88 protein-coding genes and 1 pseudogene are annotated in these 92483 nt (G+C 68.9%); 34 read left to right on the plus strand and 55 right to left on the minus strand.

Going from position 1 to position 92483, the window contains the following annotated elements; genetic code table 11:
* Positions 1 to 47: 47 nt before the first annotated feature.
* On the minus strand, positions 48 to 1793 hold the full coding sequence (locus LCL61_RS05530; RefSeq protein ID WP_340685833.1) for a BCCT family transporter: 1746 nt from the start codon (positions 1791 to 1793) through the stop codon (positions 48 to 50).
* 219 nt (positions 1794 to 2012) lie between these two features.
* Positions 2013 to 2156: a hypothetical protein gene (locus tag LCL61_RS05535; protein WP_340685834.1), complete on the minus strand. Its 144-nt coding sequence runs from the start codon at positions 2154 to 2156 to the stop codon at positions 2013 to 2015.
* Positions 2157 to 2243: 87 nt separating this feature from the next.
* On the opposite strand from LCL61_RS05535, the gene LCL61_RS05540 reads away from it, so the two are divergent.
* On the plus strand, positions 2244 to 3200 hold the full coding sequence (locus tag LCL61_RS05540; RefSeq protein ID WP_340685835.1) for a GlxA family transcriptional regulator: 957 nt from the start codon (positions 2244 to 2246) through the stop codon (positions 3198 to 3200).
* Positions 3201 to 3207: 7 nt separating this feature from the next.
* Here the strand turns inward: LCL61_RS05540 and LCL61_RS05545 are convergent, their stop codons facing one another.
* The 3 genes from LCL61_RS05545 to LCL61_RS05555 all read right to left on the minus strand — a co-directional run bounded on the left by LCL61_RS05545 (position 3208) and on the right by LCL61_RS05555 (position 4720).
* Positions 3208 to 3507, minus strand: a complete 300-nt coding sequence (locus LCL61_RS05545) for a hypothetical protein (protein WP_340685836.1) — start codon at positions 3505 to 3507, stop codon at positions 3208 to 3210.
* A gap of 36 nt (positions 3508 to 3543) precedes the next feature.
* Positions 3544 to 3732, minus strand: coding sequence for a hypothetical protein (locus tag LCL61_RS05550; RefSeq protein WP_340685837.1), 189 nt, complete (start codon positions 3730 to 3732; stop codon positions 3544 to 3546).
* 85 nt (positions 3733 to 3817) lie between these two features.
* Positions 3818 to 4720: a LysR family transcriptional regulator gene (locus LCL61_RS05555; RefSeq protein ID WP_340685838.1), complete on the minus strand. Its 903-nt coding sequence runs from the start codon at positions 4718 to 4720 to the stop codon at positions 3818 to 3820.
* Between the two features lie 121 nt (positions 4721 to 4841).
* Between LCL61_RS05555 and LCL61_RS05560 the strand changes: the two genes are divergently transcribed.
* The 3 genes from LCL61_RS05560 to LCL61_RS05570 all read left to right on the plus strand — a co-directional run bounded on the left by LCL61_RS05560 (position 4842) and on the right by LCL61_RS05570 (position 7410).
* A complete protein-coding gene (locus LCL61_RS05560; RefSeq protein WP_340685839.1) occupies positions 4842 to 5540 on the plus strand; it encodes a type 1 glutamine amidotransferase domain-containing protein in 699 nt (232 codons plus the stop codon).
* 93 nt (positions 5541 to 5633) lie between these two features.
* A complete protein-coding gene (locus LCL61_RS05565; RefSeq protein WP_340685840.1) occupies positions 5634 to 6194 on the plus strand; it encodes a TetR/AcrR family transcriptional regulator in 561 nt (186 codons plus the stop codon).
* A 19-nt stretch (positions 6195 to 6213) separates the two neighbouring features.
* Positions 6214 to 7410 carry an FAD-dependent monooxygenase gene (locus LCL61_RS05570; protein WP_340685841.1) on the plus strand — a complete coding sequence of 399 codons (1197 nt, stop codon included), beginning with the start codon at positions 6214 to 6216 and terminating at the stop codon, positions 7408 to 7410.
* 525 nt (positions 7411 to 7935) lie between these two features.
* Here the strand turns inward: LCL61_RS05570 and LCL61_RS05575 are convergent.
* The 3 genes from LCL61_RS05575 to LCL61_RS05585 form a co-directional block, all read right to left on the minus strand.
* Positions 7936 to 9192 carry an HNH endonuclease signature motif containing protein gene (locus LCL61_RS05575; RefSeq protein ID WP_340688500.1) on the minus strand — a complete coding sequence of 419 codons (1257 nt, stop codon included), beginning with the start codon at positions 9190 to 9192 and terminating at the stop codon, positions 7936 to 7938.
* Positions 9193 to 9451: 259 nt separating this feature from the next.
* Positions 9452 to 10201 carry an SDR family NAD(P)-dependent oxidoreductase gene (locus LCL61_RS05580; RefSeq protein WP_340685842.1) on the minus strand — a complete coding sequence of 250 codons (750 nt, stop codon included), beginning with the start codon at positions 10199 to 10201 and terminating at the stop codon, positions 9452 to 9454.
* Complete coding sequence (locus LCL61_RS05585) at positions 10189 to 11367, minus strand: glycosyltransferase 87 family protein (RefSeq protein ID WP_340685843.1); 1179 nt, start codon at positions 11365 to 11367, stop codon at positions 10189 to 10191. Before LCL61_RS05585 ends, LCL61_RS05580 begins: the two co-directional genes overlap by 13 nt.
* 134 nt (positions 11368 to 11501) lie before the next feature.
* On the opposite strand from LCL61_RS05585, the gene LCL61_RS05590 reads away from it, so the two are divergent.
* From LCL61_RS05590 to LCL61_RS05605, 4 genes are all read left to right on the plus strand, one after another.
* Positions 11502 to 12407: an AraC family transcriptional regulator gene (locus LCL61_RS05590; RefSeq protein ID WP_340685844.1), complete on the plus strand. Its 906-nt coding sequence runs from the start codon at positions 11502 to 11504 to the stop codon at positions 12405 to 12407.
* Between the two features lie 78 nt (positions 12408 to 12485).
* Positions 12486 to 13328: a carbohydrate-binding protein gene (locus LCL61_RS05595; RefSeq protein WP_340685845.1), complete on the plus strand. Its 843-nt coding sequence runs from the start codon at positions 12486 to 12488 to the stop codon at positions 13326 to 13328.
* 232 nt (positions 13329 to 13560) lie between these two features.
* Positions 13561 to 14865, plus strand: a complete 1305-nt coding sequence (locus LCL61_RS05600) for an erythromycin esterase family protein (protein WP_340685846.1) — start codon at positions 13561 to 13563, stop codon at positions 14863 to 14865.
* Between the two features lie 122 nt (positions 14866 to 14987).
* A complete protein-coding gene (locus tag LCL61_RS05605; protein ID WP_340685847.1) occupies positions 14988 to 15953 on the plus strand; it encodes a sporulation protein in 966 nt (321 codons plus the stop codon).
* A 39-nt stretch (positions 15954 to 15992) separates the two neighbouring features.
* Here LCL61_RS05605 and LCL61_RS05610 read toward each other — a convergent pair whose 3' ends face one another.
* Entirely contained in the window at positions 15993 to 16580 is a 588-nt protein-coding gene (locus tag LCL61_RS05610; protein WP_340685848.1) for a TetR/AcrR family transcriptional regulator, read from the minus strand.
* Between the two features lie 56 nt (positions 16581 to 16636).
* On the opposite strand from LCL61_RS05610, the gene LCL61_RS05615 reads away from it, so the two are divergent.
* Positions 16637 to 17173 (plus strand): dihydrofolate reductase family protein, encoded by a 537-nt coding sequence (locus LCL61_RS05615; RefSeq protein WP_340685849.1) that lies wholly within the window; start codon positions 16637 to 16639, stop codon positions 17171 to 17173.
* Between the two features lie 15 nt (positions 17174 to 17188).
* Here the strand turns inward: LCL61_RS05615 and LCL61_RS05620 are convergent.
* Positions 17189 to 18394, minus strand: a pseudogene (locus LCL61_RS05620) (acyl-CoA dehydrogenase family protein).
* 188 nt (positions 18395 to 18582) lie between these two features.
* Between LCL61_RS05620 and LCL61_RS05625 the strand changes: the two are divergent.
* A complete protein-coding gene (locus LCL61_RS05625) occupies positions 18583 to 19077 on the plus strand; it encodes a MarR family transcriptional regulator (protein ID WP_340685850.1) in 495 nt (164 codons plus the stop codon).
* Between the two features lie 179 nt (positions 19078 to 19256).
* The gene (locus LCL61_RS05630; protein WP_340685851.1) at positions 19257 to 20429 is read left to right on the plus strand and encodes an MFS transporter; all 1173 of its coding nucleotides are present in this window, start codon (positions 19257 to 19259) and stop codon (positions 20427 to 20429) included.
* Here LCL61_RS05630 and LCL61_RS05635 read toward each other — a convergent pair whose 3' ends face one another.
* The 4 genes from LCL61_RS05635 to LCL61_RS05650 are packed head-to-tail and all read right to left on the minus strand — an operon-like array spanning position 20430 to position 25984.
* On the minus strand, positions 20430 to 21614 hold the full coding sequence (locus LCL61_RS05635) for a GNAT family N-acetyltransferase (protein ID WP_340685852.1): 1185 nt from the start codon (positions 21612 to 21614) through the stop codon (positions 20430 to 20432).
* A 31-nt stretch (positions 21615 to 21645) separates the two neighbouring features.
* The gene (locus LCL61_RS05640) at positions 21646 to 23346 is read right to left on the minus strand and encodes an ABC transporter ATP-binding protein (protein ID WP_340685853.1); all 1701 of its coding nucleotides are present in this window, start codon (positions 23344 to 23346) and stop codon (positions 21646 to 21648) included.
* A complete protein-coding gene (locus tag LCL61_RS05645) occupies positions 23343 to 25085 on the minus strand; it encodes an ABC transporter ATP-binding protein (RefSeq protein ID WP_340685854.1) in 1743 nt (580 codons plus the stop codon). The genes LCL61_RS05640 and LCL61_RS05645 overlap by 4 nt, the downstream gene beginning before the upstream one ends.
* Positions 25082 to 25984 carry an alpha/beta hydrolase gene (locus LCL61_RS05650; protein ID WP_340685855.1) on the minus strand — a complete coding sequence of 301 codons (903 nt, stop codon included), beginning with the start codon at positions 25982 to 25984 and terminating at the stop codon, positions 25082 to 25084. Before LCL61_RS05650 ends, LCL61_RS05645 begins: the two co-directional genes overlap by 4 nt.
* A gap of 96 nt (positions 25985 to 26080) precedes the next feature.
* Between LCL61_RS05650 and LCL61_RS05655 the strand changes: the two genes are divergently transcribed.
* Together LCL61_RS05655 and LCL61_RS05660 are read left to right on the plus strand one after the other, a co-directional pair.
* Complete coding sequence (locus tag LCL61_RS05655; protein WP_340685856.1) at positions 26081 to 27115, plus strand: helix-turn-helix domain-containing protein; 1035 nt, start codon at positions 26081 to 26083, stop codon at positions 27113 to 27115.
* A gap of 171 nt (positions 27116 to 27286) precedes the next feature.
* Entirely contained in the window at positions 27287 to 28003 is a 717-nt protein-coding gene (locus tag LCL61_RS05660) for a S1 family peptidase (protein ID WP_340685857.1), read from the plus strand.
* Positions 28004 to 28065: 62 nt separating this feature from the next.
* Here LCL61_RS05660 and LCL61_RS05665 read toward each other — a convergent pair whose 3' ends face one another.
* On the minus strand, positions 28066 to 29607 hold the full coding sequence (locus tag LCL61_RS05665) for a M28 family peptidase (protein ID WP_340685858.1): 1542 nt from the start codon (positions 29605 to 29607) through the stop codon (positions 28066 to 28068).
* An 80-nt stretch (positions 29608 to 29687) separates the two neighbouring features.
* Here LCL61_RS05665 and LCL61_RS05670 point away from each other — a divergent pair, with 80 nt between their 5' ends.
* A complete protein-coding gene (locus LCL61_RS05670; RefSeq protein ID WP_340685859.1) occupies positions 29688 to 30665 on the plus strand; it encodes an NAD(P)H-quinone oxidoreductase in 978 nt (325 codons plus the stop codon).
* On the opposite strand, the gene LCL61_RS05675 is transcribed toward LCL61_RS05670, so the two are convergent.
* Positions 30662 to 31861, minus strand: a complete 1200-nt coding sequence (locus tag LCL61_RS05675; RefSeq protein ID WP_340685860.1) for a cysteine desulfurase-like protein — start codon at positions 31859 to 31861, stop codon at positions 30662 to 30664. The two genes, LCL61_RS05670 and LCL61_RS05675, sit on opposite strands and share 4 nt — an antisense overlap.
* 134 nt (positions 31862 to 31995) lie before the next feature.
* Between LCL61_RS05675 and LCL61_RS05680 the strand changes: the two genes are divergently transcribed.
* A complete protein-coding gene (locus LCL61_RS05680) occupies positions 31996 to 32601 on the plus strand; it encodes a bacterial proteasome activator family protein (RefSeq protein WP_340685861.1) in 606 nt (201 codons plus the stop codon).
* A gap of 13 nt (positions 32602 to 32614) precedes the next feature.
* Here the strand turns inward: LCL61_RS05680 and LCL61_RS05685 are convergent, their stop codons facing one another.
* From LCL61_RS05685 to LCL61_RS05695, 3 genes are all read right to left on the minus strand, one after another.
* Positions 32615 to 33775, minus strand: coding sequence for an epoxide hydrolase family protein (locus LCL61_RS05685; RefSeq protein WP_340685862.1), 1161 nt, complete (start codon positions 33773 to 33775; stop codon positions 32615 to 32617).
* Positions 33776 to 34015: 240 nt separating this feature from the next.
* On the minus strand, positions 34016 to 34984 hold the full coding sequence (locus LCL61_RS05690) for a spore coat protein (RefSeq protein WP_340685863.1): 969 nt from the start codon (positions 34982 to 34984) through the stop codon (positions 34016 to 34018).
* Complete coding sequence (locus tag LCL61_RS05695; RefSeq protein WP_340685864.1) at positions 34981 to 35727, minus strand: glycosyltransferase family protein; 747 nt, start codon at positions 35725 to 35727, stop codon at positions 34981 to 34983. Before LCL61_RS05695 ends, LCL61_RS05690 begins: the two co-directional genes overlap by 4 nt.
* 49 nt (positions 35728 to 35776) lie before the next feature.
* Between LCL61_RS05695 and LCL61_RS05700 the strand changes: the two genes are divergently transcribed.
* Positions 35777 to 36826 carry a polysaccharide biosynthesis protein gene (locus LCL61_RS05700; RefSeq protein ID WP_340685865.1) on the plus strand — a complete coding sequence of 350 codons (1050 nt, stop codon included), beginning with the start codon at positions 35777 to 35779 and terminating at the stop codon, positions 36824 to 36826.
* Positions 36819 to 37991, plus strand: a complete 1173-nt coding sequence (locus LCL61_RS05705) for a DegT/DnrJ/EryC1/StrS family aminotransferase (RefSeq protein WP_340685866.1) — start codon at positions 36819 to 36821, stop codon at positions 37989 to 37991. Before LCL61_RS05700 ends, LCL61_RS05705 begins: the two co-directional genes overlap by 8 nt.
* On the opposite strand, the gene pseI is transcribed toward LCL61_RS05705, so the two are convergent.
* Genes pseI through LCL61_RS05725 form a run of 4 tightly spaced genes read right to left on the minus strand, consistent with a single transcriptional unit; the run spans position 37988 to position 40661 of the window.
* A complete protein-coding gene (pseI, locus tag LCL61_RS05710; protein ID WP_340685867.1) occupies positions 37988 to 39043 on the minus strand; it encodes a pseudaminic acid synthase in 1056 nt (351 codons plus the stop codon). The two genes, LCL61_RS05705 and pseI, sit on opposite strands and share 4 nt — an antisense overlap.
* Before the next feature lie 10 nt (positions 39044 to 39053).
* Positions 39054 to 39566: a GNAT family N-acetyltransferase gene (locus LCL61_RS05715; protein WP_340685868.1), complete on the minus strand. Its 513-nt coding sequence runs from the start codon at positions 39564 to 39566 to the stop codon at positions 39054 to 39056.
* On the minus strand, positions 39563 to 39997 hold the full coding sequence (locus tag LCL61_RS05720; RefSeq protein ID WP_340685869.1) for a hypothetical protein: 435 nt from the start codon (positions 39995 to 39997) through the stop codon (positions 39563 to 39565). The genes LCL61_RS05715 and LCL61_RS05720 overlap by 4 nt, the downstream gene beginning before the upstream one ends.
* 34 nt (positions 39998 to 40031) lie before the next feature.
* Positions 40032 to 40661, minus strand: coding sequence for a hypothetical protein (locus tag LCL61_RS05725; protein WP_192747999.1), 630 nt, complete (start codon positions 40659 to 40661; stop codon positions 40032 to 40034).
* Between the two features lie 145 nt (positions 40662 to 40806).
* Between LCL61_RS05725 and LCL61_RS05730 the strand changes: the two genes are divergently transcribed.
* From LCL61_RS05730 to LCL61_RS05740, 3 genes are read left to right on the plus strand one after another with little or no spacing between them, the layout of a single operon-like run.
* Positions 40807 to 41760: an ABC transporter permease gene (locus LCL61_RS05730; RefSeq protein ID WP_340685870.1), complete on the plus strand. Its 954-nt coding sequence runs from the start codon at positions 40807 to 40809 to the stop codon at positions 41758 to 41760.
* Positions 41761 to 41763: 3 nt separating this feature from the next.
* Positions 41764 to 42588, plus strand: coding sequence for an ABC transporter ATP-binding protein (locus LCL61_RS05735; RefSeq protein WP_340685871.1), 825 nt, complete (start codon positions 41764 to 41766; stop codon positions 42586 to 42588).
* The gene (locus tag LCL61_RS05740; protein WP_340685872.1) at positions 42585 to 43493 is read left to right on the plus strand and encodes a glycosyltransferase family 2 protein; all 909 of its coding nucleotides are present in this window, start codon (positions 42585 to 42587) and stop codon (positions 43491 to 43493) included. The genes LCL61_RS05735 and LCL61_RS05740 overlap by 4 nt, the downstream gene beginning before the upstream one ends.
* Here the strand turns inward: LCL61_RS05740 and LCL61_RS05745 are convergent.
* From LCL61_RS05745 to LCL61_RS05765, 5 genes are all read right to left on the minus strand, one after another.
* Positions 43447 to 44655 (minus strand): hypothetical protein, encoded by a 1209-nt coding sequence (locus tag LCL61_RS05745; RefSeq protein WP_340685873.1) that lies wholly within the window; start codon positions 44653 to 44655, stop codon positions 43447 to 43449. The two genes, LCL61_RS05740 and LCL61_RS05745, sit on opposite strands and share 47 nt — an antisense overlap.
* Before the next feature lie 606 nt (positions 44656 to 45261).
* Positions 45262 to 46725 (minus strand): hypothetical protein, encoded by a 1464-nt coding sequence (locus LCL61_RS05750; protein ID WP_340685874.1) that lies wholly within the window; start codon positions 46723 to 46725, stop codon positions 45262 to 45264.
* A 12-nt stretch (positions 46726 to 46737) separates the two neighbouring features.
* The gene (locus LCL61_RS05755) at positions 46738 to 47289 is read right to left on the minus strand and encodes a DUF3558 family protein (protein WP_340685875.1); all 552 of its coding nucleotides are present in this window, start codon (positions 47287 to 47289) and stop codon (positions 46738 to 46740) included.
* 6 nt (positions 47290 to 47295) lie between these two features.
* Positions 47296 to 47772: a hypothetical protein gene (locus LCL61_RS05760; protein WP_340685876.1), complete on the minus strand. Its 477-nt coding sequence runs from the start codon at positions 47770 to 47772 to the stop codon at positions 47296 to 47298.
* Positions 47773 to 47916: 144 nt separating this feature from the next.
* Positions 47917 to 48681, minus strand: a complete 765-nt coding sequence (locus LCL61_RS05765; protein ID WP_340685877.1) for an ESX secretion-associated protein EspG — start codon at positions 48679 to 48681, stop codon at positions 47917 to 47919.
* Positions 48682 to 48795: 114 nt separating this feature from the next.
* On the opposite strand from LCL61_RS05765, the gene LCL61_RS05770 reads away from it, so the two are divergent.
* Entirely contained in the window at positions 48796 to 49038 is a 243-nt protein-coding gene (locus LCL61_RS05770) for a hypothetical protein (protein WP_340685878.1), read from the plus strand.
* A gap of 96 nt (positions 49039 to 49134) precedes the next feature.
* Here LCL61_RS05770 and LCL61_RS05775 read toward each other — a convergent pair whose 3' ends face one another.
* The 3 genes from LCL61_RS05775 to LCL61_RS05785 all read right to left on the minus strand — a co-directional run bounded on the left by LCL61_RS05775 (position 49135) and on the right by LCL61_RS05785 (position 52743).
* Positions 49135 to 50148: an acyl-CoA dehydrogenase family protein gene (locus LCL61_RS05775; RefSeq protein ID WP_340685879.1), complete on the minus strand. Its 1014-nt coding sequence runs from the start codon at positions 50146 to 50148 to the stop codon at positions 49135 to 49137.
* A gap of 180 nt (positions 50149 to 50328) precedes the next feature.
* Positions 50329 to 52254, minus strand: a complete 1926-nt coding sequence (locus tag LCL61_RS05780; protein ID WP_340685880.1) for a glycosyltransferase — start codon at positions 52252 to 52254, stop codon at positions 50329 to 50331.
* 6 nt (positions 52255 to 52260) lie between these two features.
* Complete coding sequence (locus tag LCL61_RS05785) at positions 52261 to 52743, minus strand: GtrA family protein (protein ID WP_340685881.1); 483 nt, start codon at positions 52741 to 52743, stop codon at positions 52261 to 52263.
* A 101-nt stretch (positions 52744 to 52844) separates the two neighbouring features.
* On the opposite strand from LCL61_RS05785, the gene LCL61_RS05790 reads away from it, so the two are divergent.
* The 6 genes from LCL61_RS05790 to LCL61_RS05815 all read left to right on the plus strand — a co-directional run bounded on the left by LCL61_RS05790 (position 52845) and on the right by LCL61_RS05815 (position 58287).
* Positions 52845 to 54215, plus strand: coding sequence for an FAD-binding oxidoreductase (locus tag LCL61_RS05790; protein ID WP_340685882.1), 1371 nt, complete (start codon positions 52845 to 52847; stop codon positions 54213 to 54215).
* Positions 54212 to 54967: a decaprenylphospho-beta-D-erythro-pentofuranosid-2-ulose 2-reductase gene (locus tag LCL61_RS05795; protein ID WP_340685883.1), complete on the plus strand. Its 756-nt coding sequence runs from the start codon at positions 54212 to 54214 to the stop codon at positions 54965 to 54967. The genes LCL61_RS05790 and LCL61_RS05795 overlap by 4 nt, the downstream gene beginning before the upstream one ends.
* A 71-nt stretch (positions 54968 to 55038) precedes the next feature.
* Positions 55039 to 55524, plus strand: coding sequence for a YbaB/EbfC family nucleoid-associated protein (locus tag LCL61_RS05800; protein ID WP_340685884.1), 486 nt, complete (start codon positions 55039 to 55041; stop codon positions 55522 to 55524).
* Complete coding sequence (locus LCL61_RS05805; RefSeq protein WP_340685885.1) at positions 55521 to 57011, plus strand: WXG100 family type VII secretion target; 1491 nt, start codon at positions 55521 to 55523, stop codon at positions 57009 to 57011. The genes LCL61_RS05800 and LCL61_RS05805 overlap by 4 nt, the downstream gene beginning before the upstream one ends.
* Positions 57008 to 57694, plus strand: a complete 687-nt coding sequence (locus LCL61_RS05810) for a hypothetical protein (protein WP_340685886.1) — start codon at positions 57008 to 57010, stop codon at positions 57692 to 57694. Before LCL61_RS05805 ends, LCL61_RS05810 begins: the two co-directional genes overlap by 4 nt.
* The gene (locus tag LCL61_RS05815; protein WP_340685887.1) at positions 57694 to 58287 is read left to right on the plus strand and encodes a hypothetical protein; all 594 of its coding nucleotides are present in this window, start codon (positions 57694 to 57696) and stop codon (positions 58285 to 58287) included. The genes LCL61_RS05810 and LCL61_RS05815 overlap by 1 nt, the downstream gene beginning before the upstream one ends.
* A 9-nt stretch (positions 58288 to 58296) precedes the next feature.
* On the opposite strand, the gene LCL61_RS05820 is transcribed toward LCL61_RS05815, so the two are convergent.
* The 5 genes from LCL61_RS05820 to LCL61_RS05840 all read right to left on the minus strand — a co-directional run bounded on the left by LCL61_RS05820 (position 58297) and on the right by LCL61_RS05840 (position 63298).
* On the minus strand, positions 58297 to 59802 hold the full coding sequence (locus LCL61_RS05820; RefSeq protein WP_340685888.1) for a hypothetical protein: 1506 nt from the start codon (positions 59800 to 59802) through the stop codon (positions 58297 to 58299).
* A gap of 38 nt (positions 59803 to 59840) precedes the next feature.
* The gene (locus LCL61_RS05825) at positions 59841 to 60212 is read right to left on the minus strand and encodes a hypothetical protein (protein ID WP_340685889.1); all 372 of its coding nucleotides are present in this window, start codon (positions 60210 to 60212) and stop codon (positions 59841 to 59843) included.
* Between the two features lie 98 nt (positions 60213 to 60310).
* Positions 60311 to 61276, minus strand: coding sequence for a decaprenyl-phosphate phosphoribosyltransferase (locus LCL61_RS05830; RefSeq protein ID WP_340685890.1), 966 nt, complete (start codon positions 61274 to 61276; stop codon positions 60311 to 60313).
* On the minus strand, positions 61273 to 61779 hold the full coding sequence (locus LCL61_RS05835; RefSeq protein ID WP_340688501.1) for a phosphatase PAP2 family protein: 507 nt from the start codon (positions 61777 to 61779) through the stop codon (positions 61273 to 61275). The genes LCL61_RS05830 and LCL61_RS05835 overlap by 4 nt, the downstream gene beginning before the upstream one ends.
* A 625-nt stretch (positions 61780 to 62404) precedes the next feature.
* On the minus strand, positions 62405 to 63298 hold the full coding sequence (locus tag LCL61_RS05840; protein WP_340685891.1) for an LLM class flavin-dependent oxidoreductase: 894 nt from the start codon (positions 63296 to 63298) through the stop codon (positions 62405 to 62407).
* A gap of 121 nt (positions 63299 to 63419) precedes the next feature.
* Between LCL61_RS05840 and LCL61_RS05845 the strand changes: the two genes are divergently transcribed.
* Positions 63420 to 64235, plus strand: coding sequence for an HAD family hydrolase (locus LCL61_RS05845; RefSeq protein WP_340685892.1), 816 nt, complete (start codon positions 63420 to 63422; stop codon positions 64233 to 64235).
* Between the two features lie 30 nt (positions 64236 to 64265).
* On the opposite strand, the gene LCL61_RS05850 is transcribed toward LCL61_RS05845, so the two are convergent.
* From LCL61_RS05850 to LCL61_RS05860, 3 genes are read right to left on the minus strand one after another with little or no spacing between them, the layout of a single operon-like run.
* Positions 64266 to 65000, minus strand: a complete 735-nt coding sequence (locus tag LCL61_RS05850) for a lysophospholipid acyltransferase family protein (protein WP_340685893.1) — start codon at positions 64998 to 65000, stop codon at positions 64266 to 64268.
* A gap of 53 nt (positions 65001 to 65053) precedes the next feature.
* Positions 65054 to 66499 (minus strand): hypothetical protein, encoded by a 1446-nt coding sequence (locus LCL61_RS05855; protein ID WP_340685894.1) that lies wholly within the window; start codon positions 66497 to 66499, stop codon positions 65054 to 65056.
* Positions 66496 to 68106 (minus strand): hypothetical protein, encoded by a 1611-nt coding sequence (locus LCL61_RS05860; protein ID WP_340685895.1) that lies wholly within the window; start codon positions 68104 to 68106, stop codon positions 66496 to 66498. Before LCL61_RS05860 ends, LCL61_RS05855 begins: the two co-directional genes overlap by 4 nt.
* A gap of 261 nt (positions 68107 to 68367) precedes the next feature.
* Between LCL61_RS05860 and LCL61_RS05865 the strand changes: the two genes are divergently transcribed.
* The gene (locus LCL61_RS05865; RefSeq protein ID WP_340685896.1) at positions 68368 to 70305 is read left to right on the plus strand and encodes a DUF6541 family protein; all 1938 of its coding nucleotides are present in this window, start codon (positions 68368 to 68370) and stop codon (positions 70303 to 70305) included.
* A gap of 209 nt (positions 70306 to 70514) precedes the next feature.
* Here the strand turns inward: LCL61_RS05865 and LCL61_RS05870 are convergent, their stop codons facing one another.
* From LCL61_RS05870 to LCL61_RS05900, 7 genes are read right to left on the minus strand one after another with little or no spacing between them, the layout of a single operon-like run.
* Complete coding sequence (locus tag LCL61_RS05870; RefSeq protein ID WP_340685897.1) at positions 70515 to 71486, minus strand: lysylphosphatidylglycerol synthase transmembrane domain-containing protein; 972 nt, start codon at positions 71484 to 71486, stop codon at positions 70515 to 70517.
* A gap of 34 nt (positions 71487 to 71520) precedes the next feature.
* Entirely contained in the window at positions 71521 to 72762 is a 1242-nt protein-coding gene (locus LCL61_RS05875) for an acyl-CoA reductase (protein WP_340685898.1), read from the minus strand.
* Positions 72759 to 73811, minus strand: coding sequence for an acyl-protein synthetase (locus LCL61_RS05880; RefSeq protein WP_340685899.1), 1053 nt, complete (start codon positions 73809 to 73811; stop codon positions 72759 to 72761). The genes LCL61_RS05875 and LCL61_RS05880 overlap by 4 nt, the downstream gene beginning before the upstream one ends.
* Positions 73808 to 75205 (minus strand): AMP-binding protein, encoded by a 1398-nt coding sequence (locus LCL61_RS05885; RefSeq protein WP_340685900.1) that lies wholly within the window; start codon positions 75203 to 75205, stop codon positions 73808 to 73810. The genes LCL61_RS05880 and LCL61_RS05885 overlap by 4 nt, the downstream gene beginning before the upstream one ends.
* Positions 75205 to 75930, minus strand: a complete 726-nt coding sequence (locus LCL61_RS05890) for a glucose 1-dehydrogenase (protein ID WP_340685901.1) — start codon at positions 75928 to 75930, stop codon at positions 75205 to 75207. Before LCL61_RS05890 ends, LCL61_RS05885 begins: the two co-directional genes overlap by 1 nt.
* A complete protein-coding gene (locus LCL61_RS05895) occupies positions 75930 to 76169 on the minus strand; it encodes an acyl carrier protein (protein WP_034309750.1) in 240 nt (79 codons plus the stop codon). Before LCL61_RS05895 ends, LCL61_RS05890 begins: the two co-directional genes overlap by 1 nt.
* Before the next feature lie 10 nt (positions 76170 to 76179).
* Positions 76180 to 76911 (minus strand): UDP-N-acetylglucosamine acyltransferase, encoded by a 732-nt coding sequence (locus tag LCL61_RS05900; RefSeq protein ID WP_340685902.1) that lies wholly within the window; start codon positions 76909 to 76911, stop codon positions 76180 to 76182.
* Positions 76912 to 77069: 158 nt separating this feature from the next.
* On the opposite strand from LCL61_RS05900, the gene LCL61_RS05905 reads away from it, so the two are divergent.
* Positions 77070 to 78176 (plus strand): DegT/DnrJ/EryC1/StrS family aminotransferase, encoded by a 1107-nt coding sequence (locus tag LCL61_RS05905; protein WP_340685903.1) that lies wholly within the window; start codon positions 77070 to 77072, stop codon positions 78174 to 78176.
* Positions 78173 to 79132 carry a Gfo/Idh/MocA family oxidoreductase gene (locus tag LCL61_RS05910; RefSeq protein ID WP_340685904.1) on the plus strand — a complete coding sequence of 320 codons (960 nt, stop codon included), beginning with the start codon at positions 78173 to 78175 and terminating at the stop codon, positions 79130 to 79132. Before LCL61_RS05905 ends, LCL61_RS05910 begins: the two co-directional genes overlap by 4 nt.
* Here the strand turns inward: LCL61_RS05910 and LCL61_RS05915 are convergent, their stop codons facing one another.
* The 7 genes from LCL61_RS05915 to LCL61_RS05945 all read right to left on the minus strand — a co-directional run bounded on the left by LCL61_RS05915 (position 79133) and on the right by LCL61_RS05945 (position 85559).
* The gene (locus tag LCL61_RS05915) at positions 79133 to 79870 is read right to left on the minus strand and encodes a hypothetical protein (RefSeq protein WP_340685905.1); all 738 of its coding nucleotides are present in this window, start codon (positions 79868 to 79870) and stop codon (positions 79133 to 79135) included. It abuts the gene before it with no gap.
* Positions 79867 to 80376, minus strand: a complete 510-nt coding sequence (locus LCL61_RS05920) for a SigE family RNA polymerase sigma factor (protein WP_125686630.1) — start codon at positions 80374 to 80376, stop codon at positions 79867 to 79869. Before LCL61_RS05920 ends, LCL61_RS05915 begins: the two co-directional genes overlap by 4 nt.
* A gap of 45 nt (positions 80377 to 80421) precedes the next feature.
* Entirely contained in the window at positions 80422 to 80979 is a 558-nt protein-coding gene (locus tag LCL61_RS05925) for a copper resistance CopC family protein (RefSeq protein ID WP_340685906.1), read from the minus strand.
* Between the two features lie 673 nt (positions 80980 to 81652).
* A complete protein-coding gene (locus tag LCL61_RS05930; protein WP_340685907.1) occupies positions 81653 to 82279 on the minus strand; it encodes an acyltransferase in 627 nt (208 codons plus the stop codon).
* On the minus strand, positions 82266 to 83462 hold the full coding sequence (locus tag LCL61_RS05935; RefSeq protein WP_340685908.1) for a glycosyltransferase family 4 protein: 1197 nt from the start codon (positions 83460 to 83462) through the stop codon (positions 82266 to 82268). The genes LCL61_RS05930 and LCL61_RS05935 overlap by 14 nt, the downstream gene beginning before the upstream one ends.
* A 26-nt stretch (positions 83463 to 83488) precedes the next feature.
* Positions 83489 to 84421: an NAD-dependent epimerase/dehydratase family protein gene (locus LCL61_RS05940; protein ID WP_340685909.1), complete on the minus strand. Its 933-nt coding sequence runs from the start codon at positions 84419 to 84421 to the stop codon at positions 83489 to 83491.
* Between the two features lie 7 nt (positions 84422 to 84428).
* Positions 84429 to 85559, minus strand: coding sequence for a DegT/DnrJ/EryC1/StrS family aminotransferase (locus tag LCL61_RS05945; protein WP_340685910.1), 1131 nt, complete (start codon positions 85557 to 85559; stop codon positions 84429 to 84431).
* A 104-nt stretch (positions 85560 to 85663) separates the two neighbouring features.
* On the opposite strand from LCL61_RS05945, the gene LCL61_RS05950 reads away from it, so the two are divergent.
* A complete protein-coding gene (locus LCL61_RS05950; RefSeq protein WP_340685911.1) occupies positions 85664 to 88777 on the plus strand; it encodes a BTAD domain-containing putative transcriptional regulator in 3114 nt (1037 codons plus the stop codon).
* On the opposite strand, the gene LCL61_RS05955 is transcribed toward LCL61_RS05950, so the two are convergent.
* Both LCL61_RS05955 and LCL61_RS05960 read right to left on the minus strand, forming a co-directional pair.
* Positions 88774 to 89442, minus strand: coding sequence for a hypothetical protein (locus LCL61_RS05955; RefSeq protein WP_340685912.1), 669 nt, complete (start codon positions 89440 to 89442; stop codon positions 88774 to 88776). The two genes, LCL61_RS05950 and LCL61_RS05955, sit on opposite strands and share 4 nt — an antisense overlap.
* On the minus strand, positions 89439 to 89672 hold the full coding sequence (locus LCL61_RS05960) for a hypothetical protein (protein WP_340685913.1): 234 nt from the start codon (positions 89670 to 89672) through the stop codon (positions 89439 to 89441). Before LCL61_RS05960 ends, LCL61_RS05955 begins: the two co-directional genes overlap by 4 nt.
* Positions 89673 to 89793: 121 nt before the next feature.
* Between LCL61_RS05960 and LCL61_RS05965 the strand changes: the two genes are divergently transcribed.
* Complete coding sequence (locus LCL61_RS05965) at positions 89794 to 90885, plus strand: C45 family peptidase (RefSeq protein WP_340685914.1); 1092 nt, start codon at positions 89794 to 89796, stop codon at positions 90883 to 90885.
* Positions 90882 to 92426, plus strand: coding sequence for an MFS transporter (locus LCL61_RS05970; protein ID WP_340685915.1), 1545 nt, complete (start codon positions 90882 to 90884; stop codon positions 92424 to 92426). Before LCL61_RS05965 ends, LCL61_RS05970 begins: the two co-directional genes overlap by 4 nt.
* Positions 92427 to 92483: the final 57 nt, after the last annotated feature.

Below are 92483 nucleotides of genomic sequence, written 5' to 3' on the forward strand. Positions count from 1 at the left end.
CTTCCCTCGGCTCAACCGAGGGAAGGGGGCCTTCACGCGCGATCAGCTCAGGTGCGCTGTTTCGATCGTCCGAGGATTCGACGGCGGCCGTGGCCGTTGGTGCGTTCCTCGTGCAGTTCCTTCAGCGACAGCATCATCGCGTCTTCCTGCTTCATCAGCGGGTCGTTACGCAAGTCCTTCCAGACCGACACGCACAACCCGACCATCACGAACACGAACGGCACCGCGATCAGGATGGTGAGGTTCTGCAGACCGGTCAGCGCCTTGTTCCCGCCGACGAGCAACATCACCGCCGCGACGGCGCCCATCAGCACGCCCCAGAAGATCACGACGCTCTTCGTCGGATGCACGCTTCCGCGTTGGGACAAGGTACCCATCACCACCGACGCCGCGTCCGCACCGGAGACGAAGAAGATGGACACCAGGATCATCACCAGGATGGCGATCGGGATGAACCACGGCAGTGTCTCGAGCAGTTCGAACGTCGCCGACTGGGCGCTGCCCGCGCCCGCGATGTCCGTCCCGGCCCGTTGCCTGCTGATCGCCGCGCCGCCGAAGATCGCGAACCAGATCAGACTCACGACGCTCGGGATCGCGATGACACCGAAGATGAACTGCCGGATCGTGCGGCCGCGCGAGATCCGCGCGATGAACATGCCGACGAAGGGCGTCCACGAGATCCACCAGGCCCAGTAGAAGACCGTCCAGCCGCCGAGCCAGGTCTGCATCTCCTCGCCGCCGGTCATCCCGGTGCGGCCCGACATCTCCGCCAGCTCGCGGAAGTAGTCGCCGATGGCGCCCGGCACGATGTTGAGGATCAGCACGGTCGGCCCGACCACCAGGACGAACACCGCGAGTACCGCGGCGAGCACCATGTTGATGTTGGACAGCCACTGGATGCCCTTGGCCACACCGGAAACCGCCGAAGCGATGAACGCGATGGTGAGGATCGCGATGATCGCGACCAGCAGGCCCTTGCCTGGGTCGTCGATCCAGCCGACGGCGCCCATGCCGCCACCGACCTGGAGCGCGCCGAGGCCGAGGGAAGCGGCGGAACCGAACAGCGTGGCGAAGATCGCCATGATGTCGATCGCCTTGCCCAGCGGGCCTTCGGTGCGCCGCTTGCCGATCAGCGGCGCGAACACCGAACTGATCAGCTGGCTGCGACCCTTGCGGAAGGTGCTGTAGGCGATCGCGAGACCGACGACGGCGTAGATCGCCCACGGGTGCACGGTCCAGTGGAACAACGTCGTCGCCATCGCGGTGTGGACGGCTTCGTCGGAATTCGGGGCCGCGGTGCCCGGGGGCGGGCTCGCGAGGTGGGAGACCGGTTCGTACACCCCGAAGAACATCAGGCCGATGCCCATACCGGCGCTGAACATCATCGCGATCCAGGACGACGTCCGGAATTCGGGCAGTTCCTTGTCCCCGCCCAGCGGGATCCGGCCGTAGCGGCTTATGGCCAGACAGACCGCGAAGAGCACGAAACCGCTCGCGGTCAGCACGAAAGCCCAACCGCCGTAAGGGATCACGGCGTCGTTCAACAGGGTCGACGCGACACTCGCCAGGTTTTCCGGGGCCAGCACGCCCCAGACGATGATCGCGAGCGCGAGCACCGCCGCCACACCGAAAACGGTCCGGTCGGTCTCGGCGGGTCGTTCGGAGGCGAGGTCGAGGGGGACGTGCTCATCGGGCGGGTGGCCCGGACCCGTCGTGTCCGGTGCGTGGGCAAGGTCGGCCGCGGTCTCCGCGACGACCTCTTCTTCCGCTTGTTTACCGTCCTGCGAACTCATGTTCAGTGACGCGCCGACTGCGGCGCGCTCTCCTTCCGCCCGATGTTAACCCGTTTGCACCACTGCACCCTAACCAGAAAACTGGTAACCGGCAGAAAATACGGGCGAAGTGGTTTAAAGCCGTGATTGCGGGCTTGACCTCGGCGGATGCCCGGTCGGAAGCGGGCTTCGGGCGGGAACGTGGCGCTCGTGACACCGGGCCTCGCGGCCCCGGTGACCTCAGATCGTGGCGCCGCCTCTCCAGAAGGGCCTGCCGAGCGGGTCTCCGCCGGCGGTGTCCGGGCGGCCCTGGCGCGTGTGGTTGCGCTCCAGGAGGTAGCCGACGAGGGCGATCAGGGCGAGGGTGACGATGATTGCTGTCATGGCAGTAAGTTTGCGCCACTCGACATCCTGCCAGAAGTGGCAGTTCTGTCGTTGTGCGGCAAAATCCTGCCAGCTATGCTCCGGCCCATGCTGAAAAGCGTCGCCGTGGTGCTGCTGGACGATTTCGCCGCCTTCGAGTTCGGTGTCGTCTGCGAGGTGTTCGGCTACGACCGCACTGATGACGGAGTGCCACTGCTCGACTTCCGCGTGTGCGGGGAGCGGGCGGGAGAACCGCTCAGCCTCGGCCACGGCGTCAAAGTGACCCCGGGACACGGTCTCGAAGCGACCGAGGACGCGGATCTCGTCGTCGTCCCCGCCTGCGACGTGCGCGCCGAATATCCGCCCGCGGTGCTCGAAGCGCTCCGTGCGGCTTCGGAGCGCGGCGCCACGCTGCTTTCGGTCTGCACAGGCGCGTTCGTGCTGGGCGCCGCCGGGTTGCTCGACGGGCGGCGGTGCACGAACCATTGGCGCCACAGCGCGGCGTTCCGGAAGCGGTTCCCGCAGGCCCAGCTGGATCCGGACGTTCTCTTCGTCGACGACGGCGACATCGTCACCAGCGCGGGCACGGCCGCCGGCATCGACGCCTGCCTGCACCTGGTCCGGCGCGAACTCGGCTCCGCCGCGGCCACCGCGATCGCGCGGCGCATGGTGGTGCCGCCGCAACGGGAAGGCGGGCAGCGCCAGTTCGTCGAGGTGCCGATCCCGGAGTGCACCGGGGACAGCCTGCAGCCGGTGCTCACCTGGATGCTCGACACCATCGCCCACGAACATCCGGTCGCCGATCTCGCCCGCCGGGCCCGGATGTCCGAGCGCACCTTCGCGCGCAAGTTCGTCGCGGAGACGGGCACCACGCCGCACCGGTGGCTTTCGACACAACGGGTTCTGCACGCGAGGTCGTTGCTGGAGGAGACGACGATGAGCATCGACGAGGTCGCGCGCCGCTGCGGCTTCGGCTCGGGAGCCTTGCTGCGGCACCATTTCCACAAGGTCGTCGGCGTCTCCCCGCAGGACTATCGCCGGACCTTCGCGCCGCGGCGAGTTTGACCTTCCTTCAGGCGGAACGCCGTCCGACGGCCTCGAAGATGTTGTGTGCCAACAGGTCGGCGCCTCCCCGCTTGCCGATGGCGTGCCAGCAGCCCCAGGCGCCCCTCAGGGCCAGCCCGAGCCCGCAGCCGATGGCGAGGCCGATGATCATCTCGCCGCCGGAAACCCCGGCTTCCTGACCCAGCATGAACACGACGACACCGAGGACGGCGATCGGCGCGCCGATCACGATCGCGGCCACACCCCGGAGCGCACGCCTGCGGCAATTCGTCTCGAAGCGTTCGACGTACGCACCCAGTTCGGTCACGGGCAGGACGCTAACGGCGGGTGCGGGGACCGGTCCCTAGTCCTTCGGTGCCTTGTTGAACAGCCCGAGGGATTGAGCGAACGCCGCCCCGCCCGCCAGGAAGACGAGCGGCAGCGTCTTCGCCCAGAAGGCGCCGACGTCGAGCGAGATGAGCAACGCGAGCAGTCCTCCCGCCAAGGCGGCCAAAACGAGCATTCCCAGTGCGACGCGGGGTTTCGAGACCATGTGCCCTCCAAAGAAACGGTTCGGAAGAGCAAGCCTCGCGACGGTTCCGCCGCGGAAAGAGGTCATTTTTGCCGCGTCGGGACTTTCAGAGCGAGCCCCAGGAACGGGCGCGTTCCAGCAGCCTGTCGCGGATGAGCGTCACCACCGGCCGCGTCGTCCCCGACCGGTGTGCGAGATGGATCGTGTTGAGCGGCGGCACCTCCGGGGAGTGCACGATCGAGACCGAGCCCGCTTCGAGCGCGGCCGAGGCGATGTAGTGCGGCAGCACGCTCACCCCGGCGCCCGCGACGACGACGGCGAGAATCGCGCGGAGGTCGGGGACGACCATCGCGACACGGTTCGGCGGCCGCCGCCCGAATTCGCTGCGCCAGTAGCGGCGGATGATCGGCAGATCGTCGGCGTACGCGATCAGCGGCAGATGGGCCAGCGCGGGTACCGGGTCGGTCGCGAGCAACGCGGGATCCACGCTCCGCGCGAGCGCGGGCGCGGCGACGAGGACGAATTCCTCGTCGATCAGCGGAATGGCGGTGATCCCGCGCTGCCGTGGGCGGACCGAGGAGATCACGAGGTCCAGGCGCGCGGCTTCGAGCGCGGACAGGAGCTCGTCGGCGAGCCCGAGGGTGACGGTGATGCGCAGCCCGCGTTCGGTCAGCGGGGCGAGCGCGGGCAGGAACCGCGTCGCCATGCCGTCGCTCGCGCCGCCCACCGCCACCCGTTCCCGGTACTGGACGTCGTCGTCGGCTGCCGTCAACGCGCCTCGCAGTTCGTCGATGCGGGTGCCGATCCTGGCGGCGAGTTCGGCCGCGCGGGCCGTCGGGGCCGCGCCCTGTCGCGACCGGACGAACAGCTGCTCGCCGAGTTCTGCCTCGAGCTTGAGCAGCTGCCCGGTGACGGCGGGCTGGGTCAGGCCGAGTTCCGCGGCGGCCGCGGAGAGCGAGCCTTGACGGTAGATGGCCAGGAAGGTCGCCAGCCGATCCAAGTTGGGCATGCAAGTCACCTCCCATAAGAAATCTTATGGATCGTAGCCGCCTGGGCGGAGTACGCGCGGCGAAGACCTCGTTGAAGCCGGCAGTGGGGCACATCGCCCCGGAAGAACGAAGGGAACACTCATGGCGCGGATCCTCATGATCGTCTCGGCCGCCGCCCACGTGCGGCTCACCGACGGCACCGACCACCCGACCGGGTTCTGGGCCGAAGAGGTCGCCGAATCGCATCGGGTGCTCGCCGCGGCGGGTCACCAGGTGGAGATCGCGACCCCGGCCGGGCTCCGGCCGACCGTCGATCCCATCAGCCTCGACGAACGCGGCGGCGTCGACCCGGCCGAGGGCGCGAAGTTCGCGGAATACCTCAAAGGGCTCGATCTTTCGGCGCCGCTCAAGCTTTCCGACGTCTCGGCCGACGCCTACGACGCCTTCTACCTGCCGGGTGGGCATGGTCCGATGACCGACCTAGTGGACGACGCCGATCTCGGTGCCCTGCTGAACGCCGCCGACGCGCGGGGCAAGACCATCGCCGCGCTCTGCCACGGGCTCGCCGCCTTGCTCGGCGCGCGTGGCGATGACGGCTCGTTCACCTTCGCCGGCCGCTCGATGACGTCCTTCAGCGACGAAGAGGAGCGGCAGGGCGGGCTGGGCGACAAGAGCCCGTTCTTCGTCGAGACCCGGCTTCGGGAACAGGGCGCGATCGTCACTCCGGCGACCGCCTGGTCGAGCGAGGTCGTCGTCGACGGAAACCTCGTCACCGGGCAGAACCCGCAGTCCAGCGTCGCGACCGCGGAGCGCGTGGTGGAGCTCCTGAAGACCGCGTGAGCAGAGGTCGGTGACCGCCGGGTTTGCGCCGCGGCCGGATCCGGGCATACGATCAGGGCAGTCGTACAGGACGAATGCCCTAGGAGGTGAACGGTGGCAGGATCCCCCGCCGCGGCGCGCGGTCAGCTCGTTCGGCGCCGGTTGCTCGACGCGGCCGTCGCGCTCGTGCCCGAGCTCGGCTGGTCCGCGGTCAGCACCCGGATCCTGGCCGAACGCGCGGGTGTCACGCCGAGCGTCGTGCACTATCACTTCCCTTCGCTGCAGGCCTTGTTGATCGAGGCCGTGCTGGGGGCGATGCGCGAGGTCGCCCTCGCCTTCGAGCCGGCGCTGGAAACCGTCGAAACGCCCGCGGACGCGGTCGACGCGCTGCTGGCGTCGGTCGGTGGTTACTCCGGCACCGACCCGATGTCGTTGCTGTTCGCGGAGTCCTACCTCGCCGCGACTCGCGACGACACTCTGCGCCAAGGCATCCGCGAACTGCTCGCCGACCTGCGCACCCGGCTCGGCGGATGGCTGGCGCGGCATGGGGTGGCCGACGCCGAGGACACGGCCGCGGTCCTTCTCGCGGCGGTGGACGGGCTTCTGCTCCATCGGGCGCTCGGGCCGGATTCGGGCGCTGTCTCTCCCGCCGTCCTGCGCAGACTGGTCGACTGAACCGAAAGGGAGGACACCCATGAAGGTGGCGATCTGCGGGGCCGGGATCACCGGGCTGGCGCTGGCGCACCGGCTCGCGACGCTGGACGTCGAGGTCGTGGTGCTGGAGCGGGCCGCGGGGCCGCGCGAGCAGGGCTACATGATCGACTTCTTCGGTCCCGGCTTCGACGCCGTCGAGGAGATGGGCCTGCTGCCTCAGGTCGAAGACGTGGCGTACCGGGTGGACGAGGCGAGTTTGCTGGACGAGCGCGGTCGCCGCCGGGCGGCCATCGACTACGTCCAGTTCGCCAAATCGGTGCGGGGCAGGCTCTGCAGCATCATGCGGCCCGATCTGGAACGTGTCCTGCGCACCGGACTGCCGTCCACAGTGGACGTCCGGTTCGGTGCCGGGGTCACGGGAGTCGAGGATCTCGGCGACCGGGTGCGGGTCACTTCGGCGGACGGCGGGACACTCGAAGCCGATCTGCTGATCGGGGCCGACGGGATCCATTCGACCGTGCGGCGGCTGGTCTTCGGTGAAGAGAACCGGTTCTTGCGTCATCTCGGGTTCCATACGGCGGCCTTCGTTTTCGAGGACGAGGAGATTCGTGCGCGGGTCGGGGAGCGGTTCTGCCTGACCGACACGGCCGGGATGCAGATGGGTTTCTACGGTCTTCGCGACGGCAAGCTCGCGGCCTTCGCCGTGCACCGCACGACGGATCCGGCCTTGCCGGACGACGCGCGAGCGGCCCTGCGCGCGACCTACGGTTCGCTGGGCTGGGCGGTACCTCAAGCGCTCGCTCTGTGTCCGCCTTCCAACGAGGTGTACTACGACCAGGTCGCGCAGATCGAGATGCCGTCCTGGAGCCGCGGCCGGGTCGTACTCGTCGGCGATTCCTGTTACGCCGTCTCCCTTCTCGCCGGACAAGGCGCTTCACTGGGGATCGCGGGCGCGTTCGTGCTGGCCGAACAGCTCACCCGGTCACCCTCGATCGAGTCCGCGCTCGCCGAGTACGAAAAACTGGTCCGCCCGGTGGTGACCGAAAAGCAGCAGGTCGCCCGCCGCGGCGCCCGATGGTTCCTGCCCGCCAACCGATTCCTGCTCCAGGCGCGCCGGGCTTTCCTTCACGTGGCACGCCTTCCCGGCCTCGAACGCCCGCTCGCGGCCGCCGTCACCGGCAAGTCGACGGCGCTGGTGACGAATCTGAGGCATGGGGCCGAGATTCGGACCCGATGACGTTCCGGCCGGCTGTTTCGCATTTAGTCACCTGAATGCGTGGTGTGGCAAAGGTTGAGCGTTCTGGCTGGAACTCCGACCCCGTGTCGCGTCACGCTGATCACGCCCGGCCGGGCGGAGACTCCCCGACGCTGCTGCCGCTCCTGCAACAGCTGTGGGTTGGCCTTAAGGTCCGGCGACCGCGCACGAGCCGGATGCGCTTCGCGGCGACAAGGCATACGCGTCCCGCGCGATCCGACAGCACCTGCGCGAGTGCGGCGAACCCGGAGACCAGCTGGTGCACCCGCAAACGCCGCGGCAGGCCCGTCGGCCTCGACGCTCACGAACCGCAATGTGATCGAACGCCGGTTCTGCCGAACGAAGTAATGGCGCGGCCTCGCCACCCGATACGACGAGCACGCGATCGACTGCCGAGCTGCAGTCCTCATCCACTCGCAATAGCAGTGATCCACGCTTTGTCAGGCACGCCCTAAATGCGTGGTGTGGCTGGGCGAGTCGGATTCGGAGGCTTCACCGGGGGTCGGCTTATGTCCTGAGGTGCATGGTGTTGCGTCTTGGTGTGCCGGTGGGGTCGAGGTAGGTGGGTGGGGTGAAGTCGGGGAGTCCGTCTTGGGCGATGTGGACTTTCCATTCGTTGTGGTGGATCAATCGGTGGTGCTTCGTGCACAGGAGCACGAGGTTGTCGATTTTGGTTTCGCCGTGGTGTCGCGAGAAGACGATGTGGTGGGCGGTGCAGCGGGGTACGGGCATGTCGCAGCCGGGGAAGGCGCAGCCGCCGTCGCGGAGGGTGAGTGCGTATTTCTGGGCGAGGGAGACGGTGTGTTTGGAGCGTCCGATGTCGAGGGGTTCGCCTGCGGTGCCGAGGACGCCGGGTCGGACGCGGGCGTCGCAGGCGAGGATGCGGGCGTCGGTGGCGCTGATCGGTCCCGCCAAATCTAAATGTGCTTCACCGAGGTCGTTGATCAGATCCTCGTAGGACATGGTGACGAGGATGTGGGTGGCTTCGCCTGCTTGGCCGGGGAGGTTGTGGCTGGTGGTCTTCAGTCGGACGTAGTCGGTGAAGGCGTCTCCGTAGCGTTCGTCCTGGGTGCGGGAGTCCCGCATCTCGTCGATGGCCTTGTGCGGTTTGGCCATCGGATCCAGGTCGGATTTCAGGCGGGCGTAGGTTTCGAGGTCGAGGGTGGCTTTCAAGCCGAGGGTGCCGTCGCGGTGTTTGACGGACCGCAGCTCCGGCCGGGTGTCTTTGGGGTCTTCGTTGCGGGGTTCTTTGCCGTCGGGGTCGAGTTCGTCCAGCAGGCGGCGTCCGGCGCGGGCGATCTGCCGCGGCCCGGCATGACGAGCCAGTTCGACCAGGATCTTCTCTCCGGCCCGCACCTCCTCTTCCGGCACGCTGGAGGGAATGCGGGCGAGGGTGCGGATGATGGCGTCGATCTGCGACCCGCCGATCGCGCCCTCGGCGGCGGCTTGGGCGGTCAGCGGGGCCAGGGGTGGTTCGGGGTCTCCGCCGATAGCAGGGCCGGGATGCGAAGCGAGGACCCGGTCGGCTCGGGCGCCGGCTTCCTTGTCCGTCACCAGGAAATCCTCGAAAATCAACGCCGCCAACGTCGAATGACCCGAACATCCGCGAACACCGCGGGAATTGATTTCCGCCAGGATCGCGTTCTGCTCCGCATCCGCCCGCCGCTTCACAACCTCCAGTTCCTGCTTGCGGGCATGCAGCGTCGCGGTGTCGACGCGCCACCACTCGGTGGACGTTCCCGGAGCTGCATCGTTGCTGGCCACGACNGTCGCGGTATCGACGCGCCACCACTCGGTGGACGTTCCCGGAGCTGCATCGTTGCTGGCCACGACACCGACATTACTCCGAATAGAACACCTGTACCATCGCATATTCAGACTAATCATGCCTCATCAATGCATGAAGATTAACCTGCTCCAATAAATGATGATGGCTATGTCGTGTTGCCGCACAAGCCAAAAGGTAGAAGCGCCAGCCGGTAGCGCTGCGACGAATAACCCGTCCCAGAACCCGAATCCGTGATCACCACGTGGGATGCGCGGAGACGCCTCCGTCCACGGTCAGGTTGTGCCCGGTGATCCACGCCGAGAGCGGCGAGGCGAGGAACAGGCAAGCGTTCGCGACGTCGCCGGGGGTGCCGAGCCTGCCGAGGGGTGCGGCCTGTTTCCAGCGGCGGACGCCGTCCGGCCAGTCGTCGCCGAGGTCTGGCCGGTCGATCAGGCCGGGGGAGACGGCGTTGACGCGCAGGCCTCGCGGCCCGTATTCCAGCGCGGCGGCGCGGGCGTGCATGACCAGGGCGGCCTTCGCGCTGCTGTAGTGCGCGTGTCCCGGCGCGGGATGGGTCGCTTCGATCGACGCGATATGGATGACGCTGCCGCCGTCCATCACCTCGGCGGCGGCCTGCGTGCACGAGAACGCGCTGGTGAGGTCCGCGTCGAGGACGGCGCGCCAGCTCTCCGCCGACATTCCCGGCAAGGGCTCTATCGGCTGCATGCCGGCGTTGTTGACCAACGTGTCCAGGCGTCCGGTCCATGCCGCGGCGGCGGCCACGAGACGTCGGCATTCTCCGTCGTCGGTGAGGTTGGCGGAGAACGCCTTGGCGGTGCCGCCCGCTTTCTGAATCCGCCCGACGACGGCGAGCGCGGAGGCTTCGTCGCGGTGGTAGTGCACGGCGACGGCGCTGCCCGCTTCGGCGAAGCGCAGGGCGATGCCGTGGCCGATGCCACCGCTGGCCCCGGTGACGAGGGTCGTGGTGCCGCTCAGGTCGAGCATCGAGGTCCTTTCCGCAGCGCGAGGACACCCGCGACGACGAGGAAGACCAGACCCGCGACGACGTAGCAGTTTCCCAGCCACTGCTGGGCGGTCGTCCACGTCTGGCCCGGCCGGTCGAAGGCGGGAAAGTACCGGAACGGTGCCGCCACGAAGACCGTGGCGACGACCCCGGTGACGACGAGCCAAACCACCGCCCGGCGCCTGAGCGCCACGTAGGCGGCAGTGGTGAACAGTGCCGGAGCGACCCACACCCAGTGGTGTGACCACGACGTCGGCGAGATGAGCAGGGCGAACGTCGCGTTCAGCAGCAGGGCCGGCACCACCGCCGAGCGGTACATGGTCAGGGTCACCAGAATAAGCAGGACCCCGGTGAGGATGATCCACAGCGGTTTCGCGGCGCTCTCGACACCGAATCGCGCCAGCACGGCCTGCAGGGTCTGGTTGGTGTGGAACGAGGTGCCGCTGATGCCGGACGCCCCGGCGAGGCCGCCGAGCCAATAGCGCGCGGAAGCCTCCGGGGCAACCGCGAACGCGACGGCGGAGGCGGCCACGAACGTGCCCGACGCGGTCAGCGCGCCGCGGAAGTCCTTGCGTACCAAGAAGAACAACAGGAACGCCATGGGCGTCAGCTTGATCGCGGCCGCGAGACCGACGCCGATGCCCCGGTAGCGGCCCCGGGCCAGCAGGCAGTCGGCCGCGACGAGACCCATCAGCACCAGGTTGATCTGGCCGAAGCCGAGCGTCTGGCGGACCGGTTCGAGGAAGAGCGCCGGCGTGATCGCCAGCGACGCGACGAGCAGCGCCTTCCGCCGGTCCCCGGACGGCCACAGCGTGCGGGCGATCCCGTAGAAGGTGATTCCCAGCGCGGCCAGGCTGAGCGCGAACAGCAGCAGCACCGCGCCGTTCCATGGCACCAGGGCCAGCGGGGTGAGCACCAGTGCGGCGAACGGCGGATAGATGAACAGCAGGGGGATGCCCGCGTCGGAAAGCGGCAACGCGCCGTAGAGGTCGCCGCCGGTCCACAGGGTGTCGACGCCGAAGCGGTAGATCTCGAGGTCGCTGTGGGAAGCGCCCGTCGTCGCCCAGGCCACGGCGCACGCCAGCACCAGCGCGGCGAACGCGCCGACCGGCCACCAGGTCCGACCGCGCGACTTGGTGGGAGACATCGCGTGGTGACCCTTCGGACGTGCGTCGATGATCCTGACTGTACCCCGACGGCGACAAGCGACTTCCGTCGGCAGTCAGCGCTCCGTCATTGGTCTAGACTTTTCCTTCCCAGTGTGGTGAAAGGGACCGGTCCATGCGCGGAACGACGGTGTTGCCGAGGACGCCTTGCCTCGAACCGAAGGCGGGGGAATTGCCACTGCATCGGCTGGAGGTCCGCGCGCCGGACGCTCTGCCGTTCACGGTCGGCACATTCGACACGATCGGGCCGATGTCGCGGGCTGCGTTCCCGCATCGGCACACATTCTACGAAATCGTCCATGTCACCGGCGGTACCGGCGACCACGTCATCGATTTCACCCGCTGGGAATTGGGGCCGCCGCAGCTCGCGGTCATAACACCGGGGCAGGTACACCATTGGGATGCCCGCGATCTCAGCGGATTCGTCGTGTTGTTCACCGACGATTTCCTGCTCGAACATCCGTCGGATCGCGAAACCCTGCGAAGGCTCAGTCAGCAGCCGTGGCGGCTCGACGAACGCGCGGCCGAGGAGACGGCCCGGATGGTCGCCGAACTGGACGAGGAATTCCGTTGTGGTGGTCAGGGTACCGATTCGGTGCTCCGGGCCCTGATGCACGTGCTGATCGTGCGGGCGGGACGCCTTCCAGGATTGGCGGACCCGCGCCCGCCTGCCAGGGCGCAGGCGGTGGGCACCGAATTCGCCCGGCTGCTCGGCAGGCCCGATCTGGGGCTCTGGTCGGTCGGCGCGCTCGCGGAGCGGATCGGGGTCACCCCGGGATATCTCACCGACGCGGTGAAAACGGCGACCGGCCGGACGGCGGCACAACTGATGCGTGAGGCGCGGACAAGGGAGGCGAAACGATTCCTGCGCGGTACGGATCTGACCGTGCGTCAGGTTGCCAGCCGGGTCGGATTCGCGGATCCCGCCTATTTCTGCCGGTTCTTCCGGCGGGAAACGGGGTTGAGCCCCGGCGATTACCGCAGGACCGGTGACGCGCCCCCGGAGATTCACCACGACTGACCACCCCAGTCCATCGTCCGCAGCTGATCTTCTCCATACCGTCGAGGGTGATTCCCGAAGCCCCCACGAGGAGCAGGTATGGACGAAGAAAGCAAACTCAGCCGGAAGACCGTGCTGAAGGCCGCGATCGCGGCGGGTGTGGCGGCTCCGGTCGCGTTGATCGGAGGCCCCGCCCTCGCGCGCACCACCGTCGCGAACGGCCAGGCACCCGAGCTGACCCCCGCCTGTGACGACGGTGACGACCCGACCCCGCCGCAGACCGAAGGTCCCTACTTCAAGCCGAATTCGCCGCAGCGGACGTCGCTCGTCACGCCGAACACGCAGGGCACGAGGCTCACCGTGTCCGGCTACGTCTTCGGCCTCGGATGTCTTCCGATCTCGCGGGTGCTGCTGGACTTCTGGCAGGCGGACGTCAACGGCGCCTACGACAACGTGGGGTACACCTTCCGCGGTCACCAGTTCACCAACGACCAGGGCGCGTTCTCGCTGAGCACCATCGTGCCCGGCCTGTACCCCGGCCGTACGCGGCACATCCACGTCAAGGTCCAGGCGCCCGGCAGGCCGGTGCTGACCACGCAGCTGTACTTCCCCAACGAGCCGCGCAACAACACCGACTCGATCTTCGACCCGCGGCTGCTGATGACCGTCCGCGATCAGCCTACCGGCAAGCAGGCCGCGTTCGACTTCGTGCTGAACGTGCCGCAGACGCCGACGTCGACCTCGCGGCCGACCAGTACGACGCCGACGACGTCGACTTCGACCTCCAACCCGCCCGGCGGGACGACCTGGGCGGCGGGAACCGGCTATTCCGCGGGCGCCCGGGTCACCTACAGCGGTCGCGGTTACGTGTGCTTGCAGGCGCACACCGCCCAGCCCGGCTGGGAGCCGCCGTCCACACCCGCGTTGTGGCGCGCGGAGTGACGGACAGCCGCTGCGGAGGGAGATAAACGCGGGTGGACTCCCGCCGCCGGGTCCCACACCCGGCGGCGGGGTTCACCCGCTTCCTCATGGGGTGGGGTTTTCCTCACCCCAAGTAGGAGCTTTGCTTCAGTGCGCCGCTCCCGGTCCGCGGACGATGATCGTCTTCGACATCGGAGCGAAGGGGTGGACGGTAATGACACAGCGCCGGAAACGGTGGGGGAGACGCGGATTGGTGGCCGCGGCGGTGGTGGTGACGGGGGCGGTGCTCGCTCCCGCGACGAGTCCGGCTCTCGCGGCGGAGACGACCTCCGCCTGGCGGGATCCGGTGCGGTCGCTGGACCGGGCGGCACATCCGTTGCGCTCGACCGAGCCCGGCCGGAGCACCGCCGATCTACGGGCGCTGGGCGGGATGATCGGCGGCGCGAAGGTGGTCGGCCTCGGCGAGGCGACCCACGGCTCTCACGAGTTCTTCACCATGAAGGAGCGGGTGTTCCGCTATCTCGTCGAGGAGAAGGGCTTCCGGGCTTTCGCGCTGGAGCTGAGCTGGTCCGCGGGCCTGGAGATCGACGAGTACGTCCAGGGCGGGAAGGGTGACGCCCGGGAGATCGCCAAGCGGACGCTGGCCGGTTCCCCGTGGGACCGCGAGGAGTTCGTCAGCCTGATCCGGTGGATGCGCGATCACAACCGCGCGCACCCCGGCCGCACGGTGCACTTCGTCGGTGACGACCTCGGCGCGCCATCGGTGAACGACGGGTTCTTCGCGCGGATCACCGACTACATCGGCCGCCATCACCCGGAGGCGCTGCCCCGGCTCAACGAGCTGTACACCGGGCTACGCCCGATCGACGACGCGTTCGCTTACTTGCGCAAACCCGTCGACGAGCGACAGCGGCTCGCCACGCAGGCGGAGCAGGCCTTCGAGTTGGTCAAGGGCCTGACCGGCGCGGACGCCTACGGCTGGACCGAGCAGCACGCCCGGTTCGTCGCGCAGACCGCCCGCTTCCTCGCCGTCGACCTCGCGGATCCGAAGGGCCTGCCCGCGGCACAGATCCTGCGCGACCAGGCGATGGCGCAGAACGTCGCCTGGTGGCAGCGGCGGACCGGGCACAAGATCCTGCTCTCCGCGCACAACGCCCACGTCGCGTACATCCCCGACATGCCGGCGGTCTACCCGAAGACCCAAGGCGCCTTCCTGCGCGAGACGTTGGGCCGCGGCTACCTGCCGATCGGGTTCAGCTTCGACGAGGGTTCCTTCTTGTCCAAGGACACCGCGGTGGGCGGGGAGTGGAAGCGGTTCTCCGTCCCGGCAGCGCCGTCCGGGACGAACGAGGACACCCTCGACCAGGTCCGGTTCGAGGACTTCTACCTGGACCTCCGCACCGCGCCGCCCGCCGCCCGCGCCTGGCTGGACACCGCCCGGCCCACCCGCACCATCGGCACGCTGTTCCCCGTCGACCCCGCGGCCATCTCGCTCGGGCGGTCCTACGACGTCGTCATCCACCTGCACGACGTCCGCCAGGCCGATCTGAGAAGGTAGTGACGTCGCGCCCGTTTAGGGGTTTTTAACCCGGTTTCCCTGGCGTGCCGCGACGGATCTCGGTAGTAGTCGAAGTGTTCCGGTACCCCCTTTGTTCCAGTACCCAGCGGAGGAAATCCCTGATGTTCAAACGGATGCTCAGCGCCTTCGGGGTCGGCGGTCCGTCCGTCGACACCGTGCTCGACTCACCGCACGCCGTTCCCGGCGAGGTGATCACCGGCCAGGTCCGCATCCAGGGCGGTTCGAGCGACGCCCAGATCGAGGAGATCCTGCTTTCGCTGGTCACCCGGGTCGAGGTCGAGCGTGGCGATCACGAGCGCGCCGGGACCGCGGAGTTCCTGCGGGTCAGCGCGGGCCGCAAGGTGAAGGTGACGGCGGGGCAGCTGACCACGGTGCCGTTCCAGATCGCCCTGCCGTGGGAGACACCGATCAGCGCGGTCGGCGGACGTGAACTGCCGGGCATGGTCGTCGGTGTGCGGACCGAACTGGTCATCGCCGGAGCGCCGGACAAGGGCGACCTCGACCCGGTGCTGGTCGGGCCGCTGGAATCGCAGGATCGGGTGCTGGAGGCGTTCGGCGAGCTGGGCTTCTCGTTCCGCAGCGCCGACGTCGAAGCCGGGCGGCTGCACGGCGTCCGGCAGGAGCTCGGGTTCTTCCAGGAGATCGAGTTCTTCCCGCCGTCGCGCTACGCGGGCCGCGTCAGCCAGGTGGAGCTGACCTTCGTCGCCGGCCCGGACGACCTCGTGGTGGTGCTGGAGGCCGATCGGCGCGGTGGCATGTTCCGCTCCGGCGGCGACTCCTTCGGCCGCTTCCACGTTTCGCACGAGGAGGCCCTGCGCACCGATTGGGCGGCGGCCATCGACGGCTGGCTGGCCAAGGTCGCCGAGTCCGGCGGCGGGCACGCCATGTTCGGCGGGCACCAGGAGCACTACGGCCACGACTACGACCACCACGGGCACCACGGCAGGCGTGGACCGGGGATGGGCGGCGTGGTCGCCGGTGCCGCGGCAGGCGTGGTCGGCGGCATGATCCTCGGCGAGGTCATGGAGGACGCTTTCGACGGCGGCGACGAAGGCTTCGAGGAGTGATCCGGCTCCTGGGCACACCGGCGACGGTGTGCCCAGGGGTCACTTCGCGGTCAAGGGCGCCAAAGCGGCGTCGACCGCGTCGGTGAGCCGGCGCGGATCGGCCTCCGCCCTGGCCACCACGTGCAGGCCCTGCATGACGACGAGCAGGAGCCGTGCCTGCGCCCCGCAGTTGATGTCCGCGCGGACCTCGCCGGACCGCTGGGCGGCTTCGAGTCCTTGCTTGATACCGGTTTCCAGTGCGTCGAATCCACTGTGGACGATCTTTCCGGCGGCTTCGTCGGCGGGTAGCAGTTCGGCGGCGGTGTTGCCCAGCAGGCATCCGCGTCCCGGGGTTTCCCGTGCCGCTTCGAGGACGCTGAGCAGAAGCTCACGCAGATGCGCGAGGACCGGTCCTTCGGCGAGAGTGTCCGCCTGGTTCGCGGCGCCGCCCGCGTAGCGTTCCAGCGCTCGCAGGAAGAGGGCGTGCTTGTCGCCATACGCGGCGTACAGGCTTCCCGGCAGGATGCCGAGGTCCTCCTTCAGATCGCGCATCGACGTGGCCGCGTAACCCCTCCGCCAGAAGACGTCGAGCGCACCCCCGATCACCTGGTCTTCGTCGAAGGAGCGCGGCCGTCCCGTGCGTGGCATGGCGTCATCGTACGACTTCTTGTTCATGCGTTCAAGAAGTCAACCGAGGAGTTCACATGGGGCGGCTCTTCCTGCACATCAACGTTTCGCTCGACGGGTACATCGCCGACGCCGCGGGCGACATCGACTGGCGGTTCGCCGACGACGAGTTCCAGGGGCATATCGACGAGCTGCTGGAGTCGATCGACGGCATGGCCTTCGGTCGCAAGGCCTATGAGGAACTCGCCGGCTATTGGCCGGCCGCCGGGGACGAGGTCTCGGCCACGCAGCGGCGCCGGATGCACGAACTGCCGAAGTATGTCCTCTCGCGCACGCTCCGAGCCACGAACTGGCACAACTCCCACGCGATCGAAGACGCCTCGGCGCTCGCCGGTCTCGAAGGTGACATCGCGCTCTTCGCCGGGGGAGGGGCCGCGACGTCCGCCGCCGGGCTCGGGCTGTTCGACGAAGTGCGGCTCGTGATGAACCCGGTGCTCCTCGGCGGCGGGACGCGGCTGTTCGATGGCGAGTACGCCAAGACGGCGCTCACGCTCGTCGACGACCGACGGTTCGCTTCGGGCGCGCTGCTGCTCACCTACGCCGTCGCGCGTTAGCCGGCCGCCCGGGGCTCAGGTGTACCAGGTGGGTTCCGGGAGTTCGTTCAGCAGCGCGTACGCGCCGACTTCGCGGCGCTTGTAGGCCACCGGATCGTGCAGCGAGTGCGTGCGCAGGTTCCGCCAGAAGCGGTCCAGGCCGTATTTCGTGGCGCTCGCCCGCGCGCCGGTCAGCTCGAAGATCTTCGTGCCGATTTCGAGGCCGGTTTCGATCGCGCGCTATTTGGCGGCCGAGATGAGGACCGCGACCTCGCCGCGGGCCCCGGGTGTCAGGTCTTCGCGCGGTGCGTGCAGCACGGCGGAAATCGCGGTTCCGGCCTTGTCCGCCAGTGCCTCGGCCGCCCACAGCTTCGACTGGAGATCGCCGTAGCCGTCGAGGATGTACCACTCCTCGCCGGCGGAGGTCTTGTTGTCGCCGCCGTACGGCCACGCGCGGGTGTGTTCGCGCGTGTACGCCAGCGCGGTTTCCAGTGCCCCTTGCGCGATGCCCAGGTAGAAGTTGGTGAACACCAGCTGGATCGCCGGGACGTTGAGCGTGTTGTAGGTCAAGGGACGAAACTTCTTGTCGACGTAGCCTGCCGCGCTCGCCCACGGGACGCGCACGCCGGAGATGGTCACGCTGCCCGATTCGGTGAGCCGCTGGCCGATGTTGTCCCAGTCGTCGTGGAAGACGATACCGTCCTGTTCGGACGGAACGATGGCGAAGACATGGTCCTCGGTGCCTTCGAGAACGCCTTCGAGCACGGTCAGGTCGGAGACCTTGCTGCCGGTGGAGAACGACTTGTGTCCGTTGTAGACGATCTCGTCGCCGTCTTCGGTGATCTTCAGATCGGAGTCACGGGGATTGACCGCGCCACCGAAGACGAAGTTGTTCCGCGTGTACAGTTCTTCGACCGCGGCGATCTGCTCGTCGGTCGCCACCAGCCGGGCGGCCCATGCCCAGAGGTAGTGGTAGCCGAGCAGCTGGCCGATCGAGCCGTCGCCGCGCGCGACCTCGCGGATCACGTGGTAGGCGGTCTCCCAGCTCTGGCCGCCACCACCGTGTTCGACCGGGCCGAGCAGGGTCACCAGGCCGGAATCCTTGAGTAGTCGTATTTCCGCGTAGGGCGTCTCGTTCCTGCGGTCCCGCTCGGCGGCGTCCACCGCGAGTTCGGCGGCGACGTCTTTCGCGGCCGCCAGCCATTCACTGGCTGATCGGATCCGGTTCTCGGTCGTGGTCATGGGCGAATTCCGTTCTGTGCGAGGGTGAACGGGATTTCCGGGCAGGACGGAGTGCCCGGAAATCCCGGGTTTTCACCGAATTGGGCGGACACTGATTCAGGCCGTACAGAGCATGCGTCCGAGTAGAGCAGTGGCACTACGGGGTGTCAACGAACGTCCGCGCTCTGGGACCGGGGTAATCTCCGGTCGTGCCGGATCACGTTGATCACATTCTTCGCCAGTGGGCCGAAGCCCGTCCCGACCTGGACGTCTCCCCGATGGGGGTCATCGGGCGGCTGACCAGGCTGACCCGGGTCCTGGAGGGCGAACTGCGCAAGACGTTCGCCCGCCACGACCTCGACCGGTCGTCGTTCGACGTCCTGGCGACCCTGCGCCGGGCGGGCACGCTGACCCCCGCCGACCTGATGCGTTCGGCGATGATCACCTCCGGCGCGGTCACCCAGCGGCTCGACCGGCTCGAACAACGCGGACTGGTGGTCCGCGCGCCCGACGAGACGAACGGCCGCCGCGTGCTGGTCGACCTCACGGAGGAAGGTCGCGAGCTCATCGACCGTGCCCTGCCCGATCACGTGGACACCGAGCACCGGCTCCTGAGCGCGATCAGCGCCGAGGAACGGGACGAGCTGGCCGCCTTGCTGCGAAACCTGTTGCGGTCACTGGGAGACGTCGCCCTCGACGACTGACGCGCGAACCTTCTCGGGTGCTCGTTTGACTTAGCGCTAAGCATCAAATAGCTTAGCGCTAAGAGGTTCGCGGGATCGTCCCGCGCGCCGTCGATCCTTCTGGAGCGAAGCACCCCAGGGGCGGAATCGCCGTGCCCGCAGGGGTTTCTTCGTCATGCTCGTGAATCGAGAGAGAAGAAATGGTCACCCGAACCGAAAACGCGCACTCGACCCGGAAGGGCTGGGCCGGGGTCGCCGCCATCACCGCCAGCCTGTTCGTCTTCCTCACCACCGAACTGATGCCCGTCGGCCTGCTCACCCCGGTGAGTTCCAGCCTGGACATCTCGGTGGGCGCCGCCGGCCTGATGGTCACGCTCTACGGCGTCTCGGCCGGGCTCGGCGTGCCGTTCGTGGTCGCGTGGACGCGGCGGATCAACCGGCGCGTCCTGCTCTCCGCGTTGCTCGCGATCCTGACCGCGGGCAACCTGATCACCGCCCTCGCGCCCGGCTATCCGCTGGTACTGGCGACCCGGCTCGTCATGGGCTTCGCCAACGGCGCGTTCTGGGCCATCGGCGTGGGGATGGCGATGCGGATCGTCCCCGGCCGCCACGCGAACCGGGCGGCGGCGGTCGTGATGTCCGGTATCTCCGTCGCCACCGTGCTGGGGATGCCGCTGGGCACCGTCCTGGAGCGCCTCGTCGGCTGGCAGGCCACGTTCCTGATCTGGAGCGGGCTCAGCGTCCTGGTCTTCCTCGCCGTGCTCGTCCTGGTCCCGTCCCTGCCGTCGGCGAACGCGGTCCCGGTCCGTGAGGTCTTCGGCCTGCCGCGGGTGAACGCGCGCCTGCGATCGGTCCTGATCACGGTGGTCCTGTTCGTGCTCGGGCACTTCGGTGTCTACACCTTCATCCGGCCCTTCCTGGAAGGCACTTCGTCGGCGTCGCCCGCCTTCGTCACGGTGTGCCTGATCGTCTTCGGTGCCGGGGGAGCCGCGGGGAACTTCGTCGCCGGGTATTTCGTGGCGAAGAACGTGCTCGTCAGCTTCGCGGTCGGAGCGGCCGGGCTCGTGGCGTCACTGTTGCTGCTGCTCGCGACCGGTCACGGGCAGGCTGGGGCGATGATCGCGCTCGTGCTCTGGGGACTGTCCTACGGCGTGGTGCAGCTGAGCCAGCTCACCATGACGCAGCGGTCCGCACCCGACACGTTCGAGGCCGCCATGTCGCTCAACACCTTGGCGTACAACACTTCCATCGCGCTGGGCGCGTTGTTCGCGGGGCTGCTCGCGGACCACGCCGGGATCACCAGCGTGGTGTGGTTCGGCGTGGTGCTGACCGCGGCGTCGCTGCTGTTCACGGTCGGCACCCGCCGGACCTGATCAGAACCAGTGCAGGCAGTGCGGCGAACGCTCGGTACGGAAGAGAGCGTCGGCGAGCGCGGCCGCACCCGGGTGATGGGCTCGGACGCGTCCGGCCCGCACGAGCAGGCTCGGGGTGGTGCCGCCGAGATAGATCGAGCCCAGGTCGCTCACGTCCAAGGAGAGGTCGGGTTCGCTGTCGGTCGGCACGCAGTCCGCCTCACCGCCCCGGACGGTGAGCAGGTACCGGCCGTGCTCGCCGAGCGCCGGGTCGTCGACGTCGAGGACGATCTCGCCGTCGGTGGACCAGCCGCGTGCGGTGAGCGCGCGGGGCACGTCCAGCGGCCGCACCCAGAGCCAGTCCGTGTCGCCGCCGACTTCGCCGGCACGGAAGTCCTCGAGCTGCCACCGCAGCGGATGGTCGGGCGGGCAGTGCTCGAACACGACCTCGGTCATCAGGTCGTGGTCGAGCACGAACCGGGCCAGCGCCGTGGACACCTCGTCGTCGACGGCGATGGTCTCGTCGACGGTCAAGGTGCTCGGTTCGGTGAGCGAGTACGAGGCGTACCCGTCCGGAACGCCGTCGGCGTCTCGGTGGACGGCGATGTGGCGCGATGCCCGGGAGATCGGCGGCTGCCCGGCGCCCAAGGACCACCAGCGGTGCGGCCGCGACAGCGCGCCGGGCCGGGCACGGCGATAGCGGTCGTAGACCTCCTCCAGGAGCCCGCCGCACTCGGCCCGGCGCAGCACCTCGATCGAGCCACCGGCCGTCCCGCCCGCGAAGGCGGCCCGATGGCGCTGCACCGTCAGACGCCGGGTGTAGGTCGCCGGGCCGTAGCCGAACCGCCGGTAGATCAGCGCCTCCGACGCCAGCAGGACGGAGAGGAACTCGCCCCGCTCCCGGAACTCGGCGAGCTGATGCCGCATCATCGCGCTGAGCACACCTCGCCGCCGGTGCGAGGGCAGGACACCGACGGCGGTCACCCCGGCGGCCGGGACGACGACCTCACCGGGCAGGGTGAGCTCGAAGGAATACGCGGCGGCCGTGCCGACGGGCCGCCCGTCCTCCGTCACCGCGAGCAGGCCGCGGTCCAGTTCGAGCGCGGACCAGGTCTCGCCCGCGGTGTCCGGGAAACGCGCGAACGCGGTGAACATCGTGTCGACGAAGACGTCGCGGTCCTCGGCGGTCGTGGAACGGATCTTCATCGGCACAGTGCATTGCCGTTCCCGCTTGGCGTCAAGCGATTTGCAGTTCGAGGAACCCGGCGTACCGGCCACCGAGCCGGGCCAGCTCGTCGTGGCTTCCCTCCTCCACGATCCGGCCGTCGTCCAGGAAGACCACGTGATCGGCACGTTCGACGGTCCGCAACCGATGCGCCACCATCACTACGGTCCGGCCTGCCATGAGGCGCTCGATCCCTTCGTGGACGGCCGTTTCGTTGACCGGATCCAGTGCCGACGTCACCTCGTCGAGCACCACGATCGGCGCGTCCTTCAGCAGGGCACGCGCGATCGAGACCCGCTGGCGTTCCCCGCCGGACAGCAGCGCCCCGCCTTCGCCGACGTTCGCGGACCAGCCGCCGGGCAACCGTTCGATCACCTCGTCCAGCCGGGCCGCCGTCGCGGCGGCGCGCACCTCGGCGTCGTCGGCGTCGGGACGGCCGAGCCGGATGTTCTCCTCGATGGTGCCGTCGAAGAGGTGGACGTCCTGGAAGACGATCGCGATCCGTGCCATCAGATCCTCGGTGCTCATCGCGCGGACGTCGACCCCGCCGACGCGCACCGCTCCCGAATCCACGTCGTGGAACCGGGCGAGCAGTTGCAGCACCGTGCTCTTCCCGGCACCCGAAGGTCCGGCGACGGCGAGCTTCTGTCCTTCGTGGACGGTCAGCGAGAGGCCGTCGAGCACCGTGCGGCCGCCGCGGGCGAAGACGACGGACTCGAATTCGAGATCGTGCCGCTCCGGCCGGACGGGGTCCGGCGGTTCCGGCAGCGGTTCGGTCCGCAGCAGCGCGTCGAGCCTCGTCAGTACCGAACGCGCGCCGCGGAGCTTGCCGCCGATGTCGGTCAGCGAGAGCAGCGGATCCGCGCAGCGCGCGGCCAGGACGAGGATCGACAGCACTTCGGGCGCCCCGATGCCTCCACCGAGCGCGAGGAACGCGCCCAGCACCAGCAGGCCGGTGAACATCGCCTGCACCGTGAAGGTCAGCCCCACGACACCGGGCAGCGCCGACAGCGTGGACCGGCGGTTCGCCCGCTGAAGGTCCCGCAGCGAGTCGTCGAGCAACCGGAATCGCTCCGCGGCCCGCCCGCCCGCGCGTAGTACGGGCTGCGCCTGCAGATACTCGATGACGCGCCCGGTGGCCTCGTTCCCGCGTTCCGCGGCCTCTTCGTCGGCGGCGGCCATCGACCGGCCCGTCCAGACCTGGATGGCCACGACGACCGGGGCCGCCAGCAGCGCGGCCAGTCCCAGCCGCCAGTCGAAGACGAGGATCACGAACACGATCGTCAGCGGGGTGACGCACGCGGCGATGAACGGCGCCAGCAGATGCGCGATCACGCCCATCGCCTGCAGCACACCGGGTCCGGCCAGCGACGACACCTCACCGACCCGTTTCCCGCTGTACCAGCCCATCGGCAGCCGGGCGAGATGGTCGCCGAGCCGGTGGTACATCCCGCGCAGCAACGTCGTCCCGGCGCGGAATCCGGAAAGATCGGCGCGGTAGCGCAGGATCGCGAACACCGAGAAGGCCGCGCCGAACGCGATCAGCCACGGGACGGCGTCGCCCGGAGTGCTCCCGAGTAGGGCCCGCAGCAGGGGGACCAGCAGCGCGTACGACAGGCCCTCGACGATCGCGGTCGCCGTCATCAGCGCCACGGTGCGCCGCACCGGTGGGGCGTGGTCGGGTCCGAGGACGCTCAGCAACATCCGGATCATCGAGGTTCCCCCAGTGGTTCGGCGGAGCGGTGGGAACGCCAGAAGGCGGCGAACCTCCCGTTCCGCGCCAGCAGCTCCGCGGGTTTCCCGCGTTCGGTGATGGTGCCGTTCTCCAGCAGTACGACCGTGTCGGCGTCGACGACCGTCTCCAGCCGATGGGCGATGACCAGGACCGTCCGGTCGGCGCGCCCCGCCGTCAGTGCCCGGCGCACGGCCAGTTCGGTCCGCGGGTCGGCGAACGCGGTGGCCTCGTCGAGCACCAGGACGGGAGTGTCGGCGAGCAGCGCACGAGCCAGCGAGATCCGCTGAGCTTCGCCGCCCGACAGCCCGGTTTCCTCGTGCAGCACCGTTTCGTAGCCGTGCGGTAGTTCGAGAACGCGGTCGTGGATCTGCGCGAGCCGGGCGGCGCGCACGATGTCGTCGAGCTCGGCGTGCGGCACGGCGAGCGCGATGTTGTCCGCGACCGACGCGCGCAGCAGGCGGACGTCCTGGAACACGAAGGAGACCTTGCGGTACAGCTCCCGGCTGCCGATCTCGCGCAGATCGACGCCGCCCAGCAGCACGGAACCGTCCGCCGGGTCGAAGAACCGCGGCAGCAGAGTGACCAAAGTGGACTTCCCGCCGCCCGACGGCCCGACGAGCGCGGTGACCGTCCCCGGTTCGAGCACCAGATCGATCCCGCGCAGGACCTCGCGCTCCGCCTCGTAGCCGAAGCGGACGCCGCGCAGCTCCACCCGATGGCCTCGCGGCGCGACCGGCTTCGACGGCTCCGGCAGCGACGGCACCGCGAGCACTTCGCGGATCCGGCCGGTGGCGCGACGGGCGGCCTGGAGTTCGTCGAAGCCGTGGCCGAGTGCGGCCACAGGCGCGGTCAAGCCCAGGCCGAGCACCAGGAACGGCAGAAGATCGACCGGGGCGAGGCCGCCGCCGGTGATCAGGAGCGTGCCGCCGCTCAGGACCACCAGCAGGACGAACGGCGGCGACAGCGCCAGTTGCATCCCCGCCGCCGGCCCGGCCATACCGTGCACCCACCGGGTGAAGGTGGCGACGAAGGCGTCCGCGGCGGTGCGGAACCTGCGATGGGCGCGGCCCGCGCCGCCGAACGCCTTGACCACGGCGATGCCCTGGACGAACTCGACGACCGAATCCGAGATCCCCGCCATGCCCCGGTCGAACTCCTCCTGCTCACGCAGCCGGGAGGGCGTCATCATCAGCGGGACCAGCGCCACCGCCAGCACCACCGGGATCAGCGTGATCAAGGTGAGCCGCCAGTCGATGGTGAACAGGTAGGCCAGCGATACCAGCGGGACGACGAAGGCCGACACGAGCTCGCCGGGGGTGTGGGCGATGAACGGGTGCACGGCGCCGACGTCCTCGCCGACGACCTTGGCCAGTTCACCGGTGCGGCGGCTCGAGAACCAGCCGATCGGCACGCGTCCCAGGCGTTCGGCCAGCAGGCGGCGGAACGTGAGCTGGACCCGGCCGTCGAGCAGGTGCCCGATCCCGGACGACGCGGCCGTGAACACCAGCCGGACGAACATCCCGGCCGCGCCCACGATCACCGCGGTCCAGACCCGGCTTGGGTCGACCGGGCCGGGCGCCAGCAGCGCCCTGCCCAGTTCGACGACCGCGAGCAGCGGCGCCAACCCCGAGAGGGCGCCGAGGATCTGCAAGACGACGACAGCGGTGAAACTCCCGGCGAACGGGCGCAGCAACCGAGCCGCTGTGGGTGCTGTCATGACGAAGCCAGCGCGCGGCGCAGGACGCCGCCGAGTTCGTCGATCTGACGGCGGGACACTTCGGCGGACAGGATGGCCTGCGACCCGTGGAAGGTGCCCGCCCACTGGTGCAGCTCGACCGAAACCCCCGCCTGCAGCAGACGGAGCGCGTACTCGATGTTCTCGTCGCGATTGGGACAGAACTCGGCGGAGGCCACGTACGCGGGCGGCAGCCCGGAGAGATCGGTGGCCCGCGAAGGGGCGGCATACGGCGAAGGCGCGGGCTCTCCGGCCAGGTAGTGCCCCCATGCGGCGGTGATCTTGGCGCGGTTCATCCACGGCGTGTCGGTGAAGTTCCGCGCCGACCACGACTCCTGCCGGTCGTCGAGCCCCGGCTGGTTGAGCAGCTGGAAGCAGATCCGCGGGCCGTCTTCGTCGCGGGCTCGCAGTGCCGTCGCCGCCGCGAGCCCGCCGCCCGCGCTGTGCCCGCCGACCGCGATCCGGTCGGGGTCGACGCCGAGTCCGGCCGCGTGCTCGGCCGTCCAGTTCAGCACGGCGTAGACGTCGTCGAACGCGGCCGGGAACGGGTTTTCCGGCGCCAGCCGGTACTCGACCGAGATCACTGTCGCGCCGGAGGTCTCGGCGAGCCGCGCCGCCCACGGATGTTCGGTCGCCAGGTTGCCCATGACCCAGCCGCCGCCGTGCAGCCAGATGATGGCGCCCTGTGCCTCACGCGGCCGGTAGATCCGGATCGGGACGCCGGGTTCACCGGGCACCGTCCGGTCTTCGACCTCCAGGTCCGACGTGTCGGGCTGCGGCACGGACGTGGCGAGTTTCGCGAAGCTCTCGCGGTCCGCGACCGGGTCGTCGAGTTTCGCCTGCGGGAACAGGGCGATGAAGGCTTCGAGTTCGGGATCCATGACCACGATCCTTCCGGCTCCGGGGCCGGAGGGCGGCCGCCATCCGTCGCGTGTGATCGCCCCTTCGCGCGACGATCGCCGCGTACGCTCGCGGACATGGAGGCACTGGCCGCGCGGTTGTCGCATCTGGATCCCGACGTCGAAGGAGCGATCCGGGTCGTGATGTTCTACGACACCCTGATGCGGCGGCGGGTCGACCTCCCCGCGCTCGCTCGCGCCACCGCGGGCCTGGCGGAATGCGTCGCGGGCATCCGGCTCCACAGCACGGGACGCACCATCCGCATGGCACCCGACGGCCGCGAAGCCGCGCCGACCGCCGCGCCCGCGTCCATCACGGAGGCGGTCACCCTCGACGACGAGGAGATCGGCACGGTGTGGCTGGAACGGGAGGGAACGCCCGTCGCCCTCGACGAAGCGGTGCTGGACCGGCTCGCGATCGCCGTGGCGACGGTCGTCGAACGGTACGGACCGGCCCGCACCACCATGGCCGATCCGGCGCTGGTGGAGCTCGTGATCAGTGCCGCCGGCGACGACGCCGCGAGGAGCCGGGCCCTGCGGCTGCTGGGTTTCCCCGCCGACGCGCCGATCAGGGTGGTCGCCGTCCGGTCGGGGCTCCCGCTCGAGAAGATCGGGAACCTGATCTGCCCCGGCCGCCCGGTCAAGGCCGCTTCCCTCACCGACGTCGGCATCATCCTCGCCACCGCGGTGGACCCGGACCGCTTTCCGGAGGACGTCCGGGCGGGGATCGGGGAGACCGGCTGCCCGCATCGGTCCTGGCAGGACGCCAGGACGGCCTTGCGTTTCACGACCGCGCGCCGTCCGGTGATCCACTACGGCGACCTCGGAGCGCTGGCGCTGCTCGCGCGGATCCCGGAGGAGGACACGCGGGCCAACGCCGACGTCGTCGCGATCACGAAGCTGGCGGCGGATCCCGAGGATCTGCGGACGCTGGACGCCTACTGCGCCACGGGTTCGGTGCGCCAGGCCGCCGATTCCCTGCATCTGCACCACAGCAGCGTCGCGCGACGGCTGACCCAGATCGGCAAGAGCCTGGGCGTCGACCTGACCGATCCGCTCGGGCTGACCAGGGCGAGGCTCGCCCTCACCGCGTGGCGGCTGCTCGGCGAATGACTACCTAATGATCTTCGCCGGGTACTCAAAGATCACCGCCGTCCGTCATGGAAATAAATAGGTAGCCGACGCGAACTTTCGTCGGTTTCCGGGTTCCCTTGGCACGACACAGAATCAGCGCGTTCGTCCCCACTGAAGCGGCCGGAACCCGCCGCAGAAATGAGTCGGAACATGCGACTGCGCTCTCTTGTCCTGCTGGCCGGTACCGCCTTCATGGCGTTGCTCGGCTCGACCGCCCCCGCCGCGACCGCCGCCGAGCCCTCGGGCGTGCAGCCGATGATCATCGGAGGTCAGTACGCACAGAGCGGTCCGTGGGCGGCCCGGCTGTTCGTGAACGGCCAGCAGAACTGCAGCGCGACGATCATCGCGCCGCAGTACATCCTCACCGCGAAGCACTGTGTCGCCAGCAGTGGCAGCTACACGTTCCGGATCGGCAGCCTCGACCAGCAGAGCGGCGGCACGATGGCCACGGCGGCGAGCATCACCCGCCACTCGGGCGCGGACCTCGCCATCGTCCGGCTGACGAGTTCGGTCAACGCCACTTACGCACCGCTCGGCACCACGAGCAACGTCGCGGTCGGCCAGAACGTCCAGGTCTACGGCTGGGGCGCGACCAGCCAGTGCGGTTCGGAGATCAACTGCCAGTCCCGCTACCTGAAGGTCGCCACCGTCCGGGTCAACTCGGTCAACTGCGGTGACTACAACGGCGGGGTCGCGGTCTGCGCGAACCGCGTCGACGGCATCACCGCCGGCGGTGACTCGGGCGGCCCGATGTTCTCCGGCGGCCGCCAGGTCGGCGTCGCCTCGACCAGCGACCGGTCGAACAACACCGCCTACACCAACATCACCCGTTACCGCAGCTGGATCCAGCAGGTCGCCGGCGTCTGACCGCCTCGTGAGTGGTGAGGACGGTTAGAACCGTCCTTACCACTCACGAGGCATCTTGTGGATCAGGCGGCGACGTGGTGGTCGTCAGCGTGGACCGAAGCCGTCAGGCTTCGCTGCTGCGACCGCTCGGCCGCGCGCAGTGCCTGCGCCTTCGTGGCCTTGGCACCCGAGACACCGTTGATGTTCTCGGTGCTGATCGCGTACACGCCCAGCGCCCAGGCGACGGCGTCCGAGTTGCGCTCGAGCGCGACGCGGTCGACGTTGCCGAGGTTGTCGCACGCCTGGTGGTAGCACTTGTCGTAAGGAACGTTGGCGCTACCGCCCCATTTGGCGGCCTGTGCGGCGGTCTTCACGCCTTCGGCGCCGGTGAACAGGCCACCGGCCGGGATACCGGCGCGGATGAAGCCCTGGTAATCCGAGCGGCCGGTGAAGTCCGTGCCCTCGACCGGGACGCCCTTGCCGAGCTGCAGGTAGTCGACCAAGGTCTTTTCGAGCTGCCCCGAGCCGTACGGGCCCGCGCCCTCGCCGACACCGTCGGAGTTGTCACCGTCGTACGCGAAGTACGCTGCGTTCGGCGAACCGATCATGTCGTAGTTGTAGTAGAGCGCGATGTCGAGCTGCTGCTCGAAGGTCAGCGAGTTGACGTAGTGCGTCGAGCCGACGAGCCCGAACTCCTCGGCGCTCCACCAGCCGAAGCGGACGGTGTTGTTGGCCTTGGGTTTGCTGCCCAGCTGCAGCGCGGTCTCCAGCAGCGCGGCGGAACCGGTGCCGTTGTCGTTGATGCCGGGGCCCTCGGTGACGCTGTCGAGGTGGGCGCCGAGCATCACGACGTTGTCCGTGCGGCCGGTCTTGGTCTCGGCGAGGACGTTGTAGCTGGTCCGCTCCTCCTGGAAGGCACGCAGGTCGAGGGTGACCGAGGAGCCGGCCTTGGTGGCGAGCGCCTGGCCGTCGGCCTGGGTGATGCCACCGGTCGGGATCTTGCCCGCGGCCGGGTCGCCCAGGGTGCCGTTGACCGGGCCCGGGACGTTGTTGTAGACGATCGCGCCGAGGGCGCCCGCCTCGGCGGCCGTCGCCTGCTTCTGCGCGAAGGAGCAGCCACCGCGCTGGATCAGGGCGATCTTGCCGGCGACACCACCGGCGTAGTCGGCCGCTTCGCAGCCACTGGTGGCGTCGACCGGGACCACCGCGAGCGGCGCGGTGATTCCGCCTGCGGGCGTCGACGGGCTGTAGGCCATGATGATGATCGGGACGTCGGCGCCCGCGACCGTCAGGTTCTCCGCGAGGGTCTCCGCGTAGGTGAAGGGGAACTCCTGCCGGGTGACCGCGAAGCCCGCCTGCTCCAGCTTGGTGGCGATGTACTCCGCGGACCTCTTGTGGCCCTCGGTGCTGGCGGCGCGACGGCCACCTGTGGCGTCCGAGATCCGCTGGAACGCGACCAGGTGCCGATTGACGTTGTTCACGTTGACCTTGTCGACGAGCTGCTTCGCCAGTGCGGGACCGTCGATCCCCGTGGCGGCTGTCGCAGCGGGAGCCATTCCGACCGTGAGCGCGGCGGTGGCCGCCACCACGATCGAGGGAACAATGCTTCTTCGCGAATATGACATGGGCGTCACCATTGTGTGGTTTGCGCCACAGGTCAACCGACGTTCGGCGGACTTTATGACACCGGGATAGGGTCGTTCGTATGTACGCGATCACCATCCGTGAGCCTGGCGATCCCGATGTTCTCGAATGGACCGAGGTCCCCGATCCCGTGGCCGGTGAAGGCGAAGTCGTCATCGAGGTCGCCGCGAGCGCCGTCAACCGGGCTGACCTGCTGCAACGCCAGGGGAACTATCCGCCTCCGCCGGGGGCGAGCGAAATCATCGGACTCGAATGTTCGGGCACGATCGCCGAAATCGGCGAAGGCGTCGAAGGATGGCGGATCGGGGACGAGGTTTGTGCTTTGCTCGCCGGTGGCGGCTATGGCGAAAAGGTCGCAGTCCCGGCCGGACAACTGCTTCCGCTGCCCGCCGAAGTCGAATTGCTCGCGGCCGCCGGACTGCCCGAAGTCGCGTGCACTGTCTGGGCGAATGTGGTGATGCACGCCGGCCTGTCCGAGGGTGAGGTCCTGCTCGTCCACGGCGGCGCGGGTGGCATCGGCACGCACGCGATCCAGGTCGCGAAGGCGCTCGGCGCGACGGTCGCGGTGACGGCGGGTTCGGAAGACCGGCTGGAGAGCTGCCGCCAGCTCGGCGCCGACATCGCGATCAACTACAAGGAGCAGGACTTCGTCGAGGTCCTGCGCGCCGAGACCGGCGGCGCGAACGTCATCCTCGACAACATGGGCGCCAAGTACCTCGACCGCAACCTCGACGCGCTGGCCATGGACGGCAAGCTCGTGATCATCGGCATGCAGGGCGGGGTCAAGGGCGAGCTCAACATCGGCAAGGTGATGGGCAAACGCGCGAGCCTCTACGGCGCGGGCCTGCGGTCGCGGCCGCTGGAGCAGAAGGCGGCGATCGTCGCCGACGTCCGCGAGCGGCTGTGGCCGTTGGTGGAGCAAGGCTCGGTGAAACCGATCGTCGGACAAGTCGTCCCGATGGCCGAAGCCGCCGCCGCGCACCGGGCGCTCGAAGACGGCACGGTTTTCGGCAAGGTTCTGCTTGCGGCTAAGTCTTAACGGATCTCTTCGAGCACCCGGACGAGCTGATTGACCTCGAAGACATTCGAGTAATGCGCGAGTCCGATGCGGACGGCGCCGCCGACTTCGGCGGCGCCGAGCGACCCGAAGACACCGCTCGTGCCGTCGTCGGCGAAGGCGCAGAGTCCCTGGGACGCCAGGTATTCGGCGACCTCGGGCGCCTTCTTGCCCGCGACGGCGAACGCGAGCGCGGGGATCCTGCGCATGGCGTCACCGATGACCATGACGTGCCGCAGCGAACGCAGTTCCGTGGACAGCTGCGCCAGAAGTCCCGCGTGGTACGACTTCGCCGAACCCAGCGAGGTCACCAGCTTCTCGCGCCGCGAGCCCATTGCGGCGTCGTCCAAACCGGCCAGATAGTCGATCGACGCGATCAGACCGGCCAGCAACGGGTACGCGTGCGGCCCCAGCTCCATCCGGGCCGGACCGCGCGCGGCCGGATCGAGCGACACCGAAGGCAGGCGTTCGAGCAGCTCGGGATCGCGGAAGACCAGCGCCCCCACTGACGGCCCGCCCCAGGCCTGCGCCGAAACCACCATCACGTCGGCGCCGAGCTCGTTGAGATCGAGCGGCACGAACGGCGCCGCGTACGTCGCGTCGACGACCACCAGCGCGCCGACCCGTTTGGCGAACTCGATCACCGTCGGGACATCGGGCCGGGTGCCGACCGAACCTGAGGCCAGCGTCACCGCGACGGCCTTGGTGCGCGCGGAAACGAGGTTCTCGTACTGCCAGGCGGGCAGCTCGCAGGTCTCGATGTCGATCTCGCCCCAGCGCACGACCGCGCCGACGCGTTTCGCCGCGCGGCGCCATGGCGCGAGGTTGGCTTCCTCGTCGAGCCGGGAGACGACGACCTCGTCGCCGATCGTCCAGCGGTCGGCCATCGCGTCGACGAGACGGCGGATGAGATCGGGCGCGTTGGGGCCGAGCACGACCCCGGCCGGATCGGCGCCGACCAGGTCGGCGACCGCCCGGCGAGCGGCCGTGACAATGCTTTCCGCACGCTGGGAGGCCGGAAACGCTCCACCCGGCCCGGACACCGGAGCGCGCATGGCCGTGGATACGGCCGAAGCGACCTGTTCAGGTACGAGCATTCCGGCGGCGCCGTCGAAGTGAATCCAGCCGTCACCCAGCGCGGGAAACAACCCACGGATACGAGCGACGTCGAACGCCATGGGGACACCGTACGGACGTGCGGTTTGGCGCTTAACCCGGGGTTGGCTGCCTGACCACGGGGTGCGACGATTCCCGCTACGCTCGGAGACGGCACCGAAAACCACACTGCGCTTCGTGCCCGACGTAGGCCAGGATGGAGCACATGACCGACCCAGTTTCCCGCGAATCGACCACCCCCGGTGACGGCGGCGGAGACTCCCCACACCATGTGGTGGTCGTCGGTCCCGACGGCACCCCGGTCGGCACCGCACGCATCGCCTCCCCCGGCTCCGACTCCGGAGAGGAGGGGCAGGAGGAATCGCTCGGCGACCTCGTCGAAGAACCCGCCAAGGTGATGCGCATCGGCACGATGATCAAACAGCTGCTGGAGGAGGTCCGCGCCGCGCCGCTGGACGACGCCAGCCGCACGCGCGTGCGCGAGATCCACCAGACCTCCATCCGCGAACTGGAGCAGGCGCTGGCGCCGGAGCTGCAGGACGAGCTGGAGCGGCTGGTGCGGCCGTTCACCGAGAACTCGACGCCGTCCGATGCCGAACTGCGGATCGCGCAGGCTCAGCTGGTCGGCTGGCTGGAAGGGCTGTTCAGCGGCATCCAGACCGCGCTGTTCGCGCAGCAGATGGCCGCGCGGGTGCAGCTGGAGCAGATGCGGCGCGGGCTCCCGGCCGGGCCGTCCGCGGGTGGCGCCCTCGGCGGGCACGGGGCAGGCGGCGAGTCGCACGGGCCGGGCCAGTACCTCTGACACGCGCCATGAGTCAGCGCAGCGGCCGGAAGAACGTCCGCAGGTCGTCGATGAGCAGGTCCGGCACCTCCAGCCCGGGGAAGTGCCCCCCTCGGCCCGGAGTGGACCAGTGCACGATGTTGTCGGTGCGCTCGGCGAGGTGCCGGATCGGCGGACCGGTGTCCTTCGGGAACACGGCCACCCCCGTGGGCACTGTGGACTTCGGCGGTGCCTGACCCCAGGCCGGATCCAGCGCGGCGTAAATCCGCGAAGACGAGTTCGCCGTGCCGGTGAGCCAGTAGAGCATCACATTGGTGAGCAGATCGTCGCGATCGATCGCGTCTTCCGGGACGTCCCGCGAGTCCGAATAGGACTTGAACTTCTCCACCAGCCAGCCGAGCTGCCCGGCCGGTGAGTCGGTGAGCCCGTAGGCAAGCGTTTGCGGCTTGGTCGCCTGGATCATCGCGTAGCCCAGCTCGCCGGTCTGGAACTCCCGCCCGCGCGCCAGCGCGGCCTCTCCCCGCGCCAGTTCGTCACCGGTGAGCCCCGCGAGATCGGCCTCGGATTCCGGTACCGCGTGCGGCAACATCGTCAGATGCGCGCCGATCACCCGCTCCGGGCACCGGACGCCCACCTCGCGCGACACGATCGCGCCCCAGTCGCCGCCGTGGAGCCCGAACCGCTCATACCCGAGGCGCGACATCAGCACTCCCCAGGCATCGGCGATCCGGCCGGTACCCCAGCCTGCGTCGGTCGTCGGCCCAGAGAAGCCGAACCCCGGCAGCGACGGCACGACGACGTGGAACGCGTCCCCCGGGTCGCCGCCGTACGCGCGCGGGTCGGATAGCGGGCCGACGACGTCGAGGAATTCCACAATGGACCCCGGCCAGCCGTGCGTGAGCACCAGCGGGATCGCGTCCGGCTCCGGAGACCGCGCGTGCAGGAAGTGGACGTTCGCGCCGTCGATGTTCGTGAGGAAACCCGGGAACCCGTTGAGCCGCTCCTCGTGGGCGCGCCAGTCGTAGCGGAGCCGCCAGTACTCGGCGAGCTCCTGGAGATATCCGAGCGGCGTCCCGAGCCCCCAGCCGACGCCGTCGATCTCGTCCGGCCAGCGCGTGTTCGCCAGGCGGGTGGCGAGGTCGTCGAGGTCGCGTTGGGGGACGGCGATCGTGAACGGCGTGATCTCATCGGTCATGAGGCCGACCGTAGGGAGGATCGAGGACAGGAGCGGTCCTCGATCCGGGCCGGTTCCGCCGCTACAGGCGATGTTCCGGTGGAACCCAGGAGCCTCGCCCGGAAATCCCCGCCCACCTCCACGTCCTCAGCCTCCCGGCAGTTGGGCCCGCAGTCGGTCGAGCCAACGGTCGATGGTGTCTTCGTACCGGTCGGGGTCGTTGCGGCGCTGCGCGGTTCCCGGCGTGCTCCGTCGTGGGCTTCATTCCGTCGACCCCATTTTCTCGAGTCGGTCCAGCACGCGGTCCACCCCACGACCGTCCACAACGGACGACGCCGTCTCCGAGAAACGCCTCCGCGTCTCCCCGTCCAGCAGCAAGGTCCGCAGCGTCTCCACGGCGTCGTCGTCCAGCGCCGCCGCACTCCCCAGCCCGGCCGCCAGCCCGAGACCAAGCGCTCCCCGGTACCCGGTCTCCTGGTTCTCGACCAGCTTCACGACACCGGTCGGCACCCCGAGGCAACACAACTCCAGCAGCGTGACCCCGGCCGCGCTCACCGCCACGTCGGTCTCCACCACCAGGTCTAGCAGGCCAGGACCGGGCGGCTGGACGCGGAATTCCTGCCCCGGTAGGGCCTCCGGTACGCCGGGTTCACCGCGCACGAGTACGTCGGCGACGAAGGGCAATTCCGTGTCACGCAACGCGTGCAGGAGCGCGCTGACCGTTCCGGCCCATTCCGTCCCGCCGCCGAGCACCACGGTCACATGGGCCCGCTCGGCGGCTTCGCGACCACGGCGCTTCTCCCTGGCGTCCCGGACGACGTCCCGCATCGGCGCGTAAGCCACGCCTCTGAGCAGCGCCCCGGAACCATCGTCGGGCCTCGGCGCCGGGTCGAACCCGCAATCGACGACGAGGTCCGCCGCACGCCTGCCGAACACGTCGTCCTCGATGGACACCAGGAGCGCGCCCGCGGCGTTGACCTCTTCACGCAGCTCGCCGAGGCCGTAGTGATCGACGACCACCGCGTCGAAGCCATCGAACGGCACTGACGGCACCACCGGAACCGACAACTCGCCGAACCGGGCGGCCAGCCATTCGGCGTTGTCGACCTGGCCCGAGAACACGACCTCCCAGCCGCGCGCGACCGCGCGTTCGGCATAGGCGACCATGCGCGAGACGTGGCCGGCGCCGATCGTCCCGGAGGCGTCGGCTCGCAACAGGAGCCTCGTCACCTGGCCACCTTCTTCTGCTCGACGTGCTGGTTGAGCCGCGCGAGATCGGGCCGTGAGCGCAGTACCGCGACCACCTCACGCCAGTCACCGACACGGTCTCCCAGCTCCGCCACGACACCGTCGATGACTGCCCAGTCCTCGACGGTGTCCAAGGTCACGCGCAGGTCGTCGGCGGGCGGGCTGACCACGACACCGGAGCACGAATATGTCTCTGGGCGCGAGTAGATACCCGAAGTCACGTGCTCCCGATCGGCGCCGCAGGCGGTCTCGACCTGCTCGGCCAGCACTCCCGTGCGCACGAGTTCCGCGTCGAACCCCCGAGGCAGCGTTCGCACGAGGGTGGTGCTCAGGTAGTCCAACGACGGCCGCGCCCGCCACAGCGTGACGAGCTGCCCGATCAGCTCCGGGTCCAGCAGCGGGCAGTCCGCCGTAAGCCGCACCACCGCATCGGCCGGGTACGACTCGACAGCGACCGCGAAGCGCGCGAGGACGTCGTCGAGCGGCCCTCTCGCGACCAGGGCACCGTGCCGGGCGGCCTCCTCGGCCACCGCGTCGTCATCGGCCTCCGTCGAGGTCGCGACCACGACGTTGTCGATCCCCGGCGAAGCCGCGGCGGCGCGGATGACCCAGCCGAGCACACTCCGGCCCGCCAGCGGACGGAGGACTTTGCCAGGTAGCCGGGTCGACGACGCGCGTGCCTGGATGACGGCGTTGACCACGTGGGCCCCGGGGTCTGGATCCATGGGTGACATGATGTCCTGCGGCAGTAGCACCGAAACGCGGAGGTCAACGATGTCCGAGCTGGATGGCTCCAGCATCCTGCTCACCGGCGGGACCGGTTCGTTCGGCAAGGCGTTCATCACCTACGCCCTGGCCGAGCTGAACCCGCGACGGCTGGTCGTGCTCTCCCGCGACGAGCTCAAGCAGTACGAAGCGCGCCAGCAGTTCGACAACGACCCGCGGCTGCGCTGGTTCATCGGCGACATCCGGGACCGCCGCCGCCTCGAGCGCGCGATGCACGGCGTCGATTACGTGGTGCACGCGGCCGCGCTCAAGCAGGTCGACACGGGTGAGTACAACCCGTTCGAATTCGTGCAGACCAACGTGGTCGGCTCGCAGCACGTCATCGAGGCCGCGATCGACACGGGCGTGAAGAAGGTCGTCGCGCTGTCGACGGACAAGGCTTCCAGCCCGATCAACCTGTACGGCGCCACGAAGCTGTGCGCCGACCNGCTGTCGACGGACAAGGCTTCCAGCCCGATCAACCTGTACGGCGCCACGAAGCTGTGCGCCGACCGGATGTTCATCAGCGCGAACCACTACGCCGCGACGCATCCGACCAGGTTCTCCGTGGTCCGCTACGGCAACGTCATGGGTTCGCGCGGCAGCGTGATCCCGTTCTTCCGCGCGCTCGCGGCCAAGGGCGAGTCACTGCCGATCACGCACAAGGAGATGACCCGCTTCTGGATCACGCTCCCGCAGGCCGTCCAATTCGTGGTCGACTCGTTCGACCAGATGAACGGCGGCGAGCTGTACGTGCCGCGTATTCCGAGCATGCGGCTGGTCGAGCTCGCGCAGGCGATCGCGCCCGGTTCGCCGATGCACGAGGTGGGCATCCGCCCCGGCGAGAAGCTGCACGAAGAGATGATCGCCCCCGACGACGCCCGCCGGACGGTGCAGCTGAGCGACCGCTACGTCGTGCAGCCGCATATCGCGGGCTGGGGTTACGAGCCTCCGTCGGACGGCAAAGCCGTGCCGGAGAACTTCGCGTACCGCTCGGACACCAACGACCTGTGGCTCAACGCGGACGAGCTGCGCGACCTGGTCGAGCAGTATGGGTGAGTCCGATGCCGTCTCCGCGGGGAAGAGCACGTCGACGGACTTCCTCCCCTACGGCCGCCAGTCCGTTTCGGACGAGGACATCGCCGCCGTCACCGAGGTGTTGCGCGGCGACTGGCTGACCACCGGCCCCGCCGTCACTCGCTTCGAAGATGACCTCGCGGAGCACACCGGCGGCACGCCCGCCGTGGCCGTCACCTCGGGCACGGCAGCACTGCACGTCGCTTACGCGGCCGCCGGGGTCGGCTCTGGCGACGAGGTCGTCACCTCGCCGATGACCTTCGTCGCCACCGCCGCGGCAGCGGCTCTGCTCGGCGGCAAGGTCGTGTTCGCCGATGTCGAAGCGGACACCGGCAACCTCGACCCGGCGGCGGTTTCCGCCGCCATGACCTCGCGGACCAAGGTCGTCGCGGCCGTGGACTACGCCGGCCACCCGGCGGAAGTGGACGAACTCGGCCGCATCGCCCGCGACAACGGCGCGCTGCTGCTGGAGGACGCCGCGCATTCCGTCGGCGGGAACTCCCACGGCAGGCCGGTCGGCTCGCTCGCCGACCTCACCACGTTCTCCTTCTTCCCCACCAAGAACCTCACCACGGCCGAAGGCGGCGCTGTCGTCTCCGCTTCGGAAGACCTGCTCGCGCGTGCCCGGGGTTTCCGCAATCATGGCCTGGTGCGGGACAAGGCGGCACAGCGTTATCCGGACGAGGGGGCGTGGCACCAGGAGGTGCACGAGTTCGGCCTCAATTACCGGCTGCCGGATGTGTTGTGCGCCTTGGGAAGCAGTCAGCTCCGGCGGCTCGCCGAGTTCAAGAGGCGCCGAGCGGAGATCCATGCTCGGTACACCACCGCACTGTCCTCATTGGACGGAGTGCTGACGCCCGCGGTGCGTGAAGGCGCGGACCCGGTGTGGCATCTGTACCCGCTGCGAGTCCTCGAAGGACGCCGCCGCGCACTGTTCGATCACTTGCGCGGCAAGGGAATCGGCGTGCAGGTCAACTACATTCCCGCGTACTGGCACCCGGTGTTCGAGGACCTCGGGTACCAGCGCGGGATGTGCCCGAACGCGGAGCTGTACTACAGCCAGGAGCTCTCGCTGCCGCTGTTCCCCGCGTTGACCGACGCCGACGTGGACCGCGTCATCGACGAGGTCCACGGCTTCTTCGGCTAGATCAGACCCCAGGTGAGCGCGGTGCCCTTCGGAACATCGCGAGAGAAGGTGCGGCCGAGCACGTTCACGATCTCGGCGGGCGCGAGCCCACCGGCGGGCCGGATCGAGCGGACGTTCTCCCGCGTCACCGTGTCCCCTGCGCGCACGTCCTCGACGACATAGAGGGAACGCCTGAACCGCAGGCCTTCCTTCTCGCTCTCGCGCGGCCCGATCACCGCCGCGCCCAGCGCCTCCCAGGCACGGTGCGACTCGGTGACCAACGCGGCCAGTTCGGCGGGCTCCAGGGAGAACTCCGAGTCGACGCCGCCGTCGTTCCTGGCCAGCGTCACGTGCTTCTCGATGGCGACGGCGCCGAGCGCGACGGCGGCCAGCGGGGCGCCGATGCCGGGCGTGTGGTCCGACAGGCCGACGAGTGTCCCGGTCACGCCCGCCAGGACGGGCAGGCCACGCAGGTTGCTCTCGGCGGGCGACGCCGGGTAACTGGCGGTGCAGCCGAGCACGACGATCTGGTCGTTGCCCGCCTCACGCGCGGTCCGCATCGCCGCGTCGATCTCGGCGACGCTGGCCATCCCGGTCGAGATGATCAGCGGCTTGCCGGTCTTCGCGCACAGTTCGATCAGCGGCAGGTCGACGATCTCCGAGGACGCGATCTTGTACGCGGGCGCGTCCAGCGACTCCAGCAGGTCGACCGCGGTGGGGTCGAACGGGCTGGAGAAGATCTCGATGCCGTGGGCGCGGGCGCGCTCGAACAGCGGCTCGTGCCATTCCCACGGGGTGTGGGCGCGCTCGTAAAGCTTGTAGAGGTTTTCGCCGCCCCACAGCGAATGCGAGTCGCCGATCCGGAAGTCCGGGGTGTCCACGTCGATGGTGATCGTGTCCGGCCGGTAGGTCTGCAGCTTGACCGCCTGCGCGCCGGTTTCGGCGATCGCGTCGACGATCTCCAATGCCCGGCCGAGGTCACCGTTGTGGTTACCGGACATTTCGGCGATCACGAACGGCGGATGCGCCGTCGAGAGGACATGTGCGCCGATGCGCACCTCGCTGGCGGTCATCGGGGTGGGACTACCTCTTCTTCCTGGTCCGGCGGTCGGCGGCACGCAGTTCGGTCCAGACGACCTCGCGCGGCTCACCGTCGACCTCTCGAACATACCTGCGTGTTTCGGTGAAGCCGAATCGCTTGTGGAGCTGCAGCACCTGCCGGTTGTCCGCGAGCGTCGCGCCGCCGAGCAGGTTCAGCCCGAGTACGTCGAAGCCGTAGTCGACGGCGGCGCCCTCCAGCTTCAGCCAAGCGGGGAGGATTTCCCGGCCGAGCCCCTCGACGTCCAGGTAGAAGTGCCATTCCGCACTTCCTGCCTCGATGTCACTGAACAGCACGACACCGGCGGGCACGCCGTCGTGCCGGTAGACGAGAACGCGACGGCTCGGGTCCGCACGGACGGCCTCGAACCAGCCACGGTGTTCTTCGACACCGATCTCGTGCGTGGTGAAACTGACCCGCCGGACCGACGGATGGTTGCGCCACCGCCGGATCCGGTCGAGATCGTCTTCCCCGGCTTCGACCAGCAGGCCGGTCATTCGCCTGCCGGGACGGTGATGGTGTCTTCGATCCGGCGCAGCCGGTCCTCGTACCGGGCGATACCGGCGAGCCGGACGCGGATCTGAGCGTGCTGGCGCTGGATCTCCTGGATCAGGCTGCGCGCCTCGGCCAGTTCGGGCTTGTCGGCGTGCACCGGCAGCGACAGCGACTCGCGAAGATCCTCCAGCTGAGCCTCCTGGGCCGCGACGCTCGGGATCAGGCGGTCCAGCTCGGCACGGGTCCAGCGCAGGTCGCCCCGCGCGTGCTCAAGGCCGCTCTCGGCGCCGTCGAGCCGGCGGCGGTGGTCCGCGGTGGCGTGTTCGAGGTCGTTGACGCGCCCGTTGAGGTCGCGGAGCCGCTCGTCGATCCGGAAGTCGATGAGCCGGGCGATCCGGCCGATCACGCCGCTACGGAGTTTCTGCACTGCCATGGGTGGTTCCTTCTCGGAGTGGGCTGGCTGTGGTTCAGCGCAGGAGTTCGGTTTCGCCGGTCTTCGTCCACGAGTCCAGCAGCCTGCCTTCGGCGGCGATCTGGTGTTCGGGGCCGACGATGCAGGAATCGCCCGCGGCGTGCTCCCAGTGTGTCTGGTTCGGGTCGTCGATGAACGAGAACCCGGACAGGATCAGGTTGGCGTGCGGGAACGACGTGCGCGCGATCCAGGCGGCCAGTGTCCCGGTGGTCGACCACAGGCCCTGTTCGCGACTCGGCAGGCCGAGCGCGTCCGAAAGCGGCAGGACGACTTCGCGGTTCGGCACCGGCACGTAACCGAGGTCACCGGGCCACCAGCCAGGGATGTCCTCGGGCTCCCAGTGCATCCGCCCCGGCTCGACCAGCAGGTAGAGCCGCTTGCGGTAGTCACGGAAGACGTGCTTGGTGGCGCGGACGGCGCGGTTGAACACGACGACGTGCACCCGGCTGCCGACGGTCTCGGGGCCACCCGGCTCGTCGACGACGAAGCCGTTGACGCGGATCACGAGGTCGCACGCGTCGATCGCCTTTGCCCGCCGGGGGTCCGGCGGCAGCGGCTGATTCCCGACCACGGCCACCGAACGGGGCTCCGGCCGGTCGGCGTATGCGGCGAGCAGATTGACCATCAGGCTCGCGTCGCCGAGTGCAGCAGTCATGAGGGCAGAAAGTACCAGCACACGGACCGCGTTCGAGTTCGAATCCGACGGTAGCTATCCGTGGTCGGGACGGGGCGGCCCAGGCATCATCGGCCCCATCGGTACCCTCGTTCCCGTGCATGCCACCAGCACGGTTCACGCCGCCGACGGTGCTGCGCCGACCTCGGTTCCGCCGATTTCGGACAGCAAGACCTTTTCGCGCGCGTTCGCCGATATCAAGACCGGTTTCGCCGCCAAAGAGCTGTGGGGACACCTCGGCTGGCAGGACATCAAGCAGCGCTATCGCCGCTCGGTGATCGGCCCGTTCTGGATCACGATCAGCCAGGGTGTCATCGCGCTGGGCCTCGGGCTCCTGTACTCACAGTTGTTCGGCATGCCGACGTCGACGTTCCTGCCCTACATCAGCACGGGCTTCATCATCTGGGGCTTCATCAGCGGCTGCCTGTCCGAGGGCATGGAGACCTTCATCTCCAACGAGGGGCTGATCAAACAGCTCCCTGCGCCACTCTCCGTCTACGTGCTGCGCACGGTCTGGCGCCAGACCCTGATGCTGATGCACAACCTGATCGTCTACGTGATCGTCATCGCGATCTTCTTCACCTCGCTCAACCACGAGTATTCACTGAACACCGGCAACTGCAATGAGGGCTTCTCCGGTATCTGCCACCCCGGTATCGGCTGGTACTCACTGAGCGCGATCCCCGGCTTCTTCATGCTCGCCTTGAACGCCGGCTGGGTCACCCTGCTGCTGGGCATCATCTCGACCCGCTACCGGGACATCCCGCAGGTGATCAGCTCGGTCATCCAGCTGCTGTTCTATCTCACGCCGATCGTGTGGCCGATCGACCAGCTGCTGGCGGGCGGCGCGCGTGCCTCCACCTCGTGGGCCCTGCCGTTCGTCCACGGCAACCCGTTGTTCCACTTCATCCAGATCGTGCGCGCACCACTGATCGGGCAGCAAGTCAGCATCAACAGCTGGTATGTGGTGCTCGGCATCACCGTCGTCGGCTGGGTCCTCGCGCTGGTCGCGATGCGCAATTACCGTTCCCGCGTCTCTTATTGGGTGTGACAGATGGTCAGCATTGATGTGCACAACGCCTACGTCGACTTCCCCATTTTCGACGCGAAGACCCGCTCCATGAAGAAGAAGGTGCTGGGCAAGGTCGGCGGCAAGATCGGCACCGAGACCAAGGTCCCGATCATCGAAGCCCTGCACGACGTGACGCTCCAGCTGCGGGAAGGCGACCGGGTCGGCCTCGTCGGCCACAACGGCGCCGGGAAGTCGACGCTGCTGCGGCTGCTGTCCGGCATCTACGAGCCCACCCGCGGTTCGGCGAAGATCTCCGGCAAGATCGCGCCGGTCTTCGACCTCGGCATCGGCATGGACCCGGAGATCTCCGGGCTCGAGAACATCATCATCCGCGGTCTGTTCCTCGGGATGACCGCGAAGCAGATGGAAGCCCGCGTCGACGACATCGCGGAGTTCACCGAACTCGGCGACTACCTGCAGATGCCGCTGCGCACCTACTCGACCGGTATGCGGGTGCGCCTGGCGCTGGGCGTGGTCACCTCGATCGACCCGGAGATCCTGATCCTCGACGAGGGCATCGGCGCGGTCGACGCGGCGTTCCTCAACAAGGCCAAGGACCGGTTGAAGGCGCTGGTGAAGCGCTCGGGCATCCTGGTGTTCGCCAGCCACTCGGACGAGTTCCTCTTCGAACTCTGCGACTCCGCCATCTGGATGGACGAGGGCCACGTCAAGCAGCGCGGTTCGCTGCGCGACGTGCTCACCGGCTACAAGGGGCGCGACCCGTTCGAGAACATGAGCAAGGAAACGCTGGAGCGGTTCGGCCTCGAGACCGAGCCGGTGGCGACGACGAACGGTGGCCAAGGATGACCAGCGAGACCCGGCAGTTGCCCGAAGGCGCCGTCGTCGGCGTCGTCGTCACGCGCCATCGGCGGGAACTGCTCGCGGACTCGCTCAAGGTGATCGCCGCGCAGACGCGCCCGGTCGACCACCTCGTCGTGGTCGACAACGGGCCGGACAAGTCGGCGCGGGACATCGTCGAGGACTACCCGCTTCCGTTCACGTACCTGCCCTCGCACCGGAATCTCGGTGGCGCGGGCGGGTTCGCGCTCGGCATGCTGCACGCGCTCTCGCTGGGCGCGGACTGGGTCTGGCTCGCCGACGACGACGGCCGTCCCGCCGACGAGAACGTCCTCGCGATCCTGCTGGACGAGGCCGAGAAGCGCGATCTGGCCGAGATCTCCCCGGTGGTCACCAACATCGACGCGCCGGACAAGCTCGCGTTCCCGTTGCGACGCGGGCTGACCTGGAAGCGTTCGTCGTCGGAGCTGGGCGTCGACTTCCTGCCCGGGATCGCCTCGCTGATGAACGGCGCGTTGTTCCGCGCGTCCACTTTGGACGTCGTCGGCGTGCCGGATCTGCGGCTGTTCTTCCGCGGCGACGAGGTCGAACTGCACCGGCGCCTGGTGCGTTCCGGACTGCCGTTCGGCACCTCGCTCAAGACCGCGTACCTGCACCCGGACGGCTCGGACGAGTTCAAGCCGATGCTGGGCGGCCGGTTCCACGCGCAGGACCCGGAGAACGAGGTCAAGCGCTACTACACCTACCGCAACCGCGGGTACCTGCTGTCCCAGCCGGGCATGCGCAAGATCGGAGCGCTCGAAGTGGTGCGTTTCGGTCTGTACTTCGTCGGCGTGAAGCGGGACCCGAAGGCTTTCCTGCAGTGGCTCAAGCTCGTGCGCCAGGGCCGCCGAGAAAGGTTCTACCGCTACTGACGGGGAAGTACATCAGCAGTACGAAGATCAAGGCGGCTACCGCGTCGACGAGGAAACTCGACGGCGCGGGTACCCACCCCAGGCTCAGCGCGATGTACAGGAACAGAAGCAACCCGACCCACAGCCGTCGGCGTTCACCGCGCTGTCCGTCCAGCACCACGGCGACGACGCCGAGGACCAGCGGTGCCATCATCACGAAGACCCGGCCGGTGTCGGTCGCGACGAGCCGGCCTGCCACACAGCAGCCGAACAGCCAAACGCTCGCGACGAGCAGGTCGCTGCGCAGGCCGTACCGCCGGTACTGCCGGTAGAGGCCATAGGCGAAGACGAGCCACAGGAAGTGGAACGTCGTGAACAACACCAGCTGGTCTGTACCCTTGTTGGCCGACAACGCGAACCCGATGTTGTCGAGCAGACTCTTGTTGCCCTGGCCCGCGCCGAATCCGTATGCCCCGCCGATGAGGTTTTGCGCCCAGAGCCGGAAGGCGATGTAAAGCCCCGCGGCGATGACGACAGCGAGCGCGCCGCCCAGCACGTCGCGGTCACGGAGCTTGCGTCCACGGGTCCAGGCCAGCAGCGGGTAAAGCGGCGCGAGCAACAGCGTGGTTTCCTTGTTGATCGCGCCCACCACGATCACGACGGTGAAGGCGATCAGCTTTCGTTCGAACGCGAGCCACAGCGCGACGACATAAAGCAGGTTGTTCAGCGGGTCGACCAGATACGGATTCGTGAAGGCGTACGGCGCGTACCAAAAGGTGCACGCCAGGGCGACCGCCGTCAGTGCCGAGGTGAACAATTGCAGCTTCAGATGCGAGCGGAGAAACTCGAAGAACACGATGGCAGAGGCCAACACCGCCACGACGGTCAGGATCAGCCACAACCGGTCGAGCGAGATCCCGGTCAGCAGGTTCGCGCGATGCACGAGCCAGGGGCTCAGCATGCGCAGTGCGAACGGATTGTCCACCGCGGCGCCGGTCTGCTCCGACATCCGGAAGTAGTTGATCGCGTCGCCCCAGGCCTTTTCGTGGGCGTTGGGCGCCAGATTCGCGTGGGAGATCACGTTGAGCAGCGTGACCATGGCGAGCGCGCCGTATACGCACAGCCGCTGGGTCAATGCCGTACCGCGGGTACGGGAGATCAGCTCGGTTTGTTCGGAAGTCATCTCTCGATCCGTCGCATAGGCAACCAGCGCATCCTCCTCGGCGGAGGAGTCCACCGGCATCGTAGTGGCGTAACCGGGTCGGCTTGCCCCCGGCTACGCGATGAACGAAACCCTGCGCGACCAGGTTCGGCCACGCAGGGTTTCACGGTCCTCAGGAATGCGCCTTGCCACCGGTGTACGTCGGCGCGGCCGACTCAGCGGCTGCGCTGCGCTGCGCTGTCAGCGCCCCGTAGATGCCGCGGTAGGTGTAGATCTCCCCTGGGGATCGCGCCAGCTCACGCGGACTACAACCTGAATCTTTCCGTCACCGTGCGCAACAGCAGCGGGAACGTCGGTGACGTCGGTGCCACCGAGGTTGCGCCACGTACCGAGCGTGTCACCGGCGAACCGCGCGACACGGACCGATCCGTCGCCGTGCCTCGCGACGACCTCGAAACCATCGCCGTTGCGCACCACGCTCAGGTCGGCGGTGAGGCCAGCCTGATGACCCAACGCGAACACTGTTGTTTATTACCGCCAAGAATAGCTCGTATCAGGTGGATTGCCGACAAAACAAGTATGGCCTCCTTGCTCGTGAGCAAGGAGGCCATACCCGGCTGGAAGGAACTACTCGCCGATGACCGGCGGAGCGGTGCGCATGTCGGTCCCGAAGACCTCGTCCGGGTCACCCTCGACGAGATACGTCGGACGCTGGTGCTCGGTGTCCTCGTCCCCGTCCGCGTGCTGACCGCGGCCGCCCATCCCGCCGCCCATACCCGGCCCGCCGCGACCGGCGGCGCCACCGCCGAGACCGCCCATACCGCGGCCTGCCGCCGCTTCGGCGGCACCGATACCACCGGGGCGGGCCGCGCCGGACGCGGAGCCCGACCCGGGCGTGGAGCCGCCCGCGCCGCTGCCGGGGCCGAACCCGCTTCCGCCGCCACCACGGCCGGTGCGGCTGTTGTAGTCCGAGTCGCCCATGCCTCCACCCATCATGGGCGCCATCGGCATGGGGCTCACCGGCATCGCGGTGTTGTTGTTGGGGCCGGGGGCGGTGATCGGCGCCGGCCCGTTCTGGAAGCCGGACGGCGTCGTCCCCGACGGGATGCTGCCGGAGCCCGTGCTGCTGCCGGGGCCCGGGAGGTTCGGCGAGCCGTAACCGCCGCCACCACCGCCTCCGCCGCCGCTACCCCCGCCGCCACTGCCGGGCGGGATGTAGGTGTTGCCGCCACCAGGCTGTTCGTCCCAGGGCATTTTCGACCCGGGCGGGAGCTTGTAGATGCCGGGCTTGCCTGTCCCCTCGCCACCGCCTTCGCCGAACTTCGGCGGCTCGGCGAACGCCGGCTGCTTCGACGCGGCGTCGTACAGCGCCTTGTCGTAGCTGTGCATGGCGGAGGCCGCCTGGGTGTGCGCCTCCTGGCTGTCCTTCTGCTTCTGGATGGACTTGTCGATGTTCTCGCCGAGGTTGAACGGGTTCGACGTCATCCACCCCCCGACCTCTTCCTTCCAGCTGAAGGGGATCGGTTTGGGCATCGTGTTCTTCACGGTGGACGCCGCGGTGCCCTGGTCGTAGATCGTCTCGGAGGCGAGCTTGGCGTTCTGGGAGTTCGTCTCGGACCACTTGCTGAGGCTCTTGAAGTACCCCTGCGCGTTGCCCGCCGCGTCGCCTTCCCAGGTGCCCTGCGACGCGGTGACGGCTTGGTCCATCGTCTTCGCGAAGGTGTCGAAGGCCTTGTGAATCTCGTGGTAGGCGGTCGAGACGTCGGAGACCTGTTCGACGTTCAGGTTGCTGTTGACGAACTGTTCGAGCTTCTCGTGGTCGTAACCCTGGTAGTCCGCGTTCGACGGCTCCAAGCCCTCGACGTACTGGACGTCCTTGTTCTTGGTCAGCTGGTCGACGTTCTTGTCGCCGACCTCCTGCGACTGCTGGTGGGCCTTCCCGGAGGCGATGAACTGATTGACCGCGCCGAACAGCCAGCCGTCACTGGGGTCGACGCCCTCCTGTGCCTTCTGCTGGAAGTACGCGTCACGAGCCGCCGGCGAAAGGTCGGAGACCTGCTTCTCGGTCAGGTTCGGTGTCTTGGTGGTCATCCTGGTTCCCCCTTAGCCCTTCGGAAGCTTCGGTTCGACGGTGTCGGCGACCTTCTCGGCGACCTCACAGGCCTGCTTCGGGTCGGTGGCGTCCACGAGGACATCGGCTCGCGCCGAAGCGGTGAGTTCGAGTGCCATCAAGCAGCCGGACGGCGGTTTCGGCACGAGCACCGCTTTGCGCCCGTTCACGTTCCCGGTGGTCTTGCCGTTCCCGCCGTCGTTGACGCTGTCGATGTTCTGCGTGTCCCGGAGGTCGACGGAGACGGTCAGGCTGTCCGAGGCGCTCGCCGCCTCCTTGGAGAACTGGCAGGCGCGGGCTCCGCCTTCGTTCAGCGTCACCGGATCCTTGAACGTCCCGTAAGACGAGAGGTCGGCCGCGCTGAGGAGAGAGCACGGATCGATCGACTTGGTGTCACCACCGCCGGTGGCGGGCGCCGAACTGGATCCACCGGTCTGGGCGGGCGGCGCCGACGGTGCCGGGCTCGCGCTCCCCGGCTTCTCGCTGGAGCACGCGGCCAACACCAGGGCGGCCGCGGCGAGTGGCAGCACGCAGAGTTTCTTCATCGTCCCTCAGGCCTGAATCTTCTTGGTGGCGTCGATCGCGCGGTCTTCGACACCCTTGTACAGCCCCGCGGCCCTGGCCAGCGCTTCGTCGGCGTCCCGGACGACCTGCTTGAACTGTTCGAGCACCGCGCTCGCGGAGTTGCTCGCCTGCGCGGCGCCCTTGTGGTCGTGGGCCGCGACGGCCTTGCCGTACGGGTGGTCGCCGAGCTGGGGTGCCTCGGAAAGCCGCGTCGTCCGGTTACCGAGTGCGCTGAGCTCTTCCGACATGTTCGCGAGCGCCTCACGCAGCGGCTTGACGCCTTCGGCGGTGATCTTGAAGCCGCCGCTCTTGGCGGCCGAGACCAGCTTCTGGGTCTCGGCGCTCACCTTGGCGATCGCGGCCTGGTTCAGGCCACCCGCCTCCACGTACTTGGCCGCCGCCCCCATGGCGGAGCCGATCGAGAAGTCCGGTGCCGCCTGTCCGCCGTCCGCTTCGAAAGCCATCGCCCGCCCCACTGCATCGTCTGCTCGCCCGTGCGTTCGCCCGGAAGTCTACTAGCCGGGCACTCAGCGCAACGGTGATTCCCCGATCACCGGAGATCCCGCCGGAACTGTGACGAAACGGGCGTCACACCGGTTCCCGAAGGTTCAGAACTGGCCTTCGAGCTGGGCGTACAGCTGCTGCGCGATCCTCGCGTTGTCCGCGGGAGCGTAGGTCAGCCAGCTTTGCCCGTCGGTCGCCTGGCGCGAAGTCATCATGAACCGGCCCGCTTCGGTGTCGAACCACGCCAACGGCGGGAAGACCTGGCCACCGCGGATGAACACGCTGAACTGGCCCACTCGCTTCATCGGCTTCTCGAAGATCCGTTCCACCTGCCGCTGCTGCGGGTTCGATCCGTGGGACCGGGGCCCGCTGACCTGCGCGAAGGGGTCGTACGCGTCGTCGTTCCGGGGGCGCTTCGGCGCGCTCACCGGCTTCGCGATGGTGACCGACTGGCCGGGGCCCGCCGGGGTGAGAGGCAGGAGATCGACGATCGACGCGACGATCGCGGTCGGCCGGGTCTCCTCGAACACGAGCAGGTTCTCGTCCTGGCGCACCAGCACCGCGAACTGCCCGTTCGTCGCCGCCCGCGCGAACAGCTGCTTGTCCTTGTCCATCTGCGCGACCGCCCAGACCGCGAGCTGCGGGGTGACGAACGTGGCGAGCGCGAGTTCGACGTCGGCGTCGAGCCTGCCGCCGCGCATCATGCCGCGGCCTTCGAGGTCGCGGAAGACGGCCTCGCGCACCATCGCGCGCTGATCGGTCGTCGTGCCGATGTGCGGGACCTCGAACGGGACGGGCGCCGGACCGAACCGGCCGTGTTCGAGCAGGATGTCCACCGCCGCCAGCGACAGCGAGAACGAATGCGGCATCGCCATTTCCCCCCGCGGGTGTCTTGTTCGTCGGGATGAACGTAGTCCACGCACCCGATACGCCCGCAGCGAACCCGCTTGCCCGGCCGTTATCAACGCTGGTGCCATGGATTCATGGCAGACCAGAAACCCGCGCTCGTCCTTCATCTCGCCGCCGGCGGCGAGCCGCTGCTCTTCGCGCTCACGGCGGAAGAAACCGAACGGCTGACCAAGGATCTCTCGCATTTCGTCCGCACCGGCGCGGTACAGACGATCCGGACGAGGGACGACTCCGAGGTGGCGATCAACTTCTCCCACGTCGCCGCCGCCTACATCGACGACCTGAACCGCAAGACTCGCGTGTTCGGCCTCCACTAGACCACGTGGCGGCGCCGCACGCCGCACACTCGTGTTCGGTCTCCGATCACGTGAGTTACGTGTCCGATCACGCGAGTCACGCTTTCGCCCAGGCGGTCAAACCCGGGAGAAGAGCGCCAGCAGACCGGTTTTGATCTCCGGGCGGCTGGCGGCGACCAGCAGGAAGGTGGCTTCCCGGACGAGCCGCTGGGGGTGTCGTCCGACGAGTACCGACGTGCTGCCGTTGGCCGCGACCAGCGCGCCCGCGGCCCGGAACGCGAGTTCCGCGCCCGCCGCCCTGGCCGCGGGCAGCGACGGCGGATCGGCGAGCGCCGCGTCGAGCCTGCCGCGGACGACGTCGATCTCGGCACGGATCCCGGCGGCGACGTCGGCCTTCCCGAGGTCCTCGATGAGCCGCGCGGCGCGGGCGGCCAGGCCGAGGGGCGCGCAGCCGTTGAGGCGGGAGGCGAAGGTGTTGCCCGCGACGAAGTCCGCGTGCGGGGTCTTCCCGTAGACGCGGTCGTTGGCGAGGAAGTAGCGGGTGAAGCCGAGGTGCACGGTGGACGTGCCCTGCGCCGCGACGAGGTCGAGCGGCTGGACCTCCAGCCGCTCCCCCGCGACCGGATCGATGATCGCGCCGATGACGGTGTCGCCGTCGCGGGCGCAAAGCTGAAGCAGGTCGATGACGCCCCACCCGCTGACGAAGGGGGCCTCGCCGTCGAGGAGGTAGCCGCCGTCGACGCGTTCCGCACGCAGCCTGGGCGGGGTCGGGATCACCGCGGCGAACGCGGCGCCGGCCTTGAGTTCCCCGCTGATCAGCGACGGAAGGTAGCGATCACGCAGTTCGGTGTCGGCGGCGCCGGTCAGTGCCGTGACCAGGCCGTGGTGCTGAATCCAGGTGAACATCGTGCTGAGGCAGCCGCCCGCCAGTGCCTCTAGAACCTGGACGATCTCCGGGAGTTCTGCGCCCGGACCGCCGGCTTCCTTGGGCGCCGCGAGGCCGTAGAAGCCTTCGGCTGCGAGGGCGTCGAAGTGACTTGAAGGCACTTCGCCCTTGAGGTCGACTTCGGTGGCTGCGGGGAAGAGGAGATCATCGGCGAGGGCGTGGGCTCGAGCGACCAGATCCGTCATGCGAGTAAGGCTACCCTTACTTGATCTGCGGTGAGTCTGGCGCCGCTAGGAAAGCTAGCGTTACTAAAGGTCCCTTGCTCCCCCTTTGGCCCCCAGATAGCAGTGTCCCCAATGTCGCATTGGAGACACCGAGCGTCTCTAATGCGACATTGGGGACATCGAAGCCGCGCGAAGCGGGGCCTACAGCTTGTAGAGGCGCTTCCAGTTGTCCCGCGAGGTCAGCTCGGGCATGGCGCGCTTGTACTGCTCCTGCACCGCCGCGCCTTCCTTGCGGAGCCGCTGGATCACCTTCGCGCCCCGGCGCGCCAGGTCGAACATCTTCGCGCGGTCGTACGAGCGGACCCGCACGCCTTCCTGCGAAGCGTCGGTGACGACGGCGGTGTCGAAGGTCGCGACGTGCCACCAGTGGGCCTCGTCGATCGGGATCGCGCCGAGCGAGTGGCGGCTGCGGCCGAGCACCCGGTCGAGGACCCGCTTGATCAGCACCAGGCGCTGCATGCTGGGCCGCGGCGCGCTGTTGATGATGCCGATGTCGTTCGACGCGATACCCGGGACGTCGGTGGCCTTGTGCCGTTTGGTCTCGGGGTACTCGTCGCGGATCCGGCGGATCTCCTTCATCGCGGCGACGCCGCCGTCACGCAGGACCTCCGGCCCCTCGAGGAAGTCCTCGACGGCCTTGATCAGCGTGGCGGACAGGCCGTACTGCATGCCGAGCAGGTACCGGACCAGCTGCGCGATGAGCACGCGCGAGAGCAGGTTGAGGTTGAACGGCGAGTGCAGCGCGGCGGTGATGATCGAGTTCCGCAGGTTGAAGTAGCGGTGCCACTCGTCCCAGTCCTTCCAGTGGAAGTCGGCGTGCCAGACGCCGGCGCCCGGAAGGGTGACCGTCGGGAAGCCGTGCGCGCGGGCACGGTAGCTGTACTCCGCGTCGTCCCACTGGAAGAAGAAGGGCAGCGGGTAGCCCGTGGCCTTGACGACCTCGTACGGGATCAGGCACGACCACCAGCCGTTGTACCCGGCGTCGAGGCGGCGTTCCTGGCGGTTCGGCTTGAGGGTCTCCTCGTCGACGCCGAGCAGGTCGGCGGTCGAGAGCGAGTGCTGCACCGGCTGGCCGGGCTCCAGCGTGTTCAGCCGGGCGTATTCGGCGCCGACGTGCAGCTGGTTCGGGTGCAGCAGGTTCAGCATCTGCCCGCCGACGATGACCGGATTGACCGTGCGGTTGGAAAACGCGGTCATCCGGATCACCAGATCCGGCTCCAGCAACACGTCGTCGTCCATGAACAGGACGTTCGCGTGCTCGGTCTCGGTGTGCCCGGCGACCTCGTAGAGGCCGCGGGTGAACCCGCCGGCGCCGCCGAGGTTCGGCTGCTTGATGTAGTGCAGCTTGTCGCCGAGGTCCTTCGCGACCTGCTCGAAGCCCTCACGCGACTCGACGAGGTCGGTGCCCTGGTCGGCGACGTAGATCGCGTCGAGCGTCTCCAGCGAGGAGACGTCGGCGGCGAGCGCCTGCAGGTTCGACAGGCAGTCGTCGGCGCGGTTCATCGTGCAGATGGTCACCGCGGTCGGGCGGATCTTCTCCGGCGCTTCGACCGTCCAGCGGACCTTCTCGACACGCAGCGACTGGCCGCCCTCGGTCTCGAGGTCGAGCCAGAGCGCGCCGCCGTCGTAGAACTTGTCGAGCTTCGCGGTGAGCGTCACCTTCCGCTGCTTCGCACCCGCGACGATCTCGGCGGCGACCACGCGGGCGTCGCCCTCGATGTCGGAGGCGCCGACGGACAGCTGGCCGTCACCGGTGACTACGGCCTCGACCTGGACCTCGGTCACGTCGGTCCAGCGCTGCCAGTAGCTCGCGGGGAAGCGGCCGAAATAGGTGTTGCCGGACACCTTCGACGCCGGCTCGATGGAGATGCCCGCGCGCTCGCGCACGGCGGTGCCCCATTCGAGCTCGGCGTAGAGGTCTTTGCTGACGATGGGGGCCGGGCCGGCATAGAGCCCGCGCTGCGCGGTGAGACGGCCCTGCGGGGTGCGTTCCGCGAAGCGGGTGTCGTCGACAGTGCTCACCATGGCGCTCGGGGCCTCTCCGGTGACGGCGGCTTTACCGGGCATGAATCCTCAGTTCTCCTCTTTGCTGGTGGCGATGGCGCGGGGCTCACGGAAGACGACCCACTTGAGCATGACGAAATTGATCACGGTCGCGGTTGCCTGTGAAACGACCCAACCGAAAGTGGCCTTCCAGGCCGACTCCGGCAGGACGTGCAGCATCGTGCGGTTGACGCCGACGGCGACGAGGAACGTCACGGCGTACAGGAGTACGAAGCTACCGATCTGACGCGCGCCCTCTTGGCGTCCACCGGCGAAGGTGAACTTGCGGTTCAGGAAGAAGGCGGTCGTGGTGCCCACGATGAAGCTGAGCGCGCGGGCGATGTCCACCCACGGTGTCACGTCCATTCCGAGGGCGCGAAGCCCCTGGTAGACACCGAAATCGACCAAGGCACAGAAGCCGCCGATGAGGCCGAAGCGGATGAGCTGCCCGAGCAGCCCAGGAGAGGACGGCGCTGCTGCCGTCAGGCCGGCTTTCGGGTCGGTCGCCACCACTGCTCTACCTCATAAACTGCTGGGGCTGGTGCGCAAAGTGTAGAAGCGAGCACTTCAGGGTCACGTTCCGGGCATTGTTCGGCGTGGTTACCCTGGTCTGCGTGACCCAAGCACCCAAGACACAGCGGCAGTCGCTCATGGGCTGGGCGAGGACGTCGCCGAGTATCGCGGACGTCCTGAGCACCCCCGATGTGGAAGCCATCGCCCGTGCGGTGACGCGGGCCGGGGAACGCGGGGTCATCGCGCGCGGTCTCGGCCGGTCCTACGGCGACCCGGCGCAGAACGCGGGCGGCCTGGTCGTCGACATGACCGCGCTGGACCGCATCCACTCGATCGACCCGGATTCCGGCATCGTCGACCTCGACGCGGGTGTCAGCCTCGACAAGCTGATGCGCGAGGGCCTGCCCTACGGGCTGTGGGTGCCGGTGCTGCCGGGGACGCGCCAGGTCACCATCGGTGGCGCGATCGCCAACGACATCCACGGCAAGAACCACCACTCGGCGGGCAGCTTCGGCAACCACGTGGTGTCGATGGACCTGATCACCGCCGACGGGCAGGTGCGCACGCTCACGCCGGACGGCCCCGACGCGGAGCTGTTCTGGGCGACCGTGGCCGGTATCGGCCTGACGGGCATCATCGTCCGCGCCAAGATCCGGATGACGAAGACCGAGACGGCCTACTTCAAGGCCGACATCCAGCGCACGGCGAACCTCGACGAGACCCTGGCGCTGGTCACCGACGGCTCCGAGGCCAACTACACGTACTCGTCCGGCTGGTTCGACTCGATCTCCCGGGGCGCGAAGCTCGGCCGCGCCGCCTTCCAGCGCGGCTCGCTCGCCAAGCTGGACGAACTGCCGCCGAAACTGCGGGCCGATCCGCTCAAGTTCAACCCGGGCACGCTGGCCACCCTGCCGGACATCTTTCCGAACGGGCTGGCGAACAAGCTGTCGTTCACCGCGATCGGCGAGCTGTACTACCGCAAGACCACGAAGAACGCGCGCGACCAGATCCAGAGCCTGACCGCGTTCTACCACCCGCTCGACCTGTTCGGCGAGTGGAACCGCGCGTACGGCTCCAAGGGCTTCCTGCAGTACCAGTTCAGCACGCCGCTGAACGCGCACGAGCCGCTGCGCCGGATCATCCAGAAGGTCGCGGACTCCGGGCACGTGTCGTTCCTCAACGTGTTCAAGCAGATGGGCGAGGGCAACGCGGCGCCGCTGTCGTTCCCGCATCCCGGCTGGATGGTCTGCCTCGACTTCCCGATCAAGGACGGGCTGAGCCGGTTCTGCCAGGAACTCGACGAGGACGTGCTCGCGCTCGGCGGCCGTCTGTACACGGCGAAGGACTCGCGCACCTCGGCGGAGAACTTCGCGAAGATGTACCCGCGGCTCGAAGAGTGGCGCAAGGTCCGCGCTTCCGTTGACCCCGAAGGCGTTTTCGCCTCTGACATGTCCCGAAGGTTGGAACTGTGATCGACGCTGTGGGCAACCCCCAGTCCCTGCTGCTGCTCGGCGGCACCTCCGACATCGCGCTCGCGATCGCGGAGAAGTACCTGTCCGAGAAGCCCCTCCGGGTCGTGCTGGCCGGACGGCAGTCGCCCCGGCTCGACGCGGCCGCGCAGCGCCTGAAGGACAAGGGCGCCGAAGTGTCTACTGTGGACTTCGACGCCAAGGCCATGGACACCCACCCCGCCGTGCTGGACAAGGCCTTCGAGGGTGGCGACATCGACGTCACCGTCGTGGCGTTCGGTCTGCTCGGCGACCAGGAAGAGCTGTGGCAGGACCACGCGAAGGCCGTCGAGGCGGCCACCGTGAACTACTCGGCCGCGGTTTCGGTGGGTGTCGCGCTGTCGAACAAGCTCAAGAAGCAGGGCCACGGCAAGGTCATCGCGCTGTCGTCGGTCGCCGGTGAGCGGGTCCGCCGGTCGAACTTCGTCTACGGCTCCTCCAAGGCCGGTTTCGACGGCTTCTACCTGGGCCTCGGCGAGGCCCTGTCCGAGTTCGGCGTGCGGATCACCGTCGTCCGCTCCGGCCAGGTCCGGACCAAGATGACCGAAGGCCTCAAGGACGCCCCGCTGACGGTGGACGCCGAGCAGGTCGCGGAGACCGCGGTCGCCGCCTCGCGCGCCGGCAAGGAACTGGTGTGGTCGCCCGCGCCGTTCCGCCTGGTCATGTCGGCCCTGCGGCACATCCCCCGGCCGATCTTCCGCAAACTTCCGATCTAGGGAACGAGCGCGTTACTCCATTCGTCTCACCCGGGCACGGACTCCCTCCGTCCCCGGGTTGAGAGGAATCGATGGCTGACCAGGAAGCCAGGCTCGACGCGGCCATCCGGTCGTTTCAGGAGCAGGCCGCCAAAGCCGCGGAACTGAAGGACAAGATCGCCGGGCTGCGCGGATCCGCGCGCAACGCCGACGGCTCGGTGACGGTGACCGTCGCCCCGTCCGGCGCCCTGCTGGGACTCCAGCTGTCCCCCAAGGCGATGAACCGCACGCACACCGCGCTGCAGCAGGAGATCCTCACCGCGGTGAGAGAAGCGACCCAGCAGGCGGCGGCCGCGATGCAGCAGACCGTCCAGCCGATCCTCGGCGACCGCGCGGACCAGTTCAAAGAGGCGTTCAACGCCCACGTCGAACCGCTCGGGCCCAGCGCTCCCCCGCCCGCGGAATCCCTCGCCGGGCCCGCTCTCCAGCAGCCCGTCCGCACGTCTCGTCCGACACGCCCCGCTCCCGCCGACGATGACGACTTCGGCGGCCCGATCCTGCGGAGGGACTCGTTTTGACCGGCTTCGGCGTACAGACGGAAGCGCTCACCGCGCACGCGACGGGGTCCAAAGAGGCCTCGGGGAACTTCGGCAGCCTCGCGAGCCTGCTGGAACAGGCCAGGGTCTCGGACGACTGCTTCGGCCCGCTCGGCGAACTGATGGCCTTCAAGTACTTCGAGGGGCTGCAGGAGTGCCAGGACCTCGCCGAGCAGGCGAAGTCCTTCATGGACCAGATCGCCGACAAGACCACCACCGCGGCGAAGACCTATCTCGACCACAACCAGGGCACCGCCGAGGTCATCACCGGCCTCGGCGCCGGGCTGGACGACGGCGGCAGCGGCCCCGGCAGCCTGAGCGACCTCAACAGCGCCGGCGACTCCGGCCGCAAGGGGTTCTGGGAGCAGAACGGCGGCTACGGCAGTTCGTGGATCAGCACCTCCTCGGAGGTCGCCAGGGCGAGCAGCCCGCCGGACGTCGCGATCGCGGCCGTGCACGCTCGGATGGAACAACTCCAGCTCGTGACGAGCCCCGGGCAGTCCTTTGTGGACAACGGGCTGGGTTTCCTGATCGGGATCGTGATCAGCCCGCTGGTCGAGCTGGTGCTGGAGCCCGCGATCGGTGACCCCGAGCAGATGCGCAGCACCGCCAAGGGCTGGGAGCAGACGGCGAAGTGGCTCGACGGCGTCGCCGAGCACGAGCAGAAGCGCGCCGATGGCACCAAGGAGGCTTGGAAAGGCCAGGCGGGCGACGCGTTCCGCGGCCAGATGACCGAGTTCTCGGGCGGCGCCAAGGCGTTCGCGAACGACGTCCGCGGGGTGCAGCAGATCCTGGAGATCGCGGCCGACCTGTTCGACGCGTTCGTCGAGATCGTCATCGACATCATCCAGGAACTGGTGATGGGCCTGATCATCGAGTGGCTGGCCGCGCTGGCCGCCTCGTGGATCACGGCGGGCGCCTCGGTCGGCGCGGCGGGCGCGGCCACGGCCGGTCAGGTCGCGGTGACCGGCGGACGGCTCGGGATGAAGGTCAAGCAGCTGCTCGGCAAGCTCAAGCCGTTGATCGACAAGCTCGAAGACATCCTGAAGACGCTCCGCAACGGGCCGCTGAAGAAGGTCGTCGAGCGCACCGAAGGGCTGCGCGACGGCAACTGGCTGCAGAAGCGGCTCGCCGACCAGATCGACAAGAACCCGCTGGCCAAGATCGTCACGAAGGCCAACCCGGCGACCGGCGCCTCCAAGACGGCCAACAGGTTCGCGGACCGGTACGGCGTCGGCGGCGAGGGCTCGGACGCGCTCACCACGAACCTCACCGAGGCCGGGTTGCGGGCGATGGGCATGAGCGGCACGACCAGCGTCGGCAAGGCCGCCTTCCGCGGCAGTGCCGGTAACCTGGCCGAACTGGGCGTCGAGCAGGGCGTCAAGGCGGGCTACCACGAGTCACAGGACACGTCGTCCGAGGAAGAGCGCCGCGCGGCGACCGACAGAGGGTTCACGATCGAAGAATGAATCTCGGCTACCCGCTCGGGGCCGCGTCGCAGGCCCTGCCTTCGCTGCACCCGGGCGAACGGTTGCTGTGGGCCGCGTACGGCCGGACGGTGAACTACGACGTGCGCGGCCTCGATCCCTGGGGTGCGCCGAAGAAGAGCGTGCTGGGCAAGATCGGCTCCGGCGCGGCGAACTTCGCGGGCGACGTGGTCGGCGCGGCGCTGGGCGGGGGTGACGACGGCGGCAAGTCGAATCCGCCATCGCCGCAGGTCGTCGTGCTCGGCGAACAGGGCGGCCTCGCGCACGCGGCGGTGCGGGAGCTGCCCACCAGCGGCTCGCTTTCGCGGCTTTGGGCGCTGACCAGCGCGCGGCTGCTGGTGCTGGAGAAGTTCGTCGCTCCGGAGAAGCCCTCGAAGAAGTCGTTCATGGCGAAGGCGATCGGGTTCGGCAAGGACATCGCGGCGATCATGACCACCAAGACCTACGGCGAGAACGCCGAGGGCGTCCCGATCGCGCGGCACGAGATGGTGCCGTGCGCCGAGATCCCGCGCGACGCGATCGCCGGTTTCGCGGTGGCCGAACACGGCAAGAAGAAGCGCCCATGTCTTCGAGTGTCCTTTGTGGACGGATCCGGGATGGATTTCCTGTTCGACTGCGACGATCCACGGCAGTTCGCCTGGCTGTACTCGGTGACGGTGAGCTGATGGAGAACACGCCGCTGACCGCGAAGACCGTCGACGAGATCGTCGAACGGGAACTGCACCAGTTCTGGCTCGCGCCCGGCGAGCGCCTGATCATCGGCTGCCCGCCCGCGCACGGGTATGTGGGAATGCTGCTCGACGGGAAGCTCACGATGCCGTACTCGCCGTCGCGGGAAACCCCTACGGTGACGGGGAAAACGCGGTGGCCGCTACCCGCTTCCGACGTGCTCGAAGGTGACTGGACCGACGACCCGACGATCGCCTACTGGGTCGTCACCCGGACCGCGGACCAGACCGCCGCGCGCCTCGCGGACCACCTCGCCGGCGGCAAAGGTGAGGCGCGGCTGACGCTGTCCGATCGGCGGCTGGCCGTCGTGTACCCAGCGCGGATGCTGGAGGGCGAGGATCCCGCCCAGCCGTTCCGGACCTTCGAGGAGATGCCGCCGGGAGTGGTGCGTTCGGTGTCCGCGCTCTACCTGGGGCGGAGTTTCCCGGCGCGGCCGGTGCTTCAGTTCGTCTTCGCCGACGGGTCCGTGGTCTGCCAGCGGGACATGCTGGCCGTCACAAAGGCCGACCGGGCCCGCTCCCGCCGCTGACGCGGAAGGTCACCGCGCCGGGAGGAGGTACAGGCTCTGGGTGCCCATCCAGGGCGAGCTGATCGTCCAGGTCGCCAGCGCGTTCGGCGGCGGCGCCTTGCGGGTGGTGGCCAGCACGAGATCCGGGGTCGCGGGCGGGACGCTGTGGTCGAAGAACCGGAAATTCGCTGCCAGCAGGGCCTTGCCCAGATCACTGCTGCGGTTCTTCGTCTCGACGATCGCCGGGTCGACGGAGCCGCGGTCGGAGAACTGGTCGACGATGTCGCAATCGCAGGAGTACGCGAGCGCGCCGACCTCGCCCGCGCTCTCCACCTTGCGCCCCTTGGTCAGCTCGCCCAGCTGGGCGCCGATCCGGCGGTATTCGTCGGACGCGGCGTGGTTGCTGGTGATGGGCGCGAACCGGCGCGGCAGCTCAGGGGCCGCGTAGGCGACGGCGCTCACGAGGAGGAACGCGCCCGCGAGGATTCCCGCGCCGAGCCGGGCCCGGCCAGGTACCGCGCAGGCTCCGGCGGCGAGGAAGACCGTCGCGCCGACGATGCTGGGCGCGTAATACCAGTGGTACGGCGGAACGTTCAGCCAGCAATAGGCCAGGTAGTGCGCCGCACCGGCGATGGCGAGCGTGGCGAACGGCAGCAGCCGCTTCGCCCGCTCCGAACCGCGCCGGAAGTGGAATGTCCACAGTAGACCGGCGAGCGCGCCGATCACGAGCGGCAGGAAGGAAAGAGTCGCCGCCGGCGGGAAGTTGCGCAGGTACAGCAGCGGGCCGTTGGTGAAACTGAACGGCCCCCACGAGCGCTGCATGATCTTGATGACCAGCGTGTCCGGCACCGCCGAACCCAGCACCAGCCAGCTGAACAGGAACCACGGCAGCATCACCGCCAGCGCGGCGAACGTCATCCGCCAGATGCCCACCCAGAATTCGCGGCGCCCGAGGAACAGGACGAACGCGATCAGCAGCAGGTCGATCCGGATCAGCGCGATCAGGCCGATCACCGCGCCCGCGGCGGCGGGACGGCGTTCGTGCAGGAACACCATCGACCAGACGACGGCTGTCGCACCGAGGGCGACTTCCAGCCCGGCCGACGACAGCAGCAGCGGATTCACCAGCAGCATGCCCAGTGCCAGCGGGGCGAACCAGCCGGAGAGACCGGTCGCGGCGCCGATCCGGCGCAGGCCGAGGACGAGCGCCACCTGGCTCGCGACGAAGACGATCCCCGCGGCGAAGACGGCGTCCCGCACGATGAAGGTGACGAGCGCCAGCACGAGGACGTTCAGCGGCGACGTCGCGGTGTTGGCGGTGCCTTCTTCGATCAGGCCCCAGTGGCCGTGGAAGGCGAGGTTCTTCGCGTACGAGAGCGTGATGTACGTGTCGTCGATCAAATGCCCGCTGACCAGCACGAACACCAGGGCCGAAGCGACCGCCGCCCCGGCCGGGAGCACCCAGGGGCGGGTAAGGACGACGGCTCCCGGCAGCGCACCGGGAGCCTGGGGCAGATCGGCGGAGGCGCTTCGCATCACGGACACCGTACACGGCGGCGTGATGATTCCGTTATCTACCCGCCGTGGGACTCGTCACGCCGGCCGCGGTCGCCATGGCCGTCACGGAAGTCCCTGTGCATGCCGGGACCGCCCGGACCTCGGTGTTCGCGGGAGATACCGGGCCGCCGATCACCGTCGCGGGAGGCCAGGCCGACGGCGGTGCCGATGATGCCGCCGCCGAGGAGGAAGCCGAGGGCGCCGACCGCGACCAGCTGCGTCGCACGATGCCCGGCGAACCGGCGGAATCCGCCCTTCCGGGGCGGGACCTGCTGCACCGGCGGAGGCGCGGCCGAAGCCTCGGCGGGCTTCTTCGGGTTCTCGTCCGCCACCGAGGGCTGCTCGACCGTCTTGTCCTCGTCTTCGGACGGCCGCTGCGGGTCGCTCATCTTCCACTCCTCAGGTTGATGGGGGCGGGCTGTGTGCCCGCCCCCATCACCGAGGATCCGTGCGCTTCCTATGGATGCGCTGTGCGTGAGCTGTCGAATCAGAGATAGAACGACAGGAACAGCGTGATGACCCAGCTCGCGCCGAGCACCTGGAGCACGCGGTCCTTGAGCGCGATCTCCTCCGGCTCGCCCGCGTTGCCGCCGTCGACGTCGACGGCGTACCGCAGAACGGCCACCACGAACGGGACCATCGAGACGACCGCCCAGACCGAGTCGTGCTCGACCTGGCGGATCTCGAACGCCCAGAGGCAGTACGACATGATCAGGATCGCCGCGGACGTCGCCCAGACGAACCGCAGGTAGCTCGCCGAGTACTTCTTGAGCGAAGACCGGATCTTCGCGCCCGTGCGCTCGAAGAGCATGATCTCGGCGTAGCGCTTGCCCGCCACCATGAACAGCGAGCCGAACGCCGTGACCAGCAGGAACCACTGCGAAAGCGCGATACCCGCGGCGACACCACCGGCGATCGACCGCATCAGGAAGCCCGAGCCGACGATGGCCAGGTCGACCACCGGCTGGTGCTTGAGCCCGAAGCAGTAGCCGAGCTGGACGGCCTCGTACACCGCCAGGACGACCGCGAGCTGCCAGCTGGCGAGGAACGAGATGCCGAGGCCCGCCGCGAAGAACACGGCCGCCGCGACGAACGCCACCGGTACCGGCACGATCCCGGCCGCGATGGGCCGGTTCCGCTTGGTCGGATGCGCCCGGTCCGCCTCGACGTCGATCGCGTCATTGATGAGATAGACCGAGGAGGCCACCAGCGAGAACGCCGCGAAGGCGATCAGCGCGGCGATCAGCAGGCCGGTCCGGTCCGTCGACTTCGAAAAGGCGAAGAACGGTGCGGCGAACACCAGCACGTTCTTCACCCACTGGCGCGGGCGTGCCGTCTTGATGATGCCGCCGACGAGACCGCCGGCGACCTTCTTCGGTTCGGCGGCCTCTGTGGCGGCCACGGGTTCTACGTCGTCAGGCTTGGAATCGGCCTTCTCGGTCGTTTCACTCATCGTCGCTTCAGCTTCCTACGTATCAGGCCGCCGACTACGCCCCCTAGGGCCGCTCCGGCCAGAACGTCGGTCGGGTAGTGGACGCCGAGCACGAGCCGGGAGGCCAGCATCGGCGGTACCAGGGCCGGGACCAGGTTACGCCCGGTCAATCCGGAGTAGAGCACCGCCGCCGCCGTAGTCGAGGTCGCGTGCGAGGACGGGAAGCTCAGCTTGCTCGGCGTGGAGACCAGGACCTCTACGCTCGGGTGGTCCGGGCGGGGCCGCCTGACCACGCGTTTCACCGCGATGGAGGCGGCGTGCGCGCCGACGACGCCTGCCGCCGCGACCAGCCAGTCCTTGCGGCGCTTCTTGTCGACCGCCGCCCCGACGAGTCCCAGCGCGAACCATCCCGCGCTGTGCTCGCCGAAGTGCGAAAGACCGCGTGCCGCCTTCACCGTGACGTCGCTCTTCAGGACGCCCTGAGCCTTGGCCAGGACGGCGACCTCATTTTTTGGGGGGTCCAGGGGGGCTTGCAGATCGNGTGAGCCCTGCTGGAACGTGAGTGAGGCTGACAGCGGCGAGTCCTCAGGGATGGCTTCGGTTGCTTCGGAGAGTAGCGCGGCGGCGTCGCCGAGACGACCGAGTTCGCGGCAGACGTCGGCGAGTTCCAGCGTGACGGTGTGATCGGGTGCGGCCGCGCGTGACGCGCGAAGGTCCGCCAGAGCGCCTTCGAGATCGTCGGCACGCCGGTTCAGGGCTCGCGCGAACAGGCACCGGGCCAGCACCGGCCGCAGGGCGCGTTCGTGGAGCAGATCGTGCAGCGCCGACACGGCGGCGACGGCGTCGGCCAGCCGTCCTTCGCCGAGATAGGACTCGGCCAGCCGTCGCTGGTTCCCGGCGAGTTCGGCCAGAATCTCCTCGCTGCCGCGAGCGAGCCGAAGTGCCTCTTCCGCGTGATGCGCGGCCTTGGCGGTCTCGCCGAGGCGGAGCTGCCCCTGCCGCGACCACGCGAGCCTCAGTCCCCCATTCACCCCCGGGGTGACCCATGAGGGGCAGCCGTCGCCGGCCGCGCCCACTCGCAGTACTTGTCTGTCAGACGACCACTAGGCGGAAGTGGTTTACCGGACCCGCCAACGTCACCCGATCGGCCTAAGAACTTCTTCCCTGCAGTACCGGGAGTACGTCGCTGGCGACCTCTTCGAGGGTCGACTCACGGCCGACGTAGTAGTCCCCGGACCGCGGCCAGTGGGTGACGATGTCGGTGAATCCGAGCTCCCCGGCCCGCCCGGCGGCGTCGGTGAACGCGCCCACGCTGGAGAGCGAGAAGACCGGCGCCGAGTCGAGGCTCAGGAACCGCTGCACGCTCGCCTTGTCCCTGCCCACGACGTCGAGCCGCTCGTCGAAAATCTTCACGAGTTCCGCGACGCCCATCCACCATTCGTCCTGGGTGTCCGCCTTGATGCCGGTGGTGGCCCAGCCCGCGCCGAACCGCGCGGCGAGCGTCATCGTGCGCGGGCCGTTCGCGGCCACCAGGAACGGCAGCCGCGGCCGCTGCACGCAGCCCGGCTGGTTCCGCGCGCCCTTGGCCCGGTAGTACTCGCCCTCGAAGTCGAAGCCGTCGGTCATCAGCAGCCCGTCGAGCGCCTCGACGAACTCGGCGAAGCGGTCCGTTCGCTGTTTGACCGACAGTTCGGGGCCGTCGAGGACGACGGCGTCGTAGCTGGTGTTCGTGACCCCGGCGCCCACGCCGAGGATGAAGCGGCCGTCGGAGATGTCGTCGAGGGTGGTCAGCTCGCGGGTGAACGGCACGGGGTGCCGCGCGACCGGTGAGGCGACGAAGGTGCCCAGTCTGATCCGCGACGTCACCATCGCGGCCGCCGTCAACGTCGGCATCGCACTGAACCACGGGCCGTCGACGAGATTCCGCCAGCCGAGGTGGTCGTACGTCCAAGCGTGGTCGAAGCCGTATTCCTCGGCGGCCCGCCATTTCGGCTCGGCCGCCCACCAACGATCTTCCGGAAGGATCACGATGCCTACGCGCACACCGCGAAAGTAACAGCGGAGCGAAGCTCCTCCGTCGAGGGTGGCGGAGGGGAGGAAGGCGGAGGTGGCGGTGCCCGCCGACACTTCGCCCGACGGGCGGATCTTCGGGGATGATGTGCCGGTGGAAAAGCCTCTCTTGATCGCCTCCGATGTCGACGGCACCCTGCTCGGCCCGTTGGAGGTCCTGTCCGAACGCACGATCGACGTCGTCCGGCGCGTCGCCGCGGCCGGAGTGCCGTTCGTGCTGGCCAGCGGCCGTCCGCCGCGCTGGATCGCACCGATCGCGAACCCGCTGGGCCTCACCGGGTACGCGGTCTGCGCGAACGGCGCGGTGCTGTACGAGATCGGGACGGACCGGATCGCGGCGGTCCACGGCCTGCTGGAACCGCAGCTGCTGCACGACACGGTGAGTGCTCTTGATCACGCTCTCCCCGGCTGCCGGTTCGCCGCGGAGCGGGTCGGCGAGTCCGCGCTCGACCCCGAGATACGCAACTTCGTGATCGAGCCGGACTACCACAACCCGTGGGGCAACCACGAGGGCACGGAGGCGCCGCGGGCCGAGGTGCTCGGGCATCCGGCGATCAAACTGCTGATCAGCAGGCGCGGGATGAACTCCGACGAGATGGCGCGGGCGGCACGCGAGGTGCTCGACGGCTCGGTCGACATCACCTACTCGACCAACACCGGCCTGATCGAGGTCGCCGCGCACGGCATCACGAAGGCGACCGGGCTGGCCGAGGTCGCCGAGCGGCTGGATGTCCCGCCCGAACGCGTGATCGCGTTCGGGGACATGCCGAACGACGTCGAGATGCTCGGCTGGGCCGGGCACGGCGTCGCGATGGCCAACGGGCACCGCTCCGTGCTGGACGTCGCCGACGAGATCACCGCGCCGAACTCGGAGGACGGCGTCGCGCAGGTGCTCGAACGCTGGTTCTAGGAAGTGATCGGCGACCCACGGCAAGGCGGTCTAGCGGCCTTCGCGGTCGAGTCTCGCGGCCTCTTCCGGCGTCGGCGCGGTACCGCCGAGGTGCGCGGGCAGCCACCAGCGCTCGTCGTCGGACGACGGCTTCTCCGGGTAGCCGGCCTGGACGCGGTCCACGAGCGCCGACATCCGCACGCGAAGGTCCTTCGAGAGGACTTCGGCGTCCTCGTCGGCCTTCGGGTGCATCGGCTCGCCGACGAGGATCGAGATCGGGACGTGGCGCCTGGTGAGGTCCTTCGGGCGCCCCTTGGTCCACAGCCGCTGCGTGCCCCACAGCGCCATCGGCACGACCGGGACACCCGCCTCGGCGGCCATCCGGACCGCGCCGGACTTGATGTCCTTCACGGTGAACGACCGGCTGATCGTGGCCTCGGGGAACACGCCGACGACCTCTCCGGCCTTCAGACGCTCGACGGCTTCGCGGTACGAAGCGAGACCCGCGCCGCGATCGACGGAGATGTGGTGCATACCGCGCATGAGCGGCCCGGCCACACGGTTGCTGAAGATCTCCTTCTTCGCCATGAACCTGACCAGGCGCTTCGCGGGCTGCGCGCCGAGCCCGCAGAAGATGAAGTCCAGGTAGCTCACGTGGTTGCAGGCGATGACCGCCCCGCCCGTCGACGGGATGTGCTCGGTCCCCTCCACCCGGATGCGGTTGTCCAGCACCCGGAACATCAACTTCGCCGCCATGATGACGGGCGGGTAAACGAGCTCAGCCATTCGTTCAGGTTACGCTACCGTAGGGTAACCAACCTACGGTCGCGTAGGTCACATCACTCCGAGCGTTCCTGCCGCGCGAAGGTCACCAGTGCCAGAGCGACGCCGAGCACCGTGCAGTACAGCGCGATCACCTGATGCTTGACGTTCTCCAAACCGTCGCCCAGCGCCGCCAGGACGAACTGCCCGGCGGCGACTGCGAGCAGGAAGCCCAGCGCGACACCCAGCGCGGCGCGCCGGGTCTTCCAGCCACGCCAGGCGATCAGGGCCCATAGCGGCAGCAGGGCGAAGAAACCCAGCGGTGCCAGCAGTTTCGTCACGGTCGAAACGATCGGGACGCGGTATTCCTGCGCCTCCGGGGCGAAGCCGGCCGAACGGTCGAAACTGCCGAGGTAGGGCGGCCGCGCGGTGAGCAGATCGCCCGCCGCGCGATCCAGGATCTCGACGGTGCGCCAGGGGTGCGTCGCGAAGTACCCGACGACGTTGCGCCTGCTGATCTGTTCGCGGTACTTCGGGTACTCGGGATCCTGCGTCGCGGGCTTCGGATGCCACCAGCCGTTGCCCGCGTACTGGCCGAACGAGGCGGGCAGCCCCAGCGCGGCGAGATCGGCCCCGGTGTCGTGCCGACCGTCCACAATGGTCAGGAAGATCGTGTTGAACATGTTGATCTCCCGCGAATCGTCGCCCGGCCGCGCGGCGAGCGAGCCGTCGGGCAGCTTCGCCGGTTCGACGGTCTGCTGCGCGTAGGCCGTGCCCCCGGCGAGCGCGCCGATGACGAAAACCACGGGAAGCCAGCGCTTCAGGCCGCGGACTCCCGCCGGACGGACGAGCAGCGCGGCCAGCGCGAGCAACGGCAGGATCATCAGCGTCTGGACCTTGGCGTTCACCGCGATCAGGCCGCCGAAGAGCAGCACGGCGAGACCCGCGTAGCGCCACCAGCCAGGCCGCGCGGCGACCAGCAAGCCGCCGACGGCGAGCAGGAGACCGAGGAAGGCGGCCCCCTCGCCGAGCACCGAGGCGAAGTAGCCGAAGAACGCGGAGTCCGCGACGACCAGCAGCAGTCCCACGGCCGCGAAACCGCGGACACGGCGCGAATACGGCAGTCCGGCGACGATCAGCGCGACCGCCGCGGCGGCGAGGACGCTGGTGAGCACGCCGAGGACGACCAGGCTGAGCGTCGATTCGAGGCCGAGCAACCCGCCGATCGACCGCGCGATCCGCGCGAACCAGCTCTGGGTCAGGAGATAGGTGGCGTCGCATTCGCCTGCCGGGACGGTGTAGGCGAGGTGGACGAATCCCTCCGGTTCACCCTTCCACGGGATGCCCGCGCCGCAGAGCACGCGGAAACCGTCGCCGTTGTCGGACATCGCGATCGGCCGCGGCACGAGGAAGCGGACCAGGAGCACGGTGAGCGCGGCGGCGAACACACCGAGGCCGAACAGGCGCGAACGAGCCTCCAGCGCTGCCGGTCGGCTGGGGGAAACGCGTTCGTCGACACTCACGAGAGGCACGGTACGTGGCGGAAATCGGGCGAGCGGTCGAGGGCCGACGTGACCGCCCGCTCGACGTCCGCCCGGATGAAGACGGTGATCCACGACGAGGTTCCTTCGCGCGCGAAGGTCGCGACGCGGTACCTCGCCGCGTACGCCGGGTCGATCACGCAGGTCTGCTTCGCCGAGTAGCCACTGTCGGTGATGACGGCGATCGTCGGATGCCGCCGGGAGACGACGGCCTCGCCCGCTTCCTCGGTCTGGCCCCGGACGCCGACGATCTGCAGTTGCGTCCCGGCGTGGTACGAGAGCACGCCGGGCGCGGAGGTGCTCACGACCGAACCGGGCGGCAGATAGGCGTCGAGCCAGCGGCCGATCTCCTCCATCTGCGCGCCGTGGTCGTGCCAGGCGCGCACGCGGGCGAGCATCTCCGGGCTGAACACCGACACCAGCACCGCTAGCCCGGACAACGCCACCGCGGCGGCGGGCATCAGCCGCTGGACCGGCGGACGCGGCCGTGGGCTCGGCTTCGCGCCCGAGACGAGCACGCCGTAGATCGACACCGCCGCCACCGACAGCAGCGGCGGGATCGGCGCCAGCAGTCGCCAAGCGGGCCCGGCGTCGCCGCCGAAGAAGACCACGAAAGCGGTGAGCGCGACGGCGGTGGCCAGCATCAGCCAGGTCAGCGACCTGGCCTCGGCCTCGTGCGGCGTCCGGCCGGTGCGGCGCAGCGGCAGGGCCACCACCGAGATCATGCCTAGCAGCAGGAATCCCTGGTGGACCAGCGAGAAACCCGACAGATACCGCCACCCGCCGTCGATCCGGGCGGCGAGGTCGAGGTCGAAGGGGATGACGACCGACGTCGGCAGGACATGGTCGTAGTAGGTCACCCGCCAGGCGGTCCACGGCGCCGCGAAGACGAACCCGCCGAGCAGCGACCCCACCGGCGACCACCAGGTGTAGCGGCCGCGCAGGGCCGCGACGACCAGCCAGATCCCGACCAGCACAGCGAGCAGGAACCCCGCTGGGCGCGTCATCATCGCGAAGGCGACGAGCACACCCGCGACCACCGGCCGCCGGGCCGCGAGCGCGGCGAAGACACCGAACACGAGCAGCACGAACAACGGCGTCTCGGTACCCGATCCGCCGTACGCGGCGAGGCCTCCGGCGCCCGCGACCAGCACCGCGGCGGCCACGCCATAGGCAGGACGCGCCTCACCGGCCGCCCGCGCGACCACGCGGTTCACCGTCACGTGGGCGAGCAGGACCGCGCCGAGCGTGGCGAGAACGCCGAGAACGATCGCGGAATTCTCGATGTCGGCACCGAAAGCGGCCTTCGGCAACGCGATCACGATCAACCAGAGGAAATTCGCGTAACCCTCGATCCGCTCGCCGGGGTTGAACACCGGGCCATTGCCGTCGGCGATGTTCTGGGCGTAACGGAAAGTGATGTACGCGTCCTCCGAGATGGTCGAAAACATCAACTGGTGCACCAGGGAGAAAACGAGGGTCAGCATCAGCGCGACGGCGCGCCACGCCTTGTCCGCGCCGATCCTGGGCCAGGCCACCAGGACGAAGACCGCGACCACGAACCAGGCGACGACAAGCGCGATCACCACCTGATCCCCCACCCTCCCGGGCCGGCCACTCCCCTGACGAAAGACTACGGTCAAGTATCGATCACCGCGCCGGTGTGTTTCTTTCGGCGCAGTCATTTGACACGAATGGTCCAGCAAGTGTGCACAAAGTAGGCAACGGTCCACCGTTTTGCCCGTCAGGATGTGACTCCTTCGGGTAACGGTCCCCGGCGGTTAATCTGGCTTCCCATTCCGTTCCGCACCTCGGGGGTTCTGTGCGGATTTCCCCACCCGAGGTAGCCCGTGCCCACCCAGACCTCCCTGTCCGCCGACGTCGTCACACTGTGCGTCGCGCTGCTCGTCATCGGCCTCCCCGGTCTGCTCACCGGGCTCGCCGCCGGCCTGCGCGGCTGGGTGCTCGCGGGGATGATGCCGTTGCTGAGTTACGCCATCGGTGGCCTCGCCGGGCCGTGGGCGGCCGCGCTCGGACTCCCGTTCAACCCGGTGACGTATGCGGTGGCGACGGCCTTGTTCGCCGGAGTCGCGTACGGCCTGCGGCGGCTCACCCTGCGCCGTTGGCCGCCCGAGCCCGAGGAACCGCTGTGGGGACGCTCCGGACATCTCGCGGTCGGGGCGTGCCTGCTGCTCGCGGCCGCCATCGGGATGTACGCGGTGGTGCGCGGGATGGGCAGGCTGGACGCCATCCCGCAGGGGTTCGACGCCGTCTATCACGCCAACGGAGTCCGGCAGATCGCCGAAACCGGGGACGGCAGCCTGTTCGGCACCGGCGAGGTCAACTGGTACGGCGACGCGGCACCGGTGTTCTACCCGAACGCGTACCACCTGCTCGCGTCCGTGGTGTACCTGCTCAGCCCGGCGAGCATCCCGCTGACGCTGGACGTGAACACCGCGCTGCTGCCCACGCTGCTGGCGTTGTCGCTGGTCACCATGGTGCGCGTGTTCCGGGGGCGCGCGGTGTTCGCGGGCGCGGCCGCTCTCGTCTCCATCGCGCCGGTGATGGGCCTGTACGAATCGATGAGCAGGGGACCTTTGCTCCCGTTCCTGCTCGGCCTCGCGCTGACCCCGCTGGCCGCCGTCGCGGTGAAGCGCTACCTCGACCGGCCCGCTCCCGACACCGGTTTCGTGCTGCTGGCCGCCGCTGTCGGGCTGCTGTGCGTGCACTCGTCCGCGTTGTTCGGCTCGATCCTGTTCGCCGGGCCGCTGCTGCTGCAACGCTGGATCGCGCCGGGCGGACGATGGCGGCGGATCGGCCGGGACCTGCGCGCGCTGGCGATCGTCGGAGTCGTCGCGATCCTGGTGGCGTGGTTGCAGCTGTTCGGCGCGATCGGGCTCGCGAACGGCGAGGTGCCTTACCGCAGCTGGCCGGTCGAATGGCGGGCGACGACGGCACTCGGCGCGCTGCTGGGCTTCCAGCACCACGAGCCGTATCCGCAGGTCTGGCTTTCGGCCGCGTTGCTGCTGGGCTTCATCTTCTTCTCGCGGCTGGGCGGTCTGCGCTGGATCGGCGTGACGGCGTTGATCACCGGTCTCGCCTACATCGCGGTGACGTCGTCCGAGCAGCCGCTCGTGCTGGCGCTGTCACGGCCGTGGTGGAACGACCCGTACCGGTTCATGTCGATGGCGGCGATCCCGCTGGCGATCATCGCGGCACACGGCCTCGCCGAAACGCAGGCGTGGCTCCGGGACAACGTGGCGCACCGGAAGGTGCCCGCGTTCGCCGTCGCGGTGGTGCTCTTCGGCGCGTTCGCCTTCGTGAGCAACGGTTTCTACGCGCCGTCCAACGCGGACAAGGTCGCGCCCGGCTACGCGAACACGCCCGGCGTCGACCCGCACAAGCTGCCGGTGAGCCCGGACGAGGTCGTCGCGATGGAGAAGCTCGCCGAGTTCGTGAAACCCGGCGAGCGCGCGCTGAACGACCGGCTGGACGGGACGGTGTGGACCTACGCGCTCTCCGGTGTCCGCACGACCTCCGGGCATTTCGACGAGACGCTGTCGCCGTCGGACGCGCGGCTGCTGGAGTGGCATTTCCGCGAGTACCCGTCGAACGCCCAGGTGCGGGCAGCGGTGGCGCGGCTGAACGTGCGGTGGGTGATCGTCGGGCAATACGGCTACCCGACGGGTGCCCCGCGCCAGGCCGGGCTGCGCGATCTGGACGGGCTGAACTTCGTGACCGAGGTGTACCGCAACGCCGACGCCGTCATCTACCGGCTGAACCCCTGACGCATTTCGTCCTCTGAATGCGGTAGTTGCACACGCACCCCAAGTCAAGACCGGGCCGATCAGGCGGGGTGAGTCCAAAGCGGCAGAACCGGCCATGTCTGTCCATGCATGGGCTGAAGGCTCCCTTCACCGCGTCTGATGCGACGAAAGGAGCCTTCAGCCCCGGCCGGCATCGTCTGGTGTCGCGAAAAAGGACCGCGTTCAGAGGACTAAACGCGAGAGGTGACGAGGCGGGCCGAGAGGGCGGCGCCGCCGGCGGTGATCAGGTCCGCGACGGTGAACATGACCCGCGAGGCGATGGCGAACGCCGTCGCCTGGACGACGGTGAGGCCCGACGCGGTCAGCACGGCGACCTGCGCGACCTCGCGGACGCCGACCCCGCTGGGCAGGATGAACGCGAACGTCCCGACGGTCATCGCGACGGCCATCGCGCCGACGCACAGCACGAACCCGCTGAACCCGGGCGTGCCGACGGAGTTCGCCAGCAGCCACAGGTGCACGCCCTGGAGCGCCCAGGCGGCGGTCGACGAGCCGAAGACCTTCCCGACGACCGACCAGCTCAGCCGGTGGTCCAGCGGCGGACGGCGCAGGATCCGCAGCACCAGCGACGTGCCCCAGGTGAGCACACGCGGGTGCAGCATCGCCAGGCCGACCGGGATCAGCACGAACAGCCACAGCGCCCGCGGGCTGTTGCTGAACACCGCGGGGGCCGCGAGCAGCGAGACGACCAGCGCGGACACCACGCCGACGCCGAGCTGGATCAGCGAGCCGGTGAAGATCCGCGCCCTGGCGAGCCCGGCCTTGCGCCCCAGCTCCATCTGCAGCAGGTACGCCCACACCGAACCCGGCACGTACTTGCCGAGCGAGCCGACGAGGCAGATCTGCGCGCCGCGGGCGTAGCCGATCGGTTTGCCGAGGTCGTCGACCATGACCTGCCAGCCGTAGGTCGACACCATGATCGCGGCGATGAGCGCGAGCAGGCTCAAGGTGGAGGATTCCCACGCGACCTCGGACAAGGTCCGCCAGAATTCACCCCAATTGGTGACCAGCGTCTTCGCCGCGAAACCGACGACCAGCAGGATGGCGATCCAGCGGACGACGTCGAGGATCTTCGCCTTCGTGGATTTCGGCTGTTTTAGAGCTACCGAAGTGTCCTCTTCGGGCGTTTCGACCGTCGTCACTGAACCTCCTCTGCTGCTACCTCGTCACCGCAGGTCAGGCCTGTACGGTCACCAAGCGGCTGAACTCGGTCAGCAGATCGTAGCCGTCCCAAATCGCGGAGAACGTCAGGGCCGAGCCGAACGGAACGACACGGTCGACGCCGCGGCCCGCCAATTCCGTCACGAATTCCGTCAATTCTTCTTTGGAGAAGCCGAATTGACCGACGGTTTGATCTTTGCGGAGCACGATCGGGACGAGGTCGGAAAGCGTGTCGACCCGCGCGTTGGCGAAAGTGCCCGCGCCGAGCCATTCGCGCGGGAGGACCGCGGGGTCGGCCAGTTCGAGCGTCGCGATGCCGTTGCCCTGGAACTCGATGCCGTTGACGAGCCCGTCGACGGCCGCGCCGTACGCGGACACCCGCTTCTGCACGGCCATGGCGGGCTCGGTGACGTGCTGTTTCGTCGCCAGCACCTCGGCGAGCAGCTTCCGGAACTCCTGACCCGCTTCCCGGGCGCCGTCTTCGTCGCCGACCCAGAACACCGCGCGCGGCGACGAGCAGGCGGCCTGGTCGAACCAGTACGAGTCGTTGTAGAAGCCCTCGGCCGCGCCGCGGCGCTCGGCCTCGGAGGCGTTCTGCCAGCCGCGCACCGACGCGACCGCGAACGACGACCGGTCCGGGAAGGTCAGGTCACGCGCGTGCGGCGCCAGCGGGTACTTGCGCAGCGCCGCGACCGAGGCGTCACCGCCCCAGATGACCCGCAGATCCGCGGCGACCGACAGCGCGCCGCTGATCGCGTCGCTGCGGTCGTAGGTGACCATGCGCTGCGTCGCGGTGATCGCGGCAGCGGTGTCGGCGTCCACTTCGGACAGTGCGGCGTTCAGTGCCTCCAGCACCGTTTCCGCCGCGCCGGCCGAACGCGACGACACCCGGACGACGTTGTGGTTACCCGCGAGCGCGGAAAGCGCCCACGAGTACACGAAGATCGTGTCGACGTTGGCGGGCGGCACGTGGAAGACGAGTCCGCGCGGGAAGCGGAGCGCGTCGCCCGATGTCTCCAAAGTGGACAGTGCCTTGGCGATCTCCCCCTTGCGAAGGAAGAAACCGAGCGAGGCCAGCTCCGGGAAGCGGCGGGCCGTCGCGGGGGCGAGCAGCTTGCGCGCGAACTTCGTCAGGAACTCGACGACACGCGGATCACCCACGCGCAGCCGTCCGCCGGCAGGCTCGGCCCGCAGCTCTTCGACGAGCTTGTCGACCTCGATCGCTTCCGCGAGCGGAAAACGCTGGTTCAGGCTCATGCCGCCGCTCCTTGGAAGGTGTCCGAGCAGCCGCGGGCCTCGGCCTTGGGCAGCCTGCCCATGACCGAGAAGTGCTTGCCCGGCCAGTCACCGTCGTCGATCCCGTTGTAGACACCGAGGTCTTCGGTGAGCAGGACATGCCCCGGGTACGAGTGCGGCAGTGTGCTGACGACCTCGATCACGCCGGGCTCGCCGACCGGCTGCTCTTCCCAGGTCTCCGGGTTCCGGATCACCACGTCGGCGAAATCGGGGCAGTACAACGAGTTCCCGGACGGTCCTTCGAGGAAAACGGTGCCGATCTGCTCGATCATCCCGTAGTAGTTGTGGATCCGGGTGAGCCCGGTGTCCTCTTTGAAGCGACGGCGGAACTCGGTGTTGTCCACCGCGCGGTCGATCAGCTTCTTCCAGCCGCCGGAGTGGATCAGGATCCCGTTCGACAGGTCCAGCTTGTGCTCACGCGCGACTTCGTAGAGGTACTGCCACACCATGAAGGTGAAGCCGAAGATCAGGAACGGCTTGTCCCCGTAGGTCGCCAGGAACGTCTTGACCGCCTCGACGTCCGGCTGGTCGTTCTCGTCGAGGACGTAGGTGTGCTTGCGACCGAAGTTCGCCATGCCCAGCACGCCCGCGCCACGCGCGGAGAACGAACGGCGGTTCTTGATGATGCCGATGGTGTCGACCATCAGCATCGGCAGCCGCTCGCCGCCGAGGACCTCCTGCAGCGTGGCGCCGAGCTGCTTGGTCTGCGCGCCCGCGGCGGCCTTGTCGAGGTAGATCCGCGACGCGCCCGCGCCGGTGGTACCCGACGAGGTCAGCGTCTTGAAGACCTCGGACTCGGGAATGCTGCGCAGGTCGTGCGTCTTGAACATCCGCACCGGCAGCCACGGCAGATCCGCGATGGAGCCGAACGACGCGTCCCGCGCGATGCCGAGCGACGAGAGGATGCGCTCGTACCCCTCGGAGTTCTCGCGGTGGTGCGCGGTCAATTCGGCGAGCTGCGGAAGCAGATGCTTCTCGCGCTCAGCCTGCGAAAGCGTGAACACACTCATACCTGGGCCTCCAGCGACCGGTAGTCGATCTTGCCGCTGGCCAGCAGCGGCACGGTGTCGATGGGGCGGACGTCGAACCCGCTCGTGTGCAGGTGCAGCCGCTCGGACAGCGCCTTCGCGGCGTCCTTGCAGATGTCCTTGTCGGCGCCTTCGGCGAACAGGACGACCTTGTCCCCGGCCGGGACTGCGGCCACGACGTCGATCCCCACCGAGGCGGAACGCACGGCGTGCTCGAGATCATCCAGGCTGACCCGGTTGCCGAAGACCTTGCCGATCCGCTTGAGGCGCCCGGTGATGTAGAGGAAGCCGTCCTCGTCGAGATACCCGAGGTCGCCGGTGGCGAGAACGCCGCCGTATTCGTCGCTCGCGGCCAGCCCCGCCTCGTCCTCGGCGTAGCCCATCATCACGTTGGGCCCGCGGTAGACGACCTCGCCGACGATCTTCGGATGCGTGGTCTCGGAACCGTCCTCGCGCCGGATCACGAAAGAGCCGCCGGGCAGCGCGGGCCCCGCCGAGCCGAGCTTCTCCGCGAGCCGTTCCGCCGGGACGGTGGTCATCCGCGGGGCGGCCTCGGTCTGCCCGTACATCACGAACATCCGCCCGCCGACCTCGCGGATCTTGTCGTTGAACTGGGCGACCAGGTCGTCGCGGAGCTTGCCACCCGCCTGGGTCAGCGTGCGCAGCGTCGGGTACTTCGCCGGATCGAACTTCAGGCGCCGCAGCATCTCGTAGTGGTACGGCACGCCCGCGAGCGAGGTGACCTTGTGCTCGTTGACCGCGTCCCAGAACCCGCGACCGAGCACACCCGACGGCTCGATGACCACGGTCGCGCCGCGGACGAGGTGCGAGTTCAGCACCGACAGGCCGTAGCTGTAGTGCAACGGGAGGCTGGTCGGCGCGATCTCGTGGCGGTCGATGCCGAGCACCTCGGCGATCGCGTCGGCGTTCGCGAGCATCGCGCCACGCGAGAGCCGGACCAGCTTCGGGTTGCCGGTGGAACCGCTGGTCGGCAACAGGACCGCGAGATGCGGATGCGGCTCGACGCCCTCGGTGGACTTCCGGACCCAGTGGCCGTCGGAAACGCCGTACCCCTCGGGTGCGGGCGCGTCCGGCGCGGACAGCACGGCGGCCGGGCGGAAACGCTCGATGAGCCCCGCCAGGACGTCGGCGTCCAGCGCCGGGTCGATCAACGCGATCGCGCGGCCCGCCTCGAACGCGCCGAGGTAGTTCAGGACACTTTCGAGGTCCACCGACATCCGCGCGAACAGCGCGCCCGGCGGCAGCAGCGACAACGCGGCACCCACGCGGGTGACCTCGGTGTCGAGTTCCTCGCCCTCGAGCGTCCTGCCGCTCGTGACGTCGATCAGTCGCGCACCCACACCCAGAAGGGTCATCAGAGAACTAATCCTCCATCGATGCCCAGCACCTGCCCGGTGATGAACGAAGCGTCGTCACTGACGAGGAACCGGATCGCGTTCGCCACGTCTTCGGGCGTGCCGAGCCGCGCGAGCGGGGTCTTGCCGATGTTCTCGGCCTTGGCGTCCTCGGTCAGGCCCGAGGTCAGGTCGGTGTCGATGACGCCGGGCGCCACCGCGTTGACCCGGATCCCGGAACGGCCGAGCTCCTTCGCGGCCGAACGCGCGATGTTCGCCACCGCCGCTTTCGAGGCCGCGTACACCGTCTGACCTGCGCTTCCGTACTCACCGACGATCGAGGCCAGCACGACGATGGCACCGGTCTTCTTGCGCATCATCGCCCGGGCCGCGGCCTGGACGGTGTGCAGCGTGCCGGCGACGTTCGTGCTCAGCGTGGTGTCGACCAGTTCCTCGCGGATCATGCCGAGGAGCGCGTCCTCCATGATCCCGGCGTTGGCGACCACGATGTCGAGCTTGCCGTGCTCCTTGGCCACCCCGCGGACCAGCGTCGACACGGCCTTGGCGTCGGTGACGTCCAGGGAGAGCCCGCTCGCGGCCCCCGCCGCGGCCGCCGCTTCCTTGGCCTTCGCCTCGTCGCGGCCGGTCAGCACGACGGTGGCGCCCGCCTCGGCGAGCGCCCGCGCGGTCGCGAGCCCGATCCCCCGGGTCCCGCCGGTGACCAGGGCGACCTTGCCGTCCAGCATCACTTGGACTGCAGGTCGGTCACCATGTCGACGGCGACCTTGAAGCTGGACATGTCGATCACCTGGTCGGTGTCGAATTCCACATCGAACTCGTCCTCGATGGCCGCGACCAGCGCCATGTGACCGACCGAGTCCCAGGCCTCGATGTCGCGGTACTTCAGGTTCTCGACATCGACATCGCCGTCGAGGTCCAGCGCCTCGACGAAGACCTCACGCAGCTTGCCGGCGACTTCCGCCATGTCCGTACTCCTAATGATCGTCGCGTGGACGGGCGTCCCACGCCTTCACCAAGGTAGAGAGGTCGCCGGGCAGCCGGTCGGCCAGCCCGTCCTCAGGGAGACCGGCCTTACCCTTCAGCCACGGTCCCAGCGCCTCGATGGCGGCCTCGTCCAGGCCTCGGCGGGACAGGCCCACGGTGTTGACGCCGGTCACGCGCGCGGGGTTGCCGACGGCGATGGTGAACGCGCCCACCTCCTTGCGGACCGCGGAGCTCATCCCGACCATCGCGCCGGGGCCCACCACGACCCGCTGGTGGAGGATCGCGCCCATGCCCAGGTTCGCCCCGGACCAGATGTGGCAGTGGCCGCCGGTGATGACGTTCGAAGCGACCGTGACGGCGTCTTCGACGATGCAGTCGTGGGCGATGTGGCTGCCGCGGAGGAAGTAGCCGCCGTCACCGATGCTGGTGGTGCGCCAGGTGCCCTGGTGGACGCTGACGTACTCGCGGATCCGGTTCCGGCTGCCGATGACGACGCCGTGGCCGTCGTGATCGGGATCACCGTCAGGCGCGGCCTCCCAGGCGGCGGGGTGTTCGCGGCCACGATCCTCGCCGGGGGTTCCGATGGTCACGTGCGGGCCGATCCAGTTGCCGTCCCCGATCCGGGTGGGGCCCACGATGACCGTGAACGGTCCGATGACGTTGTCCGCGCCGAGCTCGACACCCTCGCCGATGACTGCTGTCGGGTGGATGCGGTTCACCACGTGAAGATCCGTTCGTTGTGGCTGGAGGCAGCCTGGGGTAATGGGCGCTTCGGCGGTCCCGGTAACGTGTGGCCCGCGCCAGAGCGGGCGGCCGGGCGCAGAACCGGCGGCTCACTGTACCGGACGCACCAGAACGCCCAGTCGAGAGAGACTTGCAGATGATCCCCATTACCGTGGTCGACGTCCGTGACGCGGAGGACCTCGTCGTCGAGGTGCTGCGATCCGGCGCCATCGCACAGGGACCGATGGTCAAGCGCTTCGAGGACGCGTTCGCGAGCGTTTCCGGCACGAAGCACGCGATCGCCGTCAACAACGGCACCACCGCGCTGGTCGCCGCCATCCAGGCGCTCGACCTTCAGCCGGGCGACGAGGTCGTCACCTCGCCGTTCACCTTCGTGGCGACGCTGAACGCGATCCTGGAAGCCGGCGCGACCGTCCGCTTCGCCGACATTCGGCGCGACGACTTCGCGATCGACCCGGACGCCGTCGCCGCCGCGATCACCGACCGCACCAAGGTCCTCATGCCCGTGCACCTCTACGGGCAGACGGCCGACATGGGCAAGCTCGCGCCGCTGGCCGCCGAGCACGGTCTCAAGATCATCGAAGACTCGGCGCAGGCCGTGGGCGCGTCGTTCCAGGGCAAGCCGTCGGGCTCCTTCGGGATCGGCTGCTTCTCCCTGTACGCCACCAAGAACGTGACCACCGCCGAGGGCGGCGTGATCACCACGGACGACGACAAACTGGCCGACAGCCTGCGTGTGCTGCGCAACCAGGGCATGCGCGCCCGGTACCAGTACGAGGTCGCCGGGCACAACTACCGGATGACCGACCTGCACGCCGCCGTCGGCATCCCGCAGCTGGAGAAGCTGGACCAGCTCACCGCCGCCCGCCAGGCCAACGCGAAGCGCCTTTCCGAAGGCCTCGCCGGCACCCCGGGCCTCGACATCCCGCAGGTCCTGCCGGGCCGTGAGCACGTGTGGCACCAGTACACCGTGCTGGTCGGCCCGCACGCGATGCTCTCGCGTGACGAGTTCGCCGCCGCGCTGACCGAGCGGGGCATCGGCAACGGGATCTACTACCCGAAGATTGTCTTCGACTACGACTGCTACCGGGACAACCCGCTGATCCCCGACGCGAAGGTCGAGGACTTCCCGGTGGCCGCTTCCGTCGCCGCGCAGGCGCTTTCCCTGCCGGTGCACCCGCACCTTTCCGAGTCCGACCTGGACACCATCATCGAAACGGTTCGCGAGGTACTCGGCGCATGACCACCCACAAGATCGCCCTCATCGGCACGGGGAACATGGGTTCGCTGCACGCCCGTGTCCTCGCCGCGAACGAGCGCGTGGACCTCGTCCGCGTGATCGACCCGCGCGAAGAGGCGGGCCGCAAGGTCGCCGAGCGCTACGAAACCCAGTGGACGCCCGAAATCGGCTCACTGTCCGATGTGGACGCCGTCGTGCTCGCTTCGGCCACCGAGGCGCATTACGAGCTGGCGCAGGAGATCCTTGGCCAGGGCAAGCCGATGCTGGTCGAGAAGCCGGTGTGCAACAGCTTCGAATTCTCCCAGGAGATCGTCGGGCTGTCGGCGAAGAAGGACGTCCCGCTGATGTGCGGGCTCCTGGAGCGCTACAACCCGGCCGTGATGACCGCGCGGGCGCTGGTCAACGAGCCGATCCACCTGATGGCCCGCCGCCACGGCCCGTACGCGCCGCGGATCAAGACCGGTGTCGCGTGGGACCTGCTGGTGCACGACGTCGACCTGGCGATCCAGTTCTTCGGCGGCGCGACCCCGCAGCGGGTCGCCTCCGGCGCGGGCTACTTCCACCCGAGCTCGGTCGAAGGCGCCGAAGACACCATCGAGACGGTGCTGTCGTTCGAATCCGGGCTCGCCACGGTCTCCGCGTCCCGCCTCGGCCAGCGCAAGGTCCGCTCGCTCTGGGTGTCCGAACTGGACCGCATGATCGAGATCGACCTGCTCCGCCGCGACGTCACCATCTACCGCCACGTCTCGCACGACTCGGTCACCGAGGACGGCCTCGGCTACCGCCAGCAGACCGTCATCGAGATCCCGGAACTGGTGACCGCGCGCGAGCCGCTCGCGACCCAGCTGGACCGGTTCGTCGACCTGCTCGAAGGCAAGATCGACGCCGACACCGAGCGGGACCTGATCCTGCCGTCGCACGCCGTCGTCGACCAGGTGCTGACGCAGGCCGCGGCCTGATCATTTGGTGAGGCGCTGGCCCCTCGCGTCATACGCGACGAGGGGGGTCAGCACGTACGGCGACTCCACCTGGCCTGGGTCGAACCAGAAGATGACGACCGATGGGTCCTCGCTCCAGGGGATGGCCTTGGCCTCGACCGGTTTCCCGCGGACGGTGCTGGTGATCCGCACCGCCGGACCCGAGAAGTAGCCGAACACGGGCACGAACGTGCCCCGGATCAGATCCCCGCCGTCCACGGCGTGGAAGCCGAACGACCGGTCGGATCCCTTGAATTCGTTGGCGCTCAGGAGCGCCTCGTACTCGCCCGCGCCGTCCCGGTACGCGATCTGAAGACCGAACCGGACATCCGGCATCGACGGCTCGTCGATCTCGGACGCGTAGATCACCAGCTCGCGGCCACCTTCACCCTTGAACCCGAGCGGGATCACGTCACCGAGCGGGAAGGCCGACGGGGCCGCCGTGATCGACGGGCTCGCCGGTGCCGGGATCGGGACGGGCGCGGCCGGCGCGCTCGCGGCGGGCGGAAGCGGCTGCCGTGCGGGCTCCCTCAGCGCGACCGCGCCGACGATGACCAGCACCGTCACCAGGGTGGCGGCGACCCCGCCCGCGCCGGTCGCGAGACGGCGGCGACGGCGGATACGCCTGCCCTTGGTCATGATCGCGCCGAGGTCGGGCTCGGCGAACCCTTCGGCGGGCGGTTCCCGCAAAGCGGAACGCAGCGTCTCGAGGTCGGTCATCGTCCCAGCCCCCCGATCAGTTCCGTTCCGTCCTCCGCGGTGATCCGCAGCTTGGTCAGGGCGCGGGAATTGGTGCTCTTCACGGTGCCGACCGAGACACCCAGTTCGCCGGCCACATCGGATTCCTTCAAGTCGAAGAAGTGCCTGAGCACCACGACGGCTCTCTCCCGGTCTGTGAGCGTACGCAACGCGTCAAGCAGCCATTTCCGCTGGACGACGGCACCGGCGAGGTCCAGGCCGCTCGGCTGCTCGGGGATGTCCTCCGTGGCGTTCTCGCGGATCGGGCGCCGCCAGCCGTCGATGACGTGGTTGACGAGGACCTGCCGCGCGTACGCGTAGGCGTCCTTGCGACGTACCCGCGACCAGGCCGCGTACGTCTTGGCGAGCGCCGTCTGGGTGGCGTCCTCGGCCTGATGACGGTCGCTGGTGAGCAGGTAGGCGGCATGCTGAAGACGCGTCGCCGAGTTCCGCACGAACTCGACGAACTCGTCATCGCCGCGAGCCACCCTGGTCCTCATCTCCGTTCGACGGTTGACCACCGGAAAGGTTGCTTAGCCCTTCCGGCGAGTGAACCGGAGCGCGACGACGATCCCCGCCACGACCACGGCCACCGCGAGGACGATCCACACCCAGGCCGGTACCAGATCTTCGGGGGTGGTCTCGCCGGCCTGAGGCGTCGGGGAGGCGCTGCCGGCCGGGGCCTGGCTGCTCGCCGGGCTCTGGCTTGGGCTTGCCGCCAGCGCGCTGAGGTTGAACTTCACCGAGCCACTCGCGGCGTGCGTGTCCTCGAAGGTGACCTTGTAGCGGAGCGTGTACTCGCCCGCGGGGCCGACGGCCTGGACCGGCGCCGTGACGACCGCTCCGGCGACCTCCGCGCGGCCGACCGTCCACGACGCGTTCTCCGGGCCGGTGATCTGGATCGGGTTGTCGTCGGCGAGGGTGACCGGGCCCGAGAAGGTCAGCTTGATCTGCGTCGGAGGCGTCGCCAGCGAAGCGCCCCTCGCCGGGTCACTGCTCTTCAGCTCCGAGTGGGCCAGCGCCGGGGACGCGGTGCCCAGCAGGGCCAACCCGGTGACCAGCAACGACGCACCGAACCGCTTGAACCTCATCTGACACCCTTCTCACCGGGGAACTCCCCCGCCGAGCCTAGTAGCCGGGTCGAGCGGGGTGGTGGTTCCCGGGTCGTGAGTGGCCAGGACGCCCTTCCGGTGGTGACATACGCGGCGGAGCTGAACCCCGCCTTGGACGGCGGCGTGGTGATCGGCCTACCCGCGGTACTGGGGACGCTCCTGGTCGGGACGGGTACCACGGTGGTGGCGGCCTGGCTGCCGGCGCGCCGTGCGGCGTCGGTACCTCCGGTCGCGGCGCTGGGCGGTGAACGGCTCGAGGAGGAGAAAGGCTCTCGGTGGCTGCTGCGGTCCGGGCTCGCGATGGTGGGCCTTTCACTTCTCCTGCTGATCGTCGCCGCGGTCGGCGAGGGCACCGCGAGCCGGGCGTCCGGCATGCTCGGGGCGCTCGGGCTGTTGCTGAGCGCGGTGATCTGTGCCCGCTGGCTGAGCGGACCGGTCATCGGCCTGCTCGGCAAGCCACTGCGACGCGGGACNCTGTGGTGTGAGATCCCTACCGACGGCCCGGACCTCGACATCATGGTGAGCGTCGGGAAACGTGGCCATGGCGAAACGAGGGTGGCGACGCTGTACCTGTACAAGACCAGACCCGACGTCTACGCCACGCTGGCGAAACTGTTCGCCGACAGGCTGTGATCAAAGCACACTCGGCGACCTACTCCGTAAAGTCGCCCGCCGGGGCACCCCAGGCCCCAGGGGTGTCCCCGCGTTCCTCCGCCAGCGCGCGCCGCCGCGCGTTCTCGGCTCGCACACGATCCACTTCGGACTGGATGTACTCGTCGTCGTACTTCTGGAACACGCGCGCGGGGTTGCCCGCCACCAGGCTGCGCGGCGGGACGTCCTTGGCGACCACGGAATTCGGCTGCACGGTGGCGAAATCGCCGATCGTGACCCCGGCCATGATCACCACGAGACCGCCGATGAAGCAGCCTTTGCCGATCTTCACGGGTTTGCGTTCGATGAGGTCGCTGCCGGAGTGGTTCTGCAGCGTCATGTTCGCGAGCCAGCTGGAATGCGTGAAGATCAGCGTGTTGAGCCCGATGCTGGTGTGCTCGCCGATCTCCAGCCCGCCGCTCGCGTCGAGCGCGGCGCCTTCGCCGATCCAGCAGTGTTCGCCGATCTTCAGGTTCTCCGGGCTGATGATCTTGACCCGTTCGCGGACCCTCGTCGTCTCCGGCAGTCCGTAGAACCGGGCGCGTTCGGCGTCGTTCATGTACTGCGAGACGAGTTCGGTCAGGATCTGCGGGCGCAGGCGGTTGCTGCGCTCGTCATCGAAGAACATCGGCCTCGGTCACCAGTTTCTCGAAGGTACGCAGGTGTTCTTCGGCGACGACGTCGAGGCCGAAGTTGGCCCGCACCATCGCGCTTTCCCGCTGTGCCACCAAAGCCCGCTTCTCCGGGTCGTCGAGCAGGTCGATGACGGTGTTCGCCACCGCCTCGCTGTCGTCCGGCCGCACCAGCAGGATGTTCTCGCCGTTGCGCAGTTCGATGCCCGGGTAGTTGTCCTCGGTGACCGACGCGATGGTCGCGGTGCCCGAGAGCATCGCCTCCAGCGACGCGGTACCGCAGCCGCCGTTGAGGTCGTGCGTCACGATGTCGGCGGCGGCGAAGTACGCGGGGACGTCGGCCTTCGGCACGGCGCCGGTGACGATGATGGCGTCCGCGACGCCCAGTTCTTCCGCTCGCTTCAGGAAGACGTCGTGGTAGACGCGGCCGACGACGACCACCTTCACGCCGGGGTGCTTGTCCAAAATGGACGGCAGCGCCTCGACGAGGGGGAGCCGGTTGCGCAGCGGGATCACGTGCCCGAGCGAGACGATCACCGGACCGTCACCGAGTCCGTGCTCCGCCCGGACGTCGAGCGTCAAAGGCTTCTCGAAGTTCCCGGTGTCGACGGCGATCGGGAAGTAGTCCGAGTTCGCGTCGCTGGTGCCGTAGCGCTCGACGCAGTAGTCGACCCCGAGCTTGTCGAGGATGACGTAGCGCGGCTTTAGGTAGCGCAGGATCGGGTTCACCAGCACCTTGTCCAGGAACCGGAAAACCCCGCCGTACAGCTTGTTGTCGCTGATCAGCAGCGTGTGGATGGTCAGCAGCATCGGCAGCTTGTGCCGCCGCGCGTACAGCCCGGCCAGCCAAGACAGGTCGAAGAACTGCCCGTGCAGGTGGACGGCGTCCGGTTTGAACTCGTCCAGCAGCTTCCACAGCCGCCGCCAGTTCCCCGGCCGCAGCGAGGCGAAGCTCATGTCGAAGTCGATCGACAGGCCCAGCTGCGGCATCTTCACCGCGGGCAGGCGGACGACGCGGTAGCCGTCCTTCGTCTCGTCGGCCGGGGCGTCGGCGTAAGCGGCGGTGATCGCGAGCACCTCGTGCCCGCGCGCCGCGTACTGCTCGGCCAGGGACGCCGCCATGTGCGCGCTTCCGCCCACCCTCGGCGGGAAGAAGTTGTTCACCACGGCGATACGCATGGGGCGGCTCTCCCCTGGCCCGGCGGTCATCCCTCCGAAGCCTTCACCAGTTCGTACATGCCCTCTTCCACGGAGATCTTCGGCTCCCAGCCGAGGACCTCGCGGGCACGGGTGATGTCCGCGGCGCGGCGCGAGACCAGCACGTCGCGCTCGTTGAACAGCGGCTCGACGTTGACGCCGACGGCGTCGATGAGGATCTTCGCCAGCGTCGCGATGGAGGTGTCGATCCCGGTGCCGATGTTGATCGGCATGTTCGCCTTCTCCGACTCGAGTGCCGCGACGACGGCCCGGGCCAGGTCCGTGACGTGCACGAAGTCCATCGACTGGTCGCCGCGGCCGTCGATGATCGGCGGCTGACCGGCGCGCAGGCGCTGGATGAAGTGGTTGATCACCGACGTGTAGTAGGCCTCGATCTTCTGGCCGGGGCCGTACACGTTGAAGAACCGCAGCGCGTTCCAGGACAGACCCTTGGTGCGCTCGTAGAAGCCGAGCATGTCCTCGCCCGCGCGCTTCGAGATGCAGTACGGCGTGAGCGGCTTGAGCTCGTCGTCCTCGTGCATCGGCAGCCGCTTCGGGTCGCCGTATACGGACGCGGTCGAGGCGAACACGAGCCGCTCGACACCCTCGTCCGCCGCGGCGGCGAAGACGTTGTGGTTGCCGACCATGTTGATGTCGATGGACTCGTGCGGGTCCGCGACCGACTTGTTGATCGACACGGTGGCGAAGTGGATGACGTGCGTGCAGCCGCGCATGGCCTCGCGCACGGCACCGCCGTAGCGGACGTCCTTCTCGACCAGTTCGACCTTGCCGGTGGCGACGAACTCGTTGATCCGGGCGCGGTCGCCGCGGGTCATGTTGTCGAAGACGCGGACGGTGTACCCGCCCTCGATCAGCATCGGGATGACGTGCGCGGCGATGAAACCGCCGCCCCCGGTGAAGAGGACCTTCTTGTCGGGCATTTCTCTCCTAGCTCGGCAGTGCGGCGCTGACGGTCCCGATGACCCGGTCGACCTGGGCATCGGTGAGGTTGGCGTGCATCGGGATGGCGAGATGACGGGCGAAGAGGTCCGCCGATACCGGCAAGGTCTGCTTCTTGCCGTAGATGGGCTGGAGGTGCGAGGCGTACGTGCCGAAGTTGCACTGCACGCCCTGCTCGCGGATCCGCAGCGCGAGCGCGTCGCGGTCGATCTCCGGGGCCACGGTGAGGATGTAGGCCTGCCACGGGTGCTCGCGGTCCGGCAGTTCCACCGGGACGTCGAGACCGGGCAGGTTCTCGAACGCCTCGTGGTAGCGCTTGGCCACCGAACGGCGGGCCGAGAGCAGGTCCGGGAGCCGGTCCAGCTGCACGTTCATGATCGCGGCCTGCACGTCCGAGAGCCGGAAGTTGTAGCCCAGCTCGTGGAACTCCGGGATCGGCAGCGCGCCGGAACCCTCGCGGGTGATGGCGGGCTCGATGCCGTAGGTGTGCAGCTTGCGCGCGTGCGCGATGAGGTCTTCGCGGTCCGAGACCAGCGCGCCGCCCTCGCCCGCGGTGATGCCCTTGCGGCCGTGGAAGGAGAACGCGGCCAGGTCGGCGAGGCTGCCCGCCTGCCGGGTCTTGTAGGTCGCGCCCGCGGCGCAGGCGGCGTCCTCGAACAGCCACAGGCCGTGCTTGTCGGCGATGGCGCGGTACTCGTCGAAGTCACCGGGCTGACCGGCGACGTCGACGGCGAGGATGCCGACCGTGCGCGGGGTGATCAGCGCTTCGATCGACGCCGGGTCGGCGCTCCAGACGTCGGGGCGGATGTCCGCGAACACCGGCGTCGCGCCGGCCTGGAGCACGGCGTGGCCGGTGGCGGGGAAGGTGTAGTCGCCGACGATGACCTCGTCGCCCGGCTTCACGCCGAGCACACGCAGCCCGAGGAAGAGTGCCGACCCACAGTTGCTGGTGGTCAGGGCGTGCGCGGTGCCGACGGTCTTCGCGAAGCGTTCCTCGAAACGACGGCACGCGGGGCCGGCTCCGGCCAGCCAGCCGGACCGGAAGACCTCCGCCACGGCGGCGAGTTCCTCGTCGCCGACGGTCGGCTGACCGAGGACCACGGGTTCGAGCTCAGACATACCTCTCCCATTGCGTGGGGACCCGGCGAAGTGTATAGACGCCGATCGGCGTAGTTCGGGCGGGCTGGATCCGCCCAGGTCAACGACGCCCTACTCTTCACCCCATGCGATTCGGCGTTCTGGGGGCGACGGAGGTGCGCCGCGAGGACGGCACCGCCGTTCCGATCGGCGGGCCTCGGGTCCGCACGCTGTTCGCGTTGCTCGCACTGGAGGCGGGCCGGGTCGTCCCGGCGGAGCGTCTCATCGACGGTCTCTACGGCGAGCGACCACCCGAAGGCGTGGCGAACGCGCTGCAATCGCAGGTCTCACGGCTGCGCGGCGCGCTGAAGGAGCTCGCGCCCGTCGAGTTCAGCCCGGCGGGTTATCGGCTCGCCGTGGACCCCGGCGACGTCGACGTGCATCGGTTCGAGCGGCTCGCCGCCGAGGGACGGCGCTCTCTCGCGGCTGGGGACGCCGCGAAGGCGGCGGAACTGCTTCGCGACGCTCTCGGGCTCTGGCGTGGCACGGCCTTCGCGGACATCACCGACGCGCCGTTCCGCGATCCGCAGGTCACCAGGCTGAACGAGCTGAAGACGTCGGCGATCGAGGACCGCGCCGAGGCCGAGCTCAAGCTGGGAAGACACGAAGACGTCCTCGCCGAGCTTCGCGAGGTAATCGACGAGCAGCCGCTACGGGAACGGACCCGCGCGCTGCTGATCCGCGCGCTGCACGCCGCGGGACGTCAGGCCGACGCGCTCACCGCGTTCGAGGACGCCCGCCGCGTCCTCGCCGACGAACTCGGCACCGACCCGGGGCCGGATCTCGCCGCCGCGCATCTGGCCGTGCTTCGCGGGGAGACGCCGCCCGTCAACGCCACAACCACGTCGCTTCCCGCGCAGCTCACCAGTTTCATCGGCCGCGAAGGCGATCTCCGGCACGTGCTCGGCAGGCTGGACAGCTCGCGGCTGGTGACGCTGACCGGACCGGGTGGGGCGGGCAAGACGCGGCTGGCCATCGAGACGGCGGCCGCCGTGGACCTCCCCGCGGTCTTCGTCGAACTCGCTCCGTACACCGAGGACTCCGACATCGTCCACGCCGTGCTGACCGCCCTCGGCCTGCGGACGGTCCCGCTCGGGACGGTCACCGCGCCGGTGGAGAACGCGCCGCTGGAACGGCTGATCGACGCGCTGGCCGAACGGCCGGTCCTGCTGGTGCTCGACAACTGCGAGCATCTGATCGAGGCCGCCGCGAAACTGGCCGCCCGGCTGCTCGGCGCGGCTCCCGCGCTGCGGGTGCTCGCCACCAGCCGCGAACCGCTGGGCATCACCGGCGAGGTCGTCTCCCCCGTGCCGCGGCTCGCCGTGCCGCCGCCGGGCACGTCTCCCGCCCGCTCGCTGGAGTTCGCCGCGGTCCGCCTGTTCGCCGACCGGGCCCAGGCGAGTGATCCGGGCTTCGCGGTCGACGACGAGACCGCAGGCGACGTCCAGCGTGTCTGCGCGGCGCTCGACGGGCTGCCGCTGGCCATCGAGCTCGCCGCCGCGCGCGTGCGGACCCTGCCGGTCGGCGAGATCGCCGCCAGGCTGGACGACCGGTTCGGGCTGCTCTCGCGGGGCAGCCGGGTCGCCGAGAGCCGCCATCGCACCCTGCGCGCCGTCGTCGAGTGGAGCTGGGACCTGCTCGACGAGGACGAACGCCTGCTCGCCAGGCGGCTGACCGTCTTCGCGGGCGGCACGACCCTGGCCGACGCCGAAGCGGTCTGCGCCGTGCCGGACGTCGCGGAACTGCTTCCGTCCCTTGTGGACAGATCGCTGGTCGAGCGCACCGGGGACCGGTATCGGATGCTCGAAACCATCCGCGCCTTCTTCTCCGGAAAACTCGCCGAAGCGGGCGAAACCGAGCGCTTGCGGCGCGCGCACGCCGAGCATTTTCTCGCCCTCGCCGAGGAAGCCGACCCGTTGCTGCGCACCGGCGGCCAACTTGCCTGGCTCGATCGACTCGACGCCGCCTACGACGACCTCCTCGCCGCGTTGCGCTGGGCCGCCGAGTCCGACGTGCGGATCGCGCTCCGGCTTTCGGCTTCACTGGTGATGTACTGGTGGATGCGCGGTCGCCGGTTCGAAGGCTCGACGCTGAGCTTGGAAGTGGTCAAGCGGCTCGGAGAGCGAGCGCCGGACGGTCTCGAAGAGGAGTACCAGCTCTGCGTGCTCACCGCCGCCGCGGGGCTGCGGGGCCACGAGGCGCTCGACCGGCATTTGCCGCTGGTGGACGGCCTCATGCTGAATCTCGCCAAGGCGCCCCGGAACCCGGCACTGCTGCTGTTGATGGGCGTCGTGTCAGGCCCGCCCGGTGACGACGACGCGCTGATCAAACGCAGCCGGGTGCTGCTGACGAACAGCGATGCCTGGAGTCTCGCCCTCGCGCCGACCGGTTACGGCCTTCGCGCGCTGATGCAGGGCGAACTCGACACGGCGGAAGAGTTCCTGCTCGAAGGGGCCCAGGCGTTCCGCTCGATCGGGGAGCGCTGGGGCCTTTCGATGGCCCTCGACCATCTGTCCCAGATCCTGATCTGGACGAACCGGCAGGCCGAAGCCCTCGAAACGATGAACGAGGCCCTGCGGCTGATGCGGGAACTCGGCGCGTCCGACGACAACGCGGACCTGCTGTGCCGTCGCGGCGGCAGCAAGCTGCTCCACGGCGACGCGGCGGGAGCGCGGGCGGATTTCGAACTCGCCATCGAGATCGCGCGCCGCGCAGGAATGCCCGAAAGCCGGGCGGCCGGGTACGTCGGGTTGTCGTTCCTCGCCCGGCACGAGGGCGATCTGGCGGCGGCCCGCGCGCTGAGTGAACGCGCGCTCGCGGAGTGCTCCGGTGGTTCGTTCGCGGCCGAGGGGGTGCGCGCCGGGGCGAAGATCTCTCTCGGCTGGGTCCTTGCCGCCGAGGGTGACCTCGACGGGGCCGAGGAACTGCACCGGCTGGCGCTGGTGTCGGCGGACCGCTGGCACGACAGCACCACCATGGCCTGCGCCGTCGAGGGTCTCGCCGGGGTCGCGCTGGTGCGGGGCGACGCCGAGCGGGCGGCGGTCCTGATCGGCGCGGCGGTGACCATCCGGGGCACCCCGTTCGCCGTCGATCTGGACGCCGCCCTGCTCAGGACGACCGTGCGGGAGCGGCTCGGTGACGACTTCGACCGGGCCTACCGCCGCGGGCTCGGCCTGCGGGGCGCCACTCAGCTGGCCTAGGCGCGGGTCAGCTGCGTGCCCTGCGGCGCGAAGCGGCCGACGGCCTCGGCGAGGAGCCGCTGGTCGAACTCGGTGTCCTGGACCGCGACGTACAGCGGCGCCGCGTTGACCGGCACCGCGCCGAGGCGGGTCATCCCCGGGCCGACCGGGTCGATGGTGAGCCGGGTGACTTCCCGCCACGGCACGACCGTCCGCTCGATCCGGACGCCCACCGCGTCCAGTTCGAAGAGCACCCACTGCTGGTCGTGCAGCGACTTCACGTAGCCGATGGCCGCGCAGCCGACGGCGATCGCGATGATCCGCAGCACCCCGGGGCCTTCGATCGCGCCGACCAGTCCGATGAACGCGAGGACGGCCACGACCATCCCCGTCAGTTTCGCGGCGCCGACCAGGCCCGCGTTCGGTTTGTGCACCCGGAACCGCACGGCGCGCATCAGGTGTTTGGTGAGCAGCCCGCCGCCGATCGCGGCGGCCAGCGCGAGCATCGTCACCACCAGCGAAACCGGGGAGAAGTCCGCGAAGACCTGGTAGCCGGCGACCAGTGTGACGAAGCCGCCCGCGACGGTCAGGAGCAGTGCGAGCTTGCCCTTGCGGACGTCCCGTTCGCGGCGTTCGAGGGAAGCCTGGTCAGGTGCGGCGAGGAAGCCGCCGTCGATGTTCCTCATCGGGCGTCACGCTGCGCTGCGTCGTTGGCTGCCGTGGCTGCGGCGCGGCGCTCACGCTGGCGGCGGTCGAGGACGTACAGCAGCGTGCCGGCGCCGGCGCTCACGGCGGCGTAGAGCAGGTCCTGGAGGCCGTCGTCGGGGTAGCCGGTGGAGAACTCGACCATCGCGAGCGCGAGGAAGAGGACGCTGATGACCGCCCCGCCGATGATGTACACCTTGTTACTGAGCATGGTTTCCCTCGTTCGTCGTTGCCTGGTGGGACCACTTTCGCTCGGGGCACATGACATTCGGATGACACGCTGACAGCGTTCGGTGCGTGAACGGTCAGCGGCGGCGGACACCCTCCGGGACATGACCTACGTAGCGGGATCTCCCGAAGACTTCCTCGCCGTGCGGCATCTGACGCTGCGCGGCTCCCAGGCCGAAATCGGCCATGCCCTCGGCGCCGAAGTGAAGGCGCGCTCGGACTGGTCGCCGTCGCCGCTCGACCCGGCCGTGGCCAAGGCGCGGCGTACCTGGTTCGCGCGGAACTGGCCGCAGTACGCGGCGCGCACCGCCGGGTTCGCCGAGGCCCACGGATTCCCCGCCGACGCGGCCGTCTCCTTCGACGACGCGAGTGCCCTGCCCGCCGGATCGGGTTGTTCGGCGCTGTGGACGGGGAGCGAGCTCGGCCGCAACTACGACTTCTTCACCATGAGCTGGACTCAGCTGGGCGCGGTGCTGGCCGGGGAGGAGCCCGTCGACGACGGGACCGTGCCGATGGCGTCACGGCCCTACGTCCTGACGACGATCCCCGACGACGGCATCGCCTCGACGTCCCTCACGATGTCCACAATGGACGGTGGCACGGAGGGGGTCAACGAGGCGGGGCTCGTCGTCTCCCTGCTGATGGCCGAGGTCGAGACGGCCATGCCGCTGGACCACGGTCCGCAGGCCGGTCTATCGGTGCTGCAGGTGTGCCGGTATCTGCTGGACACCTGCGAAACCGTCGACGAGGCCAAGGAAGCGATGATGCTCGCCAAGCAGTACGCGCACGGCGCGCCCTGCCACTACATCGTCGCCGACGCCTCCGGCCGCGGCTTCGTGTACGAACGCGGAGCGCACGACGTCGAGTACTTCGTCGAGGTGGCCGACGGGCCGCTGTGCGTCACGAACCACTTGCTGCACCGTCATCCGGATCTCGACGCGCTGCCCGAGGACACCCCGGAGACCATGCGCACCTACGAGCGGCTTCGCACCATCACCAAGGAGGCGGACGCCGGGCCGCGCGACGCGCTCGACGCGGTGTCCTTCGCGGTCGAGCCCGGCGCGCCGTGGCGGACGTTGTGGCGCAGCGTCCTCGACCCGGCGGCCCGCACCCTGAGCACCCGTTTCTACCTGGGTGACGGCGAAAACGGCACCACGCGGCACACGCCGGAACTCACGTTCGGGGTCTCTCGGTGACCATCGGCAAGGGCCGCAAGATCGGCACCGTCGCGGTCTGCGTGCTGGCGCAGCTGCTGATCGCGATCGACCTGACCGTGCTGCACCTGGTGCTGCCGTCGCTTTCGGAGCAGATGCACCCGTCGACGACGGAACTGCTGTGGATCGCCGACGCGTACGGTTTCGCGCTCGCCGGGCTGCTGATCACGATGGGGAACATCGGCGACCGGGTCGGGCGGAAGAAGCTGCTGCTGATCGGGGCGTCGCTGTTCGGTGTCGCTTCGGTGATCACGGCGTACGCGCCGACGGCGGAGCTCCTGATCGCCGCCCGCGCGCTGCTCGGGATCGCCGCCGCGACACTGATGCCGTCGACGCTGTCGATCGTGCGGAACGTGTTCACCGGCAAGGAACGCGCGGCCGTGATCGGGGTTTCGAGCGGGCTGACGATCCTCGGTTTCGGCATGGGGCCGCTCGTCGGCGGTTTCCTGCTCGAGCACTTCTGGTGGGGTTCGGTGTTCCTGGTCAACGTGCCGGTGGTGGTGGTCATGGTGATCGCGGGCGCGCTGATCCTGCCCGAATCGAAGAACCCGGTGTCCCAGCGCATCGACGTGCCCAGCGTGCTGCTTTCGCTCGTCGGCATGGTCGGGATCGTCTACACGATCAAGGAAGTCGCGTACAAGGGCTGGGGGCACTGGGACGTCGCGGTCGCCGCCGTGCTCGGCCTCGGCTGCCTGCTGGCGTTCATCCTGCGGCAGCCGCGGCTGGCCGAACCGCTGATGGACCTGAAGCTGTTCGCTCAGCGGGCGTTCTCGGCGACCGTCGGCACCACGATCCTGGCGATGTTCGCGCAGCTCGCGGTCTCGCTGATGTTCGCGCAGTACCTGCAGCTGGTGGCGGGCTGGTCGCCGCTGAAGGCCGGGCTCGCCGGACTGCCCGGGATGGGCGGCGCGATCCTCGGCGGCATGCTCACGCCACTGGCGATCAAGGCCTTCGGCCGCGCTGTCACCATCGGGCTCGGCTGTGCCCTGTCGGCGACCGGGTTCGCGCTGTACGCGGGGGTCGGCGTGACGATCGTCTACACCGACCTGCTCGCCGCGATGATCATCTTCGGCGTCGGGCTGTCGCTGATCCTCTCCGTCGCGACGGACACGGTGCTCGGCGTCGTGCCGAAGGCCAGGGCGGGCGCGGCGTCGGCGATCTCCGAGACGGCGACCGAACTCGGTGGTGCGCTGGGGATCGCCGTCCTCGGCAGTGTGCTCGGCGCGCTGTACCGGAGCGAACTCGTCATCCCGGCGGGCGTACCGCCGGAGACTTCGGCGGCGATTTCGGACACCCTGGGCGGCGCCGTCCAGGTCGCGGCGCAGTTGCCGCCCGAGCAGGGCGCGCTGGTCCTGGCCGGTGCGAAGTCGGCGTTCGTCGACGGGTTGCAGGTGACGATGGTGTGCTCGGCGGGGCTGATGGCGTTGCTCGCGGTCAGCGCGTTGTTCACGTTGCGCGGGGTGCCGAAGGTCCTCGAAGATCCCGAAGAGGAGCCCGCTCCGGTTCCGACCCCGGTGGGCTGAAGGGGCCCTTCACCGCATAAGACGCGATGAAGGGCGCTTTCCTCGCATGAGATGCGG

The sequence above is a fragment of the Amycolatopsis coloradensis genome (assembly GCF_037997115.1).
Taxonomy (GTDB): domain Bacteria; phylum Actinomycetota; class Actinomycetes; order Mycobacteriales; family Pseudonocardiaceae; genus Amycolatopsis; species Amycolatopsis coloradensis_A.

Excerpts from the sequence above, each read along its gene's own strand:
- LCL61_RS05720 (WP_340685869.1), bottom strand. The coding sequence starts at position 39,997 with ATGGCAGTGCAGAAACTCCGTAGCGGCGTGATCGGCCGGATCGCCCGG.
- LCL61_RS05915 (WP_340685905.1), bottom strand. The coding sequence starts at position 79,870 with ATGACCGACCTCGAGACGCTGCGTTCCGCTTTGCGGGAACCGCCCGCC.
- LCL61_RS05695 (WP_340685864.1), bottom strand. The coding sequence starts at position 35,727 with ATGGATCCAGACCCCGGGGCCCACGTGGTCAACGCCGTCATCCAGGCA.
- LCL61_RS05685 (WP_340685862.1), bottom strand. The coding sequence starts at position 33,775 with ATGACCGATGAGATCACGCCGTTCACGATCGCCGTCCCCCAACGCGAC.
- LCL61_RS05570 (WP_340685841.1), top strand. The coding sequence starts at position 6,214 with ATGAAGGTGGCGATCTGCGGGGCCGGGATCACCGGGCTGGCGCTGGCG.
- LCL61_RS05655 (WP_340685856.1), top strand. The coding sequence starts at position 26,081 with ATGGAGGCACTGGCCGCGCGGTTGTCGCATCTGGATCCCGACGTCGAA.
- LCL61_RS05945 (WP_340685910.1), bottom strand. The coding sequence starts at position 85,559 with ATGTCTGAGCTCGAACCCGTGGTCCTCGGTCAGCCGACCGTCGGCGAC.
- LCL61_RS05910 (WP_340685904.1), top strand. The coding sequence starts at position 78,173 with ATGACCACCCACAAGATCGCCCTCATCGGCACGGGGAACATGGGTTCG.
- LCL61_RS05645 (WP_340685854.1), bottom strand. The coding sequence starts at position 25,085 with ATGACAGCACCCACAGCGGCTCGGTTGCTGCGCCCGTTCGCCGGGAGT.
- LCL61_RS05535 (WP_340685834.1), bottom strand. The coding sequence starts at position 2,156 with ATGACAGCAATCATCGTCACCCTCGCCCTGATCGCCCTCGTCGGCTAC.
- LCL61_RS05660 (WP_340685857.1), top strand. The coding sequence starts at position 27,287 with ATGCGACTGCGCTCTCTTGTCCTGCTGGCCGGTACCGCCTTCATGGCG.
- LCL61_RS05530 (WP_340685833.1), bottom strand. The coding sequence starts at position 1,793 with ATGAGTTCGCAGGACGGTAAACAAGCGGAAGAAGAGGTCGTCGCGGAG.
- LCL61_RS05595 (WP_340685845.1), top strand. The coding sequence starts at position 12,486 with ATGGACGAAGAAAGCAAACTCAGCCGGAAGACCGTGCTGAAGGCCGCG.
- LCL61_RS05680 (WP_340685861.1), top strand. The coding sequence starts at position 31,996 with ATGGAGCACATGACCGACCCAGTTTCCCGCGAATCGACCACCCCCGGT.
- LCL61_RS05750 (WP_340685874.1), bottom strand. The coding sequence starts at position 46,725 with ATGACCACCAAGACACCGAACCTGACCGAGAAGCAGGTCTCCGACCTT.
- LCL61_RS05905 (WP_340685903.1), top strand. The coding sequence starts at position 77,070 with ATGATCCCCATTACCGTGGTCGACGTCCGTGACGCGGAGGACCTCGTC.
- LCL61_RS05740 (WP_340685872.1), top strand. The coding sequence starts at position 42,585 with ATGACCAGCGAGACCCGGCAGTTGCCCGAAGGCGCCGTCGTCGGCGTC.
- LCL61_RS05745 (WP_340685873.1), bottom strand. The coding sequence starts at position 44,655 with ATGACTTCCGAACAAACCGAGCTGATCTCCCGTACCCGCGGTACGGCA.
- LCL61_RS05825 (WP_340685889.1), bottom strand. The coding sequence starts at position 60,212 with ATGAGCGACCCGCAGCGGCCGTCCGAAGACGAGGACAAGACGGTCGAG.
- LCL61_RS05610 (WP_340685848.1), bottom strand. The coding sequence starts at position 16,580 with ATGCCACGCACGGGACGGCCGCGCTCCTTCGACGAAGACCAGGTGATC.
- LCL61_RS05640 (WP_340685853.1), bottom strand. The coding sequence starts at position 23,346 with ATGATCCGGATGTTGCTGAGCGTCCTCGGACCCGACCACGCCCCACCG.
- LCL61_RS05665 (WP_340685858.1), bottom strand. The coding sequence starts at position 29,607 with ATGTCATATTCGCGAAGAAGCATTGTTCCCTCGATCGTGGTGGCGGCC.
- LCL61_RS05560 (WP_340685839.1), top strand. The coding sequence starts at position 4,842 with ATGGCGCGGATCCTCATGATCGTCTCGGCCGCCGCCCACGTGCGGCTC.
- LCL61_RS05580 (WP_340685842.1), bottom strand. The coding sequence starts at position 10,201 with ATGCTCGACCTGAGCGGCACCACGACCCTCGTCACCGGGGCCAGCGGT.
- LCL61_RS05965 (WP_340685914.1), top strand. The coding sequence starts at position 89,794 with ATGACCTACGTAGCGGGATCTCCCGAAGACTTCCTCGCCGTGCGGCAT.
- LCL61_RS05800 (WP_340685884.1), top strand. The coding sequence starts at position 55,039 with ATGGCTGACCAGGAAGCCAGGCTCGACGCGGCCATCCGGTCGTTTCAG.
- LCL61_RS05585 (WP_340685843.1), bottom strand. The coding sequence starts at position 11,367 with ATGTCTCCCACCAAGTCGCGCGGTCGGACCTGGTGGCCGGTCGGCGCG.
- LCL61_RS05820 (WP_340685888.1), bottom strand. The coding sequence starts at position 59,802 with ATGCGAAGCGCCTCCGCCGATCTGCCCCAGGCTCCCGGTGCGCTGCCG.
- LCL61_RS05890 (WP_340685901.1), bottom strand. The coding sequence starts at position 75,930 with ATGCTGGACGGCAAGGTCGCCCTGGTCACCGGCGGGACCCGGGGGATC.
- LCL61_RS05630 (WP_340685851.1), top strand. The coding sequence starts at position 19,257 with ATGGTCACCCGAACCGAAAACGCGCACTCGACCCGGAAGGGCTGGGCC.
- LCL61_RS05885 (WP_340685900.1), bottom strand. The coding sequence starts at position 75,205 with ATGACCCTTCTGGGTGTGGGTGCGCGACTGATCGACGTCACGAGCGGC.
- LCL61_RS05880 (WP_340685899.1), bottom strand. The coding sequence starts at position 73,811 with ATGAGTGTGTTCACGCTTTCGCAGGCTGAGCGCGAGAAGCATCTGCTT.
- LCL61_RS05650 (WP_340685855.1), bottom strand. The coding sequence starts at position 25,984 with ATGGATCCCGAACTCGAAGCCTTCATCGCCCTGTTCCCGCAGGCGAAA.
- LCL61_RS05930 (WP_340685907.1), bottom strand. The coding sequence starts at position 82,279 with ATGTTCTTCGATGACGAGCGCAGCAACCGCCTGCGCCCGCAGATCCTG.
- LCL61_RS05550 (WP_340685837.1), bottom strand. The coding sequence starts at position 3,732 with ATGGTCTCGAAACCCCGCGTCGCACTGGGAATGCTCGTTTTGGCCGCC.
- LCL61_RS05540 (WP_340685835.1), top strand. The coding sequence starts at position 2,244 with ATGCTGAAAAGCGTCGCCGTGGTGCTGCTGGACGATTTCGCCGCCTTC.
- LCL61_RS05615 (WP_340685849.1), top strand. The coding sequence starts at position 16,637 with ATGGGGCGGCTCTTCCTGCACATCAACGTTTCGCTCGACGGGTACATC.
- LCL61_RS05755 (WP_340685875.1), bottom strand. The coding sequence starts at position 47,289 with ATGAAGAAACTCTGCGTGCTGCCACTCGCCGCGGCCGCCCTGGTGTTG.
- LCL61_RS05775 (WP_340685879.1), bottom strand. The coding sequence starts at position 50,148 with ATGACGGATCTGGTCGCTCGAGCCCACGCCCTCGCCGATGATCTCCTC.
- LCL61_RS05635 (WP_340685852.1), bottom strand. The coding sequence starts at position 21,614 with ATGAAGATCCGTTCCACGACCGCCGAGGACCGCGACGTCTTCGTCGAC.
- LCL61_RS05955 (WP_340685912.1), bottom strand. The coding sequence starts at position 89,442 with ATGAGGAACATCGACGGCGGCTTCCTCGCCGCACCTGACCAGGCTTCC.
- LCL61_RS05810 (WP_340685886.1), top strand. The coding sequence starts at position 57,008 with ATGAATCTCGGCTACCCGCTCGGGGCCGCGTCGCAGGCCCTGCCTTCG.
- LCL61_RS05960 (WP_340685913.1), bottom strand. The coding sequence starts at position 89,672 with ATGCTCAGTAACAAGGTGTACATCATCGGCGGGGCGGTCATCAGCGTC.
- LCL61_RS05935 (WP_340685908.1), bottom strand. The coding sequence starts at position 83,462 with ATGCGTATCGCCGTGGTGAACAACTTCTTCCCGCCGAGGGTGGGCGGA.
- LCL61_RS05725 (WP_192747999.1), bottom strand. The coding sequence starts at position 40,661 with ATGGTCAATCTGCTCGCCGCATACGCCGACCGGCCGGAGCCCCGTTCG.
- LCL61_RS05830 (WP_340685890.1), bottom strand. The coding sequence starts at position 61,276 with ATGAGTGAAACGACCGAGAAGGCCGATTCCAAGCCTGACGACGTAGAA.
- LCL61_RS05815 (WP_340685887.1), top strand. The coding sequence starts at position 57,694 with ATGGAGAACACGCCGCTGACCGCGAAGACCGTCGACGAGATCGTCGAA.
- LCL61_RS05760 (WP_340685876.1), bottom strand. The coding sequence starts at position 47,772 with ATGGCTTTCGAAGCGGACGGCGGACAGGCGGCACCGGACTTCTCGATC.
- LCL61_RS05925 (WP_340685906.1), bottom strand. The coding sequence starts at position 80,979 with ATGAGGTTCAAGCGGTTCGGTGCGTCGTTGCTGGTCACCGGGTTGGCC.
- LCL61_RS05875 (WP_340685898.1), bottom strand. The coding sequence starts at position 72,762 with ATGAGCCTGAACCAGCGTTTTCCGCTCGCGGAAGCGATCGAGGTCGAC.
- LCL61_RS05555 (WP_340685838.1), bottom strand. The coding sequence starts at position 4,720 with ATGCCCAACTTGGATCGGCTGGCGACCTTCCTGGCCATCTACCGTCAA.
- LCL61_RS05895 (WP_034309750.1), bottom strand. The coding sequence starts at position 76,169 with ATGGCGGAAGTCGCCGGCAAGCTGCGTGAGGTCTTCGTCGAGGCGCTG.
- LCL61_RS05670 (WP_340685859.1), top strand. The coding sequence starts at position 29,688 with ATGTACGCGATCACCATCCGTGAGCCTGGCGATCCCGATGTTCTCGAA.
- LCL61_RS05605 (WP_340685847.1), top strand. The coding sequence starts at position 14,988 with ATGTTCAAACGGATGCTCAGCGCCTTCGGGGTCGGCGGTCCGTCCGTC.
- LCL61_RS05715 (WP_340685868.1), bottom strand. The coding sequence starts at position 39,566 with ATGACCGGCCTGCTGGTCGAAGCCGGGGAAGACGATCTCGACCGGATC.
- pseI (WP_340685867.1), bottom strand. The coding sequence starts at position 39,043 with ATGACCGCCAGCGAGGTGCGCATCGGCGCACATGTCCTCTCGACGGCG.
- LCL61_RS05675 (WP_340685860.1), bottom strand. The coding sequence starts at position 31,861 with ATGGCGTTCGACGTCGCTCGTATCCGTGGGTTGTTTCCCGCGCTGGGT.
- LCL61_RS05850 (WP_340685893.1), bottom strand. The coding sequence starts at position 65,000 with ATGGCTGAGCTCGTTTACCCGCCCGTCATCATGGCGGCGAAGTTGATG.
- LCL61_RS05940 (WP_340685909.1), bottom strand. The coding sequence starts at position 84,421 with ATGCCCGACAAGAAGGTCCTCTTCACCGGGGGCGGCGGTTTCATCGCC.
- LCL61_RS05780 (WP_340685880.1), bottom strand. The coding sequence starts at position 52,254 with ATGCCCGGTAAAGCCGCCGTCACCGGAGAGGCCCCGAGCGCCATGGTG.
- LCL61_RS05765 (WP_340685877.1), bottom strand. The coding sequence starts at position 48,681 with ATGCCGCATTCGTTCTCGCTGTCGCTGGCGGCGGTGGACATCCTGCTC.
- LCL61_RS05705 (WP_340685866.1), top strand. The coding sequence starts at position 36,819 with ATGGGTGAGTCCGATGCCGTCTCCGCGGGGAAGAGCACGTCGACGGAC.
- LCL61_RS05735 (WP_340685871.1), top strand. The coding sequence starts at position 41,764 with ATGGTCAGCATTGATGTGCACAACGCCTACGTCGACTTCCCCATTTTC.
- LCL61_RS05950 (WP_340685911.1), top strand. The coding sequence starts at position 85,664 with ATGCGATTCGGCGTTCTGGGGGCGACGGAGGTGCGCCGCGAGGACGGC.
- LCL61_RS05770 (WP_340685878.1), top strand. The coding sequence starts at position 48,796 with ATGGCAGACCAGAAACCCGCGCTCGTCCTTCATCTCGCCGCCGGCGGC.
- LCL61_RS05590 (WP_340685844.1), top strand. The coding sequence starts at position 11,502 with ATGCGCGGAACGACGGTGTTGCCGAGGACGCCTTGCCTCGAACCGAAG.